This window comes from Micromonospora sp. CNZ303, from assembly GCF_004345505.1.
In genome coordinates this window covers 483,942-596,759 of sequence record NZ_SLVT01000002.1, presented here as the reverse complement: position 1 = coordinate 596,759, position 112,818 = coordinate 483,942, and the positions used below count along the sequence as shown (strand labels likewise).

At 72.5% G+C, this 112,818-nt stretch carries 110 protein-coding genes, 1 tRNA gene and 1 pseudogene (2 of these 112 running past the window's edge); 64 read left to right on the top strand and 48 right to left on the bottom strand.

All coding sequences use genetic code 11. The features are described from left to right. The 12 genes from EV374_RS06120 to EV374_RS06065 all read right to left on the bottom strand — a co-directional run. On the bottom strand, positions 1 to 591 hold the beginning of the coding sequence (locus tag EV374_RS06120) for a LysM peptidoglycan-binding domain-containing protein (protein ID WP_132232362.1). It extends 696 nt beyond the left edge of the window; the window shows 591 of its 1,287 coding nt (coding positions 1-591); the start codon lies at positions 589 to 591; its stop codon lies beyond the left edge, outside the window. 15 nt (positions 592 to 606) lie between these two features. Further along, positions 607 to 1,038: a pilus assembly protein TadG-related protein gene (locus tag EV374_RS06115; protein ID WP_132232360.1), complete on the bottom strand. Its 432-nt coding sequence runs from the start codon at positions 1,036 to 1,038 to the stop codon at positions 607 to 609. Next, positions 1,035 to 1,514 (bottom strand): TadE/TadG family type IV pilus assembly protein, encoded by a 480-nt coding sequence (locus EV374_RS06110; RefSeq protein WP_132232358.1) that lies wholly within the window; start codon positions 1,512 to 1,514, stop codon positions 1,035 to 1,037. The genes EV374_RS06115 and EV374_RS06110 overlap by 4 nt, the downstream gene beginning before the upstream one ends. Then, positions 1,499 to 1,921, bottom strand: coding sequence for a TadE/TadG family type IV pilus assembly protein (locus tag EV374_RS06105; RefSeq protein ID WP_486485609.1), 423 nt, complete (start codon positions 1,919 to 1,921; stop codon positions 1,499 to 1,501). Before EV374_RS06105 ends, EV374_RS06110 begins: the two co-directional genes overlap by 16 nt. A 75-nt stretch (positions 1,922 to 1,996) precedes the next feature. Continuing rightward, positions 1,997 to 2,206, bottom strand: coding sequence for a hypothetical protein (locus tag EV374_RS06100; RefSeq protein ID WP_132232354.1), 210 nt, complete (start codon positions 2,204 to 2,206; stop codon positions 1,997 to 1,999). 26 nt (positions 2,207 to 2,232) lie between these two features. Next, complete coding sequence (locus EV374_RS06095; RefSeq protein WP_132232352.1) at positions 2,233 to 3,111, bottom strand: type II secretion system F family protein; 879 nt, start codon at positions 3,109 to 3,111, stop codon at positions 2,233 to 2,235. 52 nt (positions 3,112 to 3,163) lie between these two features. Next, the gene (locus EV374_RS06090; protein ID WP_132232350.1) at positions 3,164 to 4,063 is read right to left on the bottom strand and encodes a type II secretion system F family protein; all 900 of its coding nucleotides are present in this window, start codon (positions 4,061 to 4,063) and stop codon (positions 3,164 to 3,166) included. A 6-nt stretch (positions 4,064 to 4,069) separates the two neighbouring features. Further along, complete coding sequence (locus EV374_RS06085) at positions 4,070 to 5,602, bottom strand: ATPase, T2SS/T4P/T4SS family (protein WP_132232348.1); 1,533 nt, start codon at positions 5,600 to 5,602, stop codon at positions 4,070 to 4,072. Further along, on the bottom strand, positions 5,592 to 6,392 hold the full coding sequence (locus EV374_RS06080; RefSeq protein ID WP_132232346.1) for a P-loop NTPase family protein: 801 nt from the start codon (positions 6,390 to 6,392) through the stop codon (positions 5,592 to 5,594). The genes EV374_RS06085 and EV374_RS06080 overlap by 11 nt, the downstream gene beginning before the upstream one ends. 2 nt (positions 6,393 to 6,394) lie before the next feature. Further along, on the bottom strand, positions 6,395 to 7,054 hold the full coding sequence (locus EV374_RS06075) for an SAF domain-containing protein (RefSeq protein WP_132232344.1): 660 nt from the start codon (positions 7,052 to 7,054) through the stop codon (positions 6,395 to 6,397). 55 nt (positions 7,055 to 7,109) lie between these two features. Continuing rightward, positions 7,110 to 7,994, bottom strand: coding sequence for a hypothetical protein (locus EV374_RS06070; protein ID WP_165947720.1), 885 nt, complete (start codon positions 7,992 to 7,994; stop codon positions 7,110 to 7,112). A gap of 95 nt (positions 7,995 to 8,089) precedes the next feature. Next, positions 8,090 to 8,656: a hypothetical protein gene (locus tag EV374_RS06065; protein WP_132232342.1), complete on the bottom strand. Its 567-nt coding sequence runs from the start codon at positions 8,654 to 8,656 to the stop codon at positions 8,090 to 8,092. Positions 8,657 to 9,234: 578 nt separating this feature from the next. Between EV374_RS06065 and EV374_RS06060 the strand changes: the two genes are divergently transcribed. Then, positions 9,235 to 10,011 (top strand): A24 family peptidase, encoded by a 777-nt coding sequence (locus EV374_RS06060; RefSeq protein WP_486485600.1) that lies wholly within the window; start codon positions 9,235 to 9,237, stop codon positions 10,009 to 10,011. 145 nt (positions 10,012 to 10,156) lie between these two features. Here the strand turns inward: EV374_RS06060 and EV374_RS06055 are convergent, their stop codons facing one another. After that, a complete protein-coding gene (locus tag EV374_RS06055; protein ID WP_132232340.1) occupies positions 10,157 to 10,795 on the bottom strand; it encodes a phosphatase PAP2 family protein in 639 nt (212 codons plus the stop codon). Positions 10,796 to 11,057: 262 nt separating this feature from the next. Here EV374_RS06055 and EV374_RS06050 point away from each other — a divergent pair, with 262 nt between their 5' ends. Continuing rightward, a complete protein-coding gene (locus EV374_RS06050; RefSeq protein WP_132232472.1) occupies positions 11,058 to 13,358 on the top strand; it encodes a glycosyl hydrolase family 65 domain-containing protein in 2,301 nt (766 codons plus the stop codon). A 46-nt stretch (positions 13,359 to 13,404) separates the two neighbouring features. Beyond that, complete coding sequence (locus EV374_RS06045) at positions 13,405 to 13,896, top strand: GNAT family N-acetyltransferase (RefSeq protein WP_132232338.1); 492 nt, start codon at positions 13,405 to 13,407, stop codon at positions 13,894 to 13,896. Here EV374_RS06045 and EV374_RS06040 read toward each other — a convergent pair. Then, positions 13,840 to 14,346: a hypothetical protein gene (locus EV374_RS06040; protein ID WP_132232336.1), complete on the bottom strand. Its 507-nt coding sequence runs from the start codon at positions 14,344 to 14,346 to the stop codon at positions 13,840 to 13,842. The two genes, EV374_RS06045 and EV374_RS06040, sit on opposite strands and share 57 nt — an antisense overlap. A gap of 113 nt (positions 14,347 to 14,459) precedes the next feature. Further along, positions 14,460 to 15,068, bottom strand: coding sequence for a TetR/AcrR family transcriptional regulator (locus EV374_RS06035; RefSeq protein ID WP_132232334.1), 609 nt, complete (start codon positions 15,066 to 15,068; stop codon positions 14,460 to 14,462). 117 nt (positions 15,069 to 15,185) lie between these two features. Here EV374_RS06035 and EV374_RS06030 point away from each other — a divergent pair, with 117 nt between their 5' ends. The 4 genes from EV374_RS06030 to EV374_RS06015 all read left to right on the top strand — a co-directional run bounded on the left by EV374_RS06030 (position 15,186) and on the right by EV374_RS06015 (position 19,031). Further along, a complete protein-coding gene (locus EV374_RS06030; RefSeq protein ID WP_132232332.1) occupies positions 15,186 to 16,052 on the top strand; it encodes an SDR family oxidoreductase in 867 nt (288 codons plus the stop codon). 143 nt (positions 16,053 to 16,195) lie between these two features. Then, positions 16,196 to 17,695 carry a SulP family inorganic anion transporter gene (locus EV374_RS06025; protein WP_132232330.1) on the top strand — a complete coding sequence of 500 codons (1,500 nt, stop codon included), beginning with the start codon at positions 16,196 to 16,198 and terminating at the stop codon, positions 17,693 to 17,695. Beyond that, positions 17,695 to 18,192 carry a helix-turn-helix domain-containing protein gene (locus EV374_RS06020; RefSeq protein WP_132232328.1) on the top strand — a complete coding sequence of 166 codons (498 nt, stop codon included), beginning with the start codon at positions 17,695 to 17,697 and terminating at the stop codon, positions 18,190 to 18,192. Before EV374_RS06025 ends, EV374_RS06020 begins: the two co-directional genes overlap by 1 nt. Positions 18,193 to 18,353: 161 nt before the next feature. Further along, the gene (locus EV374_RS06015) at positions 18,354 to 19,031 is read left to right on the top strand and encodes a hypothetical protein (RefSeq protein WP_132232326.1); all 678 of its coding nucleotides are present in this window, start codon (positions 18,354 to 18,356) and stop codon (positions 19,029 to 19,031) included. Between the two features lie 56 nt (positions 19,032 to 19,087). On the opposite strand, the gene EV374_RS06010 is transcribed toward EV374_RS06015, so the two are convergent. After that, positions 19,088 to 19,804 (bottom strand): TetR/AcrR family transcriptional regulator C-terminal domain-containing protein, encoded by a 717-nt coding sequence (locus EV374_RS06010; protein ID WP_132232324.1) that lies wholly within the window; start codon positions 19,802 to 19,804, stop codon positions 19,088 to 19,090. 105 nt (positions 19,805 to 19,909) lie between these two features. On the opposite strand from EV374_RS06010, the gene EV374_RS06005 reads away from it, so the two are divergent. After that, positions 19,910 to 20,893, top strand: coding sequence for an NAD(P)-dependent alcohol dehydrogenase (locus EV374_RS06005; RefSeq protein WP_132232322.1), 984 nt, complete (start codon positions 19,910 to 19,912; stop codon positions 20,891 to 20,893). 166 nt (positions 20,894 to 21,059) lie between these two features. Here EV374_RS06005 and argS read toward each other — a convergent pair whose 3' ends face one another. Then, positions 21,060 to 22,778 (bottom strand): arginine--tRNA ligase, encoded by a 1,719-nt coding sequence (argS, locus tag EV374_RS06000; RefSeq protein ID WP_132232320.1) that lies wholly within the window; start codon positions 22,776 to 22,778, stop codon positions 21,060 to 21,062. 740 nt (positions 22,779 to 23,518) lie between these two features. On the opposite strand from argS, the gene EV374_RS05995 reads away from it, so the two are divergent. From EV374_RS05995 to EV374_RS05985, 3 genes are read left to right on the top strand one after another with little or no spacing between them, the layout of a single operon-like run. Further along, on the top strand, positions 23,519 to 24,244 hold the full coding sequence (locus tag EV374_RS05995) for an NUDIX hydrolase (RefSeq protein WP_132232318.1): 726 nt from the start codon (positions 23,519 to 23,521) through the stop codon (positions 24,242 to 24,244). 2 nt (positions 24,245 to 24,246) lie between these two features. Continuing rightward, complete coding sequence (locus EV374_RS05990; protein WP_486485608.1) at positions 24,247 to 25,392, top strand: 5'-methylthioadenosine/S-adenosylhomocysteine nucleosidase family protein; 1,146 nt, start codon at positions 24,247 to 24,249, stop codon at positions 25,390 to 25,392. Continuing rightward, the gene (locus tag EV374_RS05985; RefSeq protein WP_132232314.1) at positions 25,389 to 27,392 is read left to right on the top strand and encodes a hypothetical protein; all 2,004 of its coding nucleotides are present in this window, start codon (positions 25,389 to 25,391) and stop codon (positions 27,390 to 27,392) included. Before EV374_RS05990 ends, EV374_RS05985 begins: the two co-directional genes overlap by 4 nt. A 94-nt stretch (positions 27,393 to 27,486) precedes the next feature. Here the strand turns inward: EV374_RS05985 and EV374_RS05980 are convergent, their stop codons facing one another. Next, positions 27,487 to 27,786, bottom strand: a complete 300-nt coding sequence (locus tag EV374_RS05980) for a DUF6342 family protein (RefSeq protein ID WP_132232312.1) — start codon at positions 27,784 to 27,786, stop codon at positions 27,487 to 27,489. A gap of 769 nt (positions 27,787 to 28,555) precedes the next feature. Beyond that, a complete protein-coding gene (locus EV374_RS32430; RefSeq protein WP_165947716.1) occupies positions 28,556 to 28,729 on the bottom strand; it encodes a hypothetical protein in 174 nt (57 codons plus the stop codon). Positions 28,730 to 29,427: 698 nt separating this feature from the next. Here EV374_RS32430 and EV374_RS05965 point away from each other — a divergent pair. The 3 genes from EV374_RS05965 to EV374_RS05955 all read left to right on the top strand — a co-directional run bounded on the left by EV374_RS05965 (position 29,428) and on the right by EV374_RS05955 (position 30,782). Then, positions 29,428 to 29,652 carry a winged helix-turn-helix domain-containing protein gene (locus EV374_RS05965; protein WP_132232306.1) on the top strand — a complete coding sequence of 75 codons (225 nt, stop codon included), beginning with the start codon at positions 29,428 to 29,430 and terminating at the stop codon, positions 29,650 to 29,652. 246 nt (positions 29,653 to 29,898) lie between these two features. Next, entirely contained in the window at positions 29,899 to 30,216 is a 318-nt protein-coding gene (locus EV374_RS05960; protein ID WP_132232304.1) for a Clp protease/crotonase-like domain-containing protein, read from the top strand. A 125-nt stretch (positions 30,217 to 30,341) separates the two neighbouring features. Next, positions 30,342 to 30,782 carry a hypothetical protein gene (locus EV374_RS05955; protein WP_132232302.1) on the top strand — a complete coding sequence of 147 codons (441 nt, stop codon included), beginning with the start codon at positions 30,342 to 30,344 and terminating at the stop codon, positions 30,780 to 30,782. 299 nt (positions 30,783 to 31,081) lie between these two features. Here EV374_RS05955 and EV374_RS05950 read toward each other — a convergent pair whose 3' ends face one another. Beyond that, positions 31,082 to 31,831, bottom strand: a complete 750-nt coding sequence (locus EV374_RS05950) for a restriction endonuclease (protein ID WP_132232300.1) — start codon at positions 31,829 to 31,831, stop codon at positions 31,082 to 31,084. A gap of 1,186 nt (positions 31,832 to 33,017) precedes the next feature. On the opposite strand from EV374_RS05950, the gene EV374_RS05945 reads away from it, so the two are divergent. The 3 genes and pseudogenes from EV374_RS05945 (at position 33,018) to EV374_RS05935 (ending at position 35,995) form a co-directional block, all read left to right on the top strand. Continuing rightward, a complete protein-coding gene (locus EV374_RS05945; protein ID WP_132232298.1) occupies positions 33,018 to 34,586 on the top strand; it encodes a replication initiator in 1,569 nt (522 codons plus the stop codon). Beyond that, a complete protein-coding gene (locus EV374_RS05940; protein ID WP_132232296.1) occupies positions 34,583 to 34,780 on the top strand; it encodes an excisionase family DNA-binding protein in 198 nt (65 codons plus the stop codon). The genes EV374_RS05945 and EV374_RS05940 overlap by 4 nt, the downstream gene beginning before the upstream one ends. Further along, a pseudogene (locus EV374_RS05935) lies at positions 34,780 to 35,995 on the top strand (tyrosine-type recombinase/integrase). The gene EV374_RS05940 and the pseudogene EV374_RS05935 overlap by 1 nt, the downstream one beginning before the upstream one ends. 85 nt (positions 35,996 to 36,080) lie before the next feature. Here the strand turns inward: EV374_RS05935 and EV374_RS05930 are convergent. Then, positions 36,081 to 36,152, bottom strand: a tRNA-Lys gene (locus tag EV374_RS05930). Between the two features lie 523 nt (positions 36,153 to 36,675). Here EV374_RS05930 and EV374_RS05925 point away from each other — a divergent pair. From EV374_RS05925 to EV374_RS05880, 10 genes are all read left to right on the top strand, one after another. Further along, positions 36,676 to 37,821: an ROK family protein gene (locus EV374_RS05925; protein WP_207913910.1), complete on the top strand. Its 1,146-nt coding sequence runs from the start codon at positions 36,676 to 36,678 to the stop codon at positions 37,819 to 37,821. Between the two features lie 73 nt (positions 37,822 to 37,894). Next, positions 37,895 to 39,415: an ABC transporter substrate-binding protein gene (locus EV374_RS05920; protein WP_132232294.1), complete on the top strand. Its 1,521-nt coding sequence runs from the start codon at positions 37,895 to 37,897 to the stop codon at positions 39,413 to 39,415. A gap of 81 nt (positions 39,416 to 39,496) precedes the next feature. Next, positions 39,497 to 40,438 (top strand): ABC transporter permease, encoded by a 942-nt coding sequence (locus tag EV374_RS05915; protein WP_132232292.1) that lies wholly within the window; start codon positions 39,497 to 39,499, stop codon positions 40,436 to 40,438. Continuing rightward, positions 40,435 to 42,216, top strand: a complete 1,782-nt coding sequence (locus EV374_RS05910) for a dipeptide/oligopeptide/nickel ABC transporter permease/ATP-binding protein (RefSeq protein ID WP_132232290.1) — start codon at positions 40,435 to 40,437, stop codon at positions 42,214 to 42,216. Before EV374_RS05915 ends, EV374_RS05910 begins: the two co-directional genes overlap by 4 nt. Further along, positions 42,213 to 43,055: an ATP-binding cassette domain-containing protein gene (locus tag EV374_RS05905; RefSeq protein WP_132232288.1), complete on the top strand. Its 843-nt coding sequence runs from the start codon at positions 42,213 to 42,215 to the stop codon at positions 43,053 to 43,055. Before EV374_RS05910 ends, EV374_RS05905 begins: the two co-directional genes overlap by 4 nt. Before the next feature lie 33 nt (positions 43,056 to 43,088). After that, positions 43,089 to 43,976: a sugar phosphate isomerase/epimerase family protein gene (locus EV374_RS05900; RefSeq protein ID WP_132232286.1), complete on the top strand. Its 888-nt coding sequence runs from the start codon at positions 43,089 to 43,091 to the stop codon at positions 43,974 to 43,976. Further along, positions 43,973 to 45,034 carry a Gfo/Idh/MocA family protein gene (locus tag EV374_RS05895; protein ID WP_132232284.1) on the top strand — a complete coding sequence of 354 codons (1,062 nt, stop codon included), beginning with the start codon at positions 43,973 to 43,975 and terminating at the stop codon, positions 45,032 to 45,034. Before EV374_RS05900 ends, EV374_RS05895 begins: the two co-directional genes overlap by 4 nt. Positions 45,035 to 45,056: 22 nt before the next feature. Continuing rightward, positions 45,057 to 46,139 (top strand): Gfo/Idh/MocA family protein, encoded by a 1,083-nt coding sequence (locus tag EV374_RS05890; protein WP_165947715.1) that lies wholly within the window; start codon positions 45,057 to 45,059, stop codon positions 46,137 to 46,139. A gap of 184 nt (positions 46,140 to 46,323) precedes the next feature. Further along, on the top strand, positions 46,324 to 46,626 hold the full coding sequence (locus EV374_RS05885; RefSeq protein WP_132232280.1) for a hypothetical protein: 303 nt from the start codon (positions 46,324 to 46,326) through the stop codon (positions 46,624 to 46,626). A 77-nt stretch (positions 46,627 to 46,703) separates the two neighbouring features. Then, positions 46,704 to 47,786: an NAD-dependent epimerase/dehydratase family protein gene (locus tag EV374_RS05880; RefSeq protein WP_132232278.1), complete on the top strand. Its 1,083-nt coding sequence runs from the start codon at positions 46,704 to 46,706 to the stop codon at positions 47,784 to 47,786. Between the two features lie 21 nt (positions 47,787 to 47,807). On the opposite strand, the gene EV374_RS05875 is transcribed toward EV374_RS05880, so the two are convergent. Both EV374_RS05875 and EV374_RS05865 read right to left on the bottom strand, forming a co-directional pair. Further along, positions 47,808 to 48,992: a GNAT family N-acetyltransferase gene (locus EV374_RS05875; RefSeq protein WP_486485599.1), complete on the bottom strand. Its 1,185-nt coding sequence runs from the start codon at positions 48,990 to 48,992 to the stop codon at positions 47,808 to 47,810. Positions 48,993 to 49,307: 315 nt separating this feature from the next. Next, a complete protein-coding gene (locus EV374_RS05865; RefSeq protein ID WP_132232274.1) occupies positions 49,308 to 50,027 on the bottom strand; it encodes a protein phosphatase 2C domain-containing protein in 720 nt (239 codons plus the stop codon). A gap of 63 nt (positions 50,028 to 50,090) precedes the next feature. Between EV374_RS05865 and EV374_RS05860 the strand changes: the two genes are divergently transcribed. Next, complete coding sequence (locus EV374_RS05860; RefSeq protein WP_132232272.1) at positions 50,091 to 51,128, top strand: AAA family ATPase; 1,038 nt, start codon at positions 50,091 to 50,093, stop codon at positions 51,126 to 51,128. A 54-nt stretch (positions 51,129 to 51,182) separates the two neighbouring features. Here EV374_RS05860 and EV374_RS05855 read toward each other — a convergent pair whose 3' ends face one another. Further along, positions 51,183 to 51,743: an XRE family transcriptional regulator gene (locus EV374_RS05855; protein WP_132232270.1), complete on the bottom strand. Its 561-nt coding sequence runs from the start codon at positions 51,741 to 51,743 to the stop codon at positions 51,183 to 51,185. Between the two features lie 56 nt (positions 51,744 to 51,799). Between EV374_RS05855 and EV374_RS05850 the strand changes: the two genes are divergently transcribed. Then, the gene (locus EV374_RS05850; RefSeq protein ID WP_132232268.1) at positions 51,800 to 53,200 is read left to right on the top strand and encodes a benzoate/H(+) symporter BenE family transporter; all 1,401 of its coding nucleotides are present in this window, start codon (positions 51,800 to 51,802) and stop codon (positions 53,198 to 53,200) included. Here the strand turns inward: EV374_RS05850 and EV374_RS05845 are convergent. From EV374_RS05845 to EV374_RS05830, 4 genes are all read right to left on the bottom strand, one after another. Continuing rightward, positions 53,142 to 53,516, bottom strand: coding sequence for a hypothetical protein (locus EV374_RS05845; protein ID WP_132232266.1), 375 nt, complete (start codon positions 53,514 to 53,516; stop codon positions 53,142 to 53,144). The two genes, EV374_RS05850 and EV374_RS05845, sit on opposite strands and share 59 nt — an antisense overlap. 106 nt (positions 53,517 to 53,622) lie before the next feature. Then, positions 53,623 to 53,859 carry a hypothetical protein gene (locus tag EV374_RS05840; protein ID WP_132232264.1) on the bottom strand — a complete coding sequence of 79 codons (237 nt, stop codon included), beginning with the start codon at positions 53,857 to 53,859 and terminating at the stop codon, positions 53,623 to 53,625. 81 nt (positions 53,860 to 53,940) lie between these two features. Continuing rightward, entirely contained in the window at positions 53,941 to 54,414 is a 474-nt protein-coding gene (mscL, locus tag EV374_RS05835; protein WP_132232262.1) for a large conductance mechanosensitive channel protein MscL, read from the bottom strand. Positions 54,415 to 54,453: 39 nt separating this feature from the next. After that, positions 54,454 to 55,137 (bottom strand): FCD domain-containing protein, encoded by a 684-nt coding sequence (locus EV374_RS05830; protein ID WP_132232260.1) that lies wholly within the window; start codon positions 55,135 to 55,137, stop codon positions 54,454 to 54,456. Positions 55,138 to 55,187: 50 nt separating this feature from the next. Here EV374_RS05830 and EV374_RS05825 point away from each other — a divergent pair, with 50 nt between their 5' ends. Further along, positions 55,188 to 56,516, top strand: a complete 1,329-nt coding sequence (locus EV374_RS05825; RefSeq protein WP_132232258.1) for a CynX/NimT family MFS transporter — start codon at positions 55,188 to 55,190, stop codon at positions 56,514 to 56,516. Between the two features lie 10 nt (positions 56,517 to 56,526). On the opposite strand, the gene EV374_RS05820 is transcribed toward EV374_RS05825, so the two are convergent. Further along, the gene (locus tag EV374_RS05820) at positions 56,527 to 56,883 is read right to left on the bottom strand and encodes an STAS domain-containing protein (protein WP_092381119.1); all 357 of its coding nucleotides are present in this window, start codon (positions 56,881 to 56,883) and stop codon (positions 56,527 to 56,529) included. A 162-nt stretch (positions 56,884 to 57,045) separates the two neighbouring features. On the opposite strand from EV374_RS05820, the gene EV374_RS05815 reads away from it, so the two are divergent. The 10 genes from EV374_RS05815 (at position 57,046) to EV374_RS05770 (ending at position 66,113) form a co-directional block, all read left to right on the top strand. After that, a complete protein-coding gene (locus tag EV374_RS05815; RefSeq protein WP_132232256.1) occupies positions 57,046 to 57,903 on the top strand; it encodes an STAS domain-containing protein in 858 nt (285 codons plus the stop codon). Continuing rightward, positions 57,903 to 58,316 carry an STAS domain-containing protein gene (locus EV374_RS05810; RefSeq protein ID WP_132232254.1) on the top strand — a complete coding sequence of 138 codons (414 nt, stop codon included), beginning with the start codon at positions 57,903 to 57,905 and terminating at the stop codon, positions 58,314 to 58,316. Before EV374_RS05815 ends, EV374_RS05810 begins: the two co-directional genes overlap by 1 nt. Further along, the gene (locus EV374_RS05805) at positions 58,313 to 58,732 is read left to right on the top strand and encodes an ATP-binding protein (protein ID WP_132232252.1); all 420 of its coding nucleotides are present in this window, start codon (positions 58,313 to 58,315) and stop codon (positions 58,730 to 58,732) included. The genes EV374_RS05810 and EV374_RS05805 overlap by 4 nt, the downstream gene beginning before the upstream one ends. Then, on the top strand, positions 58,720 to 59,748 hold the full coding sequence (locus tag EV374_RS05800) for a SpoIIE family protein phosphatase (RefSeq protein ID WP_486485598.1): 1,029 nt from the start codon (positions 58,720 to 58,722) through the stop codon (positions 59,746 to 59,748). Before EV374_RS05805 ends, EV374_RS05800 begins: the two co-directional genes overlap by 13 nt. Positions 59,749 to 59,777: 29 nt before the next feature. Beyond that, the gene (locus tag EV374_RS05795; protein WP_132232466.1) at positions 59,778 to 61,106 is read left to right on the top strand and encodes a sensor histidine kinase; all 1,329 of its coding nucleotides are present in this window, start codon (positions 59,778 to 59,780) and stop codon (positions 61,104 to 61,106) included. A gap of 1 nt (position 61,107) precedes the next feature. Continuing rightward, entirely contained in the window at positions 61,108 to 62,646 is a 1,539-nt protein-coding gene (locus EV374_RS05790; protein ID WP_132232250.1) for a SpoIIE family protein phosphatase, read from the top strand. Positions 62,647 to 62,698: 52 nt separating this feature from the next. Then, positions 62,699 to 63,274: a TIGR03086 family metal-binding protein gene (locus EV374_RS05785; protein ID WP_132232248.1), complete on the top strand. Its 576-nt coding sequence runs from the start codon at positions 62,699 to 62,701 to the stop codon at positions 63,272 to 63,274. Positions 63,275 to 63,358: 84 nt separating this feature from the next. Next, positions 63,359 to 63,895 carry a PadR family transcriptional regulator gene (locus EV374_RS05780; RefSeq protein ID WP_132232246.1) on the top strand — a complete coding sequence of 179 codons (537 nt, stop codon included), beginning with the start codon at positions 63,359 to 63,361 and terminating at the stop codon, positions 63,893 to 63,895. After that, positions 63,892 to 64,593 carry an ABC transporter ATP-binding protein gene (locus EV374_RS05775; RefSeq protein WP_132232244.1) on the top strand — a complete coding sequence of 234 codons (702 nt, stop codon included), beginning with the start codon at positions 63,892 to 63,894 and terminating at the stop codon, positions 64,591 to 64,593. Before EV374_RS05780 ends, EV374_RS05775 begins: the two co-directional genes overlap by 4 nt. Continuing rightward, positions 64,590 to 66,113, top strand: a complete 1,524-nt coding sequence (locus tag EV374_RS05770) for an FtsX-like permease family protein (protein WP_132232242.1) — start codon at positions 64,590 to 64,592, stop codon at positions 66,111 to 66,113. The genes EV374_RS05775 and EV374_RS05770 overlap by 4 nt, the downstream gene beginning before the upstream one ends. Before the next feature lie 25 nt (positions 66,114 to 66,138). Here EV374_RS05770 and EV374_RS05765 read toward each other — a convergent pair whose 3' ends face one another. Continuing rightward, entirely contained in the window at positions 66,139 to 66,327 is a 189-nt protein-coding gene (locus tag EV374_RS05765; protein WP_132232240.1) for a hypothetical protein, read from the bottom strand. 62 nt (positions 66,328 to 66,389) lie between these two features. After that, positions 66,390 to 67,349, bottom strand: a complete 960-nt coding sequence (locus EV374_RS05760; RefSeq protein ID WP_207913907.1) for a helix-turn-helix transcriptional regulator — start codon at positions 67,347 to 67,349, stop codon at positions 66,390 to 66,392. A 61-nt stretch (positions 67,350 to 67,410) separates the two neighbouring features. Between EV374_RS05760 and EV374_RS05755 the strand changes: the two genes are divergently transcribed. The 3 genes from EV374_RS05755 to EV374_RS05745 are packed head-to-tail and all read left to right on the top strand — an operon-like array spanning position 67,411 to position 69,405. Next, on the top strand, positions 67,411 to 67,995 hold the full coding sequence (locus EV374_RS05755; RefSeq protein WP_132232238.1) for a DinB family protein: 585 nt from the start codon (positions 67,411 to 67,413) through the stop codon (positions 67,993 to 67,995). Position 67,996: 1 nt separating this feature from the next. Continuing rightward, entirely contained in the window at positions 67,997 to 68,434 is a 438-nt protein-coding gene (locus EV374_RS05750) for a VOC family protein (protein ID WP_132232236.1), read from the top strand. A gap of 29 nt (positions 68,435 to 68,463) precedes the next feature. Beyond that, positions 68,464 to 69,405, top strand: coding sequence for a threonine/serine dehydratase family protein (locus EV374_RS05745; RefSeq protein ID WP_132232234.1), 942 nt, complete (start codon positions 68,464 to 68,466; stop codon positions 69,403 to 69,405). A 139-nt stretch (positions 69,406 to 69,544) separates the two neighbouring features. Here EV374_RS05745 and EV374_RS05740 read toward each other — a convergent pair whose 3' ends face one another. Further along, entirely contained in the window at positions 69,545 to 71,641 is a 2,097-nt protein-coding gene (locus tag EV374_RS05740) for a S9 family peptidase (protein WP_132232232.1), read from the bottom strand. A gap of 90 nt (positions 71,642 to 71,731) precedes the next feature. Here EV374_RS05740 and EV374_RS05735 point away from each other — a divergent pair, with 90 nt between their 5' ends. Next, entirely contained in the window at positions 71,732 to 73,081 is a 1,350-nt protein-coding gene (locus EV374_RS05735; protein ID WP_132232230.1) for an FAD-binding oxidoreductase, read from the top strand. A 64-nt stretch (positions 73,082 to 73,145) separates the two neighbouring features. Here EV374_RS05735 and EV374_RS05730 read toward each other — a convergent pair whose 3' ends face one another. Further along, positions 73,146 to 73,460, bottom strand: coding sequence for a hypothetical protein (locus EV374_RS05730; protein WP_132232228.1), 315 nt, complete (start codon positions 73,458 to 73,460; stop codon positions 73,146 to 73,148). 276 nt (positions 73,461 to 73,736) lie between these two features. Next, a complete protein-coding gene (locus tag EV374_RS05725) occupies positions 73,737 to 75,812 on the bottom strand; it encodes a SpoIIE family protein phosphatase (RefSeq protein ID WP_132232226.1) in 2,076 nt (691 codons plus the stop codon). A gap of 277 nt (positions 75,813 to 76,089) precedes the next feature. Here EV374_RS05725 and EV374_RS05720 point away from each other — a divergent pair, with 277 nt between their 5' ends. Continuing rightward, complete coding sequence (locus EV374_RS05720; protein WP_132232224.1) at positions 76,090 to 80,457, top strand: HAMP domain-containing protein; 4,368 nt, start codon at positions 76,090 to 76,092, stop codon at positions 80,455 to 80,457. Then, entirely contained in the window at positions 80,454 to 81,008 is a 555-nt protein-coding gene (locus EV374_RS05715) for a response regulator (RefSeq protein WP_132232222.1), read from the top strand. The genes EV374_RS05720 and EV374_RS05715 overlap by 4 nt, the downstream gene beginning before the upstream one ends. Positions 81,009 to 81,131: 123 nt before the next feature. Here the strand turns inward: EV374_RS05715 and EV374_RS05710 are convergent, their stop codons facing one another. After that, positions 81,132 to 81,467 carry an STAS domain-containing protein gene (locus EV374_RS05710; protein ID WP_121397135.1) on the bottom strand — a complete coding sequence of 112 codons (336 nt, stop codon included), beginning with the start codon at positions 81,465 to 81,467 and terminating at the stop codon, positions 81,132 to 81,134. A 212-nt stretch (positions 81,468 to 81,679) separates the two neighbouring features. Here EV374_RS05710 and hemL point away from each other — a divergent pair, with 212 nt between their 5' ends. The 7 genes from hemL (at position 81,680) to EV374_RS05675 (ending at position 88,075) form a co-directional block, all read left to right on the top strand. Then, a complete protein-coding gene (gene hemL / locus EV374_RS05705; RefSeq protein ID WP_132232220.1) occupies positions 81,680 to 83,017 on the top strand; it encodes a glutamate-1-semialdehyde 2,1-aminomutase in 1,338 nt (445 codons plus the stop codon). 64 nt (positions 83,018 to 83,081) lie between these two features. Further along, entirely contained in the window at positions 83,082 to 83,729 is a 648-nt protein-coding gene (locus EV374_RS05700) for a histidine phosphatase family protein (RefSeq protein ID WP_132232218.1), read from the top strand. Beyond that, a complete protein-coding gene (locus EV374_RS05695) occupies positions 83,729 to 84,304 on the top strand; it encodes a TlpA disulfide reductase family protein (RefSeq protein ID WP_132232216.1) in 576 nt (191 codons plus the stop codon). Before EV374_RS05700 ends, EV374_RS05695 begins: the two co-directional genes overlap by 1 nt. Beyond that, complete coding sequence (locus tag EV374_RS05690) at positions 84,304 to 85,173, top strand: sulfite exporter TauE/SafE family protein (protein WP_132232214.1); 870 nt, start codon at positions 84,304 to 84,306, stop codon at positions 85,171 to 85,173. The genes EV374_RS05695 and EV374_RS05690 overlap by 1 nt, the downstream gene beginning before the upstream one ends. After that, a complete protein-coding gene (gene resB / locus EV374_RS05685; RefSeq protein WP_132232212.1) occupies positions 85,173 to 86,837 on the top strand; it encodes a cytochrome c biogenesis protein ResB in 1,665 nt (554 codons plus the stop codon). Before EV374_RS05690 ends, resB begins: the two co-directional genes overlap by 1 nt. Further along, the gene (gene ccsB / locus EV374_RS05680; protein ID WP_132232210.1) at positions 86,837 to 87,814 is read left to right on the top strand and encodes a c-type cytochrome biogenesis protein CcsB; all 978 of its coding nucleotides are present in this window, start codon (positions 86,837 to 86,839) and stop codon (positions 87,812 to 87,814) included. The genes resB and ccsB overlap by 1 nt, the downstream gene beginning before the upstream one ends. Positions 87,815 to 87,823: 9 nt before the next feature. After that, the gene (locus EV374_RS05675; protein WP_132232208.1) at positions 87,824 to 88,075 is read left to right on the top strand and encodes a hypothetical protein; all 252 of its coding nucleotides are present in this window, start codon (positions 87,824 to 87,826) and stop codon (positions 88,073 to 88,075) included. A 31-nt stretch (positions 88,076 to 88,106) separates the two neighbouring features. Here EV374_RS05675 and EV374_RS05670 read toward each other — a convergent pair whose 3' ends face one another. The 3 genes from EV374_RS05670 to EV374_RS05660 form a co-directional block, all read right to left on the bottom strand. After that, positions 88,107 to 89,435 (bottom strand): hypothetical protein, encoded by a 1,329-nt coding sequence (locus EV374_RS05670; RefSeq protein ID WP_132232206.1) that lies wholly within the window; start codon positions 89,433 to 89,435, stop codon positions 88,107 to 88,109. Further along, positions 89,435 to 89,806 (bottom strand): hypothetical protein, encoded by a 372-nt coding sequence (locus EV374_RS05665; protein ID WP_132232204.1) that lies wholly within the window; start codon positions 89,804 to 89,806, stop codon positions 89,435 to 89,437. Before EV374_RS05665 ends, EV374_RS05670 begins: the two co-directional genes overlap by 1 nt. A 476-nt stretch (positions 89,807 to 90,282) precedes the next feature. Beyond that, entirely contained in the window at positions 90,283 to 90,759 is a 477-nt protein-coding gene (locus EV374_RS05660) for a MarR family winged helix-turn-helix transcriptional regulator (protein WP_132232202.1), read from the bottom strand. 113 nt (positions 90,760 to 90,872) lie between these two features. Here EV374_RS05660 and EV374_RS05655 point away from each other — a divergent pair, with 113 nt between their 5' ends. From EV374_RS05655 to mqnP, 3 genes are all read left to right on the top strand, one after another. Beyond that, on the top strand, positions 90,873 to 91,445 hold the full coding sequence (locus EV374_RS05655; RefSeq protein ID WP_132232200.1) for a carboxymuconolactone decarboxylase family protein: 573 nt from the start codon (positions 90,873 to 90,875) through the stop codon (positions 91,443 to 91,445). 153 nt (positions 91,446 to 91,598) lie between these two features. Beyond that, a complete protein-coding gene (locus EV374_RS05650) occupies positions 91,599 to 93,059 on the top strand; it encodes a menaquinone biosynthesis decarboxylase (protein WP_132232198.1) in 1,461 nt (486 codons plus the stop codon). Then, positions 93,059 to 93,970, top strand: a complete 912-nt coding sequence (gene mqnP / locus EV374_RS05645) for a menaquinone biosynthesis prenyltransferase MqnP (RefSeq protein ID WP_132232196.1) — start codon at positions 93,059 to 93,061, stop codon at positions 93,968 to 93,970. The genes EV374_RS05650 and mqnP overlap by 1 nt, the downstream gene beginning before the upstream one ends. A 61-nt stretch (positions 93,971 to 94,031) precedes the next feature. Here the strand turns inward: mqnP and EV374_RS05640 are convergent, their stop codons facing one another. Next, complete coding sequence (locus EV374_RS05640; RefSeq protein WP_132232194.1) at positions 94,032 to 95,036, bottom strand: terpene synthase family protein; 1,005 nt, start codon at positions 95,034 to 95,036, stop codon at positions 94,032 to 94,034. Positions 95,037 to 95,231: 195 nt separating this feature from the next. On the opposite strand from EV374_RS05640, the gene EV374_RS05635 reads away from it, so the two are divergent. Next, positions 95,232 to 95,861 (top strand): UbiX family flavin prenyltransferase, encoded by a 630-nt coding sequence (locus EV374_RS05635; protein WP_132232192.1) that lies wholly within the window; start codon positions 95,232 to 95,234, stop codon positions 95,859 to 95,861. A gap of 66 nt (positions 95,862 to 95,927) precedes the next feature. On the opposite strand, the gene EV374_RS05630 is transcribed toward EV374_RS05635, so the two are convergent. Further along, a complete protein-coding gene (locus tag EV374_RS05630; RefSeq protein ID WP_132232190.1) occupies positions 95,928 to 96,194 on the bottom strand; it encodes a BldC family transcriptional regulator in 267 nt (88 codons plus the stop codon). 268 nt (positions 96,195 to 96,462) lie between these two features. On the opposite strand from EV374_RS05630, the gene EV374_RS05625 reads away from it, so the two are divergent. The 3 genes from EV374_RS05625 to cds1 all read left to right on the top strand — a co-directional run bounded on the left by EV374_RS05625 (position 96,463) and on the right by cds1 (position 99,039). Beyond that, positions 96,463 to 96,921, top strand: a complete 459-nt coding sequence (locus EV374_RS05625; RefSeq protein ID WP_132232188.1) for an Lrp/AsnC family transcriptional regulator — start codon at positions 96,463 to 96,465, stop codon at positions 96,919 to 96,921. Between the two features lie 176 nt (positions 96,922 to 97,097). Beyond that, complete coding sequence (locus EV374_RS05620) at positions 97,098 to 97,925, top strand: SDR family oxidoreductase (protein ID WP_132232186.1); 828 nt, start codon at positions 97,098 to 97,100, stop codon at positions 97,923 to 97,925. Between the two features lie 22 nt (positions 97,926 to 97,947). After that, positions 97,948 to 99,039, top strand: a complete 1,092-nt coding sequence (gene cds1 / locus EV374_RS05615) for an L-cysteine desulfhydrase Cds1 (protein WP_132232184.1) — start codon at positions 97,948 to 97,950, stop codon at positions 99,037 to 99,039. Between the two features lie 63 nt (positions 99,040 to 99,102). Here cds1 and EV374_RS05610 read toward each other — a convergent pair whose 3' ends face one another. The 4 genes from EV374_RS05610 to EV374_RS05595 all read right to left on the bottom strand — a co-directional run bounded on the left by EV374_RS05610 (position 99,103) and on the right by EV374_RS05595 (position 105,149). Further along, positions 99,103 to 99,723, bottom strand: coding sequence for a putative glycolipid-binding domain-containing protein (locus tag EV374_RS05610; RefSeq protein WP_132232462.1), 621 nt, complete (start codon positions 99,721 to 99,723; stop codon positions 99,103 to 99,105). Between the two features lie 109 nt (positions 99,724 to 99,832). Further along, entirely contained in the window at positions 99,833 to 101,662 is a 1,830-nt protein-coding gene (locus EV374_RS05605) for a DEAD/DEAH box helicase (protein ID WP_207913904.1), read from the bottom strand. 196 nt (positions 101,663 to 101,858) lie between these two features. Further along, positions 101,859 to 103,406, bottom strand: coding sequence for a hypothetical protein (locus tag EV374_RS33245; RefSeq protein WP_486485597.1), 1,548 nt, complete (start codon positions 103,404 to 103,406; stop codon positions 101,859 to 101,861). Between the two features lie 153 nt (positions 103,407 to 103,559). After that, the gene (locus tag EV374_RS05595; protein WP_132232182.1) at positions 103,560 to 105,149 is read right to left on the bottom strand and encodes an NlpC/P60 family protein; all 1,590 of its coding nucleotides are present in this window, start codon (positions 105,147 to 105,149) and stop codon (positions 103,560 to 103,562) included. Between the two features lie 241 nt (positions 105,150 to 105,390). Between EV374_RS05595 and mqnE the strand changes: the two genes are divergently transcribed. Genes mqnE through EV374_RS05580 form a run of 3 tightly spaced genes read left to right on the top strand, consistent with a single transcriptional unit; the run spans position 105,391 to position 107,318 of the window. After that, the gene (mqnE, locus tag EV374_RS05590) at positions 105,391 to 106,560 is read left to right on the top strand and encodes an aminofutalosine synthase MqnE (protein WP_132232180.1); all 1,170 of its coding nucleotides are present in this window, start codon (positions 105,391 to 105,393) and stop codon (positions 106,558 to 106,560) included. Between the two features lie 23 nt (positions 106,561 to 106,583). Continuing rightward, a complete protein-coding gene (locus EV374_RS05585; RefSeq protein WP_121397114.1) occupies positions 106,584 to 107,006 on the top strand; it encodes a hypothetical protein in 423 nt (140 codons plus the stop codon). Between the two features lie 42 nt (positions 107,007 to 107,048). Then, complete coding sequence (locus tag EV374_RS05580; protein WP_132232178.1) at positions 107,049 to 107,318, top strand: DUF4229 domain-containing protein; 270 nt, start codon at positions 107,049 to 107,051, stop codon at positions 107,316 to 107,318. A 140-nt stretch (positions 107,319 to 107,458) separates the two neighbouring features. Here the strand turns inward: EV374_RS05580 and EV374_RS05575 are convergent, their stop codons facing one another. The 4 genes from EV374_RS05575 to EV374_RS05560 all read right to left on the bottom strand — a co-directional run bounded on the left by EV374_RS05575 (position 107,459) and on the right by EV374_RS05560 (position 110,886). After that, positions 107,459 to 107,713 (bottom strand): hypothetical protein, encoded by a 255-nt coding sequence (locus EV374_RS05575; RefSeq protein WP_132232176.1) that lies wholly within the window; start codon positions 107,711 to 107,713, stop codon positions 107,459 to 107,461. 124 nt (positions 107,714 to 107,837) lie between these two features. Then, positions 107,838 to 108,704, bottom strand: a complete 867-nt coding sequence (locus EV374_RS05570) for a hypothetical protein (RefSeq protein WP_486485596.1) — start codon at positions 108,702 to 108,704, stop codon at positions 107,838 to 107,840. 182 nt (positions 108,705 to 108,886) lie between these two features. Beyond that, on the bottom strand, positions 108,887 to 109,387 hold the full coding sequence (locus EV374_RS05565) for a SigE family RNA polymerase sigma factor (protein ID WP_132232172.1): 501 nt from the start codon (positions 109,385 to 109,387) through the stop codon (positions 108,887 to 108,889). Between the two features lie 143 nt (positions 109,388 to 109,530). Further along, a complete protein-coding gene (locus EV374_RS05560) occupies positions 109,531 to 110,886 on the bottom strand; it encodes a C39 family peptidase (protein WP_132232170.1) in 1,356 nt (451 codons plus the stop codon). Between the two features lie 212 nt (positions 110,887 to 111,098). On the opposite strand from EV374_RS05560, the gene EV374_RS05555 reads away from it, so the two are divergent. Beyond that, on the top strand, positions 111,099 to 112,818 hold the 5' portion of the coding sequence (locus tag EV374_RS05555) for a M14 family metallopeptidase (protein WP_132232168.1). Its footprint extends 164 nt past the window's final position; 1,720 of the gene's 1,884 nt are visible here — the first part of the coding sequence; it begins with the start codon at positions 111,099 to 111,101; its stop codon lies beyond the right edge, outside the window.

Here is a 112,818-nt window from a genome sequence, read left to right as displayed (position 1 = left end):
GTCGCCCCGGGCCACCCGGTAGACCGCCACACCGTCGTCCGGGTCGCCCGACGCGGATGAGGTCACCGGAGCGGACGAGGCGACCGGGGTGGACCAGGTGTGCGCGGCCGGACCCGGCCAGGCGGCCTCCGCAACCGTCGCCCGCGCGACCGCGGGCGGTGCCGCCGGCAGGGCGTACGGGCCGGTGACCGCCGCCGCCGCGCTCGCCGCCGGGCTGGCCGCGAGGATCAGCGCGACCGAACCGACAAGCGCGGCGGCGGCCCGTTGCTGGCGACTCATCCCCGGCAGCCGGGGCGCCGGCCGGCGTAGCGCCTGCGCGCAGAGTTCGACCAGGACGGAGAAGGCGAACGTGGCCCAGCCGAACCAGCCGGCCAGCGCCAGCGCCCGCAGGAAGAGCCGCCCGTCGTCCCGGCTGGTCAGCGTCGCACCGATCTCCGCGACGCTGGGCAGGTGGTCGGGCAACGGGTTCCCGGCGAGGGCGAGCAGCGCCACCGGCGCGCCGACCAGCACCGCGCAGAGCACGACGAGCGCGCCGAACCCGGTCAGGATGCGTCCGGTCCGCCGTACGACGGAACGCCCCGATGCGGCCATGGCTGCCTTCCCTTCCTACGGTGCCCCGGTGAGCGGCCGCGCGGTCGCCTCACCGGAGACGGTGACGGTCTCGTCGAAGCCGAGCAGGCCGAGCATGGATCGGTGGTGCGTGACGGTGACGCGTACCCGGACCCGGGTCTCCCCGTCGACGACCGGGAAGCTGACGGTGTGGCCGGCGGCGCCGGCGGCGGCGAGGTAACCGGCGACGGCCCGGCGGGCCTGGGGGCGGTCGATCCGGGTCGGCCCGCCCTCGATGGCGCTGGCCCGGTCGATGGCCTGGCCGCCGGCGCGGGCGGCCTCGGCCGCGAGGTTGTCGGCCCGCTGCAACGTGCGCAGCTGACCCGCGCCGTCGAAGGCCAGGCCGATGACGGAGAGGACGCCGACCATCGCCACCGCGAGGAAGATGCTGACCCGGCCCTCGTCGTGCCGGCCGGCCACGGCGGTCATCCCCGGCTCCGGTAGCGGTCCAGCGGCGACGTGAAGTTCGCCGACACGCGCTTGCCGGCCGGCATTCCCGGCAGGACGGACAGGTGCAGGTCCCCGTAGGAGACCGTGCAGGCGACCCGGACGGTGACCGAGGCGTCCTGCCCGGCCGGGCTGCGGAACGCCGCGTCGAAGCTGGTGGGGGCGCCGCGTACCGCGCCGCTGAACGTCACCTCGGGAGCGCCGGCGCAGTTCAGGCCGCGCCAGTCGAGCTGCCGGCGGGCCGCGTCCCGGGCCTCGGCGCGGGCGGTGCGGGCGTCCCGGGAGATCGAGGCGGCGCGGGCGGCGTCGTGGGCGGCGGCGTCGATCGCCTCGGCCGCCACGGCGGTACGCCCGGCGACGCCGGCCAGCACGATCAGCGCGATGAACGCCGGCGCGAGCACCGCCACCTCGATCGAGACCGAGCCCCGCTCGGCGGTACGGCTCACGGAACGGTCCACCGTTCCACGGTCCCGTGCGCGGTCTGGTGCACCGGGAAGGTGACCCCGGGTACGACCGACAGGGACCGCCCGCGCACCGTGCAGGTCACCTCGGTCGCGGTGGTCTCGCAGCTCGGTGCGGGATCCTGCCAGCCGACCAGCCAGCCGCCCGAGGCCTTCAGGAACCGGACGGCCCGCGCCTCACCGGCCCCGGGCGGAGCCTGGTGCAGCCGCTGCGCGTTGACCGCGCTCTGCGCGGCGTTGAGCGCGGTGGAGCGGGCGACGAACCAGGCCGCGGCCTGGATCGAGGCGAAGAGCAGCAGCAGGATCACCGGCATCACCACCGCCAACTCGACCGGGTTGGCCCCCCGGTCGACCCCGCCGGCCACGAGCCGCCGGGCGGCAGCCGCCCCGACTCCCCGAGGGATGGCCAGGGCGGGGCGCCGGGCGGCGGTGGCCGCCCGGCGTCCCGGGACGGAGTCTGTCCGGCGCACGGCCCGGCGTTACTTCGGGTCCGGAGCCTGGTGGGTCGGGATGTTGTCCATCCAGTCGTTGGCGGCACCGAGGGCGGTGGCGGTGACCGCCATCGCGACGGCGACCAGACCGAAGATGATCACTGCGGTCGGTACGGGGCTGTCGCCCCGCTCGCCGTCCTCGCGCAGCTCGGCCAGGCGTGTCGACACGACGACGTGCAGTCGGGTGATGACGGACATGACGTGCTCCTTCTCTCGGGGGCGGATCACAGGCGGGCGATGAACGGATAGACGGCGAAGCCGAGCAGGACGAAGACGAGCAGCGCCCCGGGGATGTCGAGCCGGCTGGTCACCCCCTCGGCCCGGGCCAGGTTGTCGGTACGGATCTGGTCGCGTAGCGAGTCGGCGCGGCTGCGCAGGGTCTCGTGCACCTGCGCGCCCTCGCTGCCGGAGGAGCGCATGATCGCCCCGACGTCGCCCAGTTCCGGGATGCCGATGCGCTCGGCGAGGTCGCGAAGCTCGTCCCACGGCGAGTGCATCTGCATCTGCGCGATCCGCAGGGACTCGGAGATGCGGTCGAAGACCCAGCCGTCGCAGACCGCCGCCGCCCGCTCCAGCGACTGCACCGGCCCATGCGCGGCGGAGAGCTGGAGGGCGACCAGGTCGAGGTAGGTGCAGACGGCCTGGCGGAACTCGTCGCGCGCCTTGTCCGCCCGGTCCAGCACCGACCGGTGCGCGATCAGGGCGCAGAGCAGCGCCAGCCCGAGGCTGCCGAGGACGGGTACGACCACCGGCAGCCGGATGCCGACGGCGAACAGGGTGCCGCCGAGCAGCGTCGGCGCGGCGAGCCCGATCAGCGCGGAGAGCAGCATCGACAGGGCGTACTGCTCGGGCGTCCGGTCGATCAGGGCGAGCTGCCGGTGCGGTGGCCGCAGCCAGCGGGACAGCCCGGTGAGCCACTCCAGCCGCCGGTCGGCGGGCGTGGCGAGCTGCCCGGCGCCGACCGGTTGGTGCAGCCGGCGCAGCGCGGGCCCGAGCGCGGGGGTGGCCGGCACCAGCTCGCGGACCACCAGGAAGGCGCCCAGCCCGACCGCCGCCCCGCCGCACACGGCGACGGCGAGCTGCCAGTTGAGGACGACGCTCACTGGGCTTGCCTTTCGTTCGCGACTGCGGGGCTCGCAAGCTCACTCCTCGCGCTCACGGGAGCACCTCCTCCGGGTCCGGGGCCGGCAGGAAGCGGGCCGGCCGGCGGGGCTGGCTCATCGACCGCACCCAGGCCAGCAGGCCGACGAAGGCCGCGCCGAGCGTCGCCATCACGAGCTGCCCGAAGGGCGTGCCGTACGGGCTGACGTACTCGGTGTTGAGCAGCCCGTACGCGACGGTGGCCAGGGTCATCCCGGTCAGGAAGCGGACCGCGAACCGGGGCTGGGTGCGCTTCGCCTCGATCTCCCGGCGGGTGGCCACCTCGGCCGCCGCCGCTCCGGCGATCGAGCCGAGCACGTCGCCGAGGCGTTCGCCCCGGTCGGTCACGTGCAGGATCAGCGCCGCCACCACCTGGTCGCAGACCGGATCGCCGATCTCGTCGGCGAAGGCGAGCAGCGCGGAGCGGGCCAGCCAACCGGCCTGGAGGCGGGCGGCGAGCAGCCGTACCTCCTCCTGGATCTCCTCGGGTGCGGTGCCGACGGTGCCGACGATCGTCTGCTGGAGTCCCTGGCCGGTGGCGGAGACGTCCTTGAGCCGGCGGGTCCACTCGCCGACCGCCTCGATGCGGGCGATGGCCCGCTGCTCGGCCTTGCCGACGGAGAACAGCCACGGCGTGCCCGGGACGGCCACCGCGACCAGCAGACCGACGACCGGTAGGCCGGTGACCAGGAAGGCCAGCGCACCCGCGACCAGGGCGACGACCAGCAGCGCCTGGTGGGCCCGCTGCTCGCGCGGGGTGGCGCCGGGGCCCTTCCAGAGCCGGTCGAGCCCACGGCCCGCGCCCGGGCCACCGGGCGGCCGGCGGGTGCCGACCAGCGCGACGACCGCCAGCAGCAGCCCGGCCACGCAGGCGGCACCGGAGGCCACCGCGACGAGTTCGACGTTGTCCAGCACCCCCGGTCACCGCCGCCCGAGCCGGGTCTGCCGGGGCCGCCGCCACGCGCCCGTGCCGGCCTCGATCCAGCGGCTGAGCAGCCGGGCGTCGTAGCCGACCCGGAGGAGCTGGGCGCGCACCCGCTCGGGCAGGTGCCGGGGTACGGCCCGCCCGTCCGGCCCGGGCCCGAACACCTGGGTGGTGGTGATCCGGTTGCCGTCGCCGACGCCGATGACCTCCTCGACGTGCGAGACGAAGCGGTGCTTGCGCCCGCCGATCGCGGTCTCGTCCTCGACGGTGACGTAGACGATCAGGTCGAGCGCGTTGCCGGCCATCCGGCGGGCCTGGTCGACGGTCATCTCCCGGCCGTGCGCGAGCGCCAGCTCGATGATCCGCTCACTGACCCCGGCGGGCGTACGGGCGTGGATGGTGCACATCGAGCCGCGGCTGGTCGTCATGGCCTGGAGCATCGGGACGATCTCCCGGGACCGGACCTCGCCGACGATGATCCGCAGCACGCCCATCCGCAGGGAGACCGGGATCAGGTCGGCGATACTCACCTCGCCGGCCGGGCGGCCGTCCGCCCCGCGTTCGCCGTGCCCCTCCCGGGCCTCGAAGCTCATCACCGCCCGGTGCTTGAGGCGGCGGCGGGCCGGCAGCAGCTCGCGGCTCTCCTCCAGCAGCACGTACGGCTCGTCGGCCGGGATCTCGTCCATCAGCGCCCGGATGACTGTGGTCTTGCCGGCGCCCGCGAGGCCGGCCACCATGATGTTCAGCCCGGCGCGCATGGACGCGCGGAGGAAGTCGCGTACCAGCGGGTCGATCATCTCGTCCAGGTCGCCCCGGCCGCCGGCGAGGTCGTCGAGGCTCACGTCGAGGGTGTTGTGCTTGCGGATCACCGCGTACGGGCGGTGGCTGACCAGGAACACCGCGGCGAGCCGGCTGCCGTCGGGCAGTTGCAGGTCGAGGGTGGGCTTGGACGTCGACAGCGAGCGCTCGGTGGCTCCGGCCCGGCGGGCCGCCGCCTGGAGGATCTCCACCAGCTCGTCGTCGCTGTCGGCGATCGGCTCCACCCAGTCGACCCCGCCGCCATGGCGGGTGACGCGCACCTGGTCACAGCCGAGGATGTGCACCTCCTCGATGGTGTCGTCGACCAGCAGCGTCTGGAGGCGGCCGAGCCCGGCCAGTTCGGCGGTCACCTGGTCGAGCAGGAGCCGCTCCTCGCCGGCCGCCATCGGGGTGCCGGCCCGGCGCACCGCGTCCGCGTACTCGGCGACCACCGTCACCGCGAGCCGGGCGCGCTCGGTGTCCTCCTCGTCGACGGTGAACTCCCGGCCGCGCTGCCACAGGGCCAGCCGCTCGCTGAGTTCCCGGCGCAGCTCGCGGACCACCTGGAAGTCGACCCGGGGCCGGGGCGGCGGCTCGGGCCGCGGCGCGGTGACCGGCACCGGCAGCGGGACGGGATGGTGCCGGCCGTTGGGCGGGGCCAGCGGCGGCGCCGTGGAGGTGGCGCCGGGCGGCTGCCGGCGCGGGTCGCCGGAGACCGGTTCAAACCGCATCCGGCACCCCCTGCGGCACGGGCCAGGTCAGCCGGGCGCGCCGGCGTTCCAGCAGCGCCCCGACCGGCACCTCCAGGGCCCCGGCCGCGCGCATCAGGGGCCGACCGGCCCGCACGGTGCCGCCCAGGCCGAGCACCTCGGCCGTACGCGGATCGTGCGGCATCCGGGCGATCACCGGCAGCCGCAGCGCCTTGCTGACCTCGCCGCTGCCATGGCCGTCGCCGACCAGCAGCAGCCGCAGGGTGCCCGGCGGCACCCGGTGCTCGGCGAAGTCCCGCTCGATCGTCCTGGCCATGGCCCGGGTGCCGGAGAGGTCGGGGAGCCGGGCGCCGCTGACCAGCAGCACCACCGAGGCGGCGCGCAGGATCGGCCACGGTGGACCGACGACGTGCAGCCGCCCGCAGTCCACCACCACGTCGTACGGCGGGTCGCCGGACTCCAGGCTGCCGAAGAAGTCGGCGAAGCGCTGCCAGAGCGGGATGACGCTGCCGGCCTGGGCGGGATCGACGACGCCGGGCAGCAGCAGCCGCTCCCGCTTCGGCGCGTCCAGGTCGACCAGTTGCGACCAGAACGCCGACTCCAGGTTGCCGTCGCGCAACTCGCCGACCGCCAGTTCGCCGATGCCCCGGGGGCCGTCGAGCGCGCCGCCCAGGTAGCCGGCGAGGATCGACCCGCCGGCCGGGTCGCACTCGGCGAGCACCAGACGCCGGTGCCAGGTCAGGGCGCACGCCAGGGCGGCGGTGGTGACGCCCGGGGAGCCCTTCGCCGACACCAGCGCGATGATTGCCATGGTCAGGCCGCCTCGGTCAGGACGAGGGCGATCCGCTCCTGGCTGGACAGCGCGACGACGGCCGGCACGTCCCGGACGGCGAGCGCCAGGTAGACCACCACCTCGTCGTCGTCGTCCGAGGTGACGGCGTCGATGACCGTCGCCTCGAACCGGGTGGCGGCGCCGGCGGGGCGGTCGTCGTTCCCGTCCGGCGTGCTCACCAGCAGGATCTTGTCGCCGGGGTGGAGTCTGCGGGCGGGCACCTCGGCGGGGCGCAGGCCCAGCGCGAGCTGCTGTTGGCCGGGCCCGAGCAGCGGGTCGTCCGTGAGCTGCGCCATGGTCAGCAGCGTGCCGGGGGTCAGCGCCACGGCGGCCCGCTTGCCGACCACCTCGTCGAGCCGGCCGGCGGGCACCGGGGAAAGTCCCTGGCCGCCGGCCACCTGCACCGGGACCAGGTCGTCGGCGCTGATCTGCCGGCCGACCTCGACCGCCCGGGCCACCGCCAGGTAGCTGCCGGTGGCGCGTACGGAGGTGACTGCGAACGCCGCGCCCAGGCCGCCGAGGGCGATCAGCAGCACGGCCAGGCCGAGCAGCCCGGGCCGCATCCGGCGCTGCCGCACCACCCGGGGCGGGGCGACCGGCGCGTCCACCGGCCCGGTTCCGTTCCGGGTCGCCACACTCACCGGACCATCTCCGTTCGCGACTGCGGGGCTCGCAAGATCGGCTCACTCCTCGCGCTCACTGGGCCACCACCTGAAGTTCGTTGATTCGGACCGGGACCGTTCCCGTGGTCCGGTTGACCGGGATGACGCCGCTCTGGCCGCCGCCCTCCCAGGTCACCGTCCAGTAGGTCGTGGCCCGCACCCGGTAGTCGCCGGCCTTCGGGTAGCCCCGGTAGCCGCAGTCGGGGGAGGGGCGGCCGGCGAGCGGGCCGTCGGCCCGGTACGGCGTACCGGCGCCGGAGCAGGTGACCTTGCGGCCGTTGCCCATGTTCCAGACGATCCGGTCGAACTTCGCCGTGATCCGTACGGTCAGGCCCCGCTCGCTCTCCGACGCCTGCTGGGTCGGCCCGAAGTACTTCCGGTCGTCGTTGCGGCCCCACATCCAGACCGGCAGCCCGACCAGGCCGGGACCGTTGCTGCGGCGGGGGGCGACCGCGATCCGGGGCGCCGCGATGGTGATCTTGGCCAGGGCCCGCCGGGCGAGTTCCTCCGGGTCGGGCGGCGCGCCGAAGCCGGGCGGCGGGGCGTCGCGCAGGACCGTGGTCTGGGAGCCGAGGCTGCCGCCGTTGCAGGTGCGCAGGTACCACTGCTGGCCCTCGGGGGCCTCGGGCTGCGGTTCGGCGAGCTTGTAGTAGCAGCCGTCGCCGTTGTTGAACCAGCCGAGCACGCTGTCGTAGCACTTGACGGTGCGGCCGTTCCACTGGCACTTGCCGCCGCCGCCCCCGCCGCCCGAGTCGCCGCCCCCGCCGTCGTTCCCGCCGCCGCCGGGGTCGCCCGGGGTGCCGGGATCGTCGTCCCAGACGCTGCAGTCGCTCTGCCCCGGCGGGCACTCCGCGCCGGGGTCCGCGCGTCCTGCGGCGATCGCGGGCACGGCCGCCCCGAGCGCCAGCAGCAGGGCCAGACCGGCGCCCGCGAGCGACCGGCGGGCCGTCCCACCCCGGCCGCCACCGTCGGCGGTACGGACGCAGGCCGCCCCGGCCTCCCGTCCCGCCCGCGTCAGCACGGCAGGTCCTCGTGGGCGGCGCCGGCGCTGATCAGCCAGCGGCCGTCCGGGTAGCGGGTGGCGGTGGCGGTGGCCAGGTGCCGCGTCCCGCCGGTGCCGGGCACGACCCGCTTGTCCCTGGCGTAGACCAGCCGGTAGCCGGTGGCGTCCAGGCAGTCCTGGATCTCCACGGTGGGCGGGCTCGAATCCAGGCTCACCGAGGTCACGGTCGGGTCGGAGACCAACGTGCCGGTACGCATCGCACCGTGCTCCTTCGCCTTGCGGATGGTCAGCCGGACCCGGGTCAGCAGCGGGTCGGCGAGGAACCGGGACAGCTCCGGATGGTGGGGGTCGCCGCGCCCGCTCGCCTTGCGGGAGGCGGCGAGATATCCGGCGTACGCGGCCAGCGCCGCCTTCCTCGCCGCCTGCTCGTCGGCGGCCCGGTGGGTGGGGGCGGGGGCGTCCCCGGCGGTCGCCGCCCGGGGAGTCGCTCCGGGCTCGGCACCGCAGGCCGGGGCCGCGCCGAGCGCCGCGATGGCGAGCAGGCAGGTTGCCCATCGGCCGAACCGCCGTCCGCGCACGTCGTGCCTCCTCGGTGGCGACCCGGGGCCGGTCTCGGCGACCTCCGGGCATGCGGCGGCGTGACCGGACGGGGTCGTCCGGACCTGTCGAAAATCGTCGCCGCATTTGCCGTTACGGATTCCTACAAAAGCGTTGTCCCGCGTCGTCCTGTCTTTTCGCTGTGGGTTGCACCACACCCAAGGGGCGAGCATAGGCTGACGCTCGCCGATGCAACAGAGGCAATTCGTTCGAACACTTTGCGTGATGACAGGTGGTGGCGGCGGGTGGTCGGGACCGGTGCGGACGGGTCGGGTGGCGGGAATCGGTGGGGCGCCGGCGTGGGAAGCGCACGCGATGGGCGAGGCGTCGTCGAGGTGGCCGGTGCGTGTCCCGGACGTGGCGTCTGGTCCGATCCGTCCCCCGCGCCGACGCGTCGCTATTCCGTCAGGGTGGGATTCCCGCCTATATGGACGCGCCATTTCCGCGCCCGACGCCGCGCATTGCGGGGGAGGGGTGCGGGCCGTTCCGCCCGTTACCAGCAGGCGTTCATGGCGTTACCCTGCGTGGTTGTCGCCGGTGCCGGCCTCCGGGGGCGATCGTGGCGCTGACCGGGCCACCGGCGGTGGCGGAGCCGACCGCACCGAAGGTCGCCGCGCGCGGGGCACGGCTGTTGGCCGTACTCGCGCTCGCCCCGGCGCTGCGGCTCGCCGTGATCCGGCACGCCGTACCGCCGGGGGTGGCGATCCGGACCGGGTGCGACGCGTGCGACGCCCCGGTCGGGCTGGCCCGGCCCTGGCCGGCGCTGGGCCCGACGGCGCGGTGCGGGCGGTGCGGGGCGCGCGTCGGCCCGCCGCCCGGCACGGTGGAACTCGCCCTCGCGGCGGCCGTCGGGGCGCTGGTGCTGCTCGGGCCGCCCGCCACCGTGCTGGTCGCCACGGCCTGGTGGCTGGGCTGGGCGATCCCGCTGGTCCTCGTCGACGCGGCCGTGTGCCGGCTGCCGGACCGGCTCACCTGGCCCGCCGCGGCCGGGACCTGGCTGCTGCTGGGGCTGGCCGCCCTCGCCGGGGCCGGCCCGGCGCCCTGGCTGCGCGCCACCGTGGCCGGCGTCGCGCTGGCGCTCTTCTTCGCCACCACCACGCTGCTGCTCGGCCGGCGCGGCTTCGGCCTCGGCGACGCCAAGCTGGCGCTCGGCGTCGGCGCGCTGCTGGGCTGGTACGGCTGGGCGGTCCCGGTGGCCGGGCTGGTGCTCGCCCTGCTGCTCTCCGGGGCGGTCGGCGTCGCGCTGCTGGCCGCCCGCCGCGTCGGCTGGCGCAGCCACCTCCCGTTCGGCCCGTTCCTGGTCCTCGGCGCCCTCGCCGCCCTCCTTCTGCTCTGATCCTGCGGGCGTAGGCCGCCCGCGCTCCCCTCCTGGCCGGACGGCCTCCGTCGCGCAGGCCCTCCGTCCAGGCAGGCCTCCTGTCCGCGCAGGCCCTTCGTCCGCGCAGGCCCTCCCGTGCGGGCGGGCCCCGTCCCGCGAGCGGTCAGCGGCGGGACGTCGGGGTGGCCGGATCGCGGACGGGGCGCTCGGCCCGGCGGGCGCGGCGGTGCAGCAGCCCGGCGGCGGGGCGGGCGAACAGCGGGGTGAGCAGCGCGGCGAACAGGGCGCCGAGCAGGACACCGGCGACCACGTCGTGCGGGTAGTGCACGCCGACGAAGGTGCGGGAGAACGCGGCCAGCGCCGCCAGTGGCAGCGCCACCAGGCCGACCCGGCGGGACAGCAGCAGCGTCGCCACCGCCAGGCCACCCGCGATCGTGGAGTGGTTGCTGGGGAACGACCAGTCGCCCGTCGGCGGGCACTCGCCGGCGATGATGGCGAGTTCGGTGGCGATCGCCCGGCAGGGGCGTTCCTGGTCCACCACCGTCTTCAACAGCTCGCTGCACCCGTACGCGAGCACCACCGGCGCCGGCGACACCAGGGCGTACGCGCGGTCGCGCGGCCCGCCCCCGAGCCGGGACACGGCCGCGATCAGCCACAGCGCGCCGAGCAGCAGGATCGCGCCCTCGGTGAAGTGCTCGGCGAACCACTGCACCGGTTGCGGGGTGTCGGCGGCGAAGTCGACGATGTCCTGGTACCACTCGACACTGATCTTCGGAACATCCGGCGTGTCCGCATCAACCATGATTCACCTCACGGATCGTTCATACCTCGTTTAGCTCCCAGACAACCCTGGAATACCTGGAAGTCGGGCGCAGTGTGCATTGGTCGGGTGGTGACCCCGACTTTCGTCTCAGCGACCTCTCAGCCCCATCTGCTTCGATTGACCCGGTACGTCGGACTTCCCTGGAGGCGCTGTGCACGAAACCCCCATCACCGATCGGCCGCCGACCGGGCAGGTCACAGGGGGCGACGAGGCGTGGCGGATCCGGCGTACGCAGGCGGACATGGACCGCCTCGCCGAGACCGAGTCGATCTTCGCGTTGGGCAACGGCTGGGTCGGCTGGCGCGGCACCCTGGACGAGGGCGCGCCCTACGGCATGCCCGGCACCTACCTCAACGGCTTCCACGAGCGGCGCGAGCTCGACTACCCCGAGGACGGGTACGCCTTCCCGCAGTTCAGCGACACGGTGATCAGCGCGCCGAACGCGGCCCTGGTCCGCCTCTGGGTCGACGGCGAGCCGCTGGACGTGCGCACCGGCACCCTGCGCACCCACGAGCGGGTGCTCGACCTGCGCGCCGGGGTGGTCGAGCGGCACACCGAGTGGATCTCGCCGGCCGGGCACGGCGTACGCGTCCGCAGCGTCCGGCTGGTCTCCCTGCCCCGCCGTCCGGTGGCCGCCGTCCGGTGGTCCGTCGAGCCGTTGGACGGCACGGTCGAGGTGCGGGTCTGCGCCGACCTGCTCGCCAACGAGCGGGTGCCGGAGCGCGCCGACGACCCCCGCGCCGCCTCCGTGCTCAGCGACCCGCTGACCGCCGAGTACCGGCACTCCGACGGGCACGACGGCGTCCTCGTCCACCGCACCGAACACAGCGGCCAGCGGGTCGCCGTCGCCGTCGCGCACGACGTGCACGCCCCGGACGGCTTCGCCCCCGGCGTCGACTGCACCCCCGACCGGCTGCGCCTCACGCTGACCGGGACGCTGCGCGCCGGCGAGCGGCTCCGACTGACCAAGTTCGCCGCGTACGAGTGCACCCCGGTCGACGGCCTGCCCCCGGAGGAGCTGGCCCGCCTGGTCGTCGCGGAGGCCGACGCGGCCCGCGCGGAGGGCTTCGAGGCCCTGCTGGCCGGCCAGCGCGCGGCGCTGGACGCCGCCTGGCAGACCGCCGACGTGCAGCTCGACGGCGACGACGAACTCCAGCAGGCCATCCGGTTCTCGGTGTTCCACCTGCTCCAGGCGGCCCGGGCGGACGGCGACCGCACCATCCCCGCCAAAGGGCTGACCGGCAACGGCTACGACGGGCACGTGCTCTGGGACACGGAGGGCTACGTCCTGCCCGTGCTGACCTACCTCGACCCGCCGCTGGCCCGCTCGGCGCTGCGCTGGCGGCACGCCCACCTGCCGGAGGCCCGCGAGCGCGCGGCGGAGCTGCGGCTGACCGGGGCGACCTTCCCGTGGCGGACCCTCGGCGGGCGGGAGTGCTCCGGCTACTGGCCGGCCGGCACGGCCGGGCTGCACCTCAACGCCGACATCGCCGACGCCGTGCTGCGCTACGCCGCCGCCACGGGCGACGGGGAGTTCCTCGCCGGGCCCGGGCTGGAACTGCTGGTCGAGACGGCCCGGCTCTGGCACGGCTTCGGCCACTGGTCCGACACCGGCACCTTCCACCTGCACGGCGTGACCGGCCCCGACGAGTACAGCGCCCTGGCCGACGACAACGTCTTCACCAACCTGATGGCCCGGCGTAACCTGCGCGGGGCCGCCGACGCCGCCGAGCGGCACCCCGAGGCGGCGGCCCGACTCGGCGTCGAGGCGGCCGAGGTGTCGGCCTGGCGCGCGGCGGCCGACGCGGTCTTCGTCCCGTACGACCGCAAGCGGGGGGTGCACCAGCAGTCGGCCGGCTTCACCGAGCAGCCGGAGTGGAACTTCGCGGACACCTCCGAGGACGACTACCCGCTGCTGCTGCACTTCCCCTACCTGGAGCTGTACCGCAAGCAGGTGGTCAAGCAGGCCGACCTGGTGCTCGCCATGCAGCGCTGCCCGGGGGAGTTCACGGCTGACGAGAAGGCCCGCAACTTCGCCTACTACGAGGCGCGGACCGTCCGGGACTCGTCGCTGTCGGCCTCCCCGCAGGCCGTGCTCGCCGCCGAGGTCGGGCACCTCGACCTGGCGTACGACCTGTTCGCCGAGTCGGTGCTCCAGGACCTGGCGGACCTCGGCGACAAGACCGGCGACGGGCTGCACCTGGCGTCGCTGGGCGGGGCGTGGCTGGCCCTGGTGCAGGGCTTCGGCGGGATGCGCGACGACCGGGGGGTGCTCTCCTTCGACCCCCGGCTGCCGGCGGCGATCGACCGGCTCGCGTTCCACCTGCGCTGGCACGGCCACCGGCTGCGGGTCACTCTCACCTCCGACGAGGCCCGCTACGAGCTGCCGGACGCCGACCCGGAGACCGGCATCGAGGTGTGGCACCACGGCGAGCCGCTGCGGGTCACCGGAGCCGGGCCGGTCACCCGCCCGATGCCCGAGGTGCCCGACCCGGGGCCGGAGCCGCCCTCCCCGCCCGGCCGCCGCCCCACCCGCCGCTGAGGTGTAAGGAAGGGGCCCCTTCCTTACACCTGGGTAGGGTGGCGCGGTGCCCGAACTCGAGCGGCTCGCCGCCCACCAGGCCGACGCGCTGCTGCGCTTCGAGCGGGAGAACCGGGAGTGGTTCGCGCGCTCGGTGCCGGACCGGGGCGACGCGTACTTCGCCGACTTCGCCGCGCGGCACGCGGGGCTGCTCGCCGAGCAGGAGAGCGGCACCTGCCACTTTCACGTCCTGGTCGACGCCGACGGGACGGTGCTGGGCCGGTTCAACCTGGTCGACGTCGCCGACGGCGAGGCCGAGCTGGGCTACCGGGTGGCCGAGCGGGCCGCCGGGCGCGGGGTGGCGACCGACGGCGTCCGCCGCGTCGTGGCACTGGCCCGTCGGGCGTACGGGCTGCGCCGGCTGACCGCCGGGACCACGCTGGACAACGCGGGCTCGCTCGCGGTGCTCCGGCGTACCGGGTTCACGCCGGTGGGCGAGGTGTCACTCGACGGGCGCCCCGGGCTGCGGTTCGCCCGCGGGCTGACGGCCGACGACTGACGCGCCGGACATCCGCTGCCGGACGGTCTCCAGCGCCTCGAAGGCGTACGCCCAGTTGTGGCACTTGAAGCTGCGCAGCCCCTCGATCGCGGTGCGGCAGTCGGTGCAGCGCACCCCGGCGATCGCGTCCGGGACCTCGGTGTTGACGTATCTGCGGTCGCCGAGGATGACCGTCGCGATCATCATCCGGTCGTGCACGCCGGAGAGGGCGGAGGAGACGATGTCGTACCAGTTCACCCGGCGGCCGCACTTCGGGCAGTCCGGCTCGTCGCCGCTGACCCAGAGCGGGGCGCCGATGCTGCGCAGCGGCATGCCGAGCAGCTTCTCGATCCGGCGTACGTCCGACTCCGGGGTCGTCCACCGGTGCCTGCCGGGCAGCGAGGCGGGCGAGTCGTAGACGGCACGGAACAGGACCGGGTCGACCTCCACGGTCTCGCGCTGACTGGTCATCGGCGTGCCTCCTCCACGGTCGGGTGCCCGCACCGTCGTCGCGGGCGGGGCGGGTACGACCGGATCAACGACGACCGGGGGTCCGGTGTTGTGTCCGCCCGGCGACGCGGGGGCTACGCCTCGCGGGGGCGCAGGCCGCGCAGCGCCGTGTCCACCACCTGGTCGGCGTACCCGTGCGTCAGCGGGCCGGTGCGCTGGAGCCACCGGTTGAGGACCGGCCCGAAGATCAGGTCGACGGCCACGTCGAGGTCGACGTCCTCGGCGAGCTGGCCGGCACGCCGGGCGGCGCGCAGGCGTTCCTTCTTCAGCTCCCGCATGGGCCCGTCCAGCCGCTCCGCGTAGTCGGCGGCCAGGGCGGGGTCGTGGACGATCTCGGTGTGCAGGGCGCGCATGGGCAGGTCGTAGCGCGGGTCGTTCAGCTCGTCGACGACGGCCCGCAGGACCAGCTTCAGGTCGGCGGCCAGGTCGCCGGTGTCCGGCAGGGCGCCGTCCTGCCCGCCGTCGGTCGTGAGCGCGAGAAAGGCGTCGAACAGCAGGGCGCCCTTCGAGGGCCACCAGCGGTAGATCGTCTGCTTGCCGACGCCGGCGGCGGCGGCGATGCCCTCGATGCTGAGCTTCGCGTAGCCCACGTCGCCGACGAGGTCGAAGGCGGCGGTGAGGATGGCGCGGCGTGCGGTCTCGCTGCGACGGCTGGAGTCGGGGGCGACCTTCTGCGTGGGCACGGGCCCAATCTAGCAAGGATGAGACGAGACGGTCCGTCTTGACAGTGGAGCCCGATCGGGTAGGGTCACTCTCGTCAACAAGACGAGACGGTCCGTCTCGCAAGGGAGGGAGTCCCCATGGAAGCCTCAGCCACCGCCGCGCCACGGGTCTGGTTCGTCACCGGGGCCAGCCGTGGTCTCGGCCGCGCCTTCACCGAGGCCGCGCTCGCCGCCGGCGACCGGGTCGTCGGCGCGGCCCGGGACGTCTCACCGCTCGACGACCTCGCCGCCCGACACCCCGACCGCCTGCTGACGCTGCGCCTCGACGTCACGGACCGCGCGGCGGTCCTCGACGTCGTCGACGAGGCGGTACGGCACTTCGGCCGGCTCGACGTCGTCGTGAACAACGCCGGGGCGCTCTACATGGGCATGGTCGAGGAGTTCACCGAGGCCGAGGCCCGCGCCCAACTGGACCTCAACTTCTTCGGCGCGTTCTGGGTCAGCCAGGCCGTCCTGCCGCACCTACGCGCCCAGGGCGGCGGGCACGTCGTGCAGGTCTCCAGCATCGGCGCCCTCGGCGGCTTCCCCAGCACGGGGCTCTACAGCGCGAGCAAGTTCGCGCTGGAGGGCATGAGCGAGGCGCTGGCCGCCGAGGCCGCCGGGTTCGGCGTCAAGGTCACGATCGTCCAGCCGGGCGGCTACTGGACCGACCTCTACGCCAGCAGCACGGCGGCTACCCCGAACCCCGCCTACGACCCGCTGCGGGAGGAATTGGCGCGGCAGTGGGCGGAAGGGTCGATCGACAGCGAACCCCGGCTGGCCGCCGAGGCGCTGATGAAGCTCGTGGCCAGCGACGACCCGCCGCTGCGGCTGCTGCTGGGCAGCATGGTCTACGACCTCGCCTTCGACATCTCCAGGCGACGCATGGACGTCTGGGCCGGCTGGGAAGAGGTGAGCCGCGCCGCCGAGAAGGCGGTCCCGGCCCCGGGCGCCGGGCCGGCCTGACCGCCGCCGGGCGCGGGAGGGCGGGGCGCGCGGCGGCCCACGTACGGCCGATCGTGACGGTCGCCACGCGGGAGGGAACTCTCCCGTCGCGGAAGAGTAGGGTCCGTCGGGTCGTCGCGCCGCCCCCAAGTGGAAATGGCCCCATGTCCTCTGTGCCGTCCCTGGCTCCCCGCCCACGCCTGCCCCGGCCGTCCTGGCTGTCGCCGAGGGTGTTCCGCACCGAGGTCCTCGCCGGCCTGGTCGTCGCCCTGGCGTTGATCCCGGAGGCGATCTCCTTCTCGATCCTGGCCGGGGTCGATCCCCGGGTGGGCCTCTTCGCCTCGTTCACGATGGCCGTGACCATCGCGATCTGCGGCGGTCGGCCGGCGATGATCTCCGCCGCCACCGGGGCGGTCGCCCTGGTCGTGGCGCCCCTCGCCAAGGAGCACGGCCTCGATCACCTGATCGCCGCGGTGATCCTCGGCGGCGTGATCCAGATCCTGCTGGCGGTGCTCGGGGTGGCGAAGCTGATGCGGTTCATCCCGCGCAGCGTGATGGTCGGCTTCGTCAACGCCCTGGCCATCCTGATCTTCGTCGCCCAGGTGCCGCACCTGATCGGGGTGCCGTGGCTGGTGTACCCGCTCGCGGCGGTCGCGCTGGCGATCATGGTGGGGCTGCCCCGACTCACCCGGGCCGTCCCGGCGCCGCTGGTCGCCATCGTGGTGCTGACCGTGGTCACGGTGACCACCCACGCGACGGTGCCGACCGTGGGCGACGAGGGGGCGTTGCCGGACAGCCTGCCCACGCTCGGCCTGCCGCAGGTCCCCTGGACCATGGACACCCTGACCCTGATCGCCCCGTACGCCCTGGGCATCGCGCTGGTCGGGCTGATGGAGTCGTTGATGACCGCGAAGCTGGTCGACGACATCACCGACACCCCCTCCAGCAAGACCCGGGAGTCGTGGGGGCAGGGCGTGGCGAACATCGTCACCGGGTTCTTCGGCGGCATGGGCGGCTGCGCGATGATCGGTCAGACGATGATCAACGTGAAGGCGTCCGGCGCCCGTACGCGGCTGTCGACCTTCCTGGCCGGCGTCTTCCTGCTGATCCTGGTTGTCGCGCTCGGCGACGTGGTCGCGGTGATCCCGATGGCCGCCCTGGTCGCCGTGATGGTCATCGTCGCGGTGTCGACGTTCGACTGGCACTCGGTCGCCCCGGCCACGCTCAAACGGATGCCGTACGGCGAGACGATCGTCATGGTGACCACCGTCGTCACCACGCTGGCCACCCACAACCTCGCTGTCGGCGTCGTCGCCGGCGTGCTCACCGCGATGGTCGTCTTCGCCCGGCGGGTCGCCCACCTGGTGGAGGTGACCAGCGTCCTCGACCCCGAGGGGACGACCCGGATCTACTCGGTGCACGGCGAGCTGTTCTTCGCCTCCAGCAACGACCTGGTCGGGCAGTTCGACTACGCCAACGACCCCGACAGCGTGGTCATCGACATGACGCACGCCCACGTCTGGGACGCCTCCTCCGTGGCTGCCCTCGACGCCGTCACCACCAGGTACGCCGCCCGCGGCAAGACCGTGGAGATCGTCGAGCTGAACCGCCCCAGCGCGGACATCCACGGCACCCTCGCCGGCCGGCTCGGCGTCGGCCACTGATGGCCCCCGACCGCCGTACGGCCGGGCCGGCACCCGCCCCCGGCCCGGCGGCCGGGTCCGCCCCCGGCCCGGCTTCGGCGCCCGCCGCCGGCCCGGACGGAGGGCGGCTGATGCAGATCGGCGAGGCCGCCGAGCGGGTCGGGCTGAGCATCCGCACCATCCGGCACTACGAGGACGTCGGCCTGATCGTCCCGTCGGCCCGCAGCGACGGGGGCTTCCGCCTCTACACCGCACCCGACCTCGACCGGCTCGCCGTGGTCAAGCGGATGAAGCCGCTCGGCTTCACCCTCGACGAGATGCGCGACCTGCTCGGCGTCCTCGACGCCCTCGACACGGCCGAGGGCGCCAACCGGGTCGCCCTGCTCGACCGGCTCGGCATGTTCCACACCGCCGCCACGGCCCGCGTCAGCGCGCTGCGCGACCAGCTCGCCACGGCCGAGGGCTTCGCCGGCACGCTCCGCGACAGGCTCGACCAGCACGGCGGTCCGTCCACCTGAGCCGGTCGCCGGCCCTGGCGGCGGGAGTGGCGACGACGGGCGGCTCCCCTGCTCCTCGATCCGGTGGCGCTCATTGCTCCAAAGTGGACCCGCCGCCAACCGGCGGCCGGCCGTGGCGGAGGCGCACTACGCTCCGGGCCACACAAGGAGAGGGAAGATCAATGCGTAGGACCCTGCTGCCCGTCGCGGCACTCGCCCTGGTGGCGGCGCTGAGCGGATGCGTCACGATCAACACGCCGGCGGACGACCCGGACCCGGCCGCCTCGGCGCAGCCGACAGGCAGCACCGTCAGCGTCGACGACGAGACGGCGGACCCGGACGAGCCGGCGCCCTCGGCCGTACCCGACACGTCCGGAGCGCCCGCCACGCTCAAGGCGCTCACCTGCGCGCAGCTCAAGACCGCCGTGCTCGGCAACGGATCCGAGCGGTACAACGGCTACCCGGATCCGATCCCGCTCGTCGACGGCATGTGGTCCGGCGAGGACGGCACCGTCGTCCACATGCAACAGCCGTGCGCCATCGGCGACCTGACCGGCGACGACGCGGCCGACGCGGTGGTCCCGGTGCTGATGGACGGCGGCGGGACCGGCAAGTTCTGGCAGATCGTGATGTACGGCAACATCGACGGTAAGCCCGTCTACGTCACCATGGTCGACATCGGCGACCGTACGCCCGTCGAGTCGGTCTCGATCAAATCCCGCCGGGCGACGGTGGTCTACCTGACCCGCCCCGAGGACGCGTCCTCGGCGGAGGTCGCCGTGCGGCGTACGGCCGTCTACGAACTCAGCGGTAGCCGGCTCGTCGAGATCAGCCACACGGACGCGCCGTACACCCCCTGAGCGGTCGGCCCCGCGCGGTGGGCCGTTCCGGCGCGGAACGGCCCACCGGTCGACGACTACCGGGCCCGGCGCGGCGACGTCCAGTCCTGCTGCCGCAGCCGTTCGATGCCGTCCAGCAGCAGGTCCAGCGCGAACTCGAACTCGAACTGGTCGTCGCAGCCCTGCCCCACCACCGACGCGTCGTCGTGGGACGCCGCCGTGGAGATCTCCGCGAGGTGCGGGAACCGGGCCGCGACCTCCGGCGGGAAGGCCTGCGGTGGTTCTGAGCTGGCCGTGCCGGAGCGGCCGGCGCGCCGGGAGGCGTCGAACAGCTCCTGACTGAAGCCCAGGATCCGGCTGCCCATCGCGTGCATCACGTGGTGGGCGAGGTCGGCGGAGAACCCGCCGGCCCGGAGGGTCCCGACCACCGAGTCGAGGTACGCGAGGACGGCGGGCGTCGCCATGTTCCGCGACTCGATCGCGAGCGGCGCCCAGGGGTGGCGCCGCAGCACCTGCCGCGCCGAGAGGATGCGGCTGCGGACCGCGTGCTTCCAGTCGGCGTCGGGCACCGGCGGGTCGATCTCGCCGACGACGACGTCGATCATGCCGTCGAGCAGTTCGTCCTTGTTGGCCACGTGCTTGTAGAGGGCCATCGGCACGACGCCCAGATCCTGGGCGAGGTTGCGCATGCTGAGGGACTCGATCCCCGCCCCGTCGGCGAGCGCGACGGCGGCGCGCAGGATCCGGTCCCTGCTCAGCGGCGCCCGGCGCAGCGTCTCAGCCTGCTCACCCATCTCGGTCCCCGTCTTCCGGCGGCGGTTGAAACCATAACCGCCTTGACCGGTGTACGCCGTACACCTACATTGGGTGTACGGCGTACACCTAGCGGGAGGTCAAAGATGAAGGCGATAGTCCAGGACCGGTACGGCCCGCCGGAGGCGCTCACGCTCGCGGACGTCGACGTGCCGGTGCCCGCCGTTGACGAGGTGCTCGTGCGGGTCGAGGCCGCCGCGCTCAACGCGTACGACTGGCATGCCATGCGTGGCGATCCGCGGATGGCGCGGTTGGCGATGGGCCGGACGCGGCCCCGCGCGCGCATCCGTGGCCGCGACTTCGCCGGCCGGGTCGAGGCCGTCGGCAGCCACGTCCGACAGGTGCGCCCGGGTGACGCCGTCTTCGGCGACCTCGGCGACGCCAACGGCGCGTTCGCCGAGTACGTGTGCGTGCCCGCGACCCTGGTCGCGCCGAAGCCGGCGAACCTGACCCCGCAGCAGGCCGCCGCGCTGCCGCTGGCCGGTGTCACCGCGCTCATGGGCCTGCGCGACGTCGGGCGGGTCGAGCCCGGCCACCGCGTCCTCGTCAACGGCGCCTCCGGCGGCGTCGGCACCCTGGCCGTCCAACTGGCCAAGGCGCTCGGCGCGACCGTGACCGGAGTGTGCAGCACCCGCAACGTCGACCTGGTCCGCTCCCTCGGCGCCGACCACGTCGTCGACTACACCCGCGACGACTTCACCCGCGAGGCCCGCCGCCACGACGTCGTGTTCGACCTGGTCGGCAACCGCTCGCTCACCGCGCTCCGGCGGGCGCTGACCCCGACCGGGACGCTGGTGCTCTCCGGCGGTGGCGTGTACGGCGGCGGCAGCCTCGTCGGGCCGGTCTGGCTCCTCGCGCGCGGACGGCTGCTGGCGCCCCTCGTCCGCCAGCGCATCGTCACCCTCACCGCGACGCCCAGCCGGCAGCACCTCGACACGCTCCGCGCCCACGCCGAGGCCGGCCGCCTCACCCCGGTCATCGACCGGACCTACCCGCTGCGCGAGGTGCCCCGGGCGATCCGGTACCTCGAAGGCGAACACGCGCGGGCGAAGGTGGTTATCACCCTGTGACTGACGGGCTGACGGCGACAGCGAGGGCCCGGTGGTGGCGGCGATCACGCCGTCGCCCCGGGCCGTCCGGCCGGGCACCGACCGAACTCTCGTCCGCTACCGGTCGCCGTAGTGGTACCGGCACGCGACGACCTCGCCCGGCAGGTGCGCGAGGTCGACACGCCGATCACATGCGTTCGGGAGTCCTGATGCCGAGCAGGTACAACCCCTGCCGGAGCACCCGGGCGGTCACGTCGCAGAGCACCAGCCGGCTCTCCCGGACCGGCCCGTCGGCGCGCAGCACCGGGCAGCGCTCGTAGAACGCGCTGAACGCGACGGCCAGCCGGTGCAGGTAGCCGGTCAGGTGGTGGAACTCCAGGCTGTCCGCCACCTCGCCGACCACCGTCCCGAAGCCGACCAGCTCGAAGGCGAGCGCCCGTTCGGCCGGATCGGCCAGCGAGATCGCCGCCTCCGGCCGGGCCGCCACCCCGGCCCGCCGGAAGATCGACCGGATCCGCGAGTACGCGTACTGGAGGTAGGGCGCGGTGTTGCCGTCCAGCGACAGCATCCGCTCCCAGTCGAGCACGTAGTCCCTGTGCCGGTCACTGGACAGGTCGGCGTACTTGATCGCTCCGATGCCCACCGCCCGGCCCACCTCGGCCGCCTCCGCCTCGCCCAGGTCCGGGTTCCGCTCCCGGGCCAGCGCCGTGGCCCGGACGATCGCCTCCTCCAGCAGCCCGACCAGCTTCACCGAGCCGCCGGCCCGGCTGCGCAGCATCCGACCGTCCGACCCGAGGATCGAGCCGAACCCGACGTGCTCGGCCCGGGCCGGCGGGGCCAGCCAGCCGGCCTGCGTGGCGGCGGCGTACACCATCTCGAAGTGCCGCCGCTGCGGCAGGCCGACCACGTAGAGCAACCGGGTCGCGGCCAGCGTGCCGGTCCGGTGCCGGATCGCCGCCAGGTCGGTTGCCGGATAGCCGTACCCGCCGTCGGACTTGCGGACGATCAGCGGCAGCGGCTCGCCGTCCCGGCCCACCGAGCCGGGCGGAAACACGCAGGCCGCACCCTCGCTCTCCCGCAGCAGCCCCAGGCGGTCCAGCTCCTCGGCCACCGGTTCGAGCATGTCGTTGTAGCTGCTCTCACCGTGGAAGTCCCGCTCGGTGAGGGTCACGTCGAGCAGGTCGTAGACGGTCATGAAGTACCGCTCGGACTGCTCCACCAGCAACCGCCACAGCCGCAGCGTCGCCGGATCGCCGCTCTGTAGGGCCACCACCCGCCGCCGGGACCGCTCCCGGAACGCCTCATCCGCGTCGAACGCGACCCGGGCCGCCTTGTAGAACGAGTCCAGGTCACCCATGGACAGCTCGCGCGCCGCCCCGGCCCCGCCAAGGTCGACCAGGTGCTCGATCAGCATGCCGAACGGCGTACCCCAGTCACCCAGGTGGTTGGCCCGCAGCACCCGGTGCCCCAGCCACTCCAGCAGCCGGGCCGCCGCGTCGCCGATCACCGTCGACCGCAGGTGCCCGACGTGCATCTCCTTCGCCACGTTCGGCGCCGAGTAGTCGACCACCACCGTCTCCGGCTCGACGGCCACCGGCACCCCGAGCCGCGGGTCGGTGGCCAACGCGGAGACCAGCCCGCCCAGGGCTTCGTCGGCGACGGTCAGGTTCAGGAAGCCCGGCCCGGAGACCTCCGCCGCGCTGCACAGATCGGCCAGCTCCGCGAGGTCCAGCACCTCGGCGGCGATCGCGCGCGGCGGCCGGCCGAGCTGCCGGGCCAGCGCCAGCGCAGCGTCGGACTGGAAGTCCGCACGCTGGGAGCGCCGCACGACCGGGTCAACCGGCCCGCCGGCCACCGTCGCGAACGCCGGCGCCAGCCGGTCGGCCAGCAGTTTCTCAAGGTCCATGGGTACGCCGATCTCGCTCGGATCCGCCGCGCGGATCACCGGATGGGGATGCGGGCGGACCGAGGACGATCGACGATGACCGGCGGCTCGATCCGCCGGTCGCAGGAGAAGAAGACTCAGCGCAGGCGGTCGCGGGACCGCCGGCGTCGCAGCGCGCCGACCTGGACGTCGGGGGACGTCATCGGGTACGCGGGCGAGCTGGTCATGGCAGCAGCCTAACCGTCCAGGCCGCAGAGCACGTAACGCACCCTGAGCCTGTGAATTGGACGGCGACCGGGTTGAATGCGGTGTATCGCGTCCAATCGATGCATCGATGGTGCGAGTGGTCGACGGGGACGTGGTCCAGGTCCTGGATGTGGTTGTGACCTGGGAGCGGGTCGCTCAACCGGACGGTGTCCGTTCAAGTCGTGTTAGTGCTTGCCTGGCCTCTTGGGTCGGCTCAATCAGGAAGCCTGCGGCAAGCGGCATGGCTTCCACACGCTGCCGACAACTTTCGGCCCGGCCGAGGGCTTAGCGCCCACCGCCTGCCGACGCGCCTCAACCTGTCAACGATGCGCCTTCGACGACAGTCAGTTGTCGGTCCGCCCAGCGCGGCGATGTCAGCGCCAGACCCCGCGTCGGCGGGAGGGAGGGGCATTTCGTCCTGTGGCGTCGCCCCGGGCAACCGGGATCGAGGGGTGCCGAAATCCGACACTTCTCGGCTCTTCCTGTCACGGTGACAAAAACCCTATGGTGTCCTCATGGTCAAGCCTCAGGGCAGCCCGCCGGCTGTGCTCGTCGCCGTGGATCTCGTCATCCTCACGCTGCGGGAGGGTCGGCTCCACGCGCTATTGATCAAGCGAGGCATTGAGCCACATACCGGCCGTCTGGCTCTCCCCGGTGGATTCCTCAAGCACGTCGAGGAGGATCTCCTCGACGCGGCCCATCGAAAGCTGGCGGAGGAGGCCAGCCTCGGCTCAGAGCACCCACACCTCGAGCTTCTCAGCGTGTATGGCACTCCGGGCCGAGACCCGAGAGGGCGTGTGCTGTCCGTCGCCTACCTGGCCATCGCGCCCCGGCTGCCGGAACCGACTGCGGGCAAGAACGCGACCCACGCTCACTGGATGCCCGTCGAGGAGGCTCTCTCCGACCACGTGCAGCTCGCGTTCGACCACCGTCAGATCCTCGTCGACGGCGTGGAGCGGGCCCGCGACAAGTTGGAGCGGACCGCGCTCGCCACCGCCTTCTGCGGGTCGACGTTCACGATCTCCGACCTGCAGGAGGTCTACGAGGCGGTGTGGGGAGTGCGGCTGGATCCCCGGAACTTCTATCGCAAGGTCCAGAGCGTTCCCGGCTTCATCGTCGCGGCCGGACCTACTCGCAAGGCGGAGAGCGGGCGCCCCGCCCGGCTGTTCCGCCCTGGACCGCAGTTGGCGTTAAGGCCGCCGATGACCAGACCCGACCCGACAGCAAAGGAGCCGACGTGACCCTGGACGATGACCTCGTAGTGATCCTCACGGCGCTGGATCTCGAGTACGAGGCGGTCCGTGACCGGCTGAGCGGCCTGGCTGTCCGGCGTCACGCCGCCGGCACCCGCTTCGAGGTCGGCCGTATCGGACAGGACGGCCCCCGAGTGGCGCTGGGACTGGTCGGTATGGGCAACCATCTTTCCGCAGTGCTCGCCGAACGCGCGATTGCTGAGTTCCGGCCGTCTGCCGTGCTTTTCGTCGGTGTGGCCGGCGGCCTCAAACCCAGCGTTGCGCTCGGCGATGTCGTCGTCGCGAGGAAGATCTACGCCTACCACGGGGGCACCAGCGAAGACGACGGGCTGAAGGCTCGGCCGAAGGCATGGGAGATCCCGCACGAGGCGGACCAGATCGCCCATCACGTCGCCCGTGTCGGCGAATGGCGCCGTGATCTCCCCGACGCGCCCAACATCCACTTCGGCGCGATCGCCGCCGGGGAGGTTGTGCAGGATTCGGCGATCTCCGCCCAGGCCCAGTGGATTCGGCAGCACTACAACGACGCGGTGGCGATCGAGATGGAGGCCGCCGGTGTCGCGCAGGCCGGCCACCTCAACCGAGCGCTTCCGGTGGTGGTCGTCCGAGGAATCAGCGACAGGGCAGACGGCAGCAAGGCCGTCACCGACGGCCAGAAGTGGCAGCCACGGGCCGCGCGTCACGCTGCCGCCTTCGCCATCGCACTGGCCCAGGAACTGACGATCGACAGCGGCCGTGGAAACGGTACGCCGAGCGGACACGGGAGCGCTTCGATGACCATGAAGAACGAGAACCTCGCAACCGGCAACGCCCGGGTCGGTGTGCAGGCGGGCCAGATCCACGGCAACGTCACCATCGGCGTCAGCCGAGAGGAGCCAGTCGACCTCGCGGGCAGCATCGCCGACCTGCGGTGGCAGATGAAGCAGGCATGCCTGGACGGCAGGCTGGACGAGGAAACCTACGCGGCGGCAGAGGCGGAGCTGGACGCGGCGGCCGGCTGCCTGCGCGACGGAGCTGCCACCGACCGCGGTGGATTCCTGGTTTCCCTCAAGCGGCTACGGGGCTTGGTGGCCGACGTTTCCGAGTTGGCGGCGAGGCTGGCGATGATCATCGCGGCCGCAAGGGGCATAGCATGACAGCGCAGTCCACCCGCAACGTCGCCCAGGGCAACGCGTACGTCGGCGTCCAAGTGGGCTCGGTGAGCGGCGGCTTTCACAGCCACCACCACGCGCCTCCAGATCCCCACTCCACTCCAGAGGGCGAGTTCGAAGCCGGTGTGCGGTACCTCGACAGGTTCCTGCTCGACACCGCACGACAGCACATCGAGCGAGCGGTCACCCGCGGCTGTCCCATCACTCCTCGGACTCAGTTCTACCGCCTGGTCGCCCTGCTCAGTGGGCGGACTCCGCGCCAGTTGGAGGACGAGGAATGGAAGCGCCTTCTGGCGATCTGGAGCGACCCGCCCGACCTCGACGAATGTGATGAGTGGACGCTGGGGCTGCGGGCGATCCTGAGGCTACTGAATTCGACTGACGCTGCCGGACCGGAAGCGGCGGCGAAGGAACTGGAGTCATTGCCCCCTAGTCAGAGGGGCTACATATTCAGCCATCTCGATATCGCGCTCGAAGGGGCGCTGCGGGAGCGGGTGTGGCAGAAGTCCGTAGCCCATGCGCGAAAGAACCGGACCGCTGACGACCGGCTCGGTCGAGCGTGGAAGTTCTTCCATCCTACGCCCGCACCCGCGAGGACCCGGCCGGTCAAGCCGGCCGCCATCGCGATGTCGGACCGCGTCAAAGTGGGAGTCGGGGGAACTCTGCTCCTGCTGGCGACGACCAGGTTGACGGCGTTGCTGACAGCCAACGGCGAGTTCGGCGGGCTGATCGGCCTGTACGGCGCGGTGGCCGGTTTGGCAACCTTCGGCGTCGCAGGGGCGGATCGGTACTTCCGGCACCGCTACCGGCAGGCAAAGGACAGCGAGCTGCGGCCACCCTACCGTCAGCGCAACGACGCGAGGCCCGGCGGATTCGCCGGCAAGATCGACCGCCTCTTCACCCAATACTTCGTCCGATACCGGCCCGACGGGATGGCTAGCGGCCAGTGGCTCGATGAGACTGCCGGCATCCGCCAGCACCTGCGTAATGAGGTGGTCGACGCCTACCGGGAGGAACGCATCGACGCCGACCGGGTGGCGTGGCTGGTGAGATATCTGGCGAGTGATGTAAGGACGCGCTGGAATCAGGGGACCTTGACCGCATACCGCCAGGAGTTACGTGTGCCCCTTCGGACCTGGCTGCTACAGGTCGTAGGCGTCATCGCCCTCCTCGCCGGTTTTGTCTCGGTGGCTGCAGCCGTCTTCTCGGCTGCCGTCCTACCCGGCTCGCTCTGGCTGGCGCTGACCGTGCCGACAGCGGTTGTCACCACGCGGGCGGCGTTCCGCATAGTCGCCGAGCGTCGACGGGTTGTCGCCGATAGCGTTCACCGATCCGCTGAGCAGGACAGACGGACGGAGGCGTATGACCGCTGGGTGGCCAAACTCGCGGACAGGCCGACAGACACCGAGATGGCCACCTGGCTGGAGTGCGACCGTAAGGTCATTACCGACCAGGCGCTGCAGCAGTTCCGGCTCCAGCCGGGCCACGTCGTCGCCCACGCCTTTCTGGAAGCGCCAGCGAAGTCCGCTCGAAAAAGGCGCGCAGAGGACGGTCCGTGGCGGTATTCCCACTACCGCCTCCTGCTCTTCCTGCTCACCGAGGATGGCGTACGACAGATCGACCTTGAGCTGGACTTCAGACGCGCTGATCATCGCGACACGCAGCGGCTCAACTACCGATTCCACGCGATCTCCGCCGTCCGGATCGATGGACTGGCTCTGCGCAAGCCGACGTTCCACCTGACGCTGAACAGCGGCGAGAGAATGACCGTCCAGGTGACCGGAACGGACACCAAACCGGCCGAACCCAATCAGGACCCGAGCCCCATTACTGAGCTGACCGTCGACGCTTCGGGACTTCATCAGACCCTGCACGTGCTGGAGGGTGTGGCCGCAGAGGGCAAAGACTGGGTGAGGTTCCGCCGGGAGCAGGCCGATAACAGGCTCGCCGAACTGTCCCGCCGCACTAGCGGGCTGCTGGACTGAGGGCACCAGACGCCCTCAAACCCGACAGCGGCCGGCATGGCACGGGAGCACCCGCTGGTATGCGGGTGCTCCCATATTTACGTTTGCGTCGTTATCAGTACTGCAGATTCGTCTGCATTTCCGTGACGCGGCCGGCAATCTGCAGATTGCCGTCGGAATCCAGGATGGCAATGATCTTCTTCTGGCTTCCGTGGTGGGTGGTGAAGAAAATCTTGTCGGCCTCTTGGCTGGTGCTGTGGTTGGTGTTCACCGACAGTTCGATGCTGACCGGGGAGCTGATCAGTACGTCCCGCTTGGGTGAGTTCGGGTAGCATTGGTTCTGCCGCAGCTTGATTCTCCCATGGGTGTCACCCTCGTCCCAGTCCGAGGCCACGCCCAAGTCGATATCCGGCATGGGAATCTCCCTTCCTTGATTCGCGATGATTTCCCGCGTTCGAGAACAGCCTATGGCCTCCATAGTCGGCGGCAAATGTCGGCTATATTGCCGAGCCGGTTAATAATTTGGCCACCGTCAGGTAAAGCTGATGTAGCCCGGGACCAATCAAGGGCTCAGGCAAGGTGACGGCATTACCATCATGAGTGATTGCGGGTAGACGGATTTTGCGCCGAGCTCAAACGCCTCGTCACCCGCCAGATCCTGACCGCGGCGGCCTGCTCACTCTCGCCTCGCGCCAATGGCTTCCCAGTACCGCGCCGTGCGCGCCGAGGCGTGACCGGCCGCCAGGCCGCTTGCGGCCCGCCCTTGGTGAGGTCGTGGGCATGGAGGACGGCGCGGACTGTGACCCGTGGCGAGCTGCACGTCATCCAGCAACTTCGGCGCTCGCCGCAGTAGGAGACCTACGTCCACTGGATGCCGAGGAAGGACCGGCCGAGCGGCCTGGTCGGCGGCCTCCTGCGGGACGCAGACAGCACCCGGCGGGAACCTCGCGCGGACCAAGATCGGAGTTGAGCTGTGCCCTGGTTGTGCTCGATGATCTTCGTCCGGCGTTCTCGCAGCTCAGAGGCGGTTTGTGGTGGGCCGCCAGGGACTCGAACCCTGAACCTATGGATTGCCGGCGAGCGGGCCGGACCGGGTGCGGTGCGAGGTCATCCGGCCTGCTGGCGTGCTTCTCGGCCGGGATCGGCTGGCACGGTTGCTGTACTTCGCCGCTGTACTGCTGGCGTCAGATGAGGCGCTGGATGCGGACCTTGGGCTGCTCGTTCCTGAGGTGGCCTTCCTTGTGCTGGCGGACCTGCTCGTTCCAGACCTCCTGGTCGTAGTCGGGGTCGGGTGGGATCCACTTGTGGGAGCCGTCGCTGTAGTGGAACTTCTCGTCGCCGGGTCGCAGGATGCTCATCGGGTCCAGCCGAGGAAGCGGTGGTGCAAATGGTCGGCGGGAACGTGGGCCAGGTCCTGGGCGGCGTCGACGAGCTGGGCGGCCAGGTAGAGGGCCAGCGACACCGGGGCACGGTCGTACTCCGCTCGCAGTTCGCGCCGTCGGGGCTGGCAGGGCCAGTCGGCACCGCATCCGCCGCACGTCCAAGCCGGTGTCACCGGAAGGTGCGTCGTCATCGCGGCGCATCCTGGCTCGGCCAGTGGCCGCGGTTGATCGGGATGGCATGGCGGCTTCGGCAGGGCAGGTCGCCGCCGCAGCGGCAGGTACGCCGCCAGTGCCGCCATGACCAGACAGGCCGGTGCCGACGAGCGAGGGTCAGCGCCGCCGCCAGGACGTACTCGTCGTAGGACACGCGCCGCCGGCTGTTGTCCCGTCTCTGGTGGTGGCCGGTATCTCGTACGTCACCTGCGGTCGGGCCAGTTGCATCGTTCGGTCTGGTCATCACGCCTCCCGCCGACGCTGGGGTCCCGTGGGCGCCCGGTCAGCCGTGTCCGGAGACAGGGCACCCACGGCAGGACGACCCGGCCGCCAAGCTGGGTAGCCCCACGAGCAACTTAGGACGCAATGTGCGCAGGGTCAACAGCTACGACACATAGCGTTGTAAGTCGAGCGTTCGGTGTGGTCTGCTTGCACCAGCCGCCAAGCTGGGAGCACCACCTATGTCTGAAGCTGCCTACCTACAGGTCGCCCGGGATATCCGCGAGCAGGTCAGCTCCGGCGAGTTGAAGCCGGGCGACAAGCTGCCCTCGTTCGCCGCCCTCTGCGAGCACTACAAGGTCAGCAACACAGTGATTCGCGCCGCCATGCTCCTGCTCAAAGCCGAGGGCCTGATCGACGGCCGGCAGGGCAAGGGCGTCTACGTCGCCAACCCGTTTCCCCGGTAAGCCAGGGCTACCCCCGGAGGCGCGACGTCTCGCTTACAAGCTCTGTGCGTCCCGTCCGCACCCGTCCGGCAACGGATGCACCCTCGGAGCTTCGTCCGTGCCAGCACCCGTCGGCGTGCCGACGTCCATCACGGTTGCTGTCAGCGTTGCTGTCTACAGCCGTTCCGCCGGCGACCCGGCCGACCCTGCTGACTGATGTCCCCATCGTCGGTTGGCACCGCACGAGCAAACGGGCAGAATCGGCCCGTGGCTCACGAAGAACGCTTTCTCCGCTGCGAGGTGGTCGCATGGGTCAGCCAGGACTTCCCGGGCTGGGTGCGCGTCCGCCTGGTCGACGCGGACGGCAAGTCGTGGTTCTTCGTCGACAAGGTCCCCATCTTCACCGGCGGTGAGTTAAGCGCCGACACTTGTCTGCCAGCACCAGTTCACGTGCGGTGCGGCATCGTTGGACATGACGACGACCGCGCCCTAGTCATCTCCACCCAGCCGGACGGGGTCGAAGCAGAGGGTGGGCAGAGGCTGTTCCGGGTGCGCGAGGACCAGCTGGACCGACACACGGGTTAGGAACGGAGTAGCGCTAGCCGCCCGGCCAGGTCTTCTAGCAGGACGAATGCTCCATCACTTGCAGGTAGCGCGGCTGATCATTCCGCCCATATTCCGGATCTTGCGGCCTCGCTTACCCTCGTCGCATGAGTTCTCAAGCTGTGAGCGCGACGGTCGCCGTCGCGGCATTCGCTCTAGGGGTCATCAATCTTTGGTACTCGGTCCTCCGACCCTGGTGGCGGAACCGAATCGCACAGCCAGACGCGAGGCTTGAGCTTCTTGCATACGAGACTCGGCATGGCTGGGACCAGGACGAACGTGTGGTAGTGGCCAACCACGGCCCCGGGACCATGAAGGATCTCGAAGCCCGGGTCTTCGACGATGACGGCGACGACTACACAGACCGGGTGGGTGTCCTCTGGCCGAAGCTCCCAGCCCCTGCTCTCCATCCGGGACAGACGTTGCACCTCAAGCTCACACCGTCTCTGGGAGACAAGCGCCCCGGACGTCTACTTGTTCGCTGGCGGGACGGTCGACGGAACATTCAAGAACGAGAGTTTTGGCTGTCCTACCACCGGGTCACGTGACGGCCGACAGCTGCAGCTCCGCACGGCCAGTTTGGAAGGTGCCGACTGTCAGCTTGGGAATCAGGTTGATCTACACGCGAGTAGCCGGGTTGGCCACCGCACGATCACGGAACGTTCATGTTGAAGGTGTCGGCACCGCGTTGTAGGCCGGTGGTGACCGCTGCATCGGGCACGTCACGAGCATGCCGGACTGCCTCGCTGCACGACCACCGCCGCTGCTACCGGTTGCTGGCGTGGCGTTGCAGCCTGTTGCTTCAACAGCCAACCCGGCGAGAGTGAGCGTGTGGGAGGCATGGGCTTCAATCTCCATCCGGCAACCCCGGATCTTCCTGAAGTAGCGTCTCAGCTTTGTCCAGCCGCCCTTCGAGGTCTGACAGCACCCTGTCAAGCAATGCCGCTAGTTCGCTAGGGGTGTGCACAAGAGACGAGGGTTCTGGATCGAGAATTGTTCGCTCATTTACGCTATCCAGTATCGCGCCCCAGACCTCATGGTATATAACGGGAAATTCGCCACGATAAGCTGCATTCAAAGAAGTGTATACAGCCTTCATGACTCTGAATCCCGAGTACCCACTTTCGAACCACTCAACCCTTAGCCCCATTGATATGCGTGTCCGCTTATCCATGCTCCAATATCGATCACTGCATTCATCTAGGCGATCCTGAATTACCTTGAGTTGAGCCATTCCAAATGCATTGGCACTACTTTGCTTCAGCTCGTCGAGTGATGTCAGCTGAACATTAGTCAGCCGCGCAGCTTCCAGTGCGCCCCGCTGATAGCCCGCCTCAGCCATCAACACCCCTCGGTCAGCGCCGAGGTCCGCAACAATTTCCCTAAGCGCAAGCACATGCAGTTTAGAAACCCGCCGCTTCCAATGCTTGCATTCAATGATCCAAGTCAAATCGAACCCGAAATGACTTGAACGAACCAGTACATCTATATCGTGGGACGTCCGGACCCCCTGAAGAGTTACGTTAGTCTCGGCAGACAATCCCAACGATGTGAAATAGGAAGCGATTTCTTCCTGGTAATCGTCCCATTGTGGCATTGCCACATTATGACTCCTGTCGTTGTGGGGGCAAGTCTCGACACCGAATCCGCCGTCCCGTCTGCCTTCGACCCGCACTCCTGGGGAGCAGGCCGCCACCCGGCCCGCCACGTCAAGACGGCCTTGACGTACGGACGGACACTGCCGGATAGCCTGAGTCGGCTCTCGTGTCACGGACCGCGCCCCCGGCGGACACCGCCACAGTGGCGCAGTTGACCTAACCTTGCCGGTACGGACCCGGCTCCCGGGGTCGGAGCTGGCCACCGGCGGCCACCCCTCCCCCTCCCAGGGGGGCGGTTGATCTGACCCTGAGCGGCTGCGAAGCCGGCTCCTGGGCAACCGGCATGCCGCCGCGCGGGCACCGTCCCCATGCTTGGGGCTTGCCGCGCGAACCCGACGCGCGCTCTCTGTGCGCCGCGCTGCTCTGCTCGGGCGCGGCGCGGCGCGGCCGGCTGCCGGCGACGGACCGCCACCACTCTCAGCTACCCCCGTCTGCGGCGGCCCCTCCGGGCTTTCCGCTGTCCGCGCCAGCCGCTGGGCGTGTTGCGTGGCCGGAGTCGGAGCGCCAGCGAAGCGACGGACGCGCGCCCAGGCGGCGGCGCGTGCGGCCCGTTGCGGGCCGCCTTGATAGACGTACAGAAAGTCCTCCCACACCGGTCGGCAGCCGGTCGGTCCGCCCTGGCTCCGGGTCACGGCGGGTTGACGTGTCGGTACTCGGTGCTACTCTGGCGCTCGTCGAGCACGCCAGCGCGGCCCACCTGCCGGATTGCTGGACTCGACGTCGGAGATGCCGAGCGGTCTGCCTGTCGCTGATGCGGGCTACGCCCGCCGGCTCTCAATCGCACCGGTTGCTGTGCCGGTCCCTGAATCCGTTTAGCGGCTCACTGCGGCCCTTCCTGCCGTCCACGATGGCCCGGATTCGCTATTTCCGCGCGGGCGGGGCGGCCTGCGGCTACCCACCGGATGCCGATATCCCCAGGCTCCCCACCCGTGCCGGCCCTCATCACCGAGTCCACGAGCGCAAAGGACATGACCAACGGCGGGAACTGGCATTACCAGGCAGCCGCCCTCCGGCGTGAGCCGCCCTTCCGGCGGTGCCAGGAGACACGACGAACACCACCAGCGGACAGACGTCCACGGCTGGTGGTGCTTCGTCTTCCGTCCCTGCCACCCCGTGAGGAGAGTCGTGTCCACACCCCTCGGCCTGTTCCGTCCCGGCGTTGCCAGCGGCCGTGACGCCCAAGCCCTGCACCGTGCCGCCATGCCTGAGTTCTCGGGCTGGCTGGAGCACACCCGCGCCGCTGGCGGCTGCGCCCGCCCGATCCGCCTTACCGGCACGATCGCCGCTGTCGACCGGCAAACTGGCCGGGTCCTGGGCGAGCAGCACACCGACGAGATGCCCGACGGGGCGCTCTACAAGGCGTGCGGCAACCGTCGCGTATCGCACTGCCCCGACTGCGCCTGGGTCTACCAGGGCGACGCCTACCAGGTTGTGCGCTGCGGCCTGACTGGCGGCAAGGGCGTCCCCGCCTCGGTCGGTCGGCACCCGGTCGTCTTCGCCACCTTCACCGCGCCGTCCTTCGGTACGGTCCACCACCGGCACGTCCCTCGCCACACCTGCGCCACCCGGCAGCGCTGCGACTGCCGTCCGGCTCCCTGCCGTGCCCGGAGCAGCGCCGGCACCTGCCGGCACGGGCAGCCAGCGGCGTGCTTCGCCCGTCACGACGCCGACGATCCGCGGCTTGGGCAGCCGTTGTGCCTGGACTGCTACGACCACGGCCACCAGGTCGTCTGGAACTACTTCTCCGGCGAGTTGTGGCGGCGTACGAAGCAGGCCATCGAACGCCACCTCGCCGGCCTCTGCCGCAGACGCGGCATCCCCTTCGTCCAGGTCGTCACCGACTCCGGCAAGGTGCGCCGGCTGCCGCCGGTTCGGGTGTCGCACGGGAAAGTCGCCGAGATGCAGCGCCGAGCAGCCGTGCACTTCCACGTCCTGCTGCGCCTCGACGGCGTCGACCCTGGCGCCCCGGATGCGCTCGTGCCGCCGTCGGCCGGCATCACCGTCGACGACCTGGAGGCAGCCGTCCACGCCGCCGCCCGCCAGATCACCGTCACCACACCTTCGCACCCCGACCAGTCACAGGGCTGGGCGGTCGCCTGGGGCGAGCAGATCGACGTCCGGCGCATCAACAGCGCCAGCGGCGAGCTGACCGACGGCAAGGTGGCCGCCTACCTCGCCAAGTACGCCACCAAGGCAACCGAAGCCACCGGCCACCAATCCACCCGACTCACCCCCGCCACCGTTGACGACTACGCCGATCCGGAAGGCGACCATCTTGCCCGCCTCATCGACGCCTGCTGGCACCTCGGACGGCCCACCGGCACCGACACTGCCAGCGGCGCCGCAACGGCCGACGACCGTCAAGGCAGCCTTGACACCAAACCGAACGCCTACGCTGGGCTGCGCCGCTGGGCGCACATGCTCGGCTTCGGCGGCCACTTCCTGACCAAGGCCCGCCGCTACTCCGTCACCTTCGGCCTGCTCCGGGATGCCCGCGCGACCTACCTCCGCGCTGAGGACGACGATGCCGCTGACACCGTGACGGTTGGCGTTCTCACCTACGCCGGCTCCGGATGGCTTTCCGAAGGTGACGCGCTCCTGGCCAACACTGCCGCCGCCCAGCGCCGGCAGGCCAGACGCATCGGCAGGGAAGAACTCGCCCACGAAGCCTGGCTCGTCGGGGCCGCCGCATGAGCAGAGACCTCACCCCGCGCTGGTACTCGCCCGCCGAGGTCGCCGTCCTGCTCGGCTTCGGCATCTCCAAGATCAAGATGAAGATCGCCACCGGCGAGCTGCGCTCCATCAAGGACGGTAAGTACCGCCGCATCCTCCCCGAATGGGTCGACGAGTACATCCGCGAACAGGTCGAGCGGCAGGAGGCGGCCTGATGCCGGGACGCAGTCGAGCCAACGGCGAAGGCTCGATCTTCCCGTACCGCAACGGCTTCGCCGCGTACGTCTGGGTGGAGAAGCCCGACGGCAAGCGGGGCCGGAAGTGGGTCTACGGCAAGACCCGCGAGGAGGTCCACGACAAGTGGATCAAGCTGCACGGGCAGGCCAAGGCCGGCCCGGTGGCGACCCGCTCCCCGACTGTCGGGGAGTACGCCGGCTACTGGCTGCGCGAGATCGTCAAGCCGAACCTCGCCCCCGGCAGCTACGTCACCTACGAGGTGGTGGTCCGGCTCTACCTCGTGCCAGGGCTCGGCAGGAAGCGACTCGACAAGCTCCGGGTCAGCGACGTCCAGACGTGGATCAACGAGGTCGGCCGGACCTGCCAGTGCTGCGCCCAGGGCAAGGACGAGCGACGCAAGCCCGTCCAGCGTCGCTGCTGTGCCCTCGGCCGCTGCTGCCAGGATCTGCCCTCGCCGACCAGCGTTACGCATCTGCGGACCGTGCTCCGGACGCTGCTGTCCCAGGCGATCACCGAAGGGCTGATCACCCGCAACGTCGCGTCTCTGGTGAAGCTGCCACCGGTACGGAATCGCAAGCGGAAGGCGTGGACGAGCGACGAGGCGCGGCGCTTCTTGGAGTCGGCCCGCGCCGACGACGACCCGCTCTACGCCGCGTACGTCCTGGTCCTGGTGCTCGGTCTGCGCAAGGGCGAGATGCTGGGACTCACCTGGGCTGACGTCGACCTCGACGCGGGGGAGTTGACCATCGATCGGCAGCTCCAGCGGGTAGGTGCCGAACTGTTGCACCGGGAGACGAAGACGGCCGCCTCGGACGCCACCCTGCCGCTGCCGGACATCTGCACAGTGGCGCTCGACCGTCGCCGCGCCGCCCAGGCCACCGCCCGGGACGCCCCCGGCCTGGCACCCGTCAGACCTGATCTTCACCACTCGCTACGGCCGGCCGCTCGAACCACGGAACTTCAACCGCTTCTGGGACCGGCGCTGCGATGCTGCCGGGGTCCGGCGGATCACCGTCCGGGATGCCAGGCGGACCTGTGCCTCGCTCCTGGCCGACCTGGACGTCCACCCCCGGGTGGCGATGCAGATCCTTCGGCACGCCCAGTTCGCCATCACGATGGAGATCTACACGGTGGTGTCGTCGGCGGCCACCCGTGACGCGCTCAAGCGGCTCGGCAGCGCACTCGACCGGTGAAGGGCCTACTGCTGTACTTCACTGCTGTACGAGCCGTGCCGACAAAGACAGCGGCCCTACAAAGGGCCGCTGAGCTGCAACAGAGTGGGCCGCCAGGGACTCGAACCCTGAACCTATGGATTAAAAGTCCACAGCTCTGCCATTGAGCTAGCGGCCCGCGCGCTCAGGTTACCGGAAGGCGGCCGGTTGCGACTCTCGGCTTTCGTGCCGTGGGCGGAACCGGCAGCTCGGGCGAGGGGCGCCCATCCATGACGGCGCTTCCGGGCGTACGGGAGAAATCAGGCTGGGCGGCGCGGAGGGTGCCGGAAGGTCAACCGCCCGGGCCTTCGGGGTCCTTTCGATCTTGACGGGCCGGGCCGGTTGCGGTCCGGCGGTCGATCCAGAAGAAGGCTGGCGGGCCTCCGGTCGGACCTTATCGGAGAGCCAGCGCCCGTGGTGTCCCTCCTCGTCGCCGTGTCGGCTCGCCGGCGCGCTCCCGGGCCCGCCCAGCGCCGTGGTCGGCGGCTCTACCAGGGGTGTTGACCGGCCGAAGCCGCCGCAAAAAGCGGGCCATGGGAATGTAACAACTTGGGAACAACGCGAGCCGCGTTCTTGTCGGCAGTTTGTTAGCCGCCTGTACTAACCGGGTGACCTGCATTGATGAGACGGGAACCACACCGCCGGAGCCCCAGGACCGTGCGGTGGGGACCCTGCGGCGAGACCGGGTTCCGGCCCGGGTCCGCTCCGGCGAGAAGGTGCTCCCGGAGCAGGCCCGCGTGCACAACCGCGAGTTGCTGCTGCGCACGCTGTACCGGGAAGGGCCGCACAGCCGGGCGGATCTGGCGCGACGCACGGGGCTGACGAGGGTCTCGGTCTCGGACGTCGTGAGCGACCTCCTCGCGGACGACCTCGTGGTCGAGGTCGGTACGCGGGCGGGGACGCGGCCCGGGAAGCCGGCCATGATGCTCGAGTTCAACGAGCACGCCTGTCAGGCGATCGCCGTGGACCTGAGCCACTCGACGCTCTACCGGGGGGCCGTGCTCGACCTCGGCGGATCGGTGGTGGCTCGTCAGCAGGTCGAGAACGAGGGCAGCACCGGGGCCGACGCGTTGGCGAAGGTCGTCGGTCTCGTCGGGGCGTTGCGCGAGCAGGTGACGGCGCCGCTGCTCGGCATCGGCATCGGCACCCCGGGGATCGTGGACCTCGGTGGCGTCGTCCTCAGCGCACCCAACCTGGGGTGGAAGGACCTCAACCTCCGGTCGGTGCTGACCGAGCAGTTCGGCTGCCCCGTGGTCGTGTCGAACGACGCCAACGCCACCGCGCTCGCCGAGCGCAGTTACGGCGAGAGCGCGGCCGACACCCTCCTCGTCCGGGTAGGTGTCGGCGTGGGGGCGGGTCTGCTGCTCGGCGGCACGCCCGTCCTGGGAAGCAGGTTCGCGGCCGGCGAGATCGGCCACGTGGTCGTGGACACCGGCAGCGAGCGGGCCTGTGTCTGTGGAAAGTTCGGCTGCCTCGAGACCTGGCTGTCGACCCGGCGCATCCAGGAAGACCTCTCGGAAGCCCGTACCGACGCGGAGCGCACCCGGGTCCTCGCCGCCGCGGGCGAGGCGCTCGGTTCGGTGCTGGCCCCGATCGTGGCCGCCATCAACGTCTCGGAAATCGTCCTCAGCGGGCCGCACCGGGTGCTGGAAGGACCGCTGGCCGCCGCGGCGATGGAGACCATCCGGCAGCGCGCCCTGACCGAGGTCCACGGCGACATCGTCCTGCGGCTCTCGGAGCTCGGCGACGACATCGTCCTGCGCGGCGCGACCGCCATGGTCATGAGCCAACAACTCGGGATCGCCTGATCCGCTGATCCGATCCCCGTCACCTGGAGCGACGCCGACCGGCGCTGGCTTTGCAGCAATAGAAGGGAACACGGTGCAACTGACACGCACGCTGACGGCAGCGTTTGCCGTAGTCGCTCTCGCCCTCGCCGGTTGTAGCGGTGGCGGGCAGGCGAATGAAGCAGGCTCGTCCCAGCTCGTCCTGGGCAACAACGGCGACCTGCTGACCTGGGACCCCGCCGAGATGAAGGAAGGCGCGGTCATCCACTACGCGGAGGCCGTCTACGACCCGCTGCTCCGCAAGACGTCCGAGTCGAAGATCGAGGGCAACCTGGCCACCTCGTACGAGTACAACGCCGACCTCACCGAGCTCACCCTGAAGCTGCGCGACGGTGTCACCTTCAGTGACGGCGCCGCCTTCGACGCGGACGTGGTGAAGGTCAATCTCGAGGCGCGCAAGAAGGGGGCGGGCAGCGCCTCCGAGGGGGCCCGGGCGATCGAGCGCGTCGAGGTCGTGGACAAGGCCACGGCGCGCCTGCACCTCAGCGAGCCCAGCCCCGGCCTCCTGGCCGCCCTGGCGACGTACACGGGGTACATGGTGAGCCCCACGGCGCTCAGCGCGGGCACCATCGCCTCGAACCCGGTGGGCTCCGGGCCCTACACGTACGACGCGGGCGCCTCCGAGAAGGGCGTCAAGTACACGTTCAAGGCGCGCGACGGCTACTGGAACCGCGAGGCGTTCCCCTTCGAGAACGTCGTGATCCGCCCGTACGAGGAGTTCACCGCCCGGTACAACGCGCTCACCACCGGCCAGATCCAGTTCATGTACGGCACCCCCGACATGGTGCCGAAGGCCAAGACCGACGGGCTCACCGTCAAGACGGTGCCCGGCGAGTGGCAGGGCATCATCCTCCAGGACCGCGCCGGCAAGGCGTCGGCGGCACTCGGCGACGTGCGGGTGCGGCAGGCGATCAACCACGCGCTCGACCGTAAGGCCATCCTCGACACCCACTACGGCGGCTTCGGCCAGGTCTCCACGCAGACCTTCAACCCGTCCAGCGAGGCGTGGGTGCCGGAGCTGAACGCGCGCTACCCGTACGACCCGGCGAAGGCGCGCGAGTTGCTTGCCTCGGCGGGCTACGGCAGCGGCTTCAAGATCAAGGTTTCGTACAGCGAGGGCTTCATGTCCCCGCTGGTGCCGATCGTCGCCCAGTACCTGGGCGACGTGGGCATCACGGTCGAGCAGGTGCCGGTCAACGGCTTCGCCAACGGCGGCCTGGAGACCCTGAAGGGCCAACCGGCCTTCATGCTGTCGTTCTCCACCAACATCCCGGCGTGGACGGACGTGCTGAACAAGCTCACCCCGACGTCGCTGTGGAACAACTTCAAGTACACCGACGAGACGGTCACCCGGCTGCTCAAGGAGATTCCGGCCGCGCAGGGTGACAAGCAGGCGGCCCTCTACAAGGAGCTGAACACCCACCTCGTCGAGCAGGCCTGGTTCGCGCCGATCGTCACGCAGGAGAACGTCTACCTGTTCAAGTCGGACATCGACGTGACCATGCAGCAGGCGCAGCTCATGCCGAGCCTCCGCTTCTTCGCCCCGGCGAAGTAACCGCCGATCGACCCCGGATGGGCCGGACGACCGGCCGGCCCATCCGGTGGATCACTACAGCTCATCTAGGAGGTAGCAGGCATGCTGGGCTTCATCGGTCGGCGGTTGGCCACGGGCCTGCTGCTGGCGTTCTCCGTCGTGACGGGGATGTTCTTCTTCCTCATGCTCACCGGCTCCGATCCGGCCCGGGGCGCGCTCGGCCTCTACGCCACCGAGGAACAGGTCGCGGTCAAGCGGGAGCAACTCGGCCTCGACCGGCCGCTCGTCGAGCAGTACCTGAGCTGGCTGGGCGGGGTCGTACGCGGTGACCTGGGGGTCTCGTCCGCGCAGAACACCGACGTGAGCGAGCTCATCGTGACGCGGCTGCCGGTCACCGTTTCCCTCGCGCTGGGCGCCGTCCTGGTGGCCGCGGTCCTCGGCATCGTGCTCGGGCTGCTCGCGGCGACCCGGCCCGGGACGTTCGACCGCGTACTCCAGGTGTTCATGGTGTTCGGCTTCAGCCTGCCGAACTTCTGGGTCGCGATCATCCTGGCCCTGGTCTTCGCCGTGCAGCTGGGCTGGTTCCCCGCCACGGGCTACGTGCACCTGAACGACTCACCCGGCGGTTGGCTCTGGTCCATCACCCTGCCGATCGTCGCGCTGTCGATCGGGTCGATCGCCGCCATCGCCCAGCAGCTGCGGAACTCCGTGATCACCGTCAACAGCCAGGACTACGTCCGTACGCTGCGCAGCCGGGGCCTCTCGCAGCGCGAGATCCTGCTCACCCACGTCCTGCGCAACGCGGCTCCGCCGGCGCTGACGATGCTCTCCCTCCAGTTCATCGCGGCGATGAGCGGCGCCGCCATCATCGAGCGCGTGTTCGGCCTCCAGGGCATCGGCGCCGTCGCCATCAACGCCTCGGGCAACAGCGACATCCCCGTGATCATGGGCGTCCTGCTCTTCACCGTGCTCGTCGTCGTACTCGTCAATCTCGCGGTCGACATCCTCTACGCCGCACTGAACCCGAAGGTACGGAACGCATGAGCGCCGACGTGACGCCCCGCGCGGGCCTGACAGCCAGGAGATTCCGCTCCTTCCTGCGTAACCCGATGGGCGTGGTGGCGGGCGGCGTCCTGCTGGCCATCGTCGCGGCGAGCCTCCTCGCGCCGCTGCTCGCCACGCAGGACCCGAACCTGGTGGTGCTCTCGGAGGCGCTCCGACCGCCGAGCGGCGACCACCCGCTCGGCACGGACGGCAACGGGCGCGACATCCTCAGCCGCCTCCTGTACGGCGGCCGGGTGAGCCTCCAGGCGGGCGCGATCATGGTCGCCGTCGCCCTCCTGTGCGGGATTCCCGCAGGTCTGCTCGCCGGCTACCGCGCGAAGCTGTTCGACGGGGTGTCGAGCTGGATCTTCAACATGCTGATGTCCCTGCCGGAGATCCTCATCATCATCGTGGTGATCGCCTCCCTCGGCAGCGGCCTCGCCCCGACGATGATCACCCTTGGCGTGCTGGCGTCGCCGGACATCTTCCGGCTGACCCGGAGCGCCGTGATCGCGGTGCGCGAGGAGCTCTACCTCGACGCGGCCCGCGTCGCGGGTCTGTCCGACCTGCGCATCATCTTCCGCCACGTGCTCTCCGTGGTGCTGGGGCCGGTCCTCGTGCGGTCCTCGTTCATCTTCGGCATGGCGATCATCGTCCAGTCCGGCCTGGAGTTCCTCGGCTTCGGCGACCCGCAGCGCCCCAGCTGGGGCGGCGAGCTCAGCAACGCCTTCCAGAACTTCCACCGCGCGCCCGAGCTGGTCATCGCGCCCGGCGTCGCCATCGGCCTCACGGTCATGGCACTTGTGCTCTTCGGCACGGCCCTGGCGGACTCGCTGGGGGTCAGCCGCAAACCCAAGGCCAAGCGGGCCGCGCGGTCCGCCGGCCGGGACGACCTGACAGTCGTCCAGGGCGAAGCCGACGGTACGCCCGCGACCGCCCTCCCCGCGGACACCCTGCTCCGCGTCGAGGACCTGTCGGTGCGGTACGTGGCCGAGGACGGCGCCACCAAGGACGTGGTGCGGGGCGTGTCGCTGCACGTCGCGCGGGGAGAGGTGCTCGGCCTGGTCGGGGAGTCCGGCTCCGGAAAGTCCCAGACGTCCTTCGCGATCCTCGGACTCCTGCCACCCGACGCCTCCGTGTCCGCCCGGCACCTCTCCCTCGACGGGCGGTCCCTGATCGGGCTGCGCGAGGGCGAGTTGCAGAAGCTGCGCGGGCCGCAGATGGCCTACGTGCCGCAGGAGCCGATGTCGAACCTGGACCCGTCCTTCACCGTCGGCGCCCAGCTGACGAAGCCGATGCGGCGCAAGCTCAACCTGTCCAGGAAGGCCGCGCACGAGCGGGCCCTGCACCTGCTCGAACGCGTCGGCATTCCCGACCCCGCCCGCACGCTCGCCGCCTACCCCCACCAGCTCAGCGGGGGAATGGCACAGCGGGTGCTCATCGCGGGCGCCGTCTCCTGCGATCCCGAGCTGCTCATCGCGGACGAGCCGACCACCGCCCTCGACGTCACCGTCCAGGCGGAGGTCCTCGAGCTCCTCCGCGACCTGCAACGGGAGCGCAACATGGGCCTCATCCTCGTCACCCACAACCTGGGTGTGGTCGCCGACCTCTGCGACCGGGTCGCGGTGATGCGGGACGGCCTCGTCGTCGAGCAGCAACCCGTCGCCGAACTCTTCGCCAACCCGCAGCACGAGTACACCCGCATGCTCTTGGACGCGACCCTGGAGGACGCCCCTCCCCGGCGGTCGCGCGACGACCTTCAGGAGGCGCAGTCATGAGCACCCGCAACGATTCCGGCGCCCCACTGCTCGACGTCCGCGACGTCAACGTCGTCTATCGCGGGGCCCGGTGGCGCAGCCCGTCCTTCCACGCGCTGCACGACGTCTCGATGCAGATCCGGGCGGGCGAGACGGTCGGCCTGGTCGGCGAGTCCGGCTCGGGCAAGACGACCCTGGGCCGCGCGCTCCTGGGGCTCGCCCCGATCAGCGCCGGAACCGTCACGTTCGACGGCGCCGACATCACCCACGCGAACCGGCGCGCCCGCCGGGCCCTGAGCCGGGACATCCAGGTCGTCTTCCAGGACCCGTACTCGTCGCTCAACCCGGCGATGTCCGTCGAGAGCATCCTCGCCGAGCCGCTCAGGGCGCAGGGGGTGCCCGGGGCCGAGGCCTCCGCGCGGATCGGTCAGCTGCTGGGCCAGATCGGCCTGGAAGCCGACGCCGGGCGGCGGTACCCGCGCGAGTTCTCCGGCGGGCAACGGCAGCGCATCGCCATCGCCCGCGCCCTCGCGCTGAAGCCCCGGCTCATCGTCTGCGACGAACCGGTCAGCGCCCTCGACCTCTCCACCCAGGCACGCATCCTCGACCTGCTCATCGACATCCAGGAGCAGACCGGCGTCGCGTACCTCTTCATCTCCCACGACCTGTCGGTGGTCCGCTACATCTGCCACCGGGTCGCGGTCATGCTCAAGGGCCGCATCGTGGAGACCGGTGACGGTGACACCGTCACGTCACGACCGCGCCATGCGTACACGAACCGGCTGCTCATGGCGTCGCCCATCCCTGACCCGGCGCGGCAGGCGGAACGACGCCGCCAGTACGCCGCGCTCTCCTCCTGACCCCTCCGATCCGACCGAGCAAAGGAAGTACCCGTGCAGTTCGGCTTCAGCTCCTACTCCTTCTACCAGCACCTGCGCACCAACCGGATGAGCCTCTTCGAGGTCATCGACTGGATCGGCGCCAGCGACGCCACCCACATGGAGATCGCGACGGTGTCGCTCTCCCCGGAGATCTCCAACGACACCTCCACCCTCGACCAGGACCCCGGGTTCGTCCAGGAGATCAAGACCCGCGCGGCCGACCAGGGCGTCACCCTGTCCAACCTCGTCGTCCCGGCCGACCTCCTCGGCGCGGACGCCGAGAAGAGCATGCAGCGGGTCAAGCGGCACATCGAGGTGGCCGCCGCCCTGGACATCAAGCTCTTCCGCCACGACGTCGCCAAGTGGGCCCACCGGGCGAAGGACATCGCCGAGTTCGAGGCGCTGCTGCCCCGCATGGTGGAGGCGTGCAAGGAGATCGCCCAGTACGCCGCCCCGTACGGCATCACCACCAGCGTGGAGAACCACGGGCTGCTGATGAACGGCGGTGAGCGCGTACGCCGGCTCATCCACCTCGTCGACGAGCCGAACTTCAAGACGACCCTCGACGTCGGCAACTTCATGTCGGTGGACGACAACCCGGTGGTGTCGGTCGCCGAGAACGCCCCGTACGCCAGCATCGTGCACCTGAAGGACTTCTACGTCCGCTCGCAGTACCCCGGCGAGGGCTGGCACCACACCCCCGGCGGCAGCTACCTGCTCGGCTCCATCGTCGGCTACGGCGACCTCGACATGCGCAGGATCGTGCGGGGCATCGTCGACGCCGGCTACGACGGCTTCGTGTCCATCGAGTTCGAGGGCATCGAGGAGTGCCTGATGGCCAACCCGATCGGTCTGGCCAACGCGAAGCGGCTCTTCGCCGAGGCGGAGGCGGCGAAGTGAGCCGGCTGGGCGTGGGCGTGATCGGCGTCGGGAGCATCGCGGAGATGCACCTGGGCGCGTACGCCGCCAACCCGGACGTCCACCTCGTCGGGGTGTACGACGTCAACCAGGAGCGGAGCGCGCAAAAGGCCGAGACCTTCGGCGCGACCCGCGTGCACCCGACGCTCGACAGCCTGCTCGCCGACCCCGAGATCGACGCGGTGAGCATCTGCACGTGGAACGACAGCCACGCGGAGATCGCCACGGCGGCGCTCGACGCCGGCAAGCACGTGCTGGTCGAGAAGCCGTTGAGCCGTACGGCCAGCGAGGCCGAGGCGCTCGTCGGGGCCGTCGAGCGCAGCGGCAGGCACCTGGAGGTCGGCTTCGTCCGGCGCTTCGGCGCGAACGCCAAGGTCCTCAAGTCGTTCGTCGACACCGGGCTGCTGGGCGACGTCTACCATGCCCGCGCGACGAACATCCGACGGCTCGGCAACCCCGGTGGCTGGTTCGCGGACCACAAGCGGTCCGGCGGGGGACCGCTCATCGACATCGGCGTGCACGTGCTGGACCTCTGCTGGTACTTCATGGGCACCCCGAAGGCCGTCACGGTCAGCGCCGTCACCCACGCCCGGCTGGGCAACCGGGCCAACGTCACGTCGCTGTCGCGGTACAAGGTCGCGGACTACGACCCCACCCAGAGCGACGTCGAGGACTTCGCGGCGGCCTTCATCCGCTTCGACAACGGGGCGTCCCTGACGTTGGAGACCAGCTACTCCCTGCACGCCCTCGAGGACCGCCTCGAAGTGGCGGTGTTCGGCGAGCGCGGTGGCGCGGAACTCGAACCCCAGCTCCGGATCGCCACCGAGATGCACGACACCGTCCTCAACGTGGGACCCCAGATCGACCACCTCAGCTTCGACTTCGCCGAGGGGTTCGCCAACGAGATCGCGCACTTCGTGGCGCTGTGCCTGGGAGAGGCCGAGCCGGTGGCCCCCGTCTCGCACGGCACGGAGGTCATGCGCATGCTCGACGGGATCTACGAGTCGGCGCGGGCCGGCCACGAGATCAGGCTCTCCTGAGATGGTCCACGACGGAGGGTCCGTGCGGGTGGGGGTCGTGGGGTGCGGAAACGTCAGTTCCCGCTACCTGGCCAACCTCGCCGGGGACCCGGCGGTCACCGTCGTCGCCTGCGCCGACGCCGATCCGGCGCGCGCGCGGGCGCTCGGCGCCGCCCACGCGGTGCCGCAGGTGCACCCGGTCGACGCCCTGTTGACCCATCCGGACATCGACCTGGTCCTCAACCTGACCCCACCCAGGGCGCACGCCGAGGTGACCCTGCGCGCCCTGGAGCACGGCAAGCACGTCTACACGGAGAAGCCCCTGGCGACCACCATGGCCGACGGGCACCGCATCGTCGAGGCCGCCCGGGCGCGGTCGTTGCAGGTCGGCACCGCGCCGGACACCTTCCTGGGCCTCGGGGCGCAGACCTGCGCCGCACTGCTCGCCGACGGCGCGATCGGCACCCCGACCTCGGTGAACGCCGCCATGATGAACGCCGGGCCGGAACGGTTCCACCCCGAGCCGGAGTTCCTCTACCAGGAGGGCGCCGGACCCCTGTTCGACATCGGCCCGTACTACCTCACGGTGCTGACCGAACTCATGGGTTCCGTCGTCCGGGTGGGGGCGCTGGGCGCGACCGCGCGTACCGAACGCGTCGTGTTGGCCGGGCCCCGCGCGGGGTCGACCTTCAGCGTGCAGACACCCACCCACATCAACAGCGTCCTGGAGTTCGCCAGCGGGGCCATGGGCATGCTGGTGACCAGCTTCGACGTCGTGGCGACGCGTACGCCGCACCTGGAGATCCACGGCACCGAGGGCACGATCGTCGCGGCGCAGGCCAACTCGTGGGGCGGTCCTGTGCTGCTCAGGGCGGCGGGCAGCACCGACTTCGTCGAGGTGCTCCCCGGCCCACGCGACTCCGACGGATTCATGGGGATGGGCCTGCTCGAGATGGCCAGGGCCATCCTGGCGGGGCGGCCCGCGCTGGCCGCGGCGACCCGGGGGCTCCACGTCCTCGAGGTGCTCACGGCCATCGCCGACGCCACCCGCTCCGGCGGAGGCTTCACGACGATCAGTTCGAGGCTGGAGACCCCCGACCGACGTGACCCGGGTGCCGTCGGCTGAGAGCCGGCCGACCCGCAAGACTGCCCCCACCCCACCCTCACCCCTCCGCTGGCGTCGATCATGCAGTCGTGGCGCCCCGCAAAAGCCCCGAAGAGGCTCATTCCGCCCACCACAACTGCATGATCGACCCCGTGTGGGGCGTGGGGCGGGCATGGCGGGGGCGGGGTGGGGGAATCGTGGCCGTATGAGGATTAGCAGCAGCCCGGCCGTGGCGGCGTCGAGCGAGGGGGCGGGGCCGGACGGGGTACGGGAACCGGCCGGCGAGGTGCACGCCTGGTTGCCGGGGCAGAACCAGACCGTCTGCGGGCTCCCGCTCAGCCGGACCCGGCTGCGCCGCTTCCCGCACGTGCGGTTCGAGTACGCCTCGACGGACGTGCTCACCGAGGCGGACCCGGTCGGCCGGATCTGCCCGCGCTGCCTCGCCGCCTCGCAGGGCCGCCGCCGGGGCGGGCAGAAGAACTGGGTCCGCCACTCGCCCCGCCCCTGACGGGTGTGCCGCTCGCCCTACTCCGACGGTGGGCGTGATCGGCGATTGAGCCGGGGCTGACCGGGTACGGGGCGGGCATGCGGATCGTGGTGGTGGGGGCGACCGGTAACGCGGGCACCGCCCTGTTGCGCCGGCTGCGGCGGGAACGCGGAGTGGAACTCGCCGGGGTGGCCCGCCGGCTGCCGGGGCCGGACTGCGGCGAGCCGTACGACCAGGTGGAGTGGCACTCCTGCGACGTCGGCCTGCCCGGCTCGGCCGACCAGCTCGCCGAGGTCTTCGCCGGCGCCGACGCGGTGGTGCACCTGGCCTGGCAGATCCAGCCCAGCCACGACCAGCGCGTGCTGCACCGGACCAACGTGGGCGGCAGCGCGGCCGTGATCGACGCTGTGGTCCGCGCCGGCGTGCCGGCCCTGGTGTACGCGTCGTCGGTCGGCGTCTACGCGTCCGGCCCGAAGGACCACCCGATCTCCGAGCGCTGGCCGGCTACCGGGGTGCCCGGCTCGTCGTACAGCCGGGACAAGGCCGAGGTGGAGGCGCTGCTCGACCGGGCCGAGCGCGAGCACCCGGGGCTGCGGGTGGTGCGGCTGCGGCCCGGCCTGAACTTCCAGCGGGCGGCGGCCACCGAGATCACCCGCTACTTCCTCGGCCCGTTCGCGCCCGTCCGGCTGCTGCGCTTCGGCCGGATCCCGCTGGTGCCGACGAACCCACGGCTGCGGATGCAGGCGGTGCACACCGACGACGTCGCCGACGCGTACGCCAGGGCGGTCCTGGGCGACGCGCGCGGCGCGTTCAACGTCGCCGCGGACCCGGTGCTGACCCCGGAGCTGGTGGCCCGGCACTTCCACGGCTGGACGGTGCCCGTCGCCGCCCCGGTGCTGCGCGTCGCCGCGGCCCTGACCTGGCGGGCGCGGCTGCAACCGATCGACGCCGGCTGGGTGGAGCTGGCGCTGCACGCGCCGCTGATGTCGAGCGAGCGCGCCGAGACGGAGCTGGGCTGGCACCCGCGCCACGACGCGCTCAGCGCGCTGAAGGAACTCTTCGCCGGCATGGCCGACCGGGCGCACACCGCCAGCCCGCCGATGTCGGCGGCGCGCCACCTGCCGGGCCGCCCCACCGCCCTGCTGCGCGGTCGTCCCGCCGGCCACGGCAACCCCTACTGACCTGCGCTCGGGCGGCGGGGGTCAGAAGTCGGCGAAGACGTACGGGTTCTGGCGGGGGAAGAGGCGGCGCAGTTCCGCCGCCGCGTCGGTCGACACGTCGCCCAGCCCCCGCAGGCCCACCTCGACCGGGTCCAGGACCCCGTACGCCAGGGCGGAGAGGCCGGCGGCCGTCAGCGTGGCGGTCGGCGGCGAGCCGACGGTGGCGGCGGCCCCGGTGACCAGCTCCAGCGCGCCGGTCGTGCCGTCCAGCAGGTACGACCCGGTCAGCCACCGGTCGCCGGTCAGCTCCACCCGCACCCGGCCCGCCCCGACGGGCAGCCCGGCCAGCGCGTCGACCGACAGCAGCCGGGCCATGGGCGCGGCATAACTCGGCCGGGCCACCCGCGCCTCGACGTGCACGGCCAGGTCGGTCAGCCACAGCTCCGGCACCTCGTCGACGGGCACCTGCACGGTCACCCGCTCCACCTGGTCGACGTGCCGGCCGAAGAACTGCAACATGAGCGCCCGGGCGAGCGGGTCGGCGGCGAGCAGGTCGCCGGCGGCGAGCGTGCCGCCGTGGTCGTCGATGCGGTAGAGCACCGCGCCGGTGACCGTACCGCCCGTGCGGGCCGTCAGCAGCCAGTGCTCGTCGCGGTCGCGCAGCCCCACGTCCCGGTAGCCGGGGAAGATCGCGAAGCCGTGCCGCTCGTTCAGGCACCGCTCGGTGAACGCGCGCCAGTCCCGGTAGCCCTCGCCGATCCGCTCCCAGCCCACCTCGCCGGGCAGGTCGGCGTTGAGCAGCTCGCCCAGGTCGGCCGGCGAGAACGTGACCGTACGCGGCTTCGGCAGCCCCACGTAGCCGAACCGGGCGTAGAACGACGGCCGGAACGGGTACAGCGCGCTCAGCTGGTGCCCCTCGTCGCGCATCTCGTCGAGGAGTTGGTGCATCAGCGTGCGTACGTGCCCCTGCCGGCGGGCCAGCGGATGGCTCGCCACCCCGGCGACGCCGGCCATCGGCAGCACCTCGCCGCGCAGGTTCTGCCGCATCGGGATGGCCGAGGCGGCGGCCAGCGTGGTGCCGCCCTCCTCGACGATCAGCGTCCGGTTGCCCTTGTTGTAGGGCAGGTAGCCGCGGAACTCCTCCGCCCGGGCCGTGCTGCGCGGCGACGCCTCGAAGGCGTACGCGCCGAGCGCGAAGCTGGTGGACAGTCTCTCTTCGGCGTTCACCCGGCGGACGGTCATCCGCCCATCCCATCCCGGCCCGGCGGTCGCCGCAACCGCAATCGCCGGTGACACGGCGACGCCCGGTCAGCCGATCGGCAGGTGTCGAAGGTGCCGGCGGCGGCGCAGCCGGACGCTGAACACGGCCGCCACGGCGCCGATCAGCAGCGCGGTGACGGCCAGCCCGTGCAGCGAACCCCGCGCCAGGTAGCCGGTGAGCAGCAGCAGCGTCCCCTCCAGCTCGCGGGGGGAGCAGCGCGCCGATCAGCATCCCGAACGGCGCGGCCACCCCCACGCAGCAGAGCGGGAGCCGGGACGCGCTCAGCCGGCGACGACGTCCGAGACCACGACGGTCACGTTGTCCGGCGCGCCGGCCTGGTGGGCGAGCTTGACGAGCTGCTCGCCGCAGTGGTGGCGGTCGCCGTAAGTGATCAGGGTCGCGGCGATCGTGCCGTCCTCGACGTAGTCGGAGAGCCCGTCGCTGCACAGCAGCAGCCGGTCGCCGGCGACCACCGTGAGCACCCCGACCGCCGGGGGAGTGTCCGAGCCCTGCACCGCCCGGGTCACCAGGGACCGCTGCGGGTGGTGCCGTGCCTGCTCGGGCGAGAGCGCCCCCTGGTCAACCAGCGCCTGGACGAAGGTGTCGTCGCGGGTGAGCTGGGTCAGCTCCCCGTTGCGCAGCAGGTAGCAGCGGGAGTCACCCACCTGGGCCAGCACCAGCGCGTCCCCGGCGAGCAGGGCGGCGGTCAGCGTCGTACCCATGCCGTCGCGCGCCGGGTCGACGGTGATGGCGGCGTGGATGCGCCGGTTGGCGGTGCTCACCACGGCGCGCAGCGCCGTGGCCGCCTCGTCGGGGGTGGTCGGCGGGCTCAGCTCGTCCAGGATGCGGATGACGATCTCGCTCGCCACCTCGCCCGCGGGCAGGCCGCCCATGCCGTCCGCGACCGCGACGAGGCGGTCACCGGCGAGGGCGGAGTCCTCGTTGTTGGTGCGAACCAGGCCGATGTCGTTGAGGATGGCCGAGCGGAGGATCAGCGTCATGGGGTCAAGCTTGCCAAGAACACCCTCCCGCCGTCTCTACGCACTACTGCGTAGGGTTGGGGAATGATGCCGGTGTCGATGGTCGGACGCGCCGGCGAGCTGCTTGAGCTCGACCGGGCGTGGTCCACCGTGGTCGCCGGCCGGCGGTCCGCGCCGACCGTCGCGGTGATCACCGGAGCCGCCGGGGTGGGCAAGTCCCTGCTGGTCTCGGCCGCCCTCGACGCGTTCGCCCCCCGACCGGCGGTGGTGCTCTCCGGCGCCGCCCGCGTGCACAGCCCCGCTCCGTACGACTGGCTGGCCGCCGTGCTCACGGGCCGGGACACGAGCCGGCTCGACCTGCCGCCGGACGCGCTGGCCTGGCTCGCCCAGCAGCCGACCGCGCCGCGCGAGCGCTACGCGCCGGGCACCCTGCTCCGCCTCGCGGTGCGGGTCGTCCGGCTGCTCGTCGGCGCCGGCCCGGCCGTGGTGGTGGTGGAGGACCTGCACGCCCTCGACCCGGCCAGCCTCAACCTGGTCGGCGAGCTGGCGACCGCCGCCGACCTGCCGGCGCTGCTGGTGGTGGCGAGCCGGCCCGCCGAGGACGCCGTCGCGCCGGACCTCGCGGTCCGCGCGCTGGCCCGGCTCTGCGGCGTCCGGGGCGCCGTCCGCCAACACCTCGGGCCGCTGCTCCCGGCCGAGGTCGCCGAGGTGCTGACCCAGGTGTACGCGGACCCGCGCCCGTCCGGCCGGCTGGTGCGCGCCGTCTGGCAGCGCACCGGCGGCAACCCGTACGCGCTGACCGAGCTGCTCGCCGCCCACGCCGGCCGGGGGCCCGAGGCGCTGCTCCGGCCGCCGCCCGCCCCGCGCCCGCAGAGGGTGGCGTCGCAGCGGCCGGTCGACCCGGTGGACGCCGAGTTGACCGGGCGGGAGATCGAGGTGCTGGGCTGCCTGGTCGCCGGGATGTCCAACAAACAGGCGGCGCGGGCCCTCGGCATCTCGGTGCGGACGGTCACCGTGCACGTGTCCAACCTGCTGCGCAAGACCGGTTCGGCGTCGCGTACGGAGGCGGCGATCTGGGCGGTGCAGCGGCGGCTACCGGTGCCGACCCCCGTCGACGGCTGAGCCCACACCGCCGGGTTCAGGTGTAAGCAAGGGGCCCTTCCTTGCACCTGGTGCTCACCGCCGGGGGTAGCGGAGCAGGAGGCTGGCGGCGACCTCCTCGTCGCCGACGGCGGCGTACACGTGCGGTACGTCGGAGGTCCAGCGCAGGTGCCCACCGGCGGCGGCGGTCAGTGGCGCGTCGACCGGGCCGGCGCGCAGCACGCCCGAGAAGACGGTGACGTGCTCGGTGACCCCCTTCTGGTGGGCGGAGGAGAGCTGCTCCGGGCCGGGCGCGACCAGCATCCGGTACAGCTCGTAGGTGGCGTCGGCGTCCTCGAAGACCTCCAGCAGGATGGCGCTGACCGCAGCGCCGCGGACGACCGGCCCGGCCGCCGGGCCGGAGAGCACGGCCGTCAGCGGTACGCCGAGCTGCGCGGTGATCGCGTAGAGCGTCTCCAGGGTCGGGTTGCGGGTGCCGTTCTCCAGGCCGGAGAGGGTCGCCTTGCCCACCCCGGCGAGCCGGGCGAGGGCGGACAGCGACATCCCGCGCTCCTCGCGCAGGGCGCGCACCCGGCGACCGACGGCCTCGGCACCCGGGTCGGGGGCCGATCGGTGGACTGGTGACGTCTGCGGCATCCCGCTATGGTGCTACAGGTTCTTGTTCCGTAAACGGAACGGTCGGGGGAGGCGGGATGGCGGGACGGTCGCAACCGGTGCTGGCGGGGGTGGTGACCGCGCTGGTCGGGTTCGCCAGCTCGTTCACGGTGGTGCTGGCCGGCCTGCGGGCCGTCGGCGCCTCGGACGCCCAGGCCGCCTCCGGGCTGCTGGCGGTGTGCGTGGCCTCCGGGATCTCCGCCGTGTGGCTGGGCCTGCGGCACCGGATCCCGATGAGCGTCGCGTGGTCCACCCCGGGCGCGGCGCTGCTGGTCGCCACGGGCACGCCGCCCGGCGGTTGGCCCGTCGCCGTCGGGGCGTTCCTCGTCTCGGGTGCGCTGATCGTGGCCGCCGGGCTGTTCCCGGCCCTCGGGCGGGCCGTCGCGGCTATCCCCCGGCCGATCGCGGGCGCGATGCTCGCCGGGGTCCTGCTGCCGCTCTGCACCGCCCCCGTCCGCGCGCTGGTCGAGGTGCCCCGGCTGGCCGTACCCGTGGTGCTGGCCTGGCTGCTGCTGCACCGGTTCGCCCGCCGGTGGGCGGTGCCGGGCGCGCTGGTCGTCGCGGTGGCGGCGATCGCGCTGACCACCCCGGTCTCCGGGCTCGGCGGCGCGCGGCTGCTGCCCGCGGTCGAGTTGACCGCGCCGGCCTGGAACCTCTCAGCGATGGTGGGCCTCGCGTTGCCGCTCTTCCTGGTCACCATGGCCGCGCAGAACGTACCGGGGATGGCGGTGCTGGTCGGCTACGGCTACCGGCCGCCCTTCGGCGCCGCGCTGCGCGCCACGGGACTGACCACCGTGCTCGCCGCGCCCGCCGGCGGGCACGCGGTCAACCTCGCCGCGATCACCGCCGCCCTGGCCGCCGGCCCGGACGCCCACCCCGACCCGGAGCGCCGCTGGATCGCCTCGGTCACCGCCGGCACCGGGCTGGCCCTGCTGGGGCTGGGCGCCGGTGCGGCCACCGCGCTGGTCGCGCTCGCCCCGCCGGTGCTGATCGAGGCGGTCGCCGGGCTGGCGCTGCTCGGCGCGCTGGCCACCGCGCTCACCTCGGCGTTGGCGGAGCCGGCGGACCGGGAGGCCGCCGTGGTCACCTTCGTGGTCACCGCCTCCGGGGTGACCCTGCTCGGCGTGGGCGGCGCGTTCTGGGGCCTGGTCGCGGGCGGGGTGATGCTCCTGCTCTTCCGCCGCCGCTCCGGCGGGCCGACCGCGCCGGAGCCGGCGCCCGAACCCGCCGCGACGGCGTCGCCTGGCCCGGCGGTGGAACCCGTCACGACCGGATCGCCGGGCCTGGCGGTGGAACCCGTCACGACCGGATCGCCGGGGCCGGCGGTGGAGCCTGCCACGAGCGGGTCGGCGGGGCCGACCGGGACCGGGCGGGTGGATGTCACTCCTCGGGCGGCAGGTCGCGGGCCGGGACGTCGAGGCGTACCTGGTCGTCGGTGACGGCGGCAATCTGCTCGGCGAGCACGTAGACCGCGCCGGTGCGGACCAGGTCGGTGGAGACCTTCAGGTAGCCGCTGTGCAGCAGCCGGGCCGCCAGGTCGGCCGGTACGTCCGGCTCCTCCACGGCCGTCGACTCGATCAGCTCGTCCAGGCTGCTGCCGGGGTCGGCGGTCGGCGCCTGCACGGTCACCGCGTTGGGATCGCCCCGCTGGACCAGGTCGACGGTGCCGAACTCGGTGCCGTCGACGTCGATCACCCGCATGCCCGTGGTGACCCGGGAAACTGTCGCCTGCCGCTCGGTGCCCTGCTGCTCCATCCCGGGGCGGTTCCCGGCCCCCGCTCCGGCTAAACCACCGTCGAGATCTTGGACAGTTGTCGCTCGGGCCGAACGCCAACTGTCCAAGATCTCGGGCGGTGGCCGTTCACCAGGCGGTCGGGGGGCGGGGGGAGAGTTCGCGCCACGTGTCGGTGCCCTGGAGCAGCGCCCGGACCGTCTCCTCGGCCTCCTCGGCGGTGCCGTACTCGTAGAACCGGGAGACGCCCTCGGAACCGCCGGCGCGCTGCTCGACGTGCCACCGGTCGGCGTCCACCCGGAGGAAGACGTCGCGCCGGGCCAGCCGGCCCCATTTCCCGTTCCACCAGTGCTTCCGCTGCTCCATGGCGGGACTCTATCGAACAGGCGTACGAAAATGTGTGGCCCCTGCGGGATTCCCGCAGGGGCCGATGTGCGTGCGACGGGTTCAGCGCGGAGTGGGCGGTTCCTCCCGGCGGCCGAGCACCTCGTCGAGCGCCCCGCGCCGCTGCCCGGGGGTGGTGTGGCCGGCGGCGACCAGGGCGTCGCGGATCTCGGTGAGCAGCCGGACCTCCTCGCTCGGCGCCTTCGGCGGCGGCTCCTCGCCCCGCTTGCGCCGCTCGGCCAGCTTGTTCATCGGGAAGACGACCATGAAGTAGAGCGCCGCCGCGGTGAGCAGGAAGGTGATCAGCGCGTTGACGAACGCCACCCAGTCGAACGGGATCTCGCGGAACGTCGGCGTCGAGCCGGTGAGACCGTTCTTGCTGCCGGTGATCAGGGCGATGAGCACCCGGACCATCGGTTCCAGGAACGACTTGGTGAGCTGGGTGACCACGCCCGTGAACGCGGCGCCGATGACGACACCGACCGCCAGGTCGACGACGTTGCCGCGCATGATGAAGTCTTTGAAGCCCTTGAGCATCCGTACTCCCGAGGTGTCCGGTCTTCCGTCCGGCACAACCTATGCCCCGGGCGAGGGCTCCAGAAAAGCGCCGGCCTCGATCGCCGCGCGGCCCGGGTCGCCGGCCCGGATCGCCTCGACCAGCCGGGAGTGGTCGACGTAGCGGTCCGGCTCCAGCGCGCCGCCCATCGACTGGGCGATCGTGCTGTGCAGCGCGGCCCCGACCGAGGCGTACAGGTCGGCGAGCATGCCGTTGTGCGCCGCCGCGACCACGGCGGTGTGCAGCGCCGCGTCGGCCGCCACGAACTCGTCGAACCGGCCGTCGTGCCAGGCCGCCTCGCGGGCGGCGAGCGCGCCGTCCAGGGCCGCCAGGTCCTCGGTCGTACGCCGCAGCGCGGCGAGCCGGGCGGCCTCCACCTCGAAGGCGCGGCGCACCTCGACCACCTCGGCCATCCGGTCGGCGGTGAGCCGGCGGGCCACCACCGGGGCCAGCTCGTCGGTCGACACCACGTACGTCCCGGAGCCCTGCCGGCACTCCAGCACCCCGGCGTGCACCAGCGCCCGTACCGCCTCGCGGACCGTGTTGCGGCCCACGCCGAGCGCCGCGACCAGCTGCGGCTCGGTGGGGATCCGCCCGCCGACCGGCCACTCGCCGCCGAGGATCCGCTCCCTGAGCTGGGCGATGGTCTGCCGCACCCGGTGGCCCCGGGGTGGCGCGGCGGCGGAATCAACCGACGGTGGCACTGGTTACAACACCTGCCTGAAATTCATCCCATGATTGTAGGTTCGGACCCATGACCCCGCCAACCACCGCCGCCGTCGACGCCGGAACCTCACCGCGTTCCGGGCGGGAGACGATCGCCGGGCCGGACGACGTGCCCGCGCCGGCGGATGCGACGGCTCCTGCCGCCGGTCCCACCCCCGAGCCGGTCGGACCGGTCGCCGGTGGGCTGCTCGTGCTCGTCGGCATGCTGCTCGTGGCGCTCAACCTGCGGGCCGCGATCACCAGCCTCGGCGCCCTGCTCGACGAGGTACGCAACGGCCTGGCCCTCTCCGGGGCGCTGGCCGGGGTCGTGACCACCCTGCCCGCGGTGGCCTTCGCTGTCTTCGGGTCGCTCACCCCCCGGCTGGTCCGCCGGAACTCCCCGGCCCGGGTGCTGGTGGTGGCGATGCTGATCCTCGCCGCCGGGCAGCTCGTCCGGGTCGGCACCGACTCCGCGCTGGTCTTCATCGCCGGCAGCGCCCTCGCGCTGGCCGGGATCGCGGTGGCGAACGTCCTGCTTCCGCTGCTGGTCAAGCAGTACTTCCCGCACCGCGTCGGGCTGGTCACCGGGGCGTACTCGATGACGTTGACGGTGGGGTCGACGGTGGCCGCCGCGGCGGCGGTGCCGGTGGCGCACCTCTTCGGCACCTGGCGGGCCGGGCTCGCCGTGTGGGCCGGGCTGGCCCTGGTGGCCGTACTCCCGTGGGTGCCGCTGGCGCTGCGGGCGCGCGCGGCCCGACGGGCGGCGACCCCGGCGGTGGTGGCGCCCCGTGCCCGCCGGATCCGGCCGGGGCGGACCCGGCTCGGCTGGGCGATGGCGGTCTACTTCGGGACGCAGTCGCTGGGCGCCTACGCGATCATGGGTTGGCTGGCCCAGCTCTTCCGCGACGCCGGCTACCGGCCGCAGGACGCCGGCCTGCTGCTCGCCGGGGTGACGGCGCTGGGCGTGCCGATCGCCCTGCTCATGCCGACCCTGGCCGGGCGGCTGCGCACCCTGCACCCGCTGGTGCTGACGCTCTCCGCTGCGATGGCCCTCGCCTACGTCGGGATGGCCGTCGCGCCGCACGACGGGGCGCTGCTCTGGGTGGTGCTGCTCGCGATCGGGCAGAGCGCCTTCCCGATGATCCTGGCCACCATCGGGCTGCGGGCCCGGACGACCGAGGGGACGGTGGCGCTCTCCGCGTTCAGCCAGAGCGTCGGCTACCTCATCGCCGCGCTGGGGCCACTGCTGGTGGGCATCCTCTACGGGACGACCGGCGGGTGGACCGTCCCGATCGGGTTCCTGCTGGCGGCACTCGCCGTGCAGACCGGCGCGGGCATGGTGATCGCCCGTCCCCGACACATCGAGGACGAGGCGTGAGGGGGAACCGTCAGGAGGAGGCCGGCGTGGGATCGCCGGCCACGGCCTGGTCGACCGTCGGGTAGGTGTGCAGCACCTCGACGAGGCCGCTCACCTCGAGGATGCGCAGCACGCCCCGCTGCGGGGCGGCCAGCCGTACCACGCCGCCCGCCTCGTCGCAGCTGTTCTTGGCCCGGACGAACACCGACAGGCCCGTGGAGTCGCAGAACGAGACGTTCGCCAGGTCGAAGACGAGCCTGCTGCGGCCCTTGTCGAGCAGGTCGGTGATCTGGTCCTGGAGCTGCGGTGCGGTCGCCATGTCCAGCTCGCCCGCGACCGATACGACGACCACGTCGCCGCGCTGTTCCGTGTGCACCGTCAAGGACATTCGCCAGACCTCCTGTTATCGGGGAAACGGTATCCCACGATCGGGGTGGTACGCAGAACGGGATGCGGTATCCGGTGGCCGTCCTCATTCGTTTGCCCTGCGACAAGTAGTGCTCCGACCCCCGGTGATAGAGTCCGCCGTCGAGGTCGAAGGGGGTTCACCATGGCGTTGAGCGCCGAGGAAAGCAGCCGGCTGGCCGGTCTGCTGACCGGGTATGCCGATCGGATCATGCAGCGCTGGACGGAGATCGTCGCCGGATCCCTGCGCGGGCGGCTCAGCCAGGGCGAGCTGCGCCGACAGCTGCAGGAGCTGCACTCTAGCATGATCACTGTCAGTGAGCAGGGTGCCATCGACCTCGACTCCGAGCGGGCCGCCGAGCTGCGCGCCGTGCTCTCGGAGCTGTCCCGGGGACGCGCCCGGCAGGGCTTCTCCGCCTCCGAGACCGCGATCAGCGTGTTCTCGCTGAAGGAGGTGCTGCTGGAGCTGATGGAGGCCGATGACGGCACCCAGACGCTGCGCGACTACGTCGCCTTCTCCGGGCTGATCGACCAGATGGGCCTGTTCACCTTCGAGAGCTTCGTGCGCACCCGCGAGAGCCTCATCGCCGACCAGGCGGAGCAACTGCTGGAGCTCTCCACCCCGGTGGTGAAGCTCTGGGAGGGCGTGGTCGCCGTGCCGCTGGTCGGCACCCTCGACTCGGCCCGGGCCCAGGTGGTGATGGAGCGGCTGCTCCAGACCCTGGTCGACACCGGCTCGCCCTACGCGATCATCGACATCACCGGCGTACCGGCGGTGGACACCCAGGTCGCCCAGCACATCCTCAAGACCGTGGTGGCCGCCCGGCTGATGGGCGCCGACTGCATCATCTCCGGCATCCGGCCGCAGATCGCCCAGACCATCGTGGCCCTCGGCATCGAGTTCGGCGACATCGCCACGAAGGCCAGCCTCGCCGACGCGCTGCGGCACGTGCTCCGGCTCACCGGGGTCGAGACCGGCCGCCGCCAGCGCCGGGAGGCCTGATGGAACGGGTGCCGATCCTCAAGATCGGCGACATCCTGCTGGTCTCCATCCAGGTCGACATGTCCGACCAGACGGCCGTCCAGCTCCAGGAGGACCTCGCGGAGCGGATCGTCGCCACCGGCTGCCACGGCGTGATCATCGACATCACCGCCCTGGACATCGTCGACTCCTTCGTCGGGCGGATGCTGTCGACCATCGCGTCGATCTCCAAGGTGCTCGACGCGGAGACGGTCGTGGTCGGGATGCGTCCCGCCGTCGCCATCACCCTGGTCGAGCTGGGCCTGTCGCTCAACGGCATCCGGACGGCGCTCAACGTCGAGCGGGGCATGGAGCTGATCGCGGCGGCCCACGCCGACGAGCAGGAGCTCGCGTTCGACGACGAACCGGACGCCGAGACGACGGCGTTGTCATGACCACCGGAGTCGACCTGGGCCAGCCGCAGGCGCAGGCGATCCGCAGCGACGAGGACGTGGTGCGCGTCCGGCAGTTGGTGCGTACCGTGTCGGTGGCGGTCAAGCTCTCGCTGGTCGACCAGACCAAGGTCGTCACCGCGGCGAGCGAGCTGGCCCGCAACACCCTGGTGTACGGCGGCGGCGGCTCGGTCGAGGTGGCCATCGTGGACAACGGCCGGCGGCGGGGCGTGCGGATCGTCTTCGCCGACTCCGGCCCGGGCATCGCCGACCTCGACCTGGCGCTGACCGACGGCTACACCACCGGCGGCGGGCTCGGCCTCGGGCTCAGCGGCGCCCGCCGGCTGGTCGACGAGTTCGACATCCAGACCGCCCCGGGTGAGGGAACCCGGATCACGGTCACCAAATGGGCCCGATGAACGACGACGTGGTCTCCGACCGCGGCGTCTGGTACCGGGTCGAGAGCGGCGGCGCGGCGAGCGCGGCGCGTCGGGCGGCCGAACGGCTCGGCGCCCAGCTCGCCCTGGGCGACGCCCGTATCGCCGACCTGTCCATCGTCGCCGCCGAGCTGACCAGCAACCTGGTCAAGCACGCCGACGACGGTGTCGTGCTGCTGCGGCCGGTCCGGCGCGACGGGGAGGCCGGCGTGGAACTGGTCGCCCTCGACTCCGGGCCGGGAATGGCCGACCTCACCGCCTCCTTCGAGGACGGGCACTCCACCGTCGGGACGCTCGGCATCGGCCTCGGCGCGATCGTCCGGCAGGCGAGCTGGTTCGACGGCTACTCCCGGCCGCCGCGCGGCACCGTCCTCGCCGTCCAGGTCTGGCCCAAGCCCGACGGCGGGCACGAGCGGCCCTGGGCCGGCGCGCTCAGCCGGCCGATACCCGGGGAGTCGGTCAGCGGTGACGGCTACGCCTGGCGGATCGTCGAGGGCCGGCGCCAGGTGCTGGTCTGCGACGGCCTGGGACACGGTCCGCTCGCCTCCGCCGCCACCGACGCCGCGCTCGACGCGTTCCGCAAGGCGCCGGCGGGGCCCCCGTCGGCGGTCGTCGCGCACCTGCACCGCTCGATGTCGCACACCCGGGGCGCGGCGCTCGCCGTGGCCGAGCCGGACCCGTCGGCCGGGGTGCTGCGCTACTCGGGGCTGGGCAACATCGCCGCCGCCGTGATCGGCGGCGACGGCAAGCGGCGGGGCCTGGTCTCGCTGCCCGGCATCGCCGGGCACCAGCGACCCTCGGTCCGGGAGTACGACTACCCCTTCGACGCCGACGCCCTGCTGGTCATGCACAGTGACGGGGTGGTCGACCGCTGGCAGCTCGCCGACTATCCCGGTCTCGCCGACCGGTCGCCCCTCGTGGTGGCCGCGACGGTGCTGCGGGACGCCGGCACGCGCCGCGACGACGCCTGCGTCCTGGCCGCCCGGGCCTGGTCGTGACCGGGTCCGCCGGGGCGCCGCTGCTGCAGATGGCGCTGCGGGTCGAACACGACATCTTCGTCGTCCGGCAGCGGGGCCGTGAGGTCGCCGCCGCGGTGGGCCTGGAGCACCAGGACCAGGTACGCATCGCCACGGCGCTCAGCGAGGTCGCCCGCGACCTGCTGCACTCGGTCGGCGGGGCGGAGGTGGCATTCGTCCTCGTCCACGACGCCGTCGACGGCAGGCGGCACCTGCGGGTGGACCTCGTCCCCGTGCGCCCGCTGCCCGGCGGGCGGTACGAGCCGCAGTCCGGTGCGGTGGCGCGGTTGGTGGACAAGTTGGGCGTGGTGACACGCGAGGGGGATACGGTCGTGAGGATGTCCCGACGTGTCCCGGTCACCGCAGAGGTGCTGACCCCCGAGCGTCTCGCCGAGCTGCGGTCCGAGCTCGACCGGAACGCCCCGGGCAGCGCCCTGGACGAGCTGGCCGCCCAGAACGCCCAGCTCATCGCCGCCCTCGACGAGGTACGCAGCCAGCGCGACGAACTCGCCGTCCTCAACGAGGAGCTGGCCGAGACCAACCGCGGGGTGATGGCGCTCTACAACCAGCTCACCGAGGAGCTGGAGGAGACCAACCGCGGCGTGGTGGCCCTCTACGCCGAGCTGGACGAGAAGTCCGCGCAGCTGCGCGCGGCCAGCGAGTCGAAGAGCCGGTTCCTGGCGAACGTCAGCCACGAGCTGCGGGCCCCGGTCACCGCGATCATCGGCCTGGGCCGGCTGCTGGGCGACTCCGCCTCCGACCCGCTCACCGCCGAGCAGGCCCGCCAGGTCGGGCTGATCCGCTCCTCGGCGGGTGACCTCCTCACGCTGGTCAACGAGCTGCTCGACCTGGCCAAGGCCGAGTCGGGCCGGATCGAGCCCGACTGGGCCGAGGTCGACCTGCGGCCGGTCTTCGGCCAGTTGCGCGGCACGCTGCGGGCCCTGGCCACCCGGCCCGACGTCGAGCTCGTGGTGGAGGAGCCGCCCGTCCCGGCGACGCTGCGTACGGACGAGGTGCTGCTCGCCCAGGTCCTGCGCAACCTGCTGCACAACGGGCTCAAGTTCACCGAGCGCGGCGAGGTCCGGCTGCGGGCGGAGCGGCAGGACGAGCGCTGGTCGCTCATCGTCTCCGACACCGGCGCGGGCATCCCCCCGGAGCTGCAGGAGCGGATCTTCGAGGAGTTCTACCAGGTGCCCGGCGCGACCCGGGTCGGCGGAACGGGCCTCGGCCTGCCGTACGCGCGGCGGCTGGTGACCCTGCTCGGCGGCAGCCTCGTGGTGTCCAGCGAGCCGGGCCGGGGCAGCACGTTCACCGTCACACTGCCCGTGGGCGGAGCGTGACGTGGAGGGCGGTCCGGCGACGGTACTGGTGGTCGACGACAGCCCCACCAAGCGCTATCTGCTGGTGAGCTGGCTCTCCCGGGCGGGCTTCGCGGTGCTGGAGGCCGAGAACGGCGCCGAGGCGCTGGCCCGGGTCGGGGTGGACCCGATCGACCTCGTGGTGCTCGACGTGCGGCTGCCCGACCTGAACGGCTTCGAGGTCTGCGAGCGGATCAAGGCGGCGCACCCGGCGATGCCGGTGATCCATGTGTCCGCGCACGCGGTGGACGTGGTGGACCGGGCGCAGGGGCTCACCCGGGGTGCGGACGCGTACCTGGCGGAGCCGATCGAGCCGGAGGAACTGGTCGCCACCTCCCACGCGGTGTTGCGCTACTACCGGGCCCGGCAGCGCGCGGAACTGCTCGCCGAACGGCTCCTCGGCCTGGCCGACACCACCATGGCGGTGCATTCCGCGCCGAACTTCGCGCGGCTGCTGGAGGCGGCGGCGGCCGGCGCCGCGCGGATCTTCAGGAGCCCGGCCGCCGTGGTCGCCGAGACGTTCGAGGGCGACTGCCTCGCGGGGATCGCGGACGGCCCCGACGGCACGGCCACGATCGTCCCGTGGATCGTCGACGACACCGGGGTGCCGACCGGGACGACGGTCCGGGTGGACGATCCGGCCTCCTGGGGCCTGGTCGGGTGGCCGGCGGACGACACGGTCACGGTGGTCGCCGCCCGACTGCGCGAGGACCGGGCGCCGCTCTACGTCGTCGTGCCCACCGCCACGCAGACCGCCCACACCCCCGTGCTGCGGCAGCTCGCCCAGGCCGTCGCGGCGGCCGTGGAGGCGCAGCGCTCCTTCGACGAGGAGCACCGCATCGCGGTCACCCTCCAGCGCAGCCTGCTGCCGCGCAGGATACCGCAGGTCAACGGGCTCGACCTGGCCGTGCGCTACGAGCCGGCGAGCGCGCAGACCGAGGTGGGGGGCGACTTCTACGAGCTGGTGATGCTCGACGGCCACCTGCTGCTGGCGATCGGCGACGTGGCCGGTCACTCGCTGCACGCCGCCACGGTGATGGCCGAGCTGCGGCACGCGGTGCGGGCGTACGCGGTGGAGGGGCACCAGCCGGGCGAGATCCTGCACCGGGTCAACGAACTCATGCGCACCCTGCTCCCCGACGAGCTGGCGACGATCTGCGTGCTGCTGCTGCACCCGCCCAGCGGCCGGGTGCGGATGGCCAGCGCCGGGCACCTGCCGCCGGCGCTCAGCCTCGACGGCAAGGTGGAGTTCGTGCAGCACTCGGCCCCGCTGCTCGGGGTCCGCGCGCCCCGGCCGCCCGACCTGGAGTTCGTGCTGCCGGCCGGGGCGACGCTGGTGTTCTACACCGACGGGCTGATCGAGCGGCGGGACACCACCATCGACGACGGGCTGGCCGCCCTGGCCGTGGCCGCCACCCGGGTCGACGACGACCTGGACCGGTTCTGCGAGCGGCTCCTGGTCGAGCTGGCTCCGCCGGAGATCCACGACGACGTCGCCGTGGTGGCCCTGCGCCGCAACTGAGCCGGCCCCGCGCGGGGCGGCGACGTCCGGGCCACCCTCGTACCCTGAGCGCATGGCCACGAAGACTGGTGATCTGCTCGCAGCCGCGGCGCCCCGTGCCGTCGCGGTGGTCCGGGGCGTCTCGGACGACCAACTGGACCTGCCGACCCCGTGCAGCGACTACGCCGTGCGCGACCTGCTCAACCACCTCTACGACGTGGTGGTCAACTTCCAGGCCCTCGCCGGCAGGGGGCAGCCGGAGTGGGCGGAGAAGCCCGACCACCTGGCCGAGGGCTGGCGGGACCGGTTCGAGGCGGAGACCGCGAAACTGGTCGAGGCGTGGTCGGATCCGGCCGCGCTGGAGGGGGTCTCGCCCGGGATGGGGCTGCCGCAGGAGACGGTCGGCACCATGGTGCTGCTCGACCTGACGGTGCACGCCTGGGACCTGGCCGTCGCCACCGGGCAGCCGTACCGCCCCGCGCCGGAGGCGCTGCCCCCGCTGCACGCCCTGTGCGAGCAGATGGGGCCGGCGGCCCGGGAACAGGGCGTCTTCGCGGCGCCGGTGGGGACGTCGTCGTCGGACGCCCCCGAGATCGACCGTCTGCTCGCCCTGACCGGCCGGGACCCGGGCTGGTCGGCGGGCGCCTGACCTCGAAGCGCCACAGGCCCGCGCGGCACCTCCGCCGCGCGGGCCTCCTTGACAGTCGCTATTCACCGGGTGAATAGTGACGCGGTGTCCACACCGCACGTGTTGCTGGGCCTGCTGGCCGCCGGCAACCGGCACGGCTACGAGCTGAAGCGCGCCCACGACGAGCGCCTGCCCCGCGCCAGGCCGCTGGCCTTCGGGCAGGTCTACTCGACCCTCGGCCGGTTGCAGCGGGACGGCCTGGTGGCACCCGCCGGGCAGGAACGCGAGGGCGGTCCCGACCGCACCGCGTACTCGCTGACCGCCGACGGCCGGGCCGCGCTCCAGCGGTGGCTCGCCGAGGTCGAGCCACCGATGCCGTACGTCGCCAGCACGCTCTTCGCCAAGGTGGTCGTGGCGCTGCTGGTGGCCGACGCGGACCGGGCCCGTGCCTACCTCGTCGCCCAACGACAGGCCCACACCGAGCGGCTGCGCGAGCTGACCGCGGTGAAGACGGCGCCCTCGGCCAGCCTCGACGACATCGTCGCGGCCGACTTCGCCATCGCCCATCTCGACGCCGACCTGCGGTGGTTGCAGACCACCCTGGGCCGCGTCGCCGACTGGCACCGGGAGGTGCACTCGTGACGCAACTTCAGGCTCGCGGCGTGGTCAAGGCATACGGGCGGACACCCGCGCTGCGCGGCGTCACCGTCGATGTCGCCGAGGGGGAGATCGTCGCCGTCACCGGCCCGAGCGGCTGCGGCAAGTCCACCCTCCTGCACTGCCTCGCCGGCATCCTGCGTCCGGACGCCGGCGAGGTGAGCTGGAACGGGCACCGGATCGACACCTGGTCCGAGGCGGCACGGTCCAGGCTGCGGCGCACCGAGTTCGGGGTGCTCTTCCAGTTCGGCCAGCTCGTCGCCGAACTGACCGCCGCCGAGAACGTCGCCCTTCCGCTGCTCCTGGCCGGCACCCGGCGGCGGGAGGCGCGGACGGCTGCGCTGTCCTGGATGGAGCGGCTCGGCGTGGCCGACCTGGCCGACGTCCGGCCGGGCGAGATGTCCGGCGGGCAGCAGCAGCGCTGCGCGATGGCACGGGCGCTGGTCACCGAGCCCCGGGTGCTCTTCGCCGACGAGCCGACCGGCGCGCTGGACACGCTCACCGGCGAGCAGGTGCTCGTCCAACTCGTCCGGCTCGCCCGCGAGCAGCGGACCACGGTCGTCCTGGTCACCCACGAGCCGCAGATCGCCGCGTACGCCGACCGCGAGGTCATCCTCCGCGACGGCATGGTCGACCACACCGGGCTGGGCCTCGACACCCCGCTGCCGGGCAGCCGCCGGTGAGACCGTCGACGCTGGTACGCCTCGCCCTGGCCGGCACCCGCACCGACACCGTCCGGGTGGCGCTGACCGCGCTCAGCGCCGGCCTGGCCACCCTCGTCGCCCTCGCCGCGTTCACCGTGCTGGCCATCCCCACCCCGCCCGCCACCGACGACAACGGCAGCCGTTGGTCCCACCAGTACGCCAACCAGCTGCTCGTCGAGCCGGGGCTGCGCGGCGGCACGGCCTTCGCCCTGCTGTTGCTCATGATTCCCGTGCTGGCGTTGGCCGGGCAGTGCGCCCGGCTCGGCGCGCCGGCGCGGGACCGCCGGCTGGCCGCGTTCCGGCTGGCCGGCGCCACCCCCGGCCAGGTGACCCGGATCGCCGTGCTGGAGGCCGGCCTGGCGAGCCTGCTCGGCACACTGGCCGGCGCGTCGGTCCACTTCGTCGGCCGGGAGCTGCTCGACCGGCCCGACGCCCGGGGCCGGCTCGTCCTCCCCACCGACGTGCTGCCCACCCCCGGCGTGCTGGTGGCGGTGCTGGCGGGGCTGCCGGTCGTGGCGGCGCTGGCCACCGCGCTGATGCTGCGCCGGGTGAGCACGACCCCGTTCGGCGTGCTGCGTACGCACCGCCGGGAACGCGGCCCCCGACCCTGGGCGGGCGTCCTCATCGGCGCCGGGCTGGCCGCCTTCGTCGCCGTCGAACCGGTCACCCGCCTCTACGACCGGCGCGCCACCGACCCGCCGTCGTGGCTGGTGCCGGCGCTGCTGGTCAGCGGCGGGCTGGCCGCGATGGTCGGGGTGGTCGTCGGCACCGGCTGGATCTCCTGGACGGCCGGGCGGATGCTGCACCGCTACGCCCGGGGGCCGGCCGCGCTGCTCGCCGCCCGCCGGTTGACGGCCGACCCGTGGGCGGGCAGCCGCACCTTCGCCGCCCTGCTGGCGGCGGTGCTCCTCGGCGCGGGCGCGGCCGGGCTGCGGGAGTACTTCGTCGCGGCGGGCGAGCTGAGCCGGCGGACCGGCGGCGGACTGGCCGGCGGCGACGGCTTCTACCTGCGGACCATGGACCTGGTGGACCTGGCGGTGGCGGTGGCCATGCTGGTCGCCGCCGGTGGGCTGGTCGTCGCGATGGTGGAGGGGATCACCGCCCGGCGGCGCGCCTACGCGGCCCTGGTGGCGACCGGGGTGCCCCGGCCCACGCTCGGCCGGTCCATCGCCTGGCAGTCGCTGGCCCCCGCCGTGCCGGCGGTGGCCGTCGCGCTCGCCGTGGGCCTGCTGCTGGCCCGGGGGCTCTTCCGCACGCCGACCGCCCGCCACTACGACGAGGTCTGCGACGCCACCGCCCAGCTCTGCGCCGACCCCGCCACCCGGGCGCGCCACACCCGGGTCGTGGCGATGCCGGACGTGACCGTGCCGCCCGACGTACCGCTGGAACAGCTGGCCCTGCTCGGGGCCGGCGCGCTGGCGGGGGTGCTGGCGACGGTCGGCGTCGGCCTGCTCTTCCTGCGCGCGAGCACGGCCGTCGAGGAACTGCGGGTGACCTGAGCCGGGGGACGGCCCCCGTGCCGCGTCAGGCGGCGAACAGGCCGGCCGAGAGCGCGAGCAGCGTCCCGGCGGCGGCGGAGCAGCAGCAGACCAGCAGGAACGCGACCACCGCGAGGATCGCCCAGACGCGCCGGTCGCGCGCCGCCGCCCGCCACCCCGACGCCGGTACGCCCCCGGTCGGCTCGTCGTCGTCCACTTCGCCGGCCCCGGTCACCCGGGCAGTCTAGGTGCTGCGGGTCGGCCGGTGCCGGCCATCGCCGTGCGGCGAAGGGCGGGTCAGCCGGTGCCGGCCATCGCCGCGAGGCGGCGGGCGAGCAGGACGACGGACTCCCGCAGCTCCGGAGGCTCCAGCACCTCCGCCTCGAAGCCCAGCCGGGCCGCGTGCATGGCCAGCCAGTCCAGGTCGTCCCCACCGATGGCGAGTACGCACCACCCGTCGCGATCGTCCTCGACGCGCCCCACCTGGGGCGGCACCAGCTTCCGCACCTGGTCGGGGTGGGCGCGCACCCGCACCCGGGCGAGATAGCGGTACGGCGCCCCGGTCACGGACCGCTGCACGTAGGCGACCGGATCCGGATGCTCCCTCGCGTGGAAGCGCCAGGTCGTCGCCGTCACCTCGCGCATCCGGTCCAGCCGGAAGGTGCGCCAGTCGGCGCGGTCGACGTCCCAGGCCATGAGGTACCAGCGGCGGCCGGTCGTGACCATCCGCACCGGCTCGACCGTGCGCTCGTGCTCCCCGCCGTCGCGGCCGGCGTACCGGAACCGGACCCGCACGGCGTCGCGGCAGGCCCGCGCGAGCGTCACCAGCAGCTCCCCGTCGATCTCGACCCCGGGACCGACGAGGGTCGCGGTGGCGCCGTGCACCGCCCGCACCTCGGCGCGCAGCCGGGCCGGCATCACCTGGTCGAGCTTCGTGAGGGCCCGCAGGGCCGCCTCGCCCGCCCCGGCGACCGTGCCTCCCGAGGCCAGCCGCAGGGAGACCGCCGTCGCGATCGCCTCCTCGTCGTCGAGGAGCAGCGGCGGCAGCCGGGTGCCCGCGCCGAGCTGGTAGCCGCCGCCGACGCCCGCCGTCGCGTGCACGGGGTAGCCGATCGCGCGCAGCCGCTCCACGTCGCGGCGTACGCAGCGGTCGGTGACCCCCAGCTCGGCGGCCAGCTCGGTGGCGGTCCAGGACGGCCGCCGCTGCAACAGCGCCAGCAGGCGCAGCACCCGCTCGGTCGTCGCTTCCACTGTCACCGGCTCATCGTTTCACGGATAACGGAACGATCCTGTCCGCTATCCACGGGAGGCTGGGCCCATGACCGACCAGACCTGGAACCCCCTGCTCCGTGACCAGCTCGCCTGGCACTGGGCCAACCAGTTGCGCGACCGCCTCGACGGCCTCACCGACGACGAGTACTTCTGGGAGCCGGCACCCGGCTGTTGGAACGTGCGCCCGCGCGGCGCCGGTACCGCGCCGCTTCAGGCGGGGGCCGGCGCGATGACCATCGACTTCGCGATGCCGATACCCGACCCGGCACCGTTCACGACGATCGCCTGGCGACTCGGGCACGTGATCGTCGGCGTGCTCGCGATGGGCAACGCCACGCACTTCGGTCGCGTGCCCACCGACTACGAGTCGTTCGAGTACGCCGCGACCGCGACCGAGGCGCTCGACCAGCTCGACACGGAGTACGCCGCCTGGCAGGCCGGGGTCGAGTCCCTCGGCGAGAGCGGCCTCGCCCGGCGCTGCGGGGAGGCCGAGGGGCCGTACGCCGAGCGTTCCCTGGCGGAGCTGGTGCTGCACATCAACCGCGAGATGATCCACCATCTGTCCGAAGTGTGCCTGCTGCGCGACCTCCACCTGCACACTCATGGGCAGACCCGACAGGAGGCGAGCTGAGATGGTGCGCGACGTCCAGATCACTTTCGACTGCGCCGACCCGGCCGGGTTGGCGGCGTTCTGGGCCGATGTCCTCGGCTACCGGTTGCAGGCCCCGCCCGGGGGCTTCGAGTCGTGGGAGCAGGCGCTGGAGGCGATGGGTGTGCCGCCCGAGAACCGCAACGACGCCTCGGGGCTGGTCGACCCCGAGGGCGCCCGGCCGCGGCTGTTCTTCCAACGCGTACCGGAGGGGAAGCAGGCCAAGAACCGCGTACACCTCGACGTGCGGGCCGCCCCCGGGCTGGAGGGTGACGCGCGGATGGCGGCCCTGGAGGCGGAGGCCGAGCGGCTCGTGTCCCTGGGCGCCACCCGGCTGCGGCGCCACGAGCCCGAACCCCCGCTCGGCGCCGGCCACATCGTGATGGCAGATCCCGAGGGCAACGAGTTCTGCCTCGACTGATCGGCCGCGCGATCGGGCAGGATGGGCCGATGGATCTGGTCTCGATCGACGACATCCGGAACGCCGCCGCCGACATCGCGGGCACCGTGCTGCGTACCCCGCTGCTGCGCACCGGGTGGGATCCGGAGCTGTGGCTCAAGCCGGAGAGCCTGCAACCGGTGGGGTCCTTCAAGCTGCGCGGCGCGACCCACGCGGTCGCCCGGCTGACGCCCGAGGAGCGGGCGCGCGGCGTGGTCACCCACTCCTCCGGCAACCACGGCCTGGCCCTGGCGTACGCGGCCCGCGCGGCCGGCGTGCCGTGCCGGATCGTGGTGCCCGAGGGCGCCCCGGCGGCGAAGGTGGACCGGATCCGGGCGCTGGGCGTCGAGGTGCTGCTGGTGCCGCCGCCGCAACGCGGGCCGGAGGCGGAGCGGATCGCCGCGACGACGGGTGCGGTGCTGGTGCCCCCCTTCGACGACCGGCGCGTCATCGCCGGGCAGGGCACGGTCGGGCTGGAGATCGTCGAGGACCTGCCCGACGTCGACGTGGTGCTGGTGCCGGTGGGCGGCGGTGGGCTCTCCTCCGGCGTCGCCACGGCGGTCACGGCGCTGCGTCCGGCGGCGACGGTGATCGGCGTCGAGCCGGAACTCGCCGCCGACGCGCGGGAGTCGCTGGCGACCGGGTCGGTGGTGGTGTGGGGCGAGGAGCGCACCTACCGGACGATGGCCGACGGGCTGCGCCTGCCCCCGTCCGAGCTGACCCTCGCCCACCTGCGGGCCCGGCTCGACCGCATCGTCACGGTGACCGAGGAGGAGATCCGCGCCGCCATGGGCCGGCTGGTCACCGACGCCCGCCTGGTCGTGGAGCCGAGCGGCGCGGTGGCGGTGGCCGCCCGGCTGTTCCGCGCCGCCGAGCTGCCGCCCGGCCGTACGGTCGCCGTGGTCACCGGCGGCAACGTCGACCCGGCGGTACTGGCGGGCGCCCTGCGCTGAGCGGGCGCCGGGCGCGCTGCGCTGAGCGGGCGCCGGGCGTGCTGCGCTGAGCGGGCGCCGGGCGCGCTGCGCTGAGGCGTTGGGAAGGGCACCTTCCTATGCAGAATCCGTTAAGAAGGTGCCCTTCCTGACAGGCAGGTCAGGCGCGGCCGAGGCGGTCGAGGATCCAGGCGTTGACGAACGCCTCCTCGCGCCAGGAGTCGTAACGGCCGCTGGGGCCGCCGTGGCCGGCGCCCATCTCGGTCTTCAGCAGGTAGTCGCCCTGCGGGGCGACCGCCCGCAGCCGGGCGATCCACTTCGCCGGCTCGTGGTAGAGCACCCGGGTGTCGTTGAGGCTGGTCACCGCGAGGATCGCCGGATAGTCCACCGCCCGCACGTTCTCGTACGGCGTGTAGGACTTCATGTACGCGTAGACCTCCGGGTCGGCCAGCGGGTTGCCCCACTCCTCCCACTCGGTGACGGTCAGCGGCAGCGACGGGTCGAGGATCGAGGTGAGCGCGTCCACGAAGGGCACCTGCGCGACGATCCCGGCGAACGCGTCCGGGGCGATGTTGGCGACCGCGCCCATCAGCAGCCCGCCGGCCGAGGCGCCCCGGGCCACGAGCCGGTCGCTGGTCGTCCAGCCCGCCTTGACCAGGTGCCGGGCGCAGGCCACGAAGTCGGTGAACGTGTTCTTCTTGGCCAGCAGCTTGCCCTGGTCGTACCAGCTGCGGCCCAGCTCGCCGCCGCCCCGGGTGTGCGCGACGGCGAAGATGACGCCCCGGTCCAGCAGGGAGAGCCGGGCGACGGAGAACCACGGGTCCATGCTCGCCTCGTACGAGCCGTAGCCGTAGATGACGCAGGGGGCGGAGCCGTCCTTCGGCGTACCGGCCCGGCAGACCAGCGAGACCGGCACCCGGGTCCCGTCGTCGGCGAGCGCCCAGTCGCGGTGCTGCTCGTAGTCGGCCGGGTCGTACGCCCGCCCGTCCGGCCCGGGCTTCACCGGCTTCTGCCGGCGCAGCACCATCTGCCGGGTGACCAGGTCGTAGTCGTAGACCGAGTCGGGGGTGACCAGCGAGGCGTAGCGGAGCCGGATCTGCCCGGTGCGGTACTCCGGGTTGTCGTGCAGGCCGACGCTGTAGAGCGGCTCCGGGAAGTCGATGTCGAAGGCGTCGCCGCCGCCGACGGGCAGCACCCGCAGCCCGGTCAGCCCGTTGGTGCGCAGCGAGACGACCAGGTGGTCGGCGAAGGCGTCGACGGCCTCCAGCCGGGTGCCGGGCGAGTGCTCGATGAGCGGCACCCAGTCGCCGGGCGCGTCCGCCGAGGTGTACGCCAGCGCGAAGTCCTCCGCGCCGTCGTTGTGCAGGATCAGGAAGCGGTGCCCGTGGTGCTCGACGGTGTATTCGACGCCCTGCCGCCGGGGCGCCACGGAAGCCGGGGCGCCGGTCGGGTTGCCGGCGGGGATGACCAGCACCTCGCTGGTGATCTTGCTGTGCACGTCGATGAGGACGAACCGCTCCGATCGGCTCAGCTCCACGCCGACCCAGAACCGCTCGTCGTCCTCCTGGTAGACCACCACGTCCTCGGTGGACGCCGTGCCCAGGGTGTGCCGCCAGACCCGGTTGGGGCGCCACGTCTCGTCCACCGTCACGTAGAACAGCACGGAGGCGTCGGTGGACCAGGCGGTGCCGTAGAACGTGTCGGGCACCTCGTCGGGCAGCAGCTCGCCGGTGGACAGGTCCTTGACCCGCAGCGTGAACCGCTCGTCGCCGGAGAAGTCCGTGGAGTAGGCCAGCCACCGTCCGTCCGGGCTGACGTCGAACGCGCCGAGCGCGAAGAAGTCGTGCCCCTCGGCGAGCAGGTTGCCGTCGAGCAGCACCTCCTCGCCGTCGAGCGGGGCGCCGTCCGCGCTGACCGGTGGCTCGGTCTCGCCGTCGCGGACCGCCCGGCGGCACTGCACGCCGTACTGCTGGCCCTCGACCGTCCTGGTGTAGTACCAGTAGCCGCCCTTGCGGCCGGGCACCGACAGGTCGGTCTCCTGGGTGCGCCGGCGGATCTCCTCGAACAGGTCGGCGCGCAGCCCTTCGAGGTGCGCCGTCCGGGCCTCGGTGTACGCGTTCTCGGCGGTCAGGTAGGCGATCGTCTCCGGGTCGTCCTTGGCGGTGAGCCAGGCGTACTCGTCGACGACGGTGTCGCCGTGGTGGGTGCGCTCGCTGGGCACCCGCTTCGCCGTGGGCACGGGGGTCTCCTTGGTCACGGCGTCACGTTACCGGCCACGCGCCGCCCGACGCGCGGCCTCGTCGGCGACCCGCCGCCCCATCTTTCGAACATGTGTACGATGGCCGGCATGGCGGCTGCAGCGAGTTCCACCGACCGGCCCGGAGCCCTCGACATCACGCGGCGGTTGACGGAGATCTGCGGCCCGCCGTTCGCCCGCTTCGCCGGCCCCGCCGACGAGGTGGCCGGCCGCCCGGCCCGCTGGGTGGCCGTCCCGGGCGGTCCGCGCGCGGCGGCCGAGGTGCTGCGGCTCGCCGCCCGGCACGACCTGACGGTGGTGCCGCGCGGCGCCGGCACGAAGATCGACTGGGGCGCCGCCCCCGACCGGGTCGACATCATGCTCGACACCGGCCGGCTCGCCGGGATCGGGCACGAGCCGGTCGGCGCGCCCACGACCGAGGTCGGGGCGGGCACCCCGCTGCGCGCGGTGCAGGCCACTCTGGACCGCACCGGGCAGCGCCTGGCGCTCGACGCCCCCTCGCCCGGGGCCACCCTCGGCGGCGTGCTCGCCGCCGGTGAGGCGGGACCGCTGCGGCACCGCCACGGCAGCCCCTGCGACCAGCTCGTCCGGGTGCGCTACCTCGACGCCGACGGCGAGCTCGTCGACGCCGGGGGCGGCGCGGCCGGGCTGGAGTTGGCTCGGCTGCTCTGCGGCTCGCAGGGGGCGCTCGGCGTGCTGGTCTCCGCGACCCTGCGGGTGCAGGCCGTCCCGGCCGGCCGGATCTGGGTCAGCCGGCCGGTGTGGACCCCGCTGGAGGTGCACGACCTGGTCCGCACCGTGCTCGCCGCGCGCCTCGACCCGGCGGCGGTCGAGCTGGACCTGCCGGCCGGCGCGGGACCCCGGCCGCGCCAGGGCAGCCGGGCCGCCGCGATGGCCGCGCACCCGTCCATGGCGGGGCGCGTCCGCGGCGGCCCGGCCGGCGCCGGTCGCCTGGTGGTGCTGCTGGAGGGCGGCCCGGCCGACGTCGCCGAGCGCGCCGACCGGCTCGTCGCGCTCCTCGGCCCGGGCACGGCCGCCAGCCATGTCGCGCCCGAGTGGTGGCGGCGTTATCCGTTCGGCCCGGGCGACACGGCGCTGCGCATCGAGGTGCCGATCGCCGACCTGCACGCCGCCGTCTACGCGCTGCGGGACGCCGCCGGCGGCCCCGTCCCGGTGCGCGGCTCCGCTGGCCTCGGCGTGGTGCACGCGGCCCTGCCCGCTGCCATGTCCCCCGACCGGGTGGCGTCGATCCTGGCCGCCGTCCGCGGCGTGCTCCTCGCCCGGCAGGGCCGGTGCGTGGTGGTCTCCGCGCCGGCGGCCGTCCGACGGGCCGTCGACCTCTGGGGCGAGCTGGCCGGGCTGGCCCGGCTGCGCGCGGCCAAGGAGCACATCGATCCCCACCGCCGCCTCGCCCCGGGCCGCCTCCCGGGCGGCCTCTGACCGCTCCGGCCAGCTGCCGGCGCGAGCGGAGCGGGAGGGCGGCGCGGCCGGGGTCGCGTGCGACTCAGTCCATCCACCAGCGGTGCAGGTCGGCGCCGACCGGCGTGAAACGGCTCGCGGCCACGACCACCGCGCCCAGGGTCAGGGCGAGCAGCACCCGCCACGTGCGGCGGGACATGGCCGACCGGTCCCGGGCCAGCAGGACCACGGCGTGGACCGCCAGCAGCGGCCCGGCGACCAGGCCGGCGAGGTAGAGCAGCGACACCGCGCCGTACAGCCAGGTGAGGGGGTTCGCTCCGCTCAGGCCGAACGGCACCAGGTCCTTCGGGTCGTACGCCCCGCTGCGCATCTCCTCGGGGCCGACCCCGGCGGCGGCCATCCGGCCGACCCAGAGCGCGAGGACGACGACGAAGGCGGCGGTGAGCGCCGACTGGGCGGCGACGGTGCTGCGCAGCAGCGGCGGTCGCTCGGCGGGCGCATCGACGGTGTCGACATGCGGTCAGCCTAGACAACTCGTCCGGTGGCGCCGGCCGGTCCGCCTGCTCGACCGGCCGTCCGCACCGGTGCCCGCCGCAGCGATAGTCCGGCCCGATCGCGGCGTGCCGGCAGCTCGCGTCGACGGTGCGGCGACCCGTGCCGGCCCGGCCGCCGCTGCTCAGGTCGCGTCGTTGCGGAGCACCAGGATGGCGATGTCGTCGCGGGGCGCCTCGGCCGAGAAGCCGATCGCCGTCGAGCGGAGCCGGGCCGCGATCACGTCGGCCGGGTAGCCGGCCAGCGGGGCGGCGGCGTCGCGCAGCCGATCGGTGCCGAACAGCTCCCGGCCGCGCCGCCGCTCGGTGACCCCGTCGGTGTAGAAGACCAGCGAGTCCCCCGGGGCGAGCGGCACCTCGGCCGTCGGGGAGGCGATCGAGTCGAGCAGGCCGAGCGCGGTGCCACCGATGCCGACGAAACGCGCGCCGCCGCCGGCGGGCAGCAGCACCGGCCGGTCGTGGCCGGCGAGGTGCAGGGAGACGTCGAGCCGGTCGCCGTCGCCGGGGCCGACCGCCGCCAGGGCCAGCGTGCAGTAGCGCCCGCCGCCCCGCTCGAGCAGCGTCTCGTTGACCCGTGCCAGCGCCTCCGGCAGCGGCTTGCCGTCGCCCACCAGCACGCGGATGACGTCGCGGACCAGGCCGGTGACCGTCGCCGCCTGCACCCCCTTGCCCGATACGTCGCCGATCACCACCAGCCAGCGGCCGTCCGGCAGGGGCACCACGTCGTAGAAGTCGCCGCCGACGTCGACGTCACCGCCGGTCGGGACGTACTCGGCGGCGAAGCCGATGCTCTCGACCACGGGCAGCACCGGCGGCAGCAGCGACTGCTGGAGGGTGTGCGCGACGCGCCGGCGCTCGGCGTGGATCCGGGCGTTCTCGATCGCCAGCGCCGCCCGCCGGGCGACGTCCTCCAGCACCGCGACCTCGTCCGGGTCGTGCCGGTGCCGCTGGTGCCGGCCGACGGCCAGGGTGCCCAGCCGCTGGCCCCGCGCGATCAACGGGACGGCGAAGCCCTCCATCGGCGCGCCGAGCGGCATCTGGGTGCCGTTGCGGGACGCCTCGCGCAGCCGGGCCTGGACCGAGTCCGGGCCGGTCTCCGCGAGCACCTGGTGCAGCTGGGGCAGCACCGACTCGTCGGCGTGGCTGGCCGCCGCGAGGCGGAGCCGGCCCCACTCGTCGGTCGTGTGGACCGCGCACCACTGCCCGAGCCGGGGCACCACGAGCTGGGGGACGAGCGCCATGGTCAACTCGACGTCCAGCGACTGCGCGAGCAGCTCGCTGGCCTCGGCGAGGAAGGTCAGCCAGGCCTGCCGGCGGACGTCCGCCCGGCGCAGCCGGTCGTTCTCCAGGTGCAGCGAGAGCCGCTCGGCCATCAGCACAGCCAGCGGTCGCGCGTACGCCGACGGTGCCGCGTCCAGCACCAGTTCACCGGTGTACGGCCGGTGCACGGCCAGCGCCACCCGGAGCAGCTCGTTGCCGGGCCGGGGCTGGCGGCCGTACCGGGCCAGCACCTGGGTGCCCTGCCCGTCCCCCCGGTCCAGCCGCACGACCCCGCCCGCCGCGCCGACCATCTCCGCCACCCGGGTGAGCAGGCTGGTCGCGAAGTCGGGCAGCGGATCCTCCGCGTACGGGTCGGGGGTGGTCTGCATCAGCTCGCTCATGGCCCCGGCGCTCGGCGCGGAGCTCTCCGGGGTCGCCGGTGCGCCGCCTCCCGCGGTCGCCGCGCCGGGTACCCGCGCGTGCCGGGTGCCCGTGGCCGGGCCGGGCAGGTCCAGCCGGAACCACACCCCCTTGCCGGTGGGCAGGTAGGTCGTGCCCCAGCGGCTGGCGAAGTGGTCGACCAGCAGCAACCCCCGGCCGCGCTCGGAGACCTCGTCGATGTCGGTGGCGTCGTTGCGGACCCCGACGGTCAGCTCCTCGACCGGGCCGGCGGCGAAATCGGACACGGTGACGGTGATCCCGACCGGGTCGGCGACCACCTCGACGTCCAGTTCGGTGCGGGCGTGCTCCACCGCGTTGGTGGAGAGTTCGGTGGTGAGCAGCATGGCCTCGTTGGCCAGTTGGTCCAGGTGGGCCTCGGTGAGGACGGACCGCACGAGGGCCCGCGCGGCGGCCGGCGTACGCCGGTCTGCGGGGAGCCGGACGCGCCGGACGTGCTCGTCTCGGCCCCCGGTCGCCGCGGGCCCCGTCTCCGCTGACACCCCCGTATCCTCCACCGCCACCCGTGCGGGTGCCAAGCCGATCCCCGTACGCGCGCCCCCGGCCCCCGCCCTCCCACCTCGTCGATCATGCACTTGTGGTGGGCGATCGATGGCTTTCGACCCGATACGTCAGGCACCACAACTGCATGATCGACGTCGGGGGGGCGGGGGCCCGGGGGCGGGGTCGGGCGCGTGGGCGTGGCGCGGACGGGGCCACGGGCACAATGGGGGCATGGCCGGTGTCGGCAGGAGCCGGTGGCCCCGAGCTGAGCGAGGAATGATGACCACGAAACAGTCGGCGACCGTGGACCAGTCCGCGCCCGACCACGAGGCGCTCCTCGGCGAGCTGACCGAGGCGCTGCGGCGGGTGCGCGGGGGCGACCTGAAGGTGCGGCTGCCCCGCCGGGCCGGCCGCGCCGGCGAGGTCGCGGACGCCTTCAACGAGGTCGTGTCGCTCCAGGAGCAGCAGTACCTCGACCTGCGGCGGATCAGCCGGATCGTCGGCCGGGACGGCCGGCTCACCGAGCGCCTGGACGACGAGGGGCTGGACGGCTCCTGGGCGGAGGGGCAGCGGGCGGTCAACTCGCTGATCGACGACCTGGGCCGGCCGACCACCGAGATCGCCCGGGTCATCGTCGCGGTCGCCGACGGCGACCTCTCCCAGCACATGGCGCTGGAGATCGACGGCCGGCCGCTGCGCGGTGAGTACCTGCGCATCGGCCGCACGGTCAACACGATGGTCGACCAGCTCTCGTCCTTCTCGAACGAGGTCACCCGGGTCGCCCGGGAGGTGGGCACCGAGGGCAAGCTCGGCGGCCAGGCCGACGTGCGCGGCGTCGCCGGCACCTGGAAGGACCTCACCGACTCGGTGAACACCATGGCGTCGAACCTGACCGGCCAGGTCCGGTCGATCTCCCAGGTGGCGACGGCGGTGGCCAAGGGCGACCTGTCGCAGAAGATCACGGTCAGCGCGCGCGGCGAGGTCGCCGAGCTGGCCGACACGATGAACTACCTCACCGACACCCTGCGGCTCTTCGCCGAGCAGGTGACCCGGGTGGCCCGCGAGGTGGGCACCGAGGGCAAGCTCGGCGGGCAGGCCGACGTGCCGAACGTGGCCGGCACGTGGAAGGACCTGACCGACAGCGTCAACTCGATGGCGTCGAACCTGACCGCCCAGGTCCGCAACATCGCCCAGGTCTCCACGGCGGTGGCCCGGGGCGACCTGTCGCAGAAGATCACCGTGGCGGCGCAGGGCGAGATCCTGGAGCTGAAGGACACCGTCAACACGATGGTGGACCAGCTGTCGTCGTTCGCCGACGAGGTGACGCGCGTCGCGCGCGAGGTGGGCATCGAGGGCAAGCTGGGCGGCCAGGCCCAGGTGCGCGGTGTCTCCGGCACCTGGCGGGATCTCACCGAGAACGTCAACCAGCTCGCCGGCAACCTGACCAGCCAGGTGCGCAACATCTCCCAGGTCTCCACCGCCGTGGCGAAGGGCGACCTGTCGCAGAAGATCACGGTCGACGCCCAGGGCGAGATCCTGGAGCTGAAGAACACCGTCAACACGATGGTGGACCAGCTGTCGTCGTTCGCCGACGAGGTGACGCGGGTCGCCCGCGAGGTGGGCACGGAGGGCAAGCTGGGCGGCCAGGCCCAGGTCAAGGGCGTTTCGGGTACGTGGCGGGACCTGACCGACAACGTGAACTCGATGGCGTCGAACCTGACGTCGCAGGTGCGCAACATCGCCTCGGTCACCACGGCGGTGGCGAAGGGCGACCTGTCGCAGAAGATCACCGTGGACGCCCGGGGCGAGATCCTGGAGCTGAAGTCGACGGTGAACACGATGGTGGACCAGCTGTCGTCGTTCGCCGACGAGGTGACGCGGGTGGCCCGCGAGGTGGGCACGGAGGGCAAGCTCGGCGGCCAGGCCCAGGTGCGGGGCGTCGCCGGCACGTGGCGGGACCTGACCGACAACGTGAACTCGATGGCCTCGAACCTCACCGCCCAGGTGCGCAACATCGCCCAGGTCTCCACGGCGGTGGCGAAGGGTGACCTGTCGCAGAAGATCACCGTGGACGCCCGGGGCGAGATCCTGGAGCTGAAGTCGACGGTGAACACGATGGTGGACCAGCTCTCGTCGTTCGCCGACGAGGTGACGCGGGTCGCGCGCGAGGTGGGCACGGAGGGCAAGCTCGGCGGCCAGGCCCAGGTCAAGGGCGTCTCGGGTACGTGGCGGGACCTGACCGACAACGTGAACTCGATGGCGTCGAACCTGACGTCGCAGGTGCGCAACATCGCCTCGGTCACCACGGCCGTGGCGAAGGGCGACCTGTCCCAGAAGATCACGGTCGACGCCCAGGGCGAGATCCTGGAGCTGAAGTCGACGGTCAACACGATGGTCGACCAGCTCTCGTCCTTCGCCGACGAGGTCACCCGCGTCGCGCGCGAGGTGGGCAGCGAGGGCAAGCTCGGCGGTCAGGCCCAGGTCAAGGGCGTCTCCGGCACGTGGCGCGACCTCACCGAGAACGTCAACCAGCTCGCCTCGACCCTCACCACCCAGCTGCGCGCCATCGCGCAGGTCTCCACCTCGGTGACCCGGGGCGACCTGACCCAGCGGATCGCGGTCAAGGCGCAGGGTGAGGTCGCCGAGCTGAAGGACAACATCAACCAGATGATCGTCACCCTCCGGGAGACGACCAAGAAGAACGCCGAGCAGGGCTGGCTCGACTCGAACCTGGCCCGGATCGGCGGCCTCCTCCAGGGGCAGCGCGACCTCGGCGAGGTCTGCCGCATGATCATGATGGAGGTGACCCCGCTGGTCGACGCGCAGCTCGGCGCGTTCTTCCTGGCGGACACGTCCGAGGGCGTGATGCGGCTGCGGTTGACCGCCTCCTACGGCTACGTCGCCCGGGGACACGAGGTCACCTTCGGCCCCGGCGAGGGGCTGGTCGGGCAGGCCGCCCTGTCCCGCCGCACCATCCGGATGGGCGGGGTGCCGGACAGCAAGCTGATGCTCCGCTCCGGGCTCGCCGAGACCCCGCCGGCCGACCTGGTCGTACTGCCCGTGCTCTTCGAGGGCGAGTTGCTCGGGGTCATCGAGTTCGCCAGCGTGGCGGCCTTCTCCGAGCTGCACCTGTCGTTCCTGGAGCGGCTCGTGCTCACCACCGGAGTCGCCGTCAACACCATCCAGGCCAACCGGCGTACGGAGGAACTGCTCGCGCAGTCGCAGCGGCTCGCCCACGAGATGCAGGAGCAGTCGGCGGAACTCCAGCGCACCAACGCCGAGCTGGAGGACAAGGCGCAGCTGCTCTCGGAGCAGAAGGGCAACATCGAGACGAAGAACCGGGAGATCGAGCTTGCCCGCCTCGGCCTGGAGGAGAAGGCCCAGCAGCTCACGCGGGCGTCGGCGTACAAGTCGGAGTTCCTGGCCAACATGAGCCACGAGCTGCGTACGCCGCTGAACTCGCTGCTGCTGCTGGCCCGGCTGCTGGCCGAGAACTCGGAGCAGAACCTCACGCCGAAGCAGATCGAGTTCGCCCGGACGATCCACGGCGCCGGCTCCGACCTGCTGTCGCTGATCGACGACATCCTGGACCTGTCCAAGATCGAGGCGGGGCGGATGGACGTCGAGCCCACCGCCGTCCGGTTCGACGAGATCCGCGGGTACGTGGAGCAGGCGTTCGCGCCGCAGGCCGAGGAGAAGGGCCTGGACTTCCAGGTACGGATCAGCAAGGACCTGCCGGAGGCGCTGGTCACCGACGCCCAGCGACTCCAGCAGATCCTGCGCAACCTGCTCTCCAACGCGGTCAAGTTCACCGACAACGGGGCGGTGACGCTGCGGATCGCGCCGGCGCCCGACAACGCGGTCTTCGACGTGCCGGCCCTGACCAACGCCCAGCAGGTCATCGCGTTCACCGTGGTCGACACCGGCATCGGCATCTCCGACGACAAGCTGTCGCTGATCTTCGAGGCGTTCCAGCAGGCCGACGGCACCACCAGCCGTCGCTACGGCGGTACGGGGCTGGGGCTGTCGATCAGCCGGGACCTGGCCCGGCTGCTGGGCGGCAGCATCGTGGTGGCGTCGGCGCCCGGACAGGGCTCGACGTTCACCCTCTTCGTACCGGACGTGCTCGCGCCGGACGCGGTGGTCGCGCCGCTGCCGCCGTCACCGGCGCGGGCCGGGCTGCCGTCCTCGCTGCTCATGCCCCCGCCGGAGCTGCCCGAGCCGGCCTCCACGCCGGCCACCCGGCGGCTGGAGGGCACCACCGTGCTGATCGTCGACGACGACGTCCGGAACGTCTTCGCGCTGACCAGCGCGTTGGAACTGCACGGCCTGACCGTGTTGTACTCGGACAACGGGGCGGACGGCGTCCGCCTGCTGGCCGAGCATCCGGAGGTGGACATCGTCCTGATGGATGCGATGATGCCCGATCAGGACGGGTACGAGACGACCCGACAGATCAGGCGCAACCACCGGTTCGCCGACCTGCCGATCGTCTTCCTGACCGCCAAGGCCATGCCCGGCGACCGAGAGTCGGCGCTGGCGGCCGGGGGAAGTGACTACATCACCAAGCCCGTCGACCTGGACGAGTTGATCGAACTCATGTCGTCCTGGATCAGCGGCAGCCGAACCGAGGAGAGTTCGTGACCCAGATGGCAAAGGCGCTGCTGGTGGACGACCGCCGGGAGAACCTGATGGCCCTGGAGGCGATTCTCCAGGGCCTGCCGGTCCAGTCCGTTGCCGTGGAGAGCGGCGAGGCGGCCCTGAAGCAACTGCTGGTCGACGACTTCGCGGTGATCCTGCTGGACGCCCAGATGCCGGACATGGACGGCTTCGAGACGGCCAGCCACATCAAGCGCCGCGAGCGTACGCGGCACGTGCCGATCATCTTCCTCACCGCCGCCGACCGGGACGCCCAGCTCGCGCTGCGCGGTTACGCGGTCGGCGCGGTCGACTACCTGACCAAGCCGTTCGACCCGTGGGTGCTGCGGGCCAAGGTGTCGGTCTTCGTCGAGCTGTGGGTGAAGACCCGGCAGCTCGCCGCCCAGTCGGATCTGGTGCGGGACCGGGACGCGCAGCTGCGGGTGCTGAACGACGCGGTCGACGAGGCCACCGCCATGCTGCGCCTCGACGATCAGGATTCCCGCGACCGCGCGGTGCAGCTCCTGGAACAGGCCCGCTGGGGCAACACTCCCTGACCCCGGCATCGGAACTGCGCCGGGCGGGCTGAGGTGCGCAGGCGCGATCTTGGTGGCTGGCGGCCCCCTGAGGGGCCGTAACCCGCCAAGATCGCGCCGCACCACAGCGGGCGGGCGGTTGAGTCAGCCCGTGGTCTGGTCGTTGCGGATCATCAGGGCGCTGCGCAGGCCGGTGATGTCCAGGACGCGGAGCAGGAAGTCGCCGACGTTGGTCAGGATCAGCAGGCTCTGCGCGTGGCTGGCCTTGCGGCTGAGTACGACGAGGGTGCCCAGGCCCTGTGAGTCGCAGAAGGTGACCCCGCCGAGGTCGAGCACGATGCGCGGCGGCGGGTCGGCGAGGACCTCGTTGACGACGGTCGACAGCTGGGCGGCCGTGAGCATGTCGATCTCACCGGCCAGGCGAAGCACAGCTTCGTCGCCCGTCCGGTGTAGCGTGATGGACAGTTCGGCACGATCCACCGGGTCAGCCTAGCGCGATCCGGGCCACCCGGCCTGTCGAGCGGTGGCGACCGGGCCGGCCGGGCGCGGCGACCGCGCTCCCGAGGAGGTCGGGAACGGGACGCCCCGCGGCGCGGACGGGACGGCGGTGAGGGCCGACCCGGGTGAGCCTGGTAACCCCGGTACGGGGTGCCTGCCGATTCGCCGCCCGACGCTGACACAATGGCGGCATCGTGACCGATATGTTTCCCGCCGGATCCGGCCGCTACCCGGCCGAAGCACCGGCCTCCGAGGCCCTGTTCGACCGCGCCAAGGCCATCGTGCCCGGCGGGGTGAACTCTCCCGTGCGCGCGTTCCGTGCCGTCGGCGGCACGCCGCGCTTCATGGTCCGGGGGGAGGGGCCCTGGCTCTACGACGCCGACGACCGGCGCTACGTCGACCTGGTCTCCTCCTGGGGTCCGCTGATTCTCGGCCACGCGCACCCCGAGGTCGTGGACGCCATCAGGTCGGCCGCGACCCGGGGCACCAGCTTCGGCACCCCCACCCCGGGCGAGGTCGAGCTGGCCGCCGAGATCGTCGACCGCACCCCGGTCGAGCAGGTCCGGCTGGTCAACTCCGGCACCGAGGCCACCATGTCGGCGATCCGGCTGGCGCGCGGCTTCACGGGCCGACCCCGGATCATCAAGTTCTCCGGCTGCTACCACGGGCACTCCGACGGCCTGCTGGCCGCCGCCGGCTCGGGGGTGGCCACCCTCGGCCTGCCCGACTCGCCGGGCGTGACCGGTGCGGCGGCGGGTGACACGATCGTGCTGCCGTACAACGACGTCGCCGCCGTGGAGCAGGCGTTCGCCGCCGAGGGTCAGCACATCGCCGCGATCATCACCGAGGCCGCCGCCGGCAACATGGGCGTGGTCGCCCCGCGCGACGGCTTCAACTCCCAGCTCGCCCGGATCGCTCATGCACACGGGGCGCTGCTCATCGTCGACGAGGTGATGACCGGGTTCCGGGTCTCCCGCGCCGGCTGGCACGGCCTCGACCCCTCCGACGCCGACCTGTGGACGTACGGCAAGGTCATGGGTGGTGGGCTGCCGGCCGCGGCGTTCGGCGGGCGCGCGGAGATCATGGAACGACTGGCCCCCGCCGGCCCGGTCTACCAGGCCGGCACCCTCTCCGGTAACCCGCTGGCCTGCGCCGCCGGCCTGGCCACCCTGCGGCTGGCCGACGACGCGCTCTACCGCAAGCTCGACGACACGGCCGCCGTCGTGGGCAGGCTCGCCGCGGACGCGCTCGCCGCCGCCGGGGTGCCGCACCGGCTGTCGTACGCGGGAAACATGTTCTCGGTCTTCTTCACCGACGCCGACGTGGTCGACTACGACAGCGCCCGCACCCAGCAGGTGCCGGCGTTCAAGGCGTTCTTCCACGCGATGCTCGCGGGCGGCGTCTACCTGCCGCCGAGCGCGTTCGAGGCGTGGTTCGTGTCTGCGGCGCTGGACGACGCCGCTCTGGAGCAGATCGCCGCCGCCCTGCCGGTGGCGGCCAACGCTGCGGCAGCGGCAGGTCACGGGGGGTAGCGGTGAGCGCGAGGAGTGAGCCGGGTTTGCGAGCCCCGCAGTCGCGAACGGAAGGGGCACGTCGGTGAGCAAGACGGTGGTCCACGTGCTGCGGCACGGCGAGGTACACAACCCGGACGGCATCCTCTACGGCCGGCTGCCGGGCTTCCGGCTCTCCGAGCTCGGCGTGCAGATGGCCAAGGCCGCCGCGCAGGGGCTGGCCGAGCGGGAGGTCGTGCACGTGGTGGCCAGCCCGCTGGAACGCGCCCAGCAGACGGCCGAGCCGATCGCCGGGCAGTTCGGGCTGCCTGTCGGCGTGGACGAGCGGCTCATCGAGAGCGCCAACTGGTTCGAGGGCAAGAAGGTCTCGCCCGGCGACGGCTCGTTCCGCGACCCGCGCAACTGGTGGGTGCTGCGGGACCCGGTCACCCCGTCCTGGGGCGAGGCGTACCGGGCCATCGCGGAGCGGATGTTCGCCGCCCTGAACGCCGCCCGGGTGGCGGCCGAGGGGCGCGAAGCCGTGCTGGTCTCCCACCAACTGCCGATCTGGACGCTGCGCCGCCACGTCGAGCGCAAGCGGCTCTGGCACGACCCGCGCAAGCGCCAGTGCGGTCTGGCCAGCCTCACCTCCTTCCACTTCGACGGCGCCAAGGTGGTCGGCATCGGCTACTCCGAGCCGGCCGCGCACCTGATCGCGATGTCGCCGACAGCCAGGACGGCCAAGGGGGCCTGATGAACGCCCGGAGGTTGACCACGGGTCTGCTCGCCGCCGTCGTGACGATGGCGCTGGCCGGCTGCTCGTCGCGCGACGGCGAGGAGGCGTGCGACAACTCCGGCGGCATCATCGAGTGCGCCCCCGACCAGCGTTCGGCCGCCCCGAAGCTCGCCGGTGAGCTGCTCACCGGCGGCAGCCACGACGTGGCGAGGGACCGCGGCCAGGTCGTGGTGGTCAACTTCTGGGGCTCGTGGTGCGCGCCGTGCCGGGCGGAGGCGGACGACCTGGAGAACACGTACCAGGCCACGAAGGCCTCCGGGGTGACCTTCCTGGGCATCAACATCCAGGACCAGCGGGACAAGGCGCTCGCCTTCGAGGAGAGCTTCAAGGTCACCTACCCGAGCCTCTTCGACCCGCCGAGCCGGCTGGCGCTGGCCCTGGACATCCCGCCGAACACCATCCCGGCCACCGTCGTGCTGGACCGCGACGGCCGGATCGCCGTGGTGATCCGCGCCGCGGTGAAACAGGAGGGCCTCCAGCCCATCGTCGAGCGGATCGCGGCCGAGAAACCCGCGCCCAACGGTTCCCGCTGATGGGCGAGACGTTCTCGGAACTCGCCCAGTCGGGTCCGCTGCTGCTCGCCATCGGCGCGGCGGCACTCGCGGGGCTGGTCAGCTTCCTCTCCCCGTGCGTGCTCCCGCTGGTGCCGGGCTACCTGTCGTACGTCACCGGCCTCGCCGGCGCCGACCTCGAAACCCGCCGCCCGCAGGTTAGGAAGGGCCCCCCGTTAACGGATTCGGTAGAGGAAGGGGCCCTTCCTCACACCGAGGGCGGTGAGGGCGGGGTGGCGGTGCGGGAGCGCGCCGAGCCGACGAGGGCCGCGGTCAAGGGCCGGGTGCTCGCCGGCACGCTGCTCTTCATCGCCGGCTTCACCGTCGTCTTCACCGCCACCGCGATCCTCTTCGCCAGCGTCGGCCGGGTCTTCTTCGAGTACGAGCGGACGCTGGAGATCGTCATCGGCGCGCTGATCGTCGTGCTCGGGCTGAGCTACGTGGGGCTGGTCCCGGGGTTGCAGCGGGAGTTCCGGATCCAGCGGCTGCCCGCCGCCGGGCTGCTCGGCGCGCCGGTCTTCGGCGCGGTCTTCGCGCTCAGCTGGGTGCCCTGCGTCGGCCCGACCCTCGGCGCGGTGATCGGCATGGCCGCCGTCGGCGGGCAGACCGACCGGGCTGCGGTGCTCGCCGTGGCGTACTGCCTCGGGCTGGGGATACCGTTCGTCGTCTTCGGGCTGGGCTTCGAACGGCTGCTCGGGGTGTTCCGCGCGGTCCGGCGCAACAGCCGCTGGGTCACCCGGGTGGGCGGGGCGCTGCTGATCCTGATCGGTTTCGCGCTGGTCACCGGCGGCTGGACGAACTTCGTGATCTGGTTGCAGACCACCGTCGGGGTGGGCGAGGTGAGCATCTGATGACCGCCGTCGACGAGCGGCCGGCACCGCCGGCCGAGGCTCCCCGGCGCCGGCCCAACCGCCTGCTGGCCCTGCTGCGCAACTCGTGGCGGCAGCTCACCAGCATGCGTACGGCCCTGGTGCTGCTCTTCCTGCTCGCGGTGGCCGCCATTCCCGGCTCGGTGCTGCCGCAGCGCGGGGTCAACCCGGAGGACGTGCGGGACTACTTCACCGCGCACCCCGACCTGGCCCCGGTGTTGGACCGGATCGGGGCCTTCGAGGCGTTCGGCTCGGTCTGGTTCTCCGCGATCTACCTGCTGCTCTTCACCTCGCTGATCGGCTGCATCACGCCCCGGCTGCGCGACCACGTACGGGCGCTGCGGTCGAAGCCACCGGCCGCGCCGAGGCGGCTGGACCGGCTGCCGCAGCACACCGTGCTGTCCGCGCCCGAGGGGGGCGCGGCGGCGATCGCGGAGGTGCTGCGCCGGCGGCGCTGGCGGGTGGTGGTGCGCGGCGACGAGGTCTCCGCCGAGAAGGGCTACCTCAAGGAGACCGGCAACCTGCTCTTCCACAGCTCGTTGGTGCTCGTGCTGGTCGGCGTCGCGCTCGGCTCCTGGTACGGCTGGAGCGGCAACAAGCTGCTGGTGGCCGGCAAGGACAACGCGTTCTGCAACACCCGCCAGCAGTACGCCGAGAGCAAGCTCGGCCCCCGCGTCAGCAGCGCCGACCTGCCGGGCTTCTGCATCCAGCTCGACGACTTCGACGCCCGGTTCCTGGAGTCCGGCCAGCCGGAGTTCTTCGACGCCAAGGTGACCGTGGACGAGGCCGACGGCGAGCGACGGGCGGCCAACTTCTCGGTCAACTCGCCGCTGCGTCTCGACGGCGCGAACGTCTACCTGCTCGGCCACGGCTACGCCCCGGTGATCCGCTACACCGACCGGTTCGGCAAGAGCCAGACCAGCAATTTCCCGTTCCTGACGACCGGCGACATCGGCATGACCAGCGAAGGGCTGGCGGCGTTCCCGGACATCAACGTGGATCCGGCCACGGGCGAGCGGGACGCGGACACGCAGATGGCCTTCTCCGGTCTCTACCTGCCGACGGCGCCGGCCGCCGCGCCGTTCGCCCGCTCCGAGTACCCCACGGAGCGCAACCCCGCGCTGAACCTCGTCGCCTACCGGGGCAACCTGGGCATGGACGCCGGCATCCCCGGCTCGGTCTACAAGCTGGACCAGCGGCAGGTGGATGCCGGCAAGGTCAAGGAGGTCGGCACCAAGCTGCTCCGCAAGGGCGAGACCTGGAAGCTGGACGACGGCACCACGCTCGAGTTCCTGGGCACCGTGCCGTACATCACGCTGTCGGTCCGGTACGACCCCGGCTCGACGCTGCTGCTGGTCAGCTCCGCCGTCCTGCTGGTCGGGCTGATGGGCTCGCTGTTCGGGCGGCGTCGCCGGGTCTTCTTCCGGGTGCTGCCGGCCGGTGCCGCCGACCCCACGAGTGGATCTCCGACGAGCGGTAGTAGTTTGGTCGAGGCCGGTGGCCTGCCGCGCACCGACCATCCCGGGTTCGCCGACGAGTTCGCGCAGCTCGTGGCCGCCGTCGGCGGCGACGGGCGGTCGGACGAGGAGGCCGGTGTCGACCGCGACGGCGGCGACCGGGCCGGAGCGCGAGAAGGAGCCGAGTGATGTCCGCACTCTCCGACCAGCTGGTGTCGTTCGCGATCCTGGCGTACCTGATCGCGATGATCAGCCACGCCGTCGAGTACGCGCTGGGCAACTCCCGCGCCCGGGTCGCCGCGGCACCCGCCCGCGAGCTGGTCGGCGCCGGCGTCGGCGCGGCCGGGGGCAGCACCCCCGACGCGCCCGCCGACACCGGCGCGGCGGCGGCCGAGCGTACGGCCCGACGCGCCCGGCTGGGCGGCCTGGTCGCCGTCGCGGCGACCGCACTCGGGGCGCTGCTGCACCTCGGGGCGCTGGTCACGCGCGGTCTCGCCGCCGACCGGATGCCCTGGGGCAACATGTACGAGTTCGTGCTCACGGGCACCTGGATCGGGGTCGCCGCCTGGCTGGTGGTGCTCTGGAAGCGGCCGCAGCTGCGCCGCCTCGGGCTGTTCATGTCGTTGGTGATGGTGCTGCTGGTGGCGACCGCCGAGCTGGTGCTCTACACCCCGATCGTGCCGCTGGTGCCGGCGCTCAACTCGTACTGGTTCGTCATCCACGTCTCGACGATCGTCTTCGCCTCCGGCATCTTCCTGCTGGGCGCGGTGCCGGCGGTGGCGTTCCTGATGCGCTCCGGCTACGAGCAGGGTCGGCGCAGCTTCCCGTACACCCTGGCGAAGCGGCTGCCGGCGGCGGCGGCGCTGGAGCGGCTGACCTTCGTGCTGCACGCCTTCGCGTTCCCGGTCTTCACCTTCGCGGTGATCGCCGGGGCGATCTGGGCCGAGGCGGCCTGGGGGCGGCCGTGGGGCTGGGACCCCAAGGAGACCTGGTCGTTCATCTCCTGGGTCATCTACGCCGGTTACCTGCACGCCCGGGCCACCCCGAGCGTGAAGCGGAACGTCGCGACCTGGCTCGCCGTCGTCGGCTTCCTCACCATGCTGATGAACCTCTTCGGCGTGAACATCTTCTTCGAGGGCCTGCACTCCTACGGCGGCCTGGACTGAGGCTCGTTCATGGGTGGGCTGCTGGCCGGCTCCGCGCCACTGCGCGGCGAAGTCAGGTGGGGCCGGCTGCTGGGCCGGCCCCACCTGGATCGACTGGAGCGGGTGCGCGAGCTGCTCGTCGCCCGCCCCGGGCTCGACGCGCGCGGCGCGCGGCTGCTGCTGGCCAGCGCCGAGGGGTTCACCGCCGAACTGCGGCAACTCGCCGGCCACCGACCCGATGTGGTCCTGGTCGATCCTGACCGGCTCTACTCCGGCGCCTAGGCTTCGACACCGAAGGGGCGCGGCGGGGCGGTCAGGCCGCGTCGTCCAACTGCCGCCGGACGAGCCGTTCGGTGGCGGTGGCCCCCGTGGGCTGCAACCCTGCGCCGGCGTTCTGCGCCTGGACGTCGATGGTCACCGCGATCCGGTCCGTACCCGCGATGATCATCTCGAAGATCTTGGCGAACCGTACCTCCATCTCCTTGCCGTCGTCGCCGGTCATCACCAGTCGGCTGCCGTGCGTCGCCTCGTGCAACTGCCGCATCCGCAGGCCGGTGATGTCCTTGTAGCGGAAGTCGAAGGCGTCGGCGTTCGACACGATGCACTTGACGAAGTCCCACTCGCAGGAGAAGACCGAGATGCGGGTCTGTCCGAGGAGCAGGATGACGAACTTGTACCGCGAGAACCGACGGATGCCGTCCTTTCCCACCGCCTGTTCGGTGGGCGAGGCGGGACCGATGACGAGTTGCGGCTCGCAGATCAGATCGTCCAGTTCGCGGTCGAGGTGCCGGAGGGCGTGATCGAGAACTCCGAACTTGTCGAAGTGCAGCCACACGTCCATCTGCTCGTCGCTCGGCTTCGGCTCGGCCGCCGCCAGGTCACGCTCGTACGCCGACGTGAGCGCGTTGTACTGGGCGAATCCCTTGACCAGCAGGACGAGGCCGCCCACACCCACGAGCACCGCCAGGCAGAGGTAACCCGACTCCGACAACGACGCGATCACGAGGATCAGCGCGAGGACCAACCCGATGCCACCGGCGACCATCATGGCCTGCGCGCCACCGGTCGCGGGCGGCACGGGCGTGCGGACGAAGTACTTGCGTACGTTCGGCTTGCGTTCCTCGACGCCGGCCTGCGCCACGGCGACGGTGGCCTGCCACAGCCGGTTCTCGCGGTTGCCGAGGAAGGGGGCGATCTCGGCCGCGTGCACCGGGTCGATGTCGCCGGCTCCGGCCTCGATGTCGGCGACGGACGGGCCGGGGTCGTGGCGGTCGGCGTAGTGGTCGCGCTTGACGGCCGCCCAGAGGGCGCGGACGTGCGCCGCGGCGGAGTCGATCTGGAGTGCCCGGCCCAGGTGCTCCTCCACCCGGACCACCACCTGCTGCGCCTCGCGACCCATCCGGCTGGGCCGTCTGCCGCCGAGGAGCGCGAGAGCCAGGTAGTAGTGCGGGTCGGAGCCCTTCGCCCCCTTGGCGATCGCCTCGGTGAAGTACTCGGCCGCCCGCTTGTACAGCCGCTCGGCGACGGCCCGGCGCCCGTAGGCCATCAGCTGCTGCGGCCCGTCGGACTTGTTGATGTGCACGTTGTCGGCGTTGATCTGGGCGCCGAAGACGCGCTGGCCGTGCTGGTCGAAGGTGGTCATCAGGAAGCCCCGCCCAACGAGTTCCAGATGGTCGCCATCGCCCCGCCGATCACCGCCAGCGGCGCCGCCGCCTGCAACACCTCGATGGCCCGCCGCAGCCGTCGCGAGGCCTCGCGTTCGTCGTCGCGGGTCAGGCTCCGGCGGGCGCCGTGCAGGTCGTCGACGACGGTGCGGCCGACCTGCGGGTCGAGGGCGCCGCTGGCCGTGGCCTGTTCCACCGCCCTCAGGACGGCCTCCAGCCGAGGGACGAGCTCCGTCTGGCCGGCGTTGTCGGGCAGACGTTCGAAGGTGCTGTTCCGCAGATCGATGGTTTCGGCGTTGAACTGCTGATCCACGCGCTGGTGCTGCTGATTGAAGGTGGCCATCGCCAACCGTCACCCCCATCTTGCTTCGATGGAAAATGTTTCGGATGGTGGTGACGGAACCATTGGAATTGTCTGCGGGCAATGTCGGAAGATTTACGTCGCCGGGCGGACCCGGCGGGGCCCGACTGAACGGCGGGCAATTCCGCATGGATGGTGCTGGCGGCATTCGCGCGCGGTGTGTTAGCAGTTGACCGAAAGGCCTATGACCGGCTCGGGCGTCCCGGGAAAGGCGCCTGTCGGCGGGTATGCCGGGTCGGTCCGCGGGGCCGCGCGGCGCGCACCGTTCGGGCTTCGACCGTTCGGGCGACGGCGACCGGGGGTCTTGACGACGGGCGGCCGTGCTGCTGCCGGCCTCTCCCGACGCCTGCCCGCTCCCGGCTCCGGGCGGGTGCCGGTACCGGATGTCGGCCCGGCGGGAGACCGCCGAGCGCACCGGGAACCGGGCCGGTGGCCCCGCCCCGGCCGCGAACGCCGCGCGGGGGTCAGCCGCCGAACCAGCCGGGCACGTCGAGGCGGAACGGGTTGGCCGGGGTGACCGCGCGCAGGTCGTCCTCCAGGGCGGCGACCCGGTCGGGGCCGAGGGTGGCCGCCCACCGCTGCCGGAGCTGGTCGAAGACGGCCGCCGAGCGGCGCAGGCCGTCCAGGCCGTGCGGGGTCACCCGGACCAGCTTGCGTCGGGCGTCGCGCGGGTCGTCGGCGCGCTCCAGGTAGCCGAGGGCGACGAGCCGGTCCACCGTCTTGCCGGCCGCCTGCTTGGAGACGCCGAGCCGCTGGCCCAGCTCGGTGGCGGTGGTGCCCTCGGCGCCGACGGCCTGGAGGACGAAGCCGTGCAGCGGCCGCAGCTCCGGGTGCCCCTGCCGGGCCAGCTCCGCGTGCAGGTCGTCGATGAGCGTACGGAAGCCGGCCAGCAGCAGCAGGGGCAGCAGGAAGCCGGGCCGGTCGGGGTCAGCCGTTGCCACGTTCGACAACCTCGTTTACTATTTCGACAACCACGTTGACGATCCTACGTCACGCGCGGCGCGTCGCCGATCGGGCCGCGCCGGCCGTCCCCGACCCCCGAGAGAGGTCTGCCGTGCCCCCGTTCACCGCGCACACCGCCGACACCGCACCCGCCGCCGCCCGGCCGACCATGGAGGGCGTACGCCGCAGGCTCGGGCACCTGCCCGCCGCCGTCGGCCTGATGGCCGAGTCCCCGGAGCTGCTCACCGGCTTCCTCACCGTCAACGGCATCTTCGAGAAGTGCGACCTCGACCCGGTCGAGCGGGAGGTCGTCGTCATGACGGTCGCCACCCGCAACGAGTGCCACCTCTGCGTCGCCATGCACACCGCCGCCCTCGCCCGGCACGGCGCGACGCCCGAGCTGATCGACGCGCTGCGCGCCGGCACGCCGCTGCCCGACGACCGGCTGGAGGCGCTGCGGCGCTTCACCCTCGCCGTGCTCGACCATCGCGGCGCGGTCCCCGAGGACGGGACCGCCGCCTTCCTGACGGCCGGCTACCAGCCCCGGCACGCCCTGGACGTGGTGCTCGGCGTCGGCACGTACACCATCTCCACCCTCGCCAACCGGCTCACCGGCGCGCCGCTCGACGCGCCCCTGGCCGCGTACGCCTGGAAGCCGACCGGCGGTCCGACCGCGCACCGGTGAACCTCGGTCGAGGAAGGACGGGGATCCGGCTGGCCGGGAGCCCTCGCCGGTCGACGCGCGTCGACCCGTTCCGGCGCCTCCGCACCGGTGGATCGCCGGTGTCACACCACCCGGCGTGGTCGCCGCCCAGGTCGGTGCGGGAGACTGGCAGGTATGGCGGCTCGTGGCTTCCCGTACACCGATCTCAAGGACTTCCTCGCGGCGCTGGAGCGCGCGGGCGAGCTGCGGCGGGTGAGCGCCCCGGTCGATCCCACCCTGGAGATCAGCGAGATCGTCACCCGGACGGTCCGCGCGGGCGGCCCGGCGCTGCTCTTCGAGCGGCCCACCCGGGGCGAGATGCCGGTGGTGATCAACCTCTTCGGCACCGAGAAGCGGATGGCGATGGCGCTCGGCGTCGAGTCGCTGGACGAGATCGGCGAGCGGATCGGCAACATGCTCAAGCCGGAGCTGCCGGTGGGCCTCTCCGGGATGATGGACGGCCTGGGCAAGGTCAGGCAGCTCACGTCGATGCCGCCGAAGAAGGTCAGGACCGCCCCCTGCCAGCAGGTGGTCTACCGGGGCGACGACGTCGACCTGGACCGGCTGCCGGGGTTGCAGGTCTGGCCGGGTGACGGCGGGATCTTCCACAACTTCGGGCTGACCCACACGAAGCACCCGGAGACCGGCAAGCGCAACCTGGGGCTGTACCGGTTGCAGCAGCACTCCCGGAACAGCATCGGCATGCACTGGCAGATCCACAAGAACTCCACGGCGCACCACGCGGTCGCCGAGCGGCTCGGCCAGCGCCTGCCGGTGGCGATCGCCATCGGCACCGACCCGGCGGTGGCGTACTCGGCCAGCGCGCCGCTCCCCGCCGACATCGACGAATACCTGTTCGCCGGGTACCTGCGCGGCGAGCGGGTCGAGATGGTGGACTGCCTGACCGTCCCGTTGCAGGTGCCGGCGCACGCGCAGATCGTCCTGGAGGGCTACATCGAGCCGGGTGAGCGGCTCCCGGAGGGCCCGTTCGGCGACCACACCGGCTTCTACACCCCGGTGGAGCCCTTCCCGGTGATGCACATCGAGTGCATGACCACGCAGCGCGACCCGGTCTACCACACGATCGTCACGTCCCAGCCGCCCCAGGAGGACCACGGCCTGGGCAAGGCCACCGAGCGGATCTTCGCGCCGCTGCTGCGCTTCCTGATCCCGGACATCGTCGACTACGACCTGCCCGCCGCCGGGGTCTTCCACAACTGCGCGATCGTGTCGATCCGCAAGCGCTACCCGAAGCACGCCCAGAAGGTCATGAACGCGATCTGGGGCGCGCACATGATGTCGCTGACCAAGCTGATCGTGATCGTCGACGAGGACTGCGACGTGCACGACTACAACGAGGTCGCCTTCCGCGCCTTCGGCAACGTCGACTACGCCCGGGACCTGCTGCTCACCGAGGGCCCGGTGGACCACCTGGACCACGCGTCGTACCAGCAGTTCTGGGGCGGCAAGGCGGGCGTCGACGCGACCCGCAAGCTGCCCGAGGAGGGCTACACCCGGGGCTGGCCGGAGGAGATGCGGATGGCCCCCGAGGTCGTCTCCCTGGTCGACAAGCGCTGGAAGGAGTACGGCATCTGATGGCCACCGCCGTCGAACCGGTGCAGCGACCGGGCCGGGTGAAGTCCTTCCTCAAGCTGGTGGCGATCGAGCACTCCGTGTTCGCGCTGCCGTTCGCGTACCTGTCGGCGCTCACCGCCATGCAGGTCGACGGCGGGCGGGTCCGGTGGCTGGACCTGCTGCTGATCACCGTGGCGATGGTCGGCGCGCGGACGTTCGCGATGGCCGCCAACCGGATCCTGGACCGGCGGATCGACGCGCGGAACCCCCGTACCGCCGGCCGGGAGCTGGTCACCGGGGCGGTCAGCGTGCGGACGGCCTGGACCGGCGCGGCGGTCGCGCTCGTGGTCTTCCTCGCCGCCGCCGCCCTGCTCAACCCGCTCTGCCTGGTGCTCGCGCCGCTCGCCGTGGTCCCGCTGGTCGTCTACCCGTACGGCAAGCGGTTCACCAACTGGCCGCACGCCATCCTGGCGATCGCCCAGGCTGTCGGCCCGGTCGGTGCCTGGCTGGGCGTCACCGGCACCCTCGACGGCTCCTGGCCGGCGTGGCTGCTCGGCGTGGCCGTCGGCCTATGGATCGGCGGGTTCGACCTGATCTACGCCTGCCAGGACACCGAGGTGGACCGGCAGATCGGCGTGCACAGCGTGCCGGCCCGCTACGGGCTGCGGTTCGCGCTGCACGCCTCCACCGTCGCGCACGTGGTGACGTTCGCGCTGTTCGTCTGGTTCGGGGCGCTGATCGGCTTCGGCTGGCTCTGGTGGGTGGGTCTGGCGCTGACCGCCGTCGCCTTCGGCTACCAGCACCTGGTGGTCAGCCCGACCGACCTGAGCAAGGTCAACCGGGCCTTCTTCACCGCCAACGGCTTCGTCGGCATCGCGCTGTTCGTCTTCGCCCTGCTCGACCTGGTCGTCCGCCTCGGCCTGCGCGCCTGACCCTGGGCCGTTGCTCGCCCTGCGGGCGCCGGCTGTCGTCGGCTGCGGCCGGGCCAGCCCGTTAGGAAGGGCCCCTTCCTCTACCGGAGGCGTTAACAAGGTGCCCTTCCTTACCGCCGTAGCGGCTGCTCTCCAGGGTCCAGTCGACGGTGGCGCGGACGGCGTTCGCCACCCCGTCGAGGTGGTCGGCGACCGCCTGGTCCAGCGCCGGGCCGAACGACGGCACCGCGGCGCGCAGCTCGACGAAGCGCCGCATCGACGCCCGCCAGCGCTCGGCCGTCAGGCCGACCGCCGTCTCCACCGGCACCCGCTGCTCGGCCGCCGTCGCGAGCACCAGGTTGTGCCCGCCGGAGGTGGCCTCGTCGCGCTCCAGCGAGGCGAGGTCGTTGTACCAGGAGAGCAGGTCGTTGCCGGTGTCGGCGATCTTTCGCAGCAGCGGGTGGTGGTGGACCGGGTCGGGCAGCGGGCGGCCGGTGACGAACTCCACCAGCGGATACGACACGTACGCGGCGGAGGTGGCGCGCCGCAGCGCGACGTACTCGGCGACGCCGGGGCGACGGCCGGCCGCCTTGTTCGCCGCCTCCCGCCACGTGCCGTCGAGATGGTCCGCGACGGCCTCGGCGAAGCGCAGCCGCCAGCGGGCCGGCATCCGCCGGCGCGGCTCCCGCCACGCGTGCACCAGCAGCCGCCTCAGCGGCCCGGTCAGGCCGGCGTGCCGGAGCCGGGGACCGGCGTGCAGCAGGGTGAGCGCGCCGGCGCGCAGCGCCCGGATCTGGTCGGCGTCGAGCCGGCCCGGCCGGTCGCACGCGTCGTCGACCAGGAAGAACCAGGTGAACAGGGCCGTCAACGCCCGCAGGTCGGCCTCGGTGGCGGCGGGGTAGAGCCGGCCGGCGTACCGGGCGACGCCAGCGTGCGCCAGCCGTTGCGGCGCCGCGTCGTCAGTCGCCAGGCCGAGGCCCGGCAGCAGGACGCCGACCAGCCACTCCTGCACCCGGTCGGCGTGCGGCGAGAGCCGGGGCGGAATGGGGCACTCCGACCGTAGCGACCAGAGGACCTCGCCGGTCATCACCGATTCCTCCCCGGTGCGATCCCGCTTCGCGTGGGAACCGCCACCGGCAGCATGTCAGGCCGGCGGGATGGGCGCGCTCCCGGCCCGACATCGCGCCCGTCGGCGCACAACCGGCCCCCGAGCGGGACATCACGGACGCTCCGGACGGGGGTGCCCGGCATCGGGAGGGGACGACCAGGCAGGCTGGAGGGCATGCGCGAACCATGGGTGGTCGGAGTCTCCGGGGCGTCCGGCACGCCGTACGCGGCGGCCGTCGTGCGGGCGCTGCTCGACGCCGGCGAGCCGGTGGACCTGATCGTCTCCCGGGCAGCCCGGCTGACCGTCCTCGACGAGACCGGGCGCCCGTTCCGGGACGCACACTGGGCCGACGACCTCGCCGCCTGGCTGGGCCGCGACCTCGCGGGAGCCGACGTGCGGCACTGGCCCGCCGGCGACCTGGCCGCCGGCCCGAGCAGCGGCTCCTACCGGGTACGCGGGATGGCGGTGGTCCCGGCGAGCACGGCGGCCTGCGCCGGCATCGCGATCGGGCTCTCCAAGGACCTGTTGCAGCGGGCCGCCGAGGTCAACCTCAAGGAGCGCCGGCCGGTGGTGGTGGTGCCCCGGGAGACGCCGGTGACCCGCAGCCACCTGGAGCATCTGATCGCGCTGCACGACGCCGGAGCGGTGGTGCTGCCGGCCAGTCCCGGCTTCTACGGCGCCGGGGCGGCGGCCTCCGCCCCGCAGCTCGTCGACTTCGTGGCCGGCAAGGTGCTGGACGCCCTCGGCGTACCGCACACGCTGTTCCGTCGCTGGTCGGGTGAGCTGGGCGTGGCGCGGGAGTGACCCGGGCCCGGCTCACCGTGACGCGGACCGGAGCTCTCGTCCGGCCCGCGTGATGATCCGCACCATTCAGTACATGCCGGCGTTGGCCGGGCCCGGCCCGGTCGAGGTGGCCGGCCCCGCGTTACGCGGCTTGCCGACGTCTTCCGCCTCGTCCAACATGCCCTCCCCCTCAAGCAGGGCCCGCACCTCGGATTCCCGAAACCGGCGATGCCCGCCTGGAGTCCGGATGCTGCCTATCCGGCCCGCCGCTGCCCATCGCGTCACAGTTTTCGGGTCAACCCGAAACAGCGCGGCAACTTCACCCGGTGTCAGCAGGCGATCTCCAGTGTCCACAGCCCCCTCCTCGCGTCGACGAAGCCCCCGGCTGAACACACTGCCCCCGGCCGGTGCGAGCCCAGAGCCGTCATGAGGGACGTATGGCAATTACAGCACCAGCGACCTGGCCTGTCCGCCAAACGCGAAAAACGCACTGAGTGGGAAGTTAGGAAATATTACCTGCGTGCGGCTCCCTTGACTGTCGGTTTGAAGGCGACTACACCCTGTCATGTTCAACGCGCGCCGGATGCCCGACGTTACGCCCGGACCGCTAGGGTCACAGTCCGTGGACGCCATCGACCTGAGCCTCGTGGAGCTGCTCCGCGGCAACGCCCGCCTGTCCTACGCCGAGCTGGCCCGGCAGGTCGGCCTCTCCGCGCCCGCCGTGCACGAGCGGGTCGGCAAGCTGGAGTCCAGCGGCGTGATCCGGGCCTACCGGGCGGAGGTGGAGCCCGAGGCGATCGGCTTCGCCGTCACCGCGCTCATCGGGATCGTCGAGGACTCCGGCGGCGACACCGACGACGTGCTGGAGGTCTTCCGGCAGATGCCCGAGATCGAATCCTGCTACTTCATGGCCGGCGTCGAGTCGTTCCTGCTCAAGGCCAGGGTCGGCACCATCGCCGAGCTGGAGCGGCTCATCGTGCGGCTGAACCGGACCCCGGGCGTCGCCTCCACCCGGACCGGCATCGCCCTCTCCACGAAGTGGGAGAACCGGCCACAGGCCCCGGTGCCCCCCGCCACCTGACCCGCCACCCTGCCCAGCCCCGACGACCGCGTCCGGTCACCCTTGGCCGTCGGCCGTCGGCCGTCGGCCGTCGGACGTCGGACGGCCGCCGTCCCGCCACCCCGGCCGCCGACCGTCGGACGGCCGCGGCCGGCCGGCTCTGGCGCGCGGTCGCCGGGCGGCGATAGCGTGCGCCGATGACGAAGCCAGCCCCCGGGACGGCGGTGGTCACCGGCGCGGCCGGCGGCCTCGGCCGCGCCATCGCCGCCGCGCTGCACGCCGACGGCTGGCCGGTGCTCCTCACCGACCACGACGACCAGGCGGTGGCCCGTGCCGCCGCCCCGCTGGGCGGCTGGTCGCGCCCGCTGGACGTACGCGACTCCGACGCCTGCGCCGCCGTCGCCGCCGAGGCCGCCGGCCGGGGCGGGCTCGGCCTCTGGGTGAACAACGCGGGGATCCTCGTCACCGGCCCCTCATGGGAGCACGACGCGGCGACCCGCCGCCGGGTGGTCGAGGTCAACGCCCTCGGCGCGATGAACGGCACCCTCGCCGCCCTCGCCGTCATGCGGGAACAGGGGCACGGGCACGTGGTCAACGTCGTGTCGCTGGCCGGCCTGGTGGCCGCGCCCGGCGAGACCGTCTACGCCGCCAGCAAGCACGCCCTCGTCGCGTTCAGCATCGGCACCCTCGCCGACCTGCGGCTGGCCGGGCACCGGGGCGTACACGTGTCGTGCCTGTGCCCGGACGGGATCTGGACGCCGATGCTGCACGACCGGCTCGACGACCCGGGCGCCGCGGCCTCCTTCACCGGGACGCTGCTGGCCCCCGAGCGGGTGGCCCGGCGGGCCGCGCGGCTGGCCCGGCGGCCCCGCCCGGTGGTCAGCGTCCCCCGCTGGCGGGGCGCGCAGGTCCGACTCCTCGACGCGCTGCCCGGCGTCGCCGTGCGCCTCGCCCCGCTGATCCTCGCGGCCGGCCGGGCCGGGCAGCGCCGCCAACGCCGCCGGATCGGGGCCGGTCCGCGGTGAGCGGGCTTGCTAAGTTTCGAACGTGACTCACATCGACCGGTGCGACGAGGCCAGCCGGCGCTGGGTGACCGAGGCGATCGCCGCCGTGGAGGCGGACGCCAACCGCTCCGCCGACACCCACCTGCTGCCGTTCCCACTGCCCCGGTCGTGGGGGATCGACCTCTACCTCAAGGACGAGTCGGTGCACCCGACCGGCTCGCTGAAGCACCGGCTGGCCCGTTCGCTCTTCCTCTACGGGCTGTGCAACGGCTGGATCGGCCCGGAGACCACGATCGTGGAGGCGTCCTCCGGCTCGACGGCGGTCTCCGAGGCATACTTCGCGCGGATGCTGGGAGTGCCGTTCATCGCGGTGATGCCCGCCTCCACCTCGCCGGAGAAGATCGCCCAGATCGAGTTCCAGGGTGGCCGCTGCCACCTCGTCGACGACCCGGCCAAGGTGGTCGTGGAGGCCCGCTGGCTGGCGGAGGACTCCGGCGGGCACTTCATGGACCAGTTCACCTACGCCGAGCGCGCCACCGACTGGCGGGGCAACAACAACATCGCCGAGTCGATCTACGCACAGCTGGCCCTGGAACGGCACCCGGTGCCGGCGTGGGTCGTGGTGGGCGCCGGCACGGGCGGCACCAGCGCCACCATCGGCCGCTACGCCCGCTACCAGCGGCTGCCCACCAAGTTGTGCGTGGTCGACCCGGAGAACTCCGCGTTCTATCCCGCCTGGCAGGCCGCCGACTGGTCGGTGCGCACCGGGCGGGGCTCCCGCATCGAGGGGATCGGCCGGCCGACCGTCGAGGCGTCGTTCGTGCCGTCGGTGGTGGACCGGATGGTCCAGGTGCCCGACGCCGCCTCGCTGGCCGCCATGCGCGCCGGCTCGGCCGTACTCGGCCGCCGGGTGGGCGGCTCGACCGGCACCAACCTGTGGGGCGCCTTCGGGCTGATCGCGGAACTGCTCGCCGAGGGCCGCACCGGCTCGGTGGTCACCCTGATCTGCGACGCAGGCGACCGCTACGCCGACACCTACTACTCCGACGACTGGCTGGCCGCCCAGGGACTGGACCCGACCCCGCACCTGGCGACCGTCGAGCGCTTCCTCAGCACGGGCACCTGGCCGGCCTGAGCCGCGGGGTGGCCGAGCCAGCCTGGCCGGCCCGGGGCGTCGGGGGATGCGTCCGCAGCCCGGTCAGCGCGGGTCGACGCGCTCGGCCAGCCCGGGGTAGCGCACCACGTAGCCGTCGCCGTCGAGGTCGATGTCGGCGGTGAAGGTGTCGCTGGTGAAGCGGACCCGGCCAGGGCCGAGCGGGGTGTAGACCTGCTCGGCGGGCACCACCAGCAGGCTGGGCACCAGCACCCAGGCGACGTCGATCCGGTGCGGGATGTCGGCCGCGGCGCGGGGCAGCCCGAGCCGGCGCACCGGTAGCGCGTTGAACAGCGCCGCCCCGCCGAGATCGACGTCGACCGCCTCGGCCAGCCGGTCCGGGTCGTCGGTGCCGGGCAGCCCGACCGGCGGGTGGCCGGCCGCCCGCAGCGCCGCGTCCAGGTCACCCTGCTCGGCGGTGGTCACCCGCCACCCGTCGGTCACCCGCTCCAGGCGTACGCTCCGCAGCCACCCGGTGCCCTCCGCCTCGACCTCGACGCGGAGGGTGGCCCACTCCGGGTCGGTGGCGAGCTGGTAGCGGCAGGTGTAGGGGATCGGGTCGACAGCCGTGAGCGTGCCCCGCGCCGTCAGCCCACGGCCGTCGTCGAACAGCGCGTGCTCCGCGCCAGCGGTGTCCGTCCGGGTCCAGAAGAGCGACTTCGGCATGGTCGGCATGAGCCGGACGTTACGCGACCCGGCCGACACCGGCAGCGAATGCGCGAACGCCGCCGCGGAGCCTGAGCCCCGCGACGGCGTTCGTGGATGACGCTGTCGGTCAGTGGGTACGCGCCGGCGGACGCCCGCCGAAGCCCCGCCGGTCGTCGCGCCCCCGGCCCTCGGGCCGGTAGCCGCCCCGGTCGCCGAAGCGCCGCTCGCCCTGCGGCCGGTCGTCGTAGCTGCGGCTGTCGGCCGGGCGGTCGGAGTAGCCACGGCCGTCGGTCGGTCGGTCGCCGTAGCGGCGCTCACCCTGGGGCCGGTCGGAGTAGCCACGGCTGTCGGTGGGCCGGTCGGAGTAGCGGCGCTCGCCCTGCGGGCGGTCGGAGTAGCCACGGCTGTCGGTGGGCCGGTCGGAGTAGCGGCGCTCGCCCTGCGGGCGGTCGGAGTAGCCACGGCTGTCGGTGGGCCGGTCGGAGTAGCGGCGCTCGCCCTGCGGGCGGTCGCCGTAGCCACGGCCGTCGGTCGGCCGGTCGCCGTAGCGGCGCTCACCCTGGGGCCGGTCGGAGTAGCGGCGCTCGCCCCGGGTGCCGCGGTCGCCGTAGCGGCGCGGGCCGCCCGGCCGGTCGCCGTGCCGGCGCGGCTCCTCGGCCTCGATGCGCACCGGGACGCCGCTCGGCTCGCGGGCGCCGGTCAGCTCGGCGAGCGCCGGGTCGCCGACCCGCACCCGGGTCTCGGCCGGTGCCACGCCGGCCTTCTCCAACATGGCGAGCGTGGTCCGCCGCTGCTTCGGCAGCACCAGCGTGGCCACCGCGCCGGACTCGCCGGCCCGGGCGGTACGCCCCGCGCGGTGCAGGTAGTCCTTCGGGTCCTTCGGCGGGTCTACGTGCAGCACCAGCGAGACACCGTCGACGTGGATGCCCCGGGCCGCCACGTCCGTGGCGACCAGGACGTTCACCCGTCCCTCACGGAACTCGGCCAGCGTGCGGGTACGCATCCGCTGGGTCTTGCCGCCGTGCAGCCCGCCCGCCCGTACGCCGACGGCGGCCAGCTGCTCGACCAGCCGGTCGACGCCGAGCTGGGTGCGGGCGAAGACCATCGTGCGGCCGTCCCGGGCCGCGATGGACGCGGCGACCGGGAACTTGTCGTGCGGCGGGATCAGCAGCATGTGGTGGTCCATGGTGGACACCGAGGCGGTGGACGGGGCGGTGGAGTGCGTCACCGGGTCGGTCATGAACCGCTTGACCAGCGCGTCGACGTCGCCGTCCAGGGTGGCCGAGAAGAGCAGCCGCTGAGTGCCGGCCGGCGTCTTCGCCAGCAGTTCGGTGACCTCGGGCAGGAAGCCCATGTCGGCCATCTGGTCGGCCTCGTCGAGGACCGTGACCTCGATGTCGTCCAGGTGGCAGACGCCCCGGGCGATCAGGTCGCCCAGCCGGCCCGGGGTGGCCACGATGATCTCCACCCCGCGCCGCAGCGCGTCGATCTGCCGGTCGTACGGCACGCCGCCGACGGCGGTCTTCAGGAACACGCCGACGGCCTTGCCGAGCGGCATCAGCGCGTCGTTGACCTGCATCGCGAGTTCCCGGGTCGGCACCAGGACCAGGGCCCGGGGGCGCAACGGCCGGGCCCGGTTGCGGTCGGCGACCAGGGCCAGCAGGGGCAGGCCGAAGGCCAGGGTCTTGCCGGATCCGGTCTGGCCCCGGCCGAGGACGTCGCGGCCGGCGAGCGCGTCGGGCATGGTGGCGCGCTGGATCTCGAACGGGGTGGTGATGCCCTGCCGGGCGAGCGCCTGGACGAGCGGCTGGGGCAGCCCCAGCGCGGCGAAGTCGGTGGCCTCGGGCGTCACCGGGGCGGCCGGGTCCTGGACGGTGCCGTCCCGCTCGACGGCGGTCTGCGCGTCGGCGGAGTCGAGGGCGGGCAGGAACGTGCTGGGTTCAGCAAAGGTCGTCAAGAAATGCCTTTCGAGCGGGGCGCATCTTCGCGATGGCCTGCCGCAGCTGAACGCCGCCGAATCGCCCGCAAGATCGCCCATGGGCGCGCAGGGCGCGCCGGGTCAGTGATCCCCACCAGTGTACGGCGACAGGACGAACCCGCCACCCGACCACGGACGGGTAGTGGGCGGGCTCACCATCGTCGTCGTACGCGGCTCACTTGCTCAGGACGCCGCCCACCAGCCCACCCACCGTGTCGTTGGCGAGCAGCACGACCAGCACGCTGATCGCCACGAGCAGGCCCAGCGAGGCGGCCAGGACGACCACCACCTTGGTCGTGCTGGACCGTTGCTCGATGGGAGTCTCCGTCCAGCCCTGGGCCAGGATGTGCCCGGTCAGCGAGCCGGAGTTCTCCACCGGGTTGTTCGGGAACGAGACGGTGCTGAAGCCGGGGCCGTCGGTGCCGGCTCCGGCACCCGCGCCGTAGATGGTGCCCAGGTCGGGTCCGCCGTCGTAGCGGCCCGCGGGGGCGCCCTCGGCCTGCCCGACGCGCGTGGCCGAGCCGCCGTCGACGCGAGTGCTCAGCCGGCGTGCCTCCCGGGGGGCGGTGGCCGGCTCGGCACCACCGGGCCGGCGGTCACCCGGGTTGGTGGGCGGCGGCCAGCCCGGCAGCGCGGGAGCGGGCACGCCCGGCGGCCCGGACACCGGCGGCGAGGCGAACGGCGGCGCGGATGCCGGAGGGGCGGAGAACGAGGGCGCGACCGCCGGAGGCGCGGAGAACGGCGGCGCGGAGAACGAGGGCACGACCGCCGGGGGCGCGGAGAACGGCGGCGCGGAGAACGGCGGCGCGGATGACGGGGGAGCGACCGCCGGGGGCGCGGATGACGGCGGCGCGGAGAACGAAGGCACGACCGCCGGGGGCGCGGAGAACGGCGGCGCGCCCGCGACGGGGCCCGGTACCGGTCCGGCGCTCGCGGCGGCCGTGAGGGGCGGCGGCGGGAACGGTGGCGCCGGGGTCGGGCCGGGCGGGGGCGGCGGGGCGGGCACCGGCGGCCCGGGTGGCGGCGTGGGCGGACCCGGCACGGGCGGTACCGGTGCCGGCGGCCTGGGTCCCGGTCCCGGGGGCACCGGGCCGGGCGGGTAGGGACCGGGGACCGGCGGCGTCGGGGCCGGGACCGGAGGGGCCGGCGACGGTGGGTTCGGACCCGGCACCGGCGGAGTGGGGGCCGGCGCCGGCTCGGGCTCCGGGACCGGCGGGGTCGGCGGCTGCGCCGGCTCGGGCGGCTGGGCGGGCTCCGGCGGCTCCGGGTTGACCGGCGCCGCCCGGTAGATCCGGGCCTCGCCCGTCCGGGAACGGATGGCCCCGGCCTCGTCGGCCGAGATCCGTTGCATGCCCGGTACGGCGGCGCTGGCCCGCGCCCCCGCCGTGCCCCGCTGCCCGGGGACCGGGGTGGCCGCCGGGGCACCCGTCCCGGCGGCCCGGTAGGTGGTGCTGGCGCTCGGGCCGGTCGACGGCAGCGCGTCGCTCCCGCCGGGCGCGGCGGCGGTGGCCACGGACACCCGGCCCCGGGCCGGCGCGGCGGGCTGTCGGCGTACGTCGTCGGGAGGCGGCTCGGTCGACGACCCGGACGGCCCCGCCGCGCCGTCGGCTGTGGCCGGCGTCGGTGCGCCGACGGACGTCAGGGGACGTGGTGCCCCGGCACGGCTCCGGTCGGGCGCGGATCCGTGGTCGACCGGCTCCGCCGGAACCTCTTGCTCGGCCATGCTCGCCCTCCGCGCACGCTCGCGCCCGGATCCGCGACATCGGACCGGGCGTGCCTGTCTGTCACGGTGCCACATTCCGGCCCGACGGCACAGCCGGAGCGTGTTCCGGGGACGATGTCGGGCCGATCCCGTCGGTCGGCCCGGGGACCGTGGTCAGCTGCCGGTGCTCGCGGAGGCGGTGGCCGACGTGCTGGCCGAGGTGCTGGCCGCCGGACCGGAACTGCTCTGCGCCGTGGTCGGCGCCACACTGCCGGCCGAGGCGCTCGGCGACGAGCCGCCCGATCTGCTCGGCGACGGCGACGGCGAGGTCGACGTGCTGGGCGTGGCCGTGGGCGAGGGGGTGCCGGTCGGCGTCGCGGACGGCGAGGTCGACGGTGTCGTCGACGGGCTTGTTGACGGGCTCGGCGACGGCGAGGTCGGCGACGGGGTCGGCTTCGGGCTGGTCGGCGGCTTCGTCGCGGGCGGCTTGCTCGGCGTCGGCGTCGGCGAGGGGGTGCTGACCGGTGCGGGCACCGCCCCGATGACGCGGGTGGCGGCGTAGAGGCGCGACCAGCGCACGGTGGAGATCTTCACCACGTCGCCGGTGGTCGGCGCGTGGATCATCTTGCCGCCGCCGACGTACATGCCCATGTGGTGGATCGTCGTCCAGCTGGTGCCGGAGGCGAAGAAGAGCAGGTCACCGGGGAGCAGCGCGGTGCGGGACACGGTGCGGGACCGGGTGGCGTAGTACTGGTCCCGGGAGACCCGGGGCAGCCCGTAGTAGCCCGCCGACCGGTAGGCGGCGTAGATCAGGCCGGAGCAGTCGAACCGGTCCGGCCCCTCGGCGGCCCACAGGTAGGGATCGCCGAGCTGCGCCTTGGCGTACGCCAGGGCCTTCAGCGCCGTCGGGTGGGCGGCCAGTCCGTTGGCGGTCTCGTTGCCGAGGTAGCCGGCGCCGAGACGCTGCTCGGCGGCCTCCTGCTGGCGTTCGATCTCGACGAGCTGGGCGGCGTTGTCCCGCTTCAGCTTGTCCAGCTTCTTCTCGGCCGCGCGCAGGGCCTTCTCGCCGGCGGCATACTCCGTCCTGGCGCCCGTGAGGAGGGAGTCGGCCGAGACCATCGCCTGGCTGGCGGCCTGCTCGCCGGTGCGGGCCCGGGACACCTCGCCCTGGGCGGCGGTGGTGCCGCCCTCGGCCTTCTCGCCCCGGATGATCCGGGAGAGCCGGCTCAGTTCGTGCAGGTCGTTGGCGAACTCGCCCGGCGGGAGGGCGGCGGCGGCCTTGAAGGCGCCCGCGGCGGCGGCGTCGGCGGCCTCCTGGGCGCGCGCCACCGCGTCCCGGGCGAGGGCGAGGTTGCGCTCGGCGGTGGCACGCTGCGTCTCGGCCTCGGTGCGCTTCTGCTGGAGCAGGAGCAGCTGGTCACGGAGCTGCCCGACCTGGGCCTCGGCGGCGTAGATCTGGGCGGCGAGCGGGCCGTTGCCGACGTTGCCGGCCGGCACGCCGGGGACCGTGCCCGGCAACCCCGGGACCGTGCCCGGCAGCCCGGGGACCGGCGTGCCGCCGGGAAGCTGGAGCTGGCCGCTGTAGGACGGCCGGGACCCGGTGTCGGGGACGCTGGTGGGCAGCGACGGGTCGGCCTGGACCGGGTTGGCGAGGACCGTGGCGACGACGGCGCCGAGCAGGGCGGACCAGAGCGCCGGGCGCAGCACCGGCGAGATCACCGGACTCCGCCGTCGCTGCCGTCGCCCGTGCCTGCTGTCGACCATTCCGCTCCCCGTCCGGCCTGCGTCGCCGCGCCGGGTGGGCGCGGCCGTGGGGACGCTACCAGTGTGTGGTGAACGTCCCACCCTGTCTTACCGCACCCAGGCAACGATGTCGATGCGTCGGCAGGTAACGGGAGCCTGAGAGTTCGGTGAACCTGCGCACGGAGGCCGACCATGCTGCGGCGGCGTCGGCGGGCCGACGTACGCTCGATTCCTACCGCAGGTGGAAGGGACGTGGCTTTCGATGGACGCCGGACTCAAGCGTGAGCTCGAAGCGAAGGTGTACGCCGGCGAGCGGCTGACCCGTGAGGACGGGATCGCCCTCTACGACAGCGACGACCTCGCGTGGCTCGGCCGGCTGGCGCACCACCGGCGCACCGAGCTCAACGGCGACCGGGTGATGTTCAACGTCAACCGGCACCTCAACCTGACCAACGTCTGCTCTGCCTCGTGCGCGTACTGCTCGTTCCAGCGCAAGCCGGGCGAGAAGGACGCCTACACGATGCGCATCGACGAGGCGGTCCGCAAGGCCAAGGAGATGGAGGACGAGCAGCTCACCGAGCTGCACATCGTCAACGGCCTGCACCCGACCCTGCCCTGGCGCTACTACCCGAAGGTGCTGCGCGAGCTGAAGGCGGCGCTGCCGAACGTCAAGCTCAAGTGCTTCACCGCGACCGAGGTGCAGTGGTTCGAGAAGATCAGCGGGCTGAGCGCCGACGAGATCCTCGACGAGCTGATGGACGCCGGCCTGGAGTCGCTGACCGGCGGCGGCGCGGAGATCTTCGACTGGGAGGTCCGCCAGCACATCGTCGACCACGCCTGCCACTGGGAGGACTGGTCGCGGATCCACGCCCTGGCGCACAGCAAGGGCATGAAGACCCCGGCGACGATGCTCTACGGCCACATCGAGGAGCCCCGGCACCGGGTGGACCACGTGCTGCGGCTGCGCGAGCTCCAGGACGAGACCGGCGGCTTCGCGGTCTTCATCCCGCTGCGTTACCAGCACGACTTCGTCGACTCGGCGGACGGCAAGATCCGTAACCGGATCCAGGCCCGGACGACGATGGCCTCGCCGGCCGAGTCGCTGAAGACCTTCGCGGTCTCCCGGCTGCTCTTCGACAACGTCCCGCACGTGAAGTGCTTCTGGGTCATGCACGGGCTGTCGGTCGCCCAGCTCTCGCTCAACTTCGGCGTCGACGACCTGGACGGCTCGGTCGTCGAATACAAGATCACCCACGACGCCGACTCGTACGGCACCCCGAACACGATGCACCGGGACGACCTGCTGCACCTGATCTGGGACGCCGGCTTCCGCCCCGTCGAACGGAACACCCGCTACGAGGTGGTCCGCGAGTACGACGCCCCCGCATCCCTGGCCGAGCGCCGCGCCGAGCCGCAGCAGGTCTGGGCCTGAGTCGGCACGTACCCTTCCAGACCATGACCGAGCAGCGGAGCGGATTCCCCCGGCGCGACGCCGAGGGGCGCATCCTCACCCTGGGCGACCTGCTCGGGGTGAGCCTGGCCGGCCTGGTCATCGGCGTGCTGGCGGTGGTGCTGTTCGACTGGGCGTTCGCGCTCATCGGTAGCGGCGAGTTCGGGCGGTCGAACGGCTGGCTGGCGATCATCCTGCCGGCCTGGCTGTTCTGGGACGACTTCCGCGCCTGGGAGTTCGGCGCGGCCCGGGTGGTGTCGGCGCTGGCAGCCGCCGCGGTGGGCGTGGTCGCCGGGCTCGTGGTGGCCGGCCTCGCCGCCGGTCTCCCGCCGCTGCTCTCCGGCGGGCTGGGGGCGGCGACCTTCACCCTCGGGTACGCGGTGGTCTGGTTCCACGGCGTCCACTGGCTGGCCCGCCGGACGGGCTGAACCTGCCGCCGGAGCCCCGGCGCGGAGAACGGAGTGCGGAACGTGAGCGCGGCGGTCAAGTACACGCTGGGCCGGCTCGGCCTGTTCGTCGCCGTGCTGGCGGCCCTCTGGCTGGTCGAGATGAACATCTTCATCAAGCTGATGGTGGCGCTGGCCTTCTCGGCCGCCCTGTCGTTCTTCCTGCTGAAGGGCTGGCGGGACGAGATGGCCGAGGAGATGGCCACCGCCGCCGAGCGTCGTCGCGCCGAGAAGGAGCGGCTCCGCTCCGCCCTCGCCGGCGAGGACCAGGACCAGGAGAAGCCCTCCAACTAGCGCGTCGGCGATGTGGTCCCGGCCTGCCCCGGGCCGACGTCGGCGGGCGCGTCACGGCCGCTGTGGCGGACCCGGTAGATGTGCCCCCGGTGCCACCTCCCGCGAACACCCCTGACCAGGGGCGTCCGGCGGCCGGACCGTCAGACTGCCAGGTGCCACATCAGCAGCACGCCGGGGATGAGCCCGGACAGCGACAGTGTGAGCACGGCGAGCACGAGGCAGCCGGAACTCTTCGGGTGGTAGGTCTGCCCGGTGTTTACGTCGCGCCTCGAATCGGAGTTCGGGAGGCGAATGGTCTTCCCGGCGTTTGAGTCGTCTCCCGCCTCCCGGCCCCAGCAGTACATGCATTCGCCCGCGTAGTTCTTTGATCGCCCGCACTTCGAGCAGTCCGCCATATTCGCCTCCTTCGATGGGAGTGCGAGTGTAGTCCACTGTTGCCATCGATTCCGGCCTGATTTCCGATCGCACGGCGGCAGGACGAGCGACGGTGGAATCCGCCCTGTCGGCGCCGCGGTGGTGTCACCAGGTGTCGGGGTCGTCGAGGTCGTGGACCGGCTGGTACCCGCTCAGCACCGTCAGGCCTTCCGGCTCGGTGTAGCCGTTCCCCCAACCCTTGAGGAACGCCTCGACGACGCATGGCTCGACGAACATCTCCAGCACGTCGCTGCCCTGCCGGCGTGCCCGGTAGGGCCCTGCGACGAGGTCGGCTTCCCTGGCGTCGCGCCCCGGCACGGGTTGCGCCCGAACCGTCAGCCAGCGCCCGGAATCGTCCCCCACCGTCAGCGACGCCTCCTCGAAGGAACCGTGCTCCGACCGGAGAAGCGTGACCGAGCAGCCGAGCAGCCGCCCACCCGGCGGCAGCGACCGCAGGCGGAACGGCACCACGCAGCGGCGGGCGCCGTCGAACCGGACGCGACTCGCCGCTTCCGTCGCCTCGTCGCGGCCGACCGCGTAGATGTCGAGCTGAGCCCAGAGACCGTCAACGGGTTGCCAACGGACGAACCACAGTTTCCTGTCGCCGGACGGATCGAACCAGGCGGTCCCCGGGCGGCCGCCGACTCGCACATCGGCCGGCGGCTGAGGTCGTCCCGCCGACGACAGCGTCTGTTGCAGCCCGTCGAGGGTCGCGACGCTGCGCGCCAACGCGAACCGGGCCTGCCCGGACGGGCCCCGGAACTCGACGCTCTCGACCCCACGGCCGGCGCTCCAGGTCGCGGACGAGGCACCACTGACCAGGCTGTCGGTCGTGAAGTGCACCACTGCGGGATCGGCCCCCACGACCTCGGGCCGTGCGATGGCACCGGGCTGGCCCGGTGCGTCCGGCAGCACGAGTGCCGTGGCCGGCAGGATCGCGCCATCGGGTGCCCGATTGAACGGAACCACCATGACCGCAGCAGCGGCCAGGACGACGCACGCTGCTGCCGTTCCCCCGGTGGCCAGCCAGCGGCGACGCAGCCGGAGGCGGTGGCCGCGACGCCGGGCGTGCTCCACGATCGGCGTGGGGTCGATGTCGCCGCCCGCGTGCTGCCTGAGCGTCGTGGCGAGCTGCTGACCGAGGTCGCTGGACATCAGAACTCTCCTCCAGTCCGGACGGAGGCGGATGCTTCCTGCCGCCTGCGGAGTGCCGTCAGGGCCCGCATCGCGTGGGTACGGACTGTGCCGGTGGAACAGTCCATGATCTCGGCGATCGACGTGTCGTCGAGATCCTCGTAGTAGCGCAGGACGATCACGGTGCGTTGACGCGCCGGCAGGGTGCGGACGAGCCGCCACAGCGCGTCGCGTTCGGCGACACCGGTGGCCTCGTCCGTAGCGCCCGGCCGATCGTGCACGTCGGCGACGGAGATCTCCTGGCTGCTGCGCCGGCGCCACCACGAGTGGTGGGCGTTGACGAGCATCCGACGGACGTACGCATCGGGTCGATCCGTCCGGGAGATGCGCGCCCAGCGGGCGTACGCCCTGGCGAGGACATCCTGAACCAGGTCCTCGGCCCGATGCTCGTCACCGGTCAGCAACCGGGCGAGCCGCACCAGTGCCGAAGTGCGGGTGAAGGCGTACTCCTCGAAGGTCACGCCCTATCAACGTCGCAAGCCGGCCGACCCGTAGACATCCGGCCGGCACCTCTCGAAGGACGGGACTCGTCCGGAACGGCCGAGGGGCCCGGTCGCCGGGCTGAGCCGGGCGACGCGGACCCCTCGGTCGGGTCGGTGTCAGGTCACCAGTTGGTGGAGCCTGCGACCTTCGGCCACGGCTTCAACGTGGGCTTGATCAGGTAGACGACGCCGCCGGAGCCGCCGGACACCCCGCCGCTGGCGTTGATCCGCTTGGTCCGCAGCCAGATCTGCTCGAACTGCTCACGCTTGTAGACGTTGCGCACCACGTCGTTGCTCGACGAGGCCGGGTCGTTGACGATCACGTCGCCCTCGGCGGTGAAGCCGACGATGACGAACAGGTGCCCGGAGGTGCCGTAGTTCGCCCCGTCCAGCTCGCTGGCGAGGAAGGACTGGCTGGTCACCACCGGGATCCCGGCGGCGATGAAGCGCTCCACCTCGTCCAGCGAGTGCAGCCGGGTGACCCGAGCCTCCAGGCCGGGGAAGCTGGCCGCGTACGCGGTGTTGAAGGGCCAGTTGCCCGCGCCGTCGTACTGGTAGTCGTAGACCATCCGGGCGGCGTGGTTGACCGTCGGGTCCGGGTAGGTCGGGTCGACCCAGGAGGTGTCCTCCTCGGACGCCTTGCGGCCCCAGTACTCGATCACCATCGTGGTGGAGGTGGGGGAGCACCAGGCCTGGCCGCCGCCGTCGTACTCGGGGTAGTGGCCGGCGTGGACGTTCTGCGAGTAGCGGGGGACGTTGAGTTCCCTGCCCCAGGCGATGCCGCCCCTGCTCGGCTCGACGGTGAACCGGTCGGGGACGTTCGAGCTCATCGCGCCCACGGTGTGCACGACCGGCGCGGCGCGCTGGCCCGGGGCCTTGTAGAGGGTGAGCCGCAGCTGGTACTCCCGCAGCAGCACCCCGACGGAGGCGTCGTCGATGCTGAAGGTGTCGGTCCAGATGGTCGACCAGGGGTCGCCCTGCCGGTTGACGCTGGTGCGCTTGATGTCGGCGTCGCCGGAGGCCCACCGCCCCATCACGTACCACTTGGTCTGGACGCCGGTGTTGTACGTGCCCTGCATCTCCACCTGGATCCAGGTGCCGGCCGGGGTGTCCGCGTTCCACGAGGCGATCAGCTCGGTGGCGTCGAAGCCGATCCGGGTGACCGGGGAGGTCCAGGTCGCGTACTCCCAGCTCTTGGTGACGCCGGTGTGCGGGTCGGTGTAGTCGGTGGTGCCGAGCGGCCGGGCCAGCGTCACACCCGGCCGGAGGCCGGGGACGGCCCTGGTGCCGGCGTGGGTGCCGCGACGCCAGTCGGGGTAGCGGGACCAGTCCTGGAAGGTGATCTGTTCGTCGTGGACCACCGGGCGGGTGGTCGACGGTGCCGTTACGGGCGCGGCGACGGCGGGTGCCGCGGTGCCGAGAAGGGTGAGTGCGGTGGCGGCCGCGAGGGCGGCCGTACGCAGGCGTGTTCTGGCCATGGGTCCTCCGCAGGGACGGACGATCGTTGCGGGTCAGTGTCCCGCCCGGAAGGAACTTTCGCCAGAGGCCGACAGTTGGAAAATCCTTGCCGATGTGAGGATCAGGATGACATGCAAAGTGGGCAGCGATGGATGTTGATATGACCATGTGAGCGGTGGTGAAGTGTCCTCCACCGAGCGGGATCTCCTCCCGCCCCCCGAGGAGGTTGTCCATGGCCTTCCGCAACACCACCCTCCGCCGTCGCCTGGCGGTCGCCGTAGCAGCCGGGTTCGCCCTGCTTACGGTCGCCGCCGCGCCGGCCACAGCCCGGCCGGCCCCGGACCGGGCCGACTCCGCGGCGACGTCGTACCGGGTGCTCGGCCCGCGTACGGTCGCCGACCGCACCGCCGTCGCCGGCACCGGCGCCGCCATCGACTTCGTCGAGCACGGCGTGCTGAACGTCTCGGCCACCCCCGCCGAGGCGGCGGCCATCACCCGGCTCGGCTTCCGGCTGGAGGCGGTCCCCGCCCCGTCGGCCGACGACCACGGCCACAGCCACGCCGAGGGGGACGTCGGCACGGCCGCCTTCCCGCCCGCCGACTCCAACTACCACGACTACGCCGAGCTGACCGCCCTGGTGAACAAGGTGGTCGCGGACCACCCCTCGATCGCCCGGAAGATCAGCATCGGCTCCTCCTACGAGGGCCGGGACCTGATGGCGGTGAAGATCTCCGACAACGTCGCCACCGACGAGAACGAGCCGGAGATCCTGTTCAACTCGCAGCAGCACGCCCGCGAGCACCTGACCGTCGAGATGGCGGTCTACCTGCTCAACCTCTTCACCGACAGCTACGGCAGCGACTCCCGGATCACCAGCATCGTGAACAGCCGGGAGATCTGGATCGTGCCGACGGTCAACCCGGACGGCAGCGAGTACGACATCGCCACCGGCTCCTACCGCTCCTGGCGCAAGAACCGGCAGCCGAACAGCGGCTCGTCGTACATCGGGACCGACCTGAACCGGAACTGGTCCTACCAGTGGGGCTGCTGCGGTGGCTCGTCCGGCTCGACCTCGTCGGACACCTACCGGGGCCCGTCGGCGTTCTCCGCGCCGGAGACGCAGGCGCTGCGGAACTTCGTGAACAGCCGGGTCGTCGGCGGCACCCAGCAGATCAAGGCCAACATCGACTTCCACACGTACTCGGAGCTGGTGCTCTGGCCGTTCGGCTACACGTACAACAACACCGCCCCCGGGATGTCGACGGACCAGTACAACACCTTCGCCACGCTGGGCCAGCAGATGGCGAACACCAACGGCTACACCCCGCAGCAGTCCAGCGACCTCTACATCACCGACGGGGACAGCATCGACTGGATGTGGGGCCAGCACGGCATCTGGGCGTACACCTTCGAGATGTACCCCGGCTCGGCCGGCGGTGGCGGCTTCTACCCGCCCGACGAGGTGATCCCCGCCCAGACCTCGCGGAACCGGGAGGCGGTCCTGCTGATCAGCGAGTACGCCGACTGCCCGTACCGGGTCATCGGCAAGCAGGACCAGTACTGCGGCGGTGGCGGCGGCACCACGGTCTGGTCGGACACCTTCGAGACGGCCACCGGCTGGACCATCAACCCCAACGGCACCGACACCGCGACCGCCGGGGCGTTCGAGCGGGGCGCCGCCCAGGCGACCAACTCCAGCGGGGCGAAGCAGCTCACCCCGTACGCCGGCGCCAACGACCTCGTCACCGGCCGGCTGGCCGGCACGGCGGCCGGTGACCACGACCTCGACGGCGGCGTGACCAGCGCCCGGTCGCCGGCGGTGACCCTGCCGTCGAGCGGCACGCTGACGCTCTCCCTCGCCTGGTACCTGGCCCACGGCTCGAACGCCTCGTCGGCCGACTACCTCCGGGTGAGCGTGGTGCACAACGGCGGCACCACGGTCCTGTTCACCC

Bases quoted from the DNA above. Each gene is read 5' to 3' on its own strand.
- EV374_RS05910 (WP_132232290.1), top strand. From the start codon at position 40,435: ATGAGCGCCGACGTGACGCCCCGCGCGGGCCTGACAGCCAGGAGATTC.
- EV374_RS05785 (WP_132232248.1), top strand. From the start codon at position 62,699: ATGGCCACGAAGACTGGTGATCTGCTCGCAGCCGCGGCGCCCCGTGCC.
- EV374_RS06005 (WP_132232322.1), top strand. From the start codon at position 19,910: ATGAAGGCGATAGTCCAGGACCGGTACGGCCCGCCGGAGGCGCTCACG.
- EV374_RS32430 (WP_165947716.1), bottom strand. From the start codon at position 28,729: ATGAGCATCCTGCGACCCGGCGACGAGAAGTTCCACTACAGCGACGGC.
- EV374_RS05800 (WP_486485598.1), top strand. From the start codon at position 58,720: ATGGGCCCGATGAACGACGACGTGGTCTCCGACCGCGGCGTCTGGTAC.
- EV374_RS06085 (WP_132232348.1), bottom strand. From the start codon at position 5,602: ATGCGGTTTGAACCGGTCTCCGGCGACCCGCGCCGGCAGCCGCCCGGC.
- EV374_RS06030 (WP_132232332.1), top strand. From the start codon at position 15,186: ATGGAAGCCTCAGCCACCGCCGCGCCACGGGTCTGGTTCGTCACCGGG.
- EV374_RS06100 (WP_132232354.1), bottom strand. From the start codon at position 2,206: ATGTCCGTCATCACCCGACTGCACGTCGTCGTGTCGACACGCCTGGCC.
- EV374_RS33245 (WP_486485597.1), bottom strand. From the start codon at position 103,406: ATGGCCGAGCAAGAGGTTCCGGCGGAGCCGGTCGACCACGGATCCGCG.
- EV374_RS05635 (WP_132232192.1), top strand. From the start codon at position 95,232: ATGCGCGAACCATGGGTGGTCGGAGTCTCCGGGGCGTCCGGCACGCCG.
- EV374_RS06115 (WP_132232360.1), bottom strand. From the start codon at position 1,038: ATGACCGCCGTGGCCGGCCGGCACGACGAGGGCCGGGTCAGCATCTTC.
- EV374_RS05735 (WP_132232230.1), top strand. From the start codon at position 71,732: ATGGCGGCTGCAGCGAGTTCCACCGACCGGCCCGGAGCCCTCGACATC.
- EV374_RS05610 (WP_132232462.1), bottom strand. From the start codon at position 99,723: ATGCCGAAGTCGCTCTTCTGGACCCGGACGGACACCGCTGGCGCGGAG.
- EV374_RS05560 (WP_132232170.1), bottom strand. From the start codon at position 110,886: ATGGCCAGAACACGCCTGCGTACGGCCGCCCTCGCGGCCGCCACCGCA.
- EV374_RS05955 (WP_132232302.1), top strand. From the start codon at position 30,342: ATGAGTTCTCAAGCTGTGAGCGCGACGGTCGCCGTCGCGGCATTCGCT.
- mqnE (WP_132232180.1), top strand. From the start codon at position 105,391: ATGGACGCCGGACTCAAGCGTGAGCTCGAAGCGAAGGTGTACGCCGGC.
- EV374_RS05965 (WP_132232306.1), top strand. From the start codon at position 29,428: ATGTCTGAAGCTGCCTACCTACAGGTCGCCCGGGATATCCGCGAGCAG.
- EV374_RS05860 (WP_132232272.1), top strand. From the start codon at position 50,091: ATGATGCCGGTGTCGATGGTCGGACGCGCCGGCGAGCTGCTTGAGCTC.
- EV374_RS05820 (WP_092381119.1), bottom strand. From the start codon at position 56,883: ATGTCCTTGACGGTGCACACGGAACAGCGCGGCGACGTGGTCGTCGTA.
- EV374_RS05675 (WP_132232208.1), top strand. From the start codon at position 87,824: ATGGGTGGGCTGCTGGCCGGCTCCGCGCCACTGCGCGGCGAAGTCAGG.
- EV374_RS05620 (WP_132232186.1), top strand. From the start codon at position 97,098: ATGACGAAGCCAGCCCCCGGGACGGCGGTGGTCACCGGCGCGGCCGGC.
- EV374_RS05570 (WP_486485596.1), bottom strand. From the start codon at position 108,704: ATGGTGGTTCCGTTCAATCGGGCACCCGATGGCGCGATCCTGCCGGCC.
- EV374_RS05950 (WP_132232300.1), bottom strand. From the start codon at position 31,831: ATGCCACAATGGGACGATTACCAGGAAGAAATCGCTTCCTATTTCACA.
- EV374_RS05650 (WP_132232198.1), top strand. From the start codon at position 91,599: ATGGCGGCTCGTGGCTTCCCGTACACCGATCTCAAGGACTTCCTCGCG.
- EV374_RS05880 (WP_132232278.1), top strand. From the start codon at position 46,704: ATGCGGATCGTGGTGGTGGGGGCGACCGGTAACGCGGGCACCGCCCTG.
- EV374_RS05795 (WP_132232466.1), top strand. From the start codon at position 59,778: ATGGCGCTGCGGGTCGAACACGACATCTTCGTCGTCCGGCAGCGGGGC.
- EV374_RS05885 (WP_132232280.1), top strand. From the start codon at position 46,324: ATGAGGATTAGCAGCAGCCCGGCCGTGGCGGCGTCGAGCGAGGGGGCG.
- argS (WP_132232320.1), bottom strand. From the start codon at position 22,778: ATGGACCTTGAGAAACTGCTGGCCGACCGGCTGGCGCCGGCGTTCGCG.
- EV374_RS06050 (WP_132232472.1), top strand. From the start codon at position 11,058: ATGGACCGCCTCGCCGAGACCGAGTCGATCTTCGCGTTGGGCAACGGC.
- EV374_RS05865 (WP_132232274.1), bottom strand. From the start codon at position 50,027: ATGACGCTGATCCTCCGCTCGGCCATCCTCAACGACATCGGCCTGGTT.
- EV374_RS05750 (WP_132232236.1), top strand. From the start codon at position 67,997: ATGGTGCGCGACGTCCAGATCACTTTCGACTGCGCCGACCCGGCCGGG.
- EV374_RS06015 (WP_132232326.1), top strand. From the start codon at position 18,354: ATGCGTAGGACCCTGCTGCCCGTCGCGGCACTCGCCCTGGTGGCGGCG.
- EV374_RS05905 (WP_132232288.1), top strand. From the start codon at position 42,213: ATGAGCACCCGCAACGATTCCGGCGCCCCACTGCTCGACGTCCGCGAC.
- mscL (WP_132232262.1), bottom strand. From the start codon at position 54,414: ATGCTCAAGGGCTTCAAAGACTTCATCATGCGCGGCAACGTCGTCGAC.
- EV374_RS05810 (WP_132232254.1), top strand. From the start codon at position 57,903: ATGGAACGGGTGCCGATCCTCAAGATCGGCGACATCCTGCTGGTCTCC.
- EV374_RS06025 (WP_132232330.1), top strand. From the start codon at position 16,196: ATGTCCTCTGTGCCGTCCCTGGCTCCCCGCCCACGCCTGCCCCGGCCG.
- EV374_RS05980 (WP_132232312.1), bottom strand. From the start codon at position 27,786: ATGCCGGATATCGACTTGGGCGTGGCCTCGGACTGGGACGAGGGTGAC.
- resB (WP_132232212.1), top strand. From the start codon at position 85,173: ATGACCGCCGTCGACGAGCGGCCGGCACCGCCGGCCGAGGCTCCCCGG.
- EV374_RS05575 (WP_132232176.1), bottom strand. From the start codon at position 107,713: ATGGCGGACTGCTCGAAGTGCGGGCGATCAAAGAACTACGCGGGCGAA.
- EV374_RS05995 (WP_132232318.1), top strand. From the start codon at position 23,519: ATGGTCAAGCCTCAGGGCAGCCCGCCGGCTGTGCTCGTCGCCGTGGAT.
- EV374_RS05640 (WP_132232194.1), bottom strand. From the start codon at position 95,036: ATGACCGGCGAGGTCCTCTGGTCGCTACGGTCGGAGTGCCCCATTCCG.
- EV374_RS05695 (WP_132232216.1), top strand. From the start codon at position 83,729: ATGAACGCCCGGAGGTTGACCACGGGTCTGCTCGCCGCCGTCGTGACG.
- EV374_RS06020 (WP_132232328.1), top strand. From the start codon at position 17,695: ATGGCCCCCGACCGCCGTACGGCCGGGCCGGCACCCGCCCCCGGCCCG.
- EV374_RS05595 (WP_132232182.1), bottom strand. From the start codon at position 105,149: ATGGTCGACAGCAGGCACGGGCGACGGCAGCGACGGCGGAGTCCGGTG.
- EV374_RS05690 (WP_132232214.1), top strand. From the start codon at position 84,304: ATGGGCGAGACGTTCTCGGAACTCGCCCAGTCGGGTCCGCTGCTGCTC.
- EV374_RS05745 (WP_132232234.1), top strand. From the start codon at position 68,464: ATGGATCTGGTCTCGATCGACGACATCCGGAACGCCGCCGCCGACATC.
- EV374_RS05825 (WP_132232258.1), top strand. From the start codon at position 55,188: ATGACCCCGCCAACCACCGCCGCCGTCGACGCCGGAACCTCACCGCGT.
- EV374_RS05670 (WP_132232206.1), bottom strand. From the start codon at position 89,435: ATGACCACCTTCGACCAGCACGGCCAGCGCGTCTTCGGCGCCCAGATC.
- EV374_RS05815 (WP_132232256.1), top strand. From the start codon at position 57,046: ATGGCGTTGAGCGCCGAGGAAAGCAGCCGGCTGGCCGGTCTGCTGACC.
- EV374_RS05855 (WP_132232270.1), bottom strand. From the start codon at position 51,743: ATGCCGCAGACGTCACCAGTCCACCGATCGGCCCCCGACCCGGGTGCC.
- EV374_RS05840 (WP_132232264.1), bottom strand. From the start codon at position 53,859: ATGGAGCAGCGGAAGCACTGGTGGAACGGGAAATGGGGCCGGCTGGCC.
- EV374_RS05730 (WP_132232228.1), bottom strand. From the start codon at position 73,460: ATGGCCGCCGCCGGGGTCGGCCCCGAGGAGATGCGCAGCGGGGCGTAC.
- EV374_RS05940 (WP_132232296.1), top strand. From the start codon at position 34,583: ATGAGCAGAGACCTCACCCCGCGCTGGTACTCGCCCGCCGAGGTCGCC.
- EV374_RS06055 (WP_132232340.1), bottom strand. From the start codon at position 10,795: ATGGTTGATGCGGACACGCCGGATGTTCCGAAGATCAGTGTCGAGTGG.
- EV374_RS05755 (WP_132232238.1), top strand. From the start codon at position 67,411: ATGACCGACCAGACCTGGAACCCCCTGCTCCGTGACCAGCTCGCCTGG.
- EV374_RS05585 (WP_121397114.1), top strand. From the start codon at position 106,584: ATGACCGAGCAGCGGAGCGGATTCCCCCGGCGCGACGCCGAGGGGCGC.
- EV374_RS05915 (WP_132232292.1), top strand. From the start codon at position 39,497: ATGCTGGGCTTCATCGGTCGGCGGTTGGCCACGGGCCTGCTGCTGGCG.
- EV374_RS05845 (WP_132232266.1), bottom strand. From the start codon at position 53,516: ATGGAGCAGCAGGGCACCGAGCGGCAGGCGACAGTTTCCCGGGTCACC.
- EV374_RS06080 (WP_132232346.1), bottom strand. From the start codon at position 6,392: ATGGCAATCATCGCGCTGGTGTCGGCGAAGGGCTCCCCGGGCGTCACC.
- EV374_RS06010 (WP_132232324.1), bottom strand. From the start codon at position 19,804: ATGGGTGAGCAGGCTGAGACGCTGCGCCGGGCGCCGCTGAGCAGGGAC.
- EV374_RS06040 (WP_132232336.1), bottom strand. From the start codon at position 14,346: ATGACCAGTCAGCGCGAGACCGTGGAGGTCGACCCGGTCCTGTTCCGT.
- EV374_RS05805 (WP_132232252.1), top strand. From the start codon at position 58,313: ATGACCACCGGAGTCGACCTGGGCCAGCCGCAGGCGCAGGCGATCCGC.
- mqnP (WP_132232196.1), top strand. From the start codon at position 93,059: ATGGCCACCGCCGTCGAACCGGTGCAGCGACCGGGCCGGGTGAAGTCC.
- EV374_RS05850 (WP_132232268.1), top strand. From the start codon at position 51,800: ATGGCGGGACGGTCGCAACCGGTGCTGGCGGGGGTGGTGACCGCGCTG.
- EV374_RS05720 (WP_132232224.1), top strand. From the start codon at position 76,090: ATGATGACCACGAAACAGTCGGCGACCGTGGACCAGTCCGCGCCCGAC.
- EV374_RS05985 (WP_132232314.1), top strand. From the start codon at position 25,389: ATGACAGCGCAGTCCACCCGCAACGTCGCCCAGGGCAACGCGTACGTC.
- ccsB (WP_132232210.1), top strand. From the start codon at position 86,837: ATGTCCGCACTCTCCGACCAGCTGGTGTCGTTCGCGATCCTGGCGTAC.